Consider the following 115,343-nt stretch of genomic DNA (forward strand, 5'->3'; position numbering starts at 1 on the left):
CGGCGCGGCTGGTCTCGCCCGCCTGCCAGAGGTTGCGGCAGGCGTGGAGCTGGAGCCGTTCGCCGGTGGTGAGGACCAGGACGTACCGGCCGTTCGCCGCGTCGAGGCCCGCGTTGCGCAGGGCGCCGGTGGTGCGGACGGCCGGGTCGGCGTGGACGAGGCGGATCCGTCCGGGGGCCCGGTCGGCGAGGGTGCGGGCGGCGGTGCGGACGGCCGGGTCGGCGGCGGAGGCGAGGACCACGACGGCCTCGGCCCCGCGCAGCGACTGGCCGAGCACGGACTCCACGGAGGCGCGCAGGGCGTCGGCCCCGCCCGGTCCGTCGTTGTCCCCGCCGCCGGTGATCACACAGCTGAAGTCGCTCATGCCTGCTCCCCCTTGAGCATCCGGTCGACGACCCCGGCGGCGGCGCTCCCGTCGTCGAGGTCGCAGAACGCCTCCCGGAACCGCGCGTAGGCCTCCCGGTGCCCGGCGGTGGCGGCCTCCGGGTCGCGCAGGGCGGCCACGATTCCGGCGGAGTCGGGGATCAGGGGGCCGGGGGCGCGGCGCTCGAAGTCGAAGCAGAAGCCGCGCAGGGTGTCGCGGTAGTGGGCCAGGTCGTGGGTGTGGAAGAGCATCGGGCGGCCGGTCTGCGCGAAGTCGAACATGATCGAGGAGTAGTCGGTGACCAACGCGTCGCTGATCAGCAGCAGTTCGGCGACGTCCGGGTGGCGCGAGACATCGCGTACGAAGGCGGTGTCCGGGACGCTGCCGCCGACGAGGTAGTGGCGGCGGACCAGCAGCACACAGTCCTCACCGAGGGCCGATCGCGCTTGTTCCAGGTCGAGTTGGAGATCGAGCCCGTAGCGTCCGCCCTGCCGGGGCTGGTCGTCGCGCCAGGTGGGGGCGTACAGGATCACGCGCCGCCCCTCGGGGATCGCGAGCTGTTCCCGTACGGCGGCGGCGACCTTGTCCCGGTCGGGGGCGTACAGCAGGTCGTTGCGCGGGTAGCCGCACTCCAGGACCTCGCCGGAGTAGCCGAAGGCGCGGCGCAGTACGGGGGTGGAGAAGCTGTTCGGGGAGACGAGCACGCTCCACTGGGCGGACCGGTGCTCCATGGACGCCATGTACGCGGCGTCGGCGTGCGGGGTGCCCGCGAGGTCGCGGCCGATGCGCTTGAGCGGGGTGCCGTGCCAGGTCTGGACGACGCACTGGCCGTCGGCCCGCTCGAACCACTGGGGGAGATGGGTGTTGGTGACGATCCACCGGCTGCGGGCCAGCGCCTGGTACCACTCGGCGCTGTGCAGGGCGACGGGCCGCACCCCGTCGGGCACGGCCGCCTGCTGGTCGCGGACGACCCACAGGTGCTCGATGTCCGTTTCCCTGGCAGCGAGTTCGCGGTGGATGGCACGGGGCGAGTCGGAGAACTGGCGGCCGTCGTAGCTGGAGTAGAGGACGGCGGGGCGCGTCGCGGCCGGGGCGACGGAGCGCAGCACGGCGTACCGCTCGCGCCGGACGCGCTGCCCGTACGGTCCCCGGTCGACGGCCGGGAGCGCGCTGCCTGACTCCAGGACGAGCCGGTCGTGGTGGCGGCGCTGGAGAGTGAAGTCCCTGCCGCCCGCGTGTCGTTGGCGGGGCAGGGTGCTGTGCAGGGGGGTGACCGCCCGGAGCGGCCGGTACGCCTCCGGGTCCCGCTCCCCCGGTGTGCGCAGGAAGAGGTACCAGCGCCCCTCGGCGAGCGGCAGCGCTCCGCCGGGCCCTTCGACGGCGGCGGGTGCGATGACGGCCCGGAAGCCGTCGCCCTCTCCCCGCTCCACGTCGACGACGGCTTCCTCGTGGTGGCCGCTGTGGCGCAGGACGAGTTCCCGTGCGGTGCCGGTGGGCTCGGGGAAGGTTCCTTCGAGCACCAGCTCGCCCGATTCCTCCCAGCCGGCGGAGGTGACGACGGGCTGGACGGCCCGGTCGGTGAGGACGAGGTCGCCGGAGGGGTTGGGGGCCGCGTACAGCTCGCGGCCGCCGGGCAGTGCGTAGCGCCCGTCCTGGCCGTCGGGGTGCGCGGCGACGGTCAACGGCTTGCCCTCACCGATGAGTTGCACGCCCCAGATGCCGTCCTCCCCCCGGAACACGCCGAGCGGGATGTCCGCCGCCCGGGAGCCGGGCGAGCCGCGCAGGGCGAACTCCCGGGTCTCCTTGGTGCGCCACTCGGTGAGCCGCAGGGCGACGGGCCCGGCGTCGCCGAGGACCTTCACCTCCAGGCGCACGGTGTCCTCGACCGCCGACTGCCCGGTGAGGACGGCGGGGACGCGTTCGGTGCGGAGCTCCAGCTTGTTGCCGGACAGGACGGGGACGATCCGGGTGCGCTCGTCGGTGTACGTGACGGCGGGCGGGGCCGGGGTGGAGACGAGCCGCATCGGGCCCCGGCGCGGCCGGCCCGCGCCGACGACGACGGCCTCCGGCTTCCAGGTCGTACGGTCGCCCTTGGCGGTGAGCCTGCGCGGGTCGACGACGGCCTCGAACCCGGCGCGGTCGTAGCGGTGCAGGGAGCGGCCGGACCGGGCGGTGGCCTCGTCGCCGCCGACGGGCCGCAGCCGCAACGGGATCAGCCGCTTCCCGGACCGCAGCCAGCCGAGCCGCGGGGTGCCGCCCGGGGCGTTGCGCACATAGGCGTACCCGGTCAGACGCAGCAGCCCGTCCCGCCAGACGGCCTCGGTGAGGTAGGCGTGGACGGGCAGATCGGCGGCGGTCAGGGCGGTGGTGGCGGGCGGCAGCGGGTCGCGGACGGCGGGGTGGTGGGCGCGCGGGCGGAGCAGTCCGCGTACGTGGAAGGTGTCGCGGTCCTTCTTCTCGTCGGCCAGGAGGGCGAGGAGTTCGGGCAGCCGCCGTTCGCGGATGAGCTGCCACTTGACCCTGAGGTGCAGGGGCAGTTCGGCGAGGACGCCGGGTTCGACGGTGGCGGCGAAGGCCCCGGCGTGCTCCAGGAAGGCTTCGTGGAACTCCGCGTCGCCGTCCGGCAGGGCCTCGATGAACAGCCACAGGTCGCCGGAGAGCGCGTGGGCCTCGTAGCGGCGCTTGGCCTCGGCGGCGCCGGCCGCCGCCCCGGTGGTATCCGCCCGCTCGGCGAGGAAGCGGCTGACGGTGGTGACGGCGGTGACCCGGTCGCGGATGCCCCGGGGCACGGCCCGCCGGGTGGTGATCGAGCCGTCGCGGTCGCGCCAGTGGTAGACGGGTTCTTCGACGACGTCGACCGAACGCGCCAGGAAGTGGGCGGGCAGGACGACGGCGATGTCCTCGTACAGCACGCCCGTCGGGAAGGCGAAGGCGTGCTCGTCCCAGAAGGTGCGGCGGAAGACCTTGTTGCAGGCGATGCGGTCGCCGAGCAGGATCCAGTCCCGGGTGACATGGGTGGCCGGGCGGGCCTTCTCCATCGGCTTGCGGAACATCGGGGACTGTTCGAGCTCGCCGCCCGCCCGGAGCCGGAGCACGTTGCCGGTGGCGAAGTCGGAGCCGGAGCGGTCGAGTTCGGCGAGCATCCGGGCGTACGCGCCGGGCGGCACGACGTCGTCGCTGTCGACGAACGTCAGGAACTCCGCCTCGGGGTGGGCCTCGCGGATCCCGGCGTTGCGGGCCGCGCCGAGCCCGGCGTTCTCCTGCCGGAGCAGCCGGAAGCGCGGGTCGCGGTCCACGAACTCCTCCGCGATGACCGGGCCGTTGTCCGTGGAGCCGTCGTCGACGAGGACGACCTCCAGGTCCGGCATGGCCTGTTCGGCGAGCGAGGAAAGGCAGGCACCGAGGTACTCCTCGACGTTGTAGAGGGGGACGACGACGGTGAGACGGGGTGCCATCGCGGCGCACGATCCTTCCGGGGACGGGGGCTTCGGGGGCGTGGAGGGGCCCGCCGGGGGCCATGGGGTACAACCCGCGCCGGGGGGACGGGTCACCCGAGGGGGTCCGTTCGGGTGACGCGGAGGGCGGAGTCGGGGTGCCCGGGGGCGTGCCGGGAGCGCGTTCGAGCCCCGTACCGGAAAGGGCACGGGGCTCGGCGCGGCCGCGAAGGGCTCGCGTCAGGGCTTGACGGCGATGCGGCCCTCGTCCATCCGCAGCAGGAGGAGCTGCTCACCGGTCTTGTCGAGGAACTCGTCGACCGCCTGCCGCGAGCCCTGCCAGTAGCCGTAGTCGTCGATCAGGAGGACTCCGCCGCTGACCAACCGGGAGTACAGATGCTCCAGTTCGTGCTTGGTGGAGGCGTACCAGTCGGTGTCCAGGCGCAGGATGGAGATCTGCTCGGGGGCCTGTGCGGGGACGGTGTCCTCGACCCGGCCCCGCACGTAGTGGACGCGCTCCTTCGGGTACGGGATGTTCTCGAAGCCCGCCTTGACGTCCTCCAGCGAGGCGACCGCCCAGATCGGCCGGTCCTTGCCCTGGGCGTCCAGCAGTTCCCGGGCCGGCCGGCCGTCGCGCCGCAGGTCCTCGGCGGTGGGCGGGGTCATGCCCTCGTACGTGTCGAAGAGGTACAGATCGCGTTCGGTCTCCCCGACGGAGAGCAGGGTCCGGGCGCAGGCCTGCATGGAACCGCCGCGCCAGACGCCGCACTCGACGATGTCGCCGGGGATGTTGTGCCGGGCGATGTGCCGGGTGGCGAGGATGAAGGCGTTGAGCCGCTCCGGCGAGGTCATCGAGTACGGCTTGACCGCACGGATGATGTCCTTGGCCTCGTCGTCGTAGTCCTCCGGGAACGCCGGGGCGGGCTTCCTCGCCTTGGGCTTCGCGGCCGCCGGGGGCACATGAGCGGGGGCGGGTGCGACGGCCGGAGCGGCGGCCGACGCCGCTGCGGGACCGGCGGGGGCGGTGCGGGCGGCGGGCACCGTGACGCGCCTGAGCTGATATCCGGTGAGCTGCTGAAGGACGCCGTTGACGGCGTTGCGCCAAGCCATGCCCCGGGACAGTACGCGCGATTTGTGGCTCATGTCACCTTTCGTCAACCTGCCATTGATCGGGGCGGGTCCTGTTCGAGTGAGGCGGCCGGCGCGGGCACGGCCTTCGGGCGTCCGCACTCGGCGCGGCCGTCGAGCGGCGCGGGCAGCGGGACGGAGTCGACGCCGCCGACCCGGTTCGCCCACCAGACGGCCAACTCCCGTACGGCGAACATGGTCAGGCGCGGATAGCGCTGCGGCTTGCGGAAGACGCCGACGGAGTCGCCCCAGTAGGCGGCCTTGCTGTCGATGGCCCGGTAGTCGTGCCAGATGCCCTTCCGCGGCGGGAAGTCGGTGTAGGCCTCGCGCAGTTCGAGCCGGGAGTGCGCGGCGAGCGCCCGGAAGCCGTCGGGGTAGTAGCGCCAGCAGTCCTGCGCGTCGTGGACGTGGCCGCGCGAGGGGGCGGTGATGAAGGCGTGCCCGCCCGGCTTCAGGATCCGGGCGATCTCCAGCATGGAGGCCCAGAAGAACGGGATGTGCTCGAACGCCTGCCCGGACAGCACGACATCGGCGCTGTTGGAGCGGGCGGGGATCCGGTACGGCTTCTTCATCACGGCGTCCACGTTGGGCCCGTCCTGCACATCGACGCCGAAGTAGTCGACGGGGTGCCCGGCGAGGAGCGCCCGGTGGGTGCGGGTCTGCTTGCCGGAGATACGCGACCCGAGGTCGACGACCCGGTACGCGCGGTTGCCGGAGGAAGGCCCTTCGACGGGCCCTTCGACGGGCAGATACTCCTTGATGCAGAGTTCCATCTGCTCGTAGGCGGACCGGTGCATGGACGTCTCCCAACATGGCGGGGTGAGCGAGCTGTTGGGCACAACGACCGCGCGGGTCGGAGGAATCGGCACGGGCGGCGCGTCGTGGGCCATTCGGGTGGCGGGCGCGGCCCCGGGTCACCCGGCCGGGGCGAAGAACTTCCGGACGACGCGTTCCGCCGCGTGCCCGTCGTCGTACGGGCAGAACCGCTCCCGGAACGCGGTGCGCAGCGCGGCCGACGCGGGCGAGCGCCACTCTCCCGTCCGGAACACCTCCGCCAGCTGTCCGGGGGTGGTGGTGACGGGCCCCGGGGTGTCGCCGGGCCGCCCGGAGAGCAGGTCGAAGTAGGTGCCGCGCGCGGCCCGGTAGGCGGTCCAGTCGGGGGCGTGGACGACGATCGGGCGGTCCAGGCAGGCGTAGTCGAAGAGCAGGGAGGAGTAGTCGGCGATCAACGCGTCGGCGGCGAGGCAGAGTTCTTCGACCCGGGGATGCGCGGTGACGTCGATGACGCGCCCGGTCGGCGCGCTCCCGCCGAGTGCGGCGGAGCGCCCGTAGAAGTAGTGCGCGCGGACCAACACCACGTACTCCGGGCCGAGTTCACGTGCCAGCAGCTCCGGGTCGAGGTCGGGTTCGAAGCCGGTGCGGTAGTCGCGGTGGGTCGGGGCGTGGAGCAGGGCGATCTGCCCCTCGGCGATGCCCAGCTCGGCCCGGATCTTCGCGATGTCGTCGGCGGTGGCGGTGAAGTAGACGTCGTTACGGGGGTATCCGAGGTCGATCCGTTCGTACGCGCCCGGGTAGACGCGGTCCCACACCTCGGTGCTGTGCGGGTTGGCGGAGAGGCTGAAGTCCCACTGCCGGACATGGGCGAGGATCTTGTCGAAGTCGGTCTTCCGGGCGAGGGCGGGGTAGGCGCGCTGGTCGAGCCCCATGGTCTTGAGCGGGGTGCCGTGATGGGTCTGGAGATAGCGCTGACCGGGCCGTTTGGTGAACCCGCCGGGAAAGCTGGAGTTGTTGACCAGATAGGTGGCGGTGGCGATGGCCCGCCAGTAGGGGCGCGAGCCCTCGATGACGTACGGCACACCGGCGGGCATCCGGTCGCGGTGCCGGGAGGAGACGGCCCACACGCCCCGGATGTGCGGGGCCAGTTCGCGGGCCTTGGCGTGGATCGCCGCCGGATTGCAGGCGACGCCCCGGTTCCAGTACGCCCCGTAGACGGCGAGGTCGGGGTCGAGCGGGCGGTGCAGGTCGGCGCGGTAGACGGCCCGCATGGCCTGGCGGCGGACGAACCGCTTCACGGAAGCTCGGGTGGGCATGGCAGCCGAGCCTAATCGCGGGTCCGGACGGCCGGGGGCCCGCGTTCACCCGTTCGGGTCAGCGCCGGTGACCCCGGGGGCCGCCCCCTGTTGACCAGGACATGAAGTCACCCCTCCTCAGCGTCGTCGTCCCCGTCCACAACGTCGAGGCCTATCTCGAGGACTGCCTGCGGTCGGTGGCGGAGCAGACCCTCGCGGCGATCGAGGTGGTCATGGTCGACGACGGTTCGACGGACGGCAGCGCCCGGATCGCGGCGGAGTTCGCTGCCCGGGACAGCCGCTTCCGGCTGATCCGGCAGAAGAACGCCGGGCTGAGCGCCGCCCGCAACACCGGCGTCCGCCACACCACCCCCACCGTTCCCTACCTGGCGTTCGCCGACAGCGACGACATCGTCGTGCACGACGCGTACGAGCGGATGACGGCCTCGCTGGAGTCGACCGGTTCCGATCTGGTGACCGGCAATGTGTGGCGGCTGACCGGGCAGGGACGGCAGCAGGCCTGGCAGTACCGCTGGCTGACGGGCGCCGGGGCGCGTACGCACATCACCCGGGATCCGCGTCTGCTGGCCGACCGGGTGGCGTGGAACAAGGTGTTCCGGCGCTCCTTCTGGGAAGCGCACGGCTTCACGTTCCCCGAGGGCAGGCTGTACGAGGACACCCCGGTGATGATCCCCGCGCACTATCTCGCGGGCTCGGTCGACGTCCTCGCCGAGCACGTCTACTACTGGCGGGTGCGGGAGGGTTCGATCACCCGGCGACGGACGGACGTCACGGGCGTACGGGACCGGATCGCGGCGTGCGAGCAGGTCAGCGCGTTCCTCGGCGGCCGGGACGCGGCGCAGCGGCGGGCGTATGACGCGTCCTGTCTGCGCGACGACTTCGGGTACTTCCTGGACGGCCTGCCGATGGGCGGCGAGGCGTACCGGGCGGCGTTCCTGGAGGGGGCCGGGGCGTTCGTCGACCGGGCGGGCCCCGGGGTGCTGGAGGGGCTGCCGGTGGAGCTGCGCATCAAGTGGCAGCTGGTACGGGAGCGACGCCTCGCGGACCTGCTGGAGGTCCTCGCCTTCGAACGGGCCAACGGGGCGGGCACGTTCGCCGTCGAGGGCCTTCCGGGACGACGCCGGGCGGTGTACCCCGGCGTGCACGGCGCGAGCGCCCGGCTCACGGGCCCGGACATCCCGGCGGTGGCGCGGCTGTCGGAGGCCCGCTGGGGTGCGGACGGGAAGCTGCGGCTGCGCGGGTACGCGTATCTACGCAACCTTCCCGCCGCCTCCGCCCGGCAGCGGCTCACGGTGGGGATGGTCCGGGCGGAGCGGGGCCGGCAGGTGCGGCCGGTGCCGGTGCGTTCCGTGTCCGCGCCCGAGGCGACGGTGAACTCCGGTCAGGAGCTGCACGATTACGGCCACGCGGGCTTCGAGATGACCCTCGACCCGGACCGGCTGCCCGCGACGGCGGGCGGCGGCTGGCTGGTCGGCCTGGTCCTCGCCGGGCCCGGGACGGTCCGCCGGGTGGCGGTGCGCGCCCCGGACGCGGGTGCGGACCAGCCGCTGGCGCACGACCTGGGCGACGGGCGACGGGCGGTGCTGGACTACCGGGGCGGCCGGCTCCGGCTGACCGTGTCACGGCTGCGGGCCCTGGCCGAGGGCCACCGGGCGGTCGAGGCGGAGGGATCCCCGCTGGACATCACGGGCCGGCACTTCGGCGGAAGCAGGCCCACCGCGCTGCTGCTGACCCGCGACGGGGGCGAGGAGCGGTCCTGCGGGCTGGAGTACCCGGAGGGCGGGGCGCGCGGGGGAAGCGAGGCGCACAGGGAGCTCGGGGCGCGCGGGGTCGCGTTCAGGGTGCGTGTGCCGCTCGCCGAACTCGCCGACGCCCCGCCCGCCCCGCATCACGCCCCCCGTGAGGTCGAGGCGGCGAGCGGGCCGGAGAGCGGGGCCCGGTGGCGGGTCCGGCTGCTGCTCGCCGACGGCAGCCGCGTCCCGCTGCCCGCCGCCCCGGACCTGCCGCCGCCGGCGTACGCGGACCCGGCGGGCGACCTGGTGCTGGACCTGGCGGGGCTGCCGTACGCGGACGGGGTGGAGTGCACGCCGGAGGGGGGCGTACGCATCCGGGGGGCGTACGCGGGTACGGCCGCGCCCCCGTCCACGTACGGCGGCCGCTTGGTCCTCCGCCACGAGACGCTGCACGAGACGGTCCCGGTCACGGAGTCCGTCGTGAACGCGAACGGGGCTTCGGACGAGCGTCCGGGCGGGGCCGGGGCCGGGGCCGGGAAAGGCTCCACGGGCGGGGCCGACACCGAGGGCGGGACCGGCGCGGCGGCCGCCGCCGGGGACGGCTCAACGCCTCGGCCGCCCGCCACCGCCCCGGGCCGGTTCTCCGCGCTGGTCGTCCCGCCGCTTCCGGAAGGCCGCTGGGAGCTTCGCCTGGACGGGCGCCCGGTACGCGTCCTCGGTTCCGTCGCCGCGCGGTTGCCCCGGGCCGGAGGCGTCGAGGGCGCGTTGCGCCTGGAGCGGCGGCACGGCGACCGGCTGTCCGTGGTCGCGGGGCCGGAGTCGCCGGCGGTGGGCATCGGGCGGAGCGCGTACGGAAGGCGGCTCCTGCGCGCCGCGCACCACCGCGACCGGCGCACGACCCTCCCGCTCCGCGACACCGTCCTCTACGCGGGCGGCGACTCCCCGCGCGCCGTGCACGCCGAGCTCGTGCGCCGGGGCACCGAGGCCGAACACCTGTGGGTCACCGGTACCACCCCCGGCCGCATCACCCACGTCCCGCCCGGCGCGCGTGCCGTCCCCGTGCACAGCCCCGCCTGGTACGAGGCGCTGGCCCGCTCCCGCCGGATCGTCACGGACGAGCAGCTGCCCGGGTGGTTCGAGCGGCGGCCGGGGCAGACCGTCGTCCAGACCTGGCACGGCACCCCGCTCGGCCGGTTCGGCGGCGGCCTGGCGGACACCCTCTACGCCGACCACCAGTACCTCGCCACCCTGCCGCAGCGATCGGCCCAGTGGTCGGTGCTGGTCTCCCCGAGCCGCTTCGCCACCCCGTGGCTGCGCAGGTCGCTGGCGTACGAGGGCGAGGTGCTGGAGGCCGGATCGCCCGCCAACGACGTGCTGTTCCCGCCCGTCCGGGACAAGGCCGCCGAGGAGGTGCGGCGCGGGCTCGGCATCCCGGAGGACCACCGCGTCGTGCTGTACGCGCCGACCTACCGCGACCACCTGGCCCATCCCCCGGCCGCCTCCGCCGACCGCACGGCCCCCGGCCCGTACCGCTGGGACCCGGCGCTCGACCCGTACGCCCTGGCGCGGGCGCTCGGCCCCGGCCACACGGTCCTGGTGCGCCGCCACCCCCGGGTCACCGGCGACGTCCCGGCCGGGCCCGGTGTGCTCGACGTGTCCGGGCACCCGGGGGCGGCCGGGCTGCTGCTGGTGGCCGACGTGCTGGTGACGGACTACGCGGGGCTGATGTTCGACTTCGCGCTGACGGGCCGGCCGATGCTGTTCCACACGTACGACCTGGAGCACTACCGCGACACCGTGCGCGGCTTCTGCCTGGACTTCGAGACCCGGGCGCCGGGGCCGCTGCTGGTCACGACGGACGAGGTGGCGCAGGCGCTGCGCGACACCGGGTCGCTGGCGGCCCGGCACGCCGACGCGTACGAGAGCTTCCGCCGCGACTACTGCGACCTGGACGACGGCGGCGCGGCGGCCCGGGTCGCGGACCGCCTCCTGGCGGACGCGCCGTAGGGCGAGCGGGCCGTAGGGCGGGCGGGCCGTAGGGCGGGCGGGCCTTGTGGCGGACGCGCCGCAGGACGGACACGCCGTGGGGCGGACGTCTCCATCCCTCATCCCCCGGACGAGTGGCGGCGGGGAGAACGGTCCCGCCGCACGGAACCCATGAGACGTGCCCCTTTTCTCCGCTGCCTCCCCCGCCCCCTCCTCCGACCTGCCGTCCACCGGCCTCCCGCCCGCCGCGACCGGAGGCGGCGGGGCCGACCGGGCGGTCCGGCCGCCCCTGTGGCTGCCGTCGCCGTACCTCGTGCTGGGCGGGCTGCTGTGGGCGGTGCTGTCGGCGGCGGCCTGGCAGGCTCCGCTGTGCTGCGAGGCCGGGCTCCAGGCGGCGGTCGTCGAACGGCTGCGGGTGAACCTGCTGCACCCGGCGTTCCCGATGACCGACCTGCCCGCCGTGGCGAGCGCGCACTACTCCCCGTACGCGCTGATCCAGGGGCTGGCCGCCCGCGCCGCCGGGTTCTCGGGTCCGTCCGTCGTCGCGCTGGCCGCGTCGGTGAACCTGCTGCTCCTGCTCACCGGGATCGGCCGGCTCACCCGGCTACTGACCCCGAACCGCTGGGTGCCGGTGCTCCTTCTCGTACCGCTGGCCCTGATCCACTGGGCGGACCCGGCCCGGTGGAGCGCGCCGAGCACATTCGCGGTCGCGGTCACGCTGCACCTGTGGGCGTGGACCGGCCGCGCGGCCGCCCGGATGGCCCGCCCCGGCGACCCGAGGCCCGGCCGGACGCCCCGGTGGCCGGAGGCGGCCGGGATCGGTGTGCTGCTCGGGCTGGTCCTGCTGGTCCACCCACAGACGGCGATCGGCGCGGCGATCGGGTGCCTGGCCCTGATCGCGATCCGGACGCGGACCCGGATCCGGCCGACCGTGTGGCGGTGGGCGTTCGCCGTCGTGTGCGCGGTGACGGTGGCGGCGCTGTGGCCGTACTACAACGGGCTCACCGCCGAGCGCACCCCTGCCGACGGCCGGACCACCGGGCCCCCGGCGGTCGAGGGGGTGCGGGCGGCCGGGGAGCCGTACGCCTGGGCGACCGCGTACGTGCCGCCGGGCGAGGTGGTCCTGACGGACAGCCGCCCGGCGATGTACGCGCTGGCCGGGCACGGGGCGTACGTCCTGGCCGACGCGCTGCCGGACGCGGGGCTCGCGACCACGGAGCGGCGGGAGCGGAGCCGGGCGGTGGCCGCCTATCTCGACGCCTCGACGCCGCAGGCCCGGCGGGACGGGATCACCGCCCGGTACGGGGTGCGGTGGCTGCTGCTGACCCGCTTCCAGCGGCTGCCCGAGAACGCGACGGTGCTGGCATTCAGCCCGCGCACGGGAGAGGTGCTGGCGCGGGTGCCGGCGACGGGGTAAGGATCCTCGGGCATGCTGACCGGTGAAGGCCCTCGGGCGAGCTGAGCGGTGAAGGCCTCGGGCATGCCCGACACGTGAGGGCCCTCGGGCGAGCTGAGCGGTGAGGGCCTCGGGCGTGCCTGAAAGGTGAGGACCCGCAGGCGTACAGGAGCGTTCGAGGGCCCTCAGGCGTGCTTGAGGGCGGCGACCGCCGAGGCCGCCAGATCGTCCAGGTAGCCCTTGGGCAGTTCGCCGCGGACGACGACGAGCCGCCAGTACAGCGGCCCGACGATGAGGTCGAGCGCCCGGTCCGGATCGCTCCCTTCCGGCAGCTCCCCCCGGGCCACCGCCTCCCGCACCACCACGGCGGCGACGCCCTGCTGCTGGTCCAGGAGCGCGGCCTTGATCGCCTCGGAGATCTCCGGATTGCGGGCCGCCTCGACCAGCAGGTCCGGGATGACCTGCGAGGCGACCGGGTGGCGCAGGGCGTAGGCGGCCAGTTCGAGGACGGCGCGCACATCCCCGTACAGCGATCCGGTGGCCGGGGCGGGCATCCCCTGGGCGGCGACGGCCGCGACCAGGTCGAGGACGAGCGCCAGCTTGGACTTCCAGCGGCGGTAGACGGCGGTCTTGCCGACGCCCGCGCGCCGGGCGATGCCCTCGATGGACATCCGGGCGAACCCCACCGCGGCGAGTTCCTCGAAGACGGCGGCGCGGATGGCGTCGGTCACGTCCTCACGCAGGACGGCGGCGCCTGCGGGGGCGCGGCGGCGGGTTCCCCGTTCGGTGGTCATGGCCCGCAGCATAGTCGGCCGCGACGAAACGGTTGCGTTGCGACGTACATGCGTCCTACTCTCAGCGTTACGACGATACGGTCCCGTCCCAACGAGGGCGTCCCCACGGGACCGTACCGTCCCATCCCCCTCCGCTTCCGTCGAAAGCGATCGTCCGTGGTGAGCCAGACAGCAGCTCCGCCGTCCCCGGTGAGCACCCCCGACCAGGCCGTCCCCACCTACGCACCCGGTGAGCTGGCGGCCCTGGCCGCCCGGCACGGCCTGACGGTCAGCGGTGCCCGGCCCTCGCTGCCCGCGTACATCCGGCAGCTCTGGGGGCGGCGGCACTTCATCGCCGCGTTCGCGACGGCCAAGCTGACGGCCCAGTACAGCCAGGCGAAGCTCGGCCAGATCTGGCAGATCATGACGCCGCTGCTGAACGCGACCGTCTACTACTTCATCTTCGGCGTCCTGATGGACACCAGGCGCGGGGTGGAGGACTTCGTTCCGTTCCTGGTCACCGGGGTCTTCATCTGGACCTTCACCAGCAGTTCGATCACCGCGGGCACCCGGGCGATCAGCGGCAACATCGGCCTGGTGCGGGCCCTGCACTTCCCGCGCGCCTCACTGCCGGTGGCCCTGGCGCTCCAGCAGTTGCAGCAGCTGCTGTTCTCGCTGGGCGCGCTGACCCTGATCCTGCTGGTGTTCGGCCAGTACCCGCGGCCGTCCTGGCTGCTGGCGATCCCGGCGCTGGCGCTCCAGGCGCTGTTCAACACCGGCCTGTCGATGGTCATGGCCCGGCTGACGGCCAAGACCCCCGACATCGCGCAGCTGACCCCGTTCGTGCTGCGGACCTGGATGTACTCCTCCGGCGTGATGTGGAGCCTGGACCATCTGCTGGCCGGCGACCGGGTGCCGCACGCGGTGCTGGTGCTGCTGGAGTACAACCCGGCGGCGATCTACATCAACCTCATGCGGTACGCGCTCATCGACAGCTACAGCGGGCTGCCGGCGCACGTGTGGGCGGCGGCACTGGGCTGGGCCCTGCTCTGCGGAGTCGCCGGCTTCGTGTACTTCTGGAAGGCCGAGGAGACGTACGGACGTGGCTGACACCGAGAACGTTCCCGGGGACCTGCGCGTCCCGACCGTCGTCGTCGACGACGTCCACATCACGTACACGGTCAACGGCGCCCGTACGGGCAGGGGCAGCGCCACCTCGGCGCTCAGCCGGCTCACCACCCGCCGCGCGACTCCCGGCGCCCGCAAGGTGCACGCCGTGAAGGGCGTCAGCTTCGCCGCGTACAAGGGCGAGGCGATCGGCCTGATCGGCTCCAACGGCTCGGGCAAGTCCACGCTGCTCAAGGCCGTCGCGGGCCTGCTCCCGCCGACCCGGGGCCGGGTCCACACCCAGGGCCAGCCCTCGCTGCTCGGCGTGAACGCGGCCCTGATGGGCGACCTGACCGGCGAGCGCAACGTGGTGCTGGGCGGACTCGCGATGGGCATGACGCGCGAACAGATCCGCGAACGCTACGACGGGATCGTCGACTTCTCCGGCATCAACGAGAAGGGCGACTTCATCACGCTGCCGATGCGTACGTACTCCTCGGGCATGGGCGCCCGGCTCCGCTTCTCCATCGCGGCGGCCAAGAGCCACGACGTACTCCTGATCGACGAGGCCCTGTCCACGGGCGACGCCAAGTTCCAGCGCCGCAGCAAGGACCGCATCAAGGAACTGCGCGCCGAAGCGGGCACGGTGTTCCTGGTGAGCCACAGCAACAGGTCCATCACCGACACCTGCGACCGGGCCCTGTGGCTGGAGGCGGGCACCCTGAGGATGGACGGCCCGGCCAAGGACATAGTGGCAGCGTACGAGGCGTTCACCAAATCCAGCCCGTCCGGCGCTTGAGGACGAAGCCTCCCCCCGGAGCACCCGCACCTCCCAACCAGCCAGCCCCAGCCCGCCCGGCGTTTGAGGGCATCTTTCAGCCCGTCCGGCGCTTGAGGACGGACCCCACGCCGAGGGGGCCGGCACCACCAACGGCACCGGCCCCCACAGACGTACGCCAACAGCTACGCGTGCGTACGCAACAACGTCCGCATGGTCCGCATGGCCACCGACAGATTCGCCAGATCAAACGCGTCCGACCCCTGGATCTCCTCCAGCGTCGACCGCGACCGGGCAAGAATCGCCGCGTTCTTCGCCTCCCACGCCACAAACCGCTGCTCCGGCGTGGAAGCCCCGTTCCCCACGCTCAGCACGTCCGACGTGAGCGCCGCATGCGCCGCGTACAGGTCCTCGCGAATGGACGCGCGGGCCATGGACTGCCAGCGGTCGGCCCGCGGCAGCTCGATGATCCGGTCCATCAGCTGGGTGATCCGCAGCCGGTCCGCGAGGTCGTAGTAGACCTCGGCCACCTCCAGCGGCTCCTTGCCCGTACGGTCGGCGATGGCCACGATGTCCAGCGCCGGGAAGGCGGAGGAGAACCCGGCCACCCGCACCGCCAGCTCGTCCGGCACCCCCGCGGCCGTCAGCTCGTCCAGGATCGAGTGGTACCAGTCCAGGTCCGCGCCCTTGACCAGCTTGGGCAGCTCGTTCCAGACCTGCTCGACGCCGTCCCGGAACAAATCGATGGTCTCCGCGATGGCGACGGGCTGCGGCCGGTTGCCCAGCAGCCAGCGCGAACCGCGCTCGACCAGCCGCCGCGAGTGCAGCCGGATCCGGGTCTGGACATCGGCGGCGACCTTGTTGTCGAGCGCCTCGACGGCGTCCCACACCGAGGACAGGCCGAAGATCTCGCGGGCCGTGTACTGGGCCCGCACGATCTCCTCGATCGATGCCCCGGTCTCCTCCCGCAGCCGGTGCAGGAAGGTCGAACCGGCGGTGTTGACCGTGTCGTTGACCAGCACCGTCGTGATGATCTCGCGCCGCAGCGCATGCCCGTCGACCGCCTCGGGGAACCGCTCGCGCAGCTCGCTCGGGAAGTAGGCGTGCACCAGCTTCTGCAGATGCGGGTCGTCCGGCAGCACGGTGGAGATCAGCTCGTCCGCCGTCGTGATCTTCGTGTACGCGATCAGCACGGCCAGTTCGGGCTGGCTGAGCCCCTTCTCGTTGCTCAGCAGCTCCCGGATGTGCCGGTCGGCGGGCAGGAACTCCAGCGCCCGGTCGAGCGCGCCGTCCCGCTCCAGCCGGCGCATGAAGCGCTGCTGGGCGTGGAGCAGCGAGGGCGCCTGCGCGGAGGCGTTGGAGAGCGCCACGTTCTGCGCGTAGTTGTTGCGCAGGACGAGCGCGCCGACCTCGTCGGTCATGTCGGCGAGCAGCTTGTTGCGCTGCTTGACGGTCATGTCGCCGTCCCGGACCAGACCGTTGAGCAGGATCTTGATGTTCACCTCGTGGTCGGAGGTGTCCACACCGGCGCTGTTGTCGATCGCGTCGGTGTTGATCCGGCCGCCGCTGCGGGCGAACTCGATCCGGCCGAGCTGGGTGGCGCCGAGGTTGCCGCCCTCGCCGACGACCTTGGCCCGCAGGTCCTCCCCGTTGACGCGGATCGCGTCGTTGGCCTTGTCGCCGACGTCGGCGTTCGACTCGGAGACGGCCTTGATGTACGTGCCGATGCCGCCGTTCCACACCAGGTCGACCGGGGCCTTGAGGATGGTCTGCATCAGGTCGGCGGGCGTCATCTTGCTCACCGACGCGTCGATGCCGAGCGCCTCGCGGATGTGCGCGTTGAGCGGGATCGACTTGGCGCTGCGCGGGTGGATGCCGCCGCCCGCCGAGAGCAGGCCGGTGTCGTAGTCGGCCCAGGAGCTGCGCGGCAGATCGAAGAGCCGGCGCCGCTCGGCGTACGAGGTGGCGGCGTCCGGATTCGGGTCGATGAAGATGTGCCGGTGGTCGAAGGCCGCGACCAGGCGGATGTGCTCGGAGAGCAGCATGCCGTTGCCGAACACGTCGCCGGACATGTCGCCGACGCCGACGACGGTGAAGTCCTCGGTCTGGGTGTCGTGGCCCAGCTCCCGGAAGTGCCGCTTGACGGACTCCCAGGCGCCGCGGGCGGTGATGCCCATGCCCTTGTGGTCGTAACCGGCCGAGCCGCCGGAGGCGAACGCGTCGCCGAGCCAGAAGCCGTACGCGACGGCGACCTCGTTGGCGATGTCGGAGAAGCTCGCGGTGCCCTTGTCGGCGGCGACGACGAGGTAGGTGTCGTCCTCGTCGTGCCGGACGACGTCGACGGGCGGCACGACCTCGCCGGCCACCATGTTGTCGGTGATGTCGAGCAGCGCCGAGATGAACGTGCGGTAGGCGGCGATGCCCTCGGCGAACCAGGCGTCGCGGTCCACGGACGGGTCCGGGAGCTGCTTGGCGACGAAGCCGCCCTTGGCGCCGACGGGCACGATGACGGTGTTCTTCACCATCTGCGCCTTGACCAGGCCGAGCACCTCCGTACGGAAGTCCTCGCGCCGGTCCGACCAGCGAAGACCGCCGCGGGCGACCTTGCCGAAGCGCAGGTGGACGCCCTCCACGCGCGGCGAGTAGACCCAGATCTCGAACGCCGGCCGGGGTGCGGGCAGGTCCGGGATGGCCTGCGGGTCGAACTTCATCGAGACGTAGGAGTGCGGCGTGCCGTCCTCCGCGTGCTGGAAGAAGTTGGTGCGCAGGGTGGCCTTGATGACGGTGAGGAAGGACCGCAGGATCCGGTCCTCGTCGAGCGAGGCGACCTGGTCCAGGGCCCCGTCCAGCTCCTCCAGGAGCCCGTCGGTCAGCTCGGTGCCGGCGCTCTGGCGGCCCGGCGACATCCGGGCCTCGAAGAGCGAGACGAGCAGCCGGGTGGTGTGGACGTTGTTGCGGAGCGTGGACTCCATGTAGTCCTGGCTGAAGGTGGATCCGGCCTGCCGCAGGTACTTCGCGTAGGCGCGCAGCACCATGGCCTGCCGCCAGTTCAGCCCGGCGCCGAGGACCAGCGCGTTGAAGCCGTCGTTCTCCGCCTCGCCCTTCCAGACGGCGGCGAAGGCTTCCTGGAAGCGGACGCGGGCGTCGTCGGCGAGGTAGCCGCCGTTGCCGTTGACCAGCGGCATCCGCAGCCCGAAGTCGTAGATCCAGGCGTGCGTGCGGTCCGCGCAGCGCAGCTCGTACGGCCGCTCGTCGACGACCTCGACGCCGAGCTGCTGGAGCGCCGGGAGGACGGCGGAGAGGGAGACCTGCTCGCCGGTCCGGTAGATCTTGAAGCGGCGCTCGCCGGGGCCCGCGCCGACCGGCTCGTACAGGCTGAGGGCGAAGTCCTTCTCGCCCTGCTTGAGGGTCTCCAGGTGGACCAGGTCGGCCACGGCGGCGCGCGGCGAGTGGTCGGCCTTGTAGCCCTCGGGGAACGAGTGGCCGTACTGGCGCTGCAGTTCCGCGCCGCGCTCCTCGCCCAGCTCGGCGTTGAGCGCCTCCTGGAAGCCGTCGGCCCAGGAGCGGGCGGCCTCGACGAGACGGGCCTCGATCCGGTCGGCGTCGGCGTCCGTCAGATGCGGCAGCTCGGTGCCGGCCGGGACGCGGATGACGAAGTGCAGCCGGGAGAGGATCGACTCGGTGTTCCAGGCGGTGAAGTCGACGCTGTTGCCGCCGAGCTCCTCCTTGAGGATGTCGATCAGCCGCAGGCGTACGCCGGTGGTGTAGCGGTCGCGCGGGAGGTAGACGATCGCGGAGTAGTAGCGCCCGTACTCGTCCTGACGCAGGTAGAGCCGCAGCCGGCGGCGCTCCTGGAGGTAGAGGACGGAGGTCGCGATGGAGCGGAGCTGGTCGACGGGCGTCTGGAACAGCTCGTCGCGCGGGTAGGTCTCCAGGATCTGCAGCAGGTCGCGGCCGTCGTGGCTGTTGTACGAGAAGCCCGCGCCCTCGACGACCTCGGCGACCTTGCGGCGGATGACGGGCACCCGGCGCACGGACTCGGTGTAGGCGGCGGAGGAGAAGAGCCCGAGGAAGCGCCGCTCGCCGACGACGTTGCCCTTGGCGTCGAACTTCTTGACGCCGACGTAGTCGAGGTAGCTGGGGCGGTGCACGGTGGCCCGGCTGTTGGCCTTCGTCAGGACGAGGAGCTTGTGCTCGCGGGCCTTGGCGCGGGCGTCGGCGGGCAGCCGGTCGAAGGACGGGCTGACCGGGTGGGCCTCGTCCTCGCTGTGCTGCGGGTCGGAGCGCAGGATGCCGAGCCCGGTGCCGGGTACGGCGGCCAGCGCGTCGCTGTCCTTGAGCTCGTACTCGCGGTAGCCGAGGAAGGTGAAGTGGTCGGCGGCCAGCCAGCGCAGCAGCTCGCGGGCCTCCTCGACCTCCTCGTCGGGGAGGTCGTCCAGCGGTTCGCCAGGCAGGTCGTCGGCGATCCGGAGGGCGGCGTCGCGCATCTTCCCCCAGTCCTCGACGGTCTCCCGTACGTCGGACAGGACGCGCAGCAGGTCGGCGGTGATCTGCTGGAGGTCGGCGCGGTCGGACTCGCGGTCGGTCTCGACGTGGATCCAGGACTCGACGAGCGCGTCGTGCGGCAGCTCGGCCTTCTCACCGGGCTTCGGGGTGCCGGGTCCGCCGGAGAGGACCTCGATGAGCTTGCCGGTGACGTCGCGGCGGACGGTGACCTGGGGGTGGATCACGAGATGGATGCCGCGCCCCTGCCGGGACAGCTCGTTGGTGACGGAGTCCACGAGGAAGGGCATGTCGTCGGTGACGACCTCGACGACGGAGTGGCTGCAGGTCCAGCCGTTCTCCTCGACGGTCGGGGTGTGCACCCGGACGTTCGCGGTGCCCTGGGGACGATTCTCGGCCAGCCGGTAGTGCGAGGCGGCGGCGCCGAAGACGTCGACCGGGTCACGGCCGCTGAGGTCCTCCGGAGCCGTATGCAGGTAGTAGCGCTGGAGGTAGGCGAGCACCGTGTCCTGGCCGGGACGGTCGCTCGCGTCGGCCCCGGCAGCGGCGACCCGCGCCCGGGGGGCACCTCCCGGGCCACCGACACCACCGCCCGGACCGTCTTCAGCTACCTTGGCGGCCCCTGCGAGCAGCTCGGCCTTGGCTTCGTCCAGCTTGGTCTGCATGTCCTCTGGCTCCTGTCGCGCGCCGTTGCGTGACGTAGGTGAGAAAAGCGACGTACCGCCACGACGCGGGGTTTCCGGTCTGGGTCGACGCTATGCCGCTTCGAGAGTTCCCCGGGACCACATGGGCCATTTTTGACGGCCGGTCCGGAGTCGGAAGATCGCGGATCGCCCGGGTGCTGTGGCACTCCGGGCGGCGGCCGGGGGCTTCGCTGCCCCCGAGGCGTATCGCGCTGATCACGGCACCAGGCTATCTCCCTCGCACCCCACCGCGTCATGAGCTGCTTGTGTACAAAAGAACCCCCCGAACTTTGACACCCTGGACAGTGCGCCGCGCCGCCTTGGCGAACTCCCGGAACCGGGGCAATCTGTCCTTACCGCACGGATTCAGGCCCTGGACACGCCATCGGGGCCACCGGCCCCGAGGAGCCCGCCATGCCGCAGAAGATCCTCATCGTCACCGGCGACGCCGCCGAATCGCTCGAAGTCCTCTACCCATACCAGCGGCTGCTGGAGGAGGGGTACGAGGTCGACATCGCGGCCCCCGAACGCAAGACGCTGCGCTTCGTGGTCCACGACTTCGAGCCCGGCTTCGACACGTACACGGAGAAGCCCGGCTACACCTGGCCCGCCGACCTGTCCTTCTCCGAGGTCGACCCCGGCGCCTACATCGCCCTGGTGATCCCCGGCGGCCGCGCCCCCGAGTACCTCCGCAACAACGCCGAGCTGCGGAAGATCGTCGGCGCCTTCTTCTCCGCGGACCGCCCGGTGGCCCAGATCTGCCACGGCCCCCTGATCACCGCGGCCACCGGCAACCTCAGCGGCCGCACCGTCACGGCGTACCCCGCCCTGGAACCGGACATGCAGAGCGCAGGCGCGACGTTCCAGGACACGGAGGCGGTGGTGGACGGCCCCCTGGTCTCATCAAGAGCCTGGCCGGACCACGCAGCCTGGATGAGGGAGTTCCTGAAGGTACTCCGCTCAAGCCCGTCCGGAGCCCCTTCCAGCCCGTCCGGCGCTTGAGGACATCTTCCCCCCGGAAAGCGCCGCATTTCCCCCGGGAAGCGCCGCACCTTTCAGCCCGCCCAGGCACACCTCCAAGCCCGCCCGGCGCTTGAGGGCATCCTTTCCAGCCCGTCCGGCGCTTGAGGACCGGGGCCCGGGGCAGCGCCCCGAAAACCCGCACCACCGCACCGCACCACACCCGCCCCGCGACCTACGCAGCGAACGTCTCCGCCAACGCCACAGCCTCCCCCAGACTGTCCACCACCGGCACCCCCGCCCCCTCCAGACTCCTCCGACTGTGCGACCCACCCGTGTACAGCACAGCCCGGGCCCCCACATGCGCCGCCGCCACCGCGTCATCGAGCGCATCCCCGATGACCACCGCGTTCTCCGGCGAGAACCCGTCGACACCCCCCGCCCCGGCCAGCGCGGCGAAGTGCCGCTCCATGTGGAGCGCCTTGCTCCCGCCGGACGGCCCCGTACGCCCCTCGACGCGGACGAACCGCGGCTCGATCCCGTACCCCCGCACCACCGGCACCAGCTGCTCGTGCCCGTACATGCTCAGCAGCGACTGACTGCGCCCGGCCCGCTGCCACTGGTGCAGCAGCTCCTCCACCCCGGCGGTGAGACCGCAGGCGGCCCGCTGCTCCGCGTAGTACCGGTGGAAGATGCCGTCCATCCGCTCCCACTCGTCCTCGGTGGGCAGCCGGCCCAGGAACCGCTCGTAGAACCGGGGTATGGGGATCGTGTACATCTCCCGGTACTGCTCCAGCGTGATCGGCTCCAGCTCGACCTCCGCGAACGCGGCGTTCGTCGCCTGGATGACGGCATGGGTGTCGTCGAGCAGCGTGCCGTTCCAGTCCCAGACCAGATGTGTGCGTGTCGTCCCGGAAGTCATACAGAAAAAATACCCGCCGGGTCCGACAACGCCGCCGGCCCGGCGCCGGCTCAGCACCGGCCGCCGCCGGCTCAGCCGATGAGCTGCGGAATCTCCTGGACGCCGAACCAGAGCAGCTCATGGTCCTCCGCTCCGTCCACGGTGAACTGCGCGTCGTCGTCGCCGAGGTCCGCCGCCCCCAGGGCGGCCGCCGCGGCGGCCACGTCCTTCTCCGCGTCGTCGGCGTCCACGTGCACCGCCGCCGCCTTGGCCAGCGGCAGCGCGGCGGCGATCCGCACCTCGCCGAGCGAGGCCGCGCTCAGCCCGTGATCGGGGTCGGCGGCAGCGGACCCGTCCGGTACGTCGACGGCGAGGACGACCCGGCGGCGCACCTCGTCCGGGTTCCCGGCGATCATCCGGAGCGAGGCGGCGGCGGCCCGGTTGAGCGCCGCGTACTCCAGCTCCTCGATGTCGTCGGAGACGTACCACTCGCGCAGCCCGGGCGTCACCGCGTAGGCCGTCAGCGGCCCGGGACCGACCTCGCCCGCACCGTGCGCCGCTGCGAGACCGGAGAGGGTCAGGGGGACGTACACGCGCATGGCAGGTCGCTTTCGTAGAGGGAAACGTCCTCAGGATACGTGGGAGCGTCCCCTTTCGGGTTTCGGCAACCGGGGGCGTCCGTCCACCGCCGACGGCCCGTCACCCTCGCCGTAGCCCTTGTCCCACACGGGTCGAGCCACTGATAGGTGAACCGTGCCGCACCCGTTCACCGCCGAGAGGCCCCTTGCGTCGCTGACGACCGCACCCGTAGAAGATTCCCGACACAAGTTACCGCCCGGTATATACCGGGCCCGGTCAACGGGGGCGACGATCATGAGCACGGACAGGACGAGGCCCGCAGGACGACGCGACCGGAGCGGTCCCCGGTCGGTACCTCCGCAGCGGTCCCGCAGGCTGCAGCCCCACCGGCCGCAGCGGCCCCACCAGTGGTTCGCCGAACGCCTGCTCGCGGTCCTCAGCGGCCAGCGCCCGGTGCACTGGATGCTGGGCCACACCATCGGCGAGGCCTACGACCAGCTCGCCGAGCTGGCCCCGAGCACCCCGCTGGGGGCCGTCCGGGGCAGCCGCCCCGTCCTTCGGCACTGCCGAGGGGCCCAGCCCGCCACGGGCGTGGTCGAGGCGTTCGCCAGCATCACCGCGGGCGACCGGGTCCGGGCGATGGCCTTCCGCCTGGAACAGGGCGCCGATCAGCGCTGGCGCTGCGCCGCGGTGGAGCTGGGCGGTGAGCGCCTCACCGCCGGGGCCCCGGGCCCCCGGTGACCCGTCGGACGCGGCAGGGGCCGGACACCGCGTGGTGTCCGGCCCCTGCCGGGGTACTGCCCGTGCCGCTACTTCTTGCGACGGCGACCGCCGCCGCCGCTCTTCTGGGCCTTGCGGCGCTCGGCACGCGTCATGCCGTCCGAGGAACCGGACCGCGCGCCGTCCTCGTCGCTGGCGAAGTCGCCCTCGACGACACCGCCTTCGCCATCCACCGTGGGAGCGGAGAAGTGGAGCCGGTCCGGCCGCTGCGGGGCCTCCAGGCCCTTGGCGCGGATCTGCGGGGCCGCGGCGGCGCTCTCCTTCTCCAGCGAGGTGCGCTCGGCGCCGTCCTGCACCGGAACCTCCTCGACCTGCTGCTCGACCTGGACCTCCAGGTTGAACAGGTAGCCGACGGACTCCTCCTTGATGCCCTCCATCATGGCGTTGAACATGTCGAAGCCCTCGCGCTGGTACTCGACCAGCGGGTCCTTCTGCGCCATGGCCCGCAGGCCGATGCCCTCCTGGAGGTAGTCCATCTCGTAGAGGTGCTCGCGCCACTTGCGGTCGAGCACCGAGAGGACGACGCGTCGCTCCAGCTCACGCATGATGTCGGAGCCGAGCGTGCTCTCGCGCTCCTCGTACTGCTCGTGGATGTCGTTCTTGACCGACTCGGCGATGAACTCGGCGGTGACGCCCGCCAGGTCCCCGGCCGCCTCCTCCAGCTCCTCGACGGTGACCTTCACCGGGTAGAGCTGCTTGAAGGCGCCCCACAGCCGGTCCAGGTCCCACTCCTCGGCGAAGCCCTCGGCGGTCTCCTGCCGGATGTAGTCGTCGATCGTGTCGTCCATGAAGTGCCGGATCTGGTCCTGGAGGTCCTCGCCCTCCAGAACGCGGCGGCGCTCGCCGTAGATGACCTCGCGCTGCCGGTTGAGCACCTCGTCGTACTTCAGGACGTTCTTACGCGTCTCGAAGTTCTGCTGCTCGACCTGCGACTGGGCGGAGGCGATGGCGCGGGTGACCATCTTGTTCTCGATCGGGACGTCGTCGGGGACGTTCGCCATCGACATGACGCGCTCGACCATCTGCGCCTTGAACAGACGCATCAGGTCGTCGCCCAGCGACAGGTAGAAGCGGGACTCGCCCGGGTCGCCCTGACGGCCGGAACGACCGCGCAGCTGGTTGTCGATACGGCGCGACTCATGGCGCTCGGTGCCGAGCACATAGAGCCCGCCGAGGTCCTTGACCTCTTCGAATTCCGCCTTAACGGCCTCCTCGGCCTGCTCCAGCGCGGCGGGCAGCGCGGCCGCCCACTCCTCGACGTTCTCCACCGGGTCGAGGCCGCGCTGGCGCAGCTCCGCCTCGGCGAGGTCGTCCGGGTTGCCGCCGAGCTTGATGTCGGTGCCTCGTCCGGCCATGTTCGTCGCGACGGTGACGGCGCCCTTGCGGCCCGCTTGGGCGACGATCGTCGCCTCCCGGTCGTGCTGCTTGGCGTTGAGGACCTCGTGCTGGACACCGCGCTTGGAGAGCTGCTGCGAGAGGTACTCGGACTTCTCGACCGAGGTGGTGCCGACCAGGATCGGCTGGCCCTTCTCGTGCTTCTCGGCGATGTCGTCGACGACCGCGGCGAACTTGGCGACCTCGGTGCGGTAGATCAGGTCCGACTGGTCGGCGCGGACCATCGGCCGGTTCGTCGGGATCGGCACCACGCCGAGCTTGTAGATCTGGTGGAACTCGGCGGCCTCGGTCATCGCCGTACCGGTCATGCCGGAGAGCTTGTCGTAGAGGCGGAAGAAGTTCTGCAGGGTGATCGTGGCGAGGGTCTGGTTCTCGTCCTTGATGTCCACCCCTTCCTTCGCCTCGATCGCCTGGTGCATGCCCTCGTTGTAGCGGCGGCCGGCGAGGATACGGCCGGTGTGCTCGTCGACGATCATGACTTCGCCGTCGATGACGACGTAGTCCTTGTCCTTCTTGAACAGTTCCTTGGCCTTGATGGCGTTGTTCAGATAGCCGACGAGCGGGGTGTTCACCGACTCGTAGAGGTTGTCGATGCCGAGCCAGTCCTCGACCTTGGCGACACCGGGCTCATGGATGGCCACGGTCCGCTTCTTCTCGTCGACCTCGTAGTCGCCGGTCTCCTCGATGCCCTTGAGCTGGTTGCCCGCCTCACCCTTGGTGAGACGCGTGACCAGCTTGGCGAAGTCGCCGTACCACTTGGTGGCCTGGTCGGCCGGGCCGGAGATGATCAGCGGCGTACGGGCCTCGTCGACGAGGATCGAGTCGACCTCGTCGACCACGGCGAAGTTGTGGCCGCGCTGGACGAGCTCGTCCTTGGACCACGCCATGTTGTCGCGGAGGTAGTCGAAGCCGAACTCGTTGTTCGTGCCGTACGTGATGTCGCAGGCGTACTGCTCGCGGCGCTGGGCCGGGGTCATGTTGGCGACGATGCAGCCGACGGACAGGCCGAGGAACTTGTGGACCCGGCCCATCAGCTCGGAGTCACGCTCGGCGAGGTAGTCGTTGACCGTGATCAGGTGGACGCCCTTGCCGGAGAGCGCGTTCAGATACGCGGGCAGGGTGCCGACGAGGGTCTTGCCCTCACCGGTCTTCATCTCGGCCACATAACCGAGGTGCAGGGCGGCTCCGCCCATCATCTGTACGTCGTAGTGGCGCTGTCCGAGGACGCGCTTCGCGGCCTCACGGACCGTGGCGAACGCCTCGGGGAGCAGGTCGTCCAGGCTCTCGCCGTCCGCGTACCGTTCCTTGTACTCGTCGGTGAGCGCCCGCAGCTCGGCGTCGGAGAGGTTGACGAAGTCCTCTTCGATGGAGCTGACCTGGTCCGCGATGCGGTGCAGTTTGCGCAGGATCTTGCCTTCGCCTGCACGCATGAGCTTGTTGAAGACGGACACTGAGGCTGGTCTCCTTGCCGGTCGGGCCTGGCACTGGTCGTGTGATGGACTCTGGCGCGGGCACGGCAGGTGGGCCCCACCGCAACGGCCATCGTAAGCGAGGACACCACCGCGTCGGGAGGGCTGCCGTCGCGTGGACCTCGCCGCACCCTTATAGGACAACGGTCCAAAGGCACGGAAGGTGCCGGGAAGCCCGAAAAGTGCTCGCATCGCGGGAGCGGGTTCACAAGAATCGGTCCATGGAACCGATCACGCTCACCACGGAACGACTGCTCCTGAGGCCCTTCGGCCCGCAGGACACGGCCGAGGTGTACGCCGCCTGCCAGGACCCGGAGATCCAGCGCTGGACGGTGATCCCTTCCCCGTACCGCCTCACCGACGCGGAACTGTTCACCACGAAGCTGTGCGCGGCGGGCTGGCAGGACGACTCCGTCTACAACTTCGCCCTGTCCCTGCGGGAGACCGGGACGCTCGTCGGGGCGCTCGGCATCGACCGCCGCAGCCGGCCGGGGACGTACGAGGTGGGCTACTGGTCCGCCAAGGAGCACCGGGGCCGTGGATACGTCACCGAGGCGGTGCTCGGCTCCGCCCGCTGGGCCTTCGCCTCGCTGGGCGCGGACCGGCTGGAGTGGCGGGCCGAGACCGGCAACCTGGCCTCGCGGGCCGTCGCCCTGCGGGCGGGGTTCCGGCTGGAGGGCGAACAGCGGTCCGGGCTGCTCAACAAGGGGGTGCGGCGCGATGCCTGGACGGCGGCCCTGCTCCCGTCCGACCTGGGGCTAGCGGGCGCCCATCCGTACGTCCCCGAGCCGCGCCCGCCCCGGTCCGGCGGAGCCCCCGACTCCGGACGGTGACCCGGGCGGCGCCCCGTGATCCACGGCCGGAATCCGGATCCGGACTGTCAGTGGCGCCGTCTAGGGTTCGACGTATGACGCCTGTGCCTCCTCCCGCAGTCGAACTCTCCGCCGACCAGGCCCGCCGTATCGCGCTGCGCGCCCAGGGCTTCCTGGGGGCCCCGGACCGCCGGGCGGGGGTGCCCGGGGTGCTGCGTCACCTCGGCGCGGTCCAGCTGGACACGATCTCGGTGCTGGCCCGCTCGCACGAGCTGATTCCGTACGCCCGGCTCGGCTCCGTGGGCCGCCGGACGGTGGAGGACGCCTACTGGTCGGGCGGCCGGACCTTCGAGTACTGGTCGCACGCCGCGTGCATCCTGCCCGTCGAGGAGTGGCCGCACTTCGCGTTCCGCCGCCGCGCCTACCGCTCCCGCCCGCACTGGGGCCACGATCTGCCCGACGGTGTGTACGACACCGTGATCAAGCAGCTGCGCGACGAGGGCCCGTTGACGGCGACCGAGCTGGGCGGAGCGAAGAACGGCGGCGAGTGGTGGGACTGGTCGGCGTCCAAGGTCGCCGTCGAGCGGGCCCTGATGTACGGCGAGGTGGTGTGCACCGAGCGGCGCGGCTGGAAGCGGATCTACGACCTGGCCGAGCGGGCCATTCCGGACGCCGTGCTGCACGACGATCTGAGCGACGCCGAGTGCCGGCGGCGGCTGGTCGCGCTGGCCGGCAAGTCCCTGGGCGTCGGCACCCGTAGCGACATCGCGGACTACCACCGGCTGAAGGGCGAGGAGTTCGACGCCGTGGTGGCGGACTCGGGGCTGGTCCCGGTCGCGGTGGAGGGCTGGGCGAAGCCGGCCTGGGCGGACCCGGAGGCCCTCGCCAAGGAGCCGCGCGGACGCCACCGTACGACGCTGTTGTCGCCGTTCGACTCGCTGATCTGGGAGCGGGCGCGCACGGAGCGGATCTTCGACTTCACGCACCGGCTGGAGGCCTATGTGCCCAAGCAGAAGCGGATCCACGGCTACTTCGCGATGCCGCTGCTGGCGGGCGGGAAGATCCAGGGCCGGGTCGACCCGGCGCGCGAGGGCACCACGCTGGTCGCCAAGCAGGCGTCGTTGGCCGGCCCGAAGGCGGTGGCCCCGATGGCCGAGGCACTGGTGGAGGCGGCGGCCTGGGTCGGCTGCACGGACATCCGGGTGGACCGGGTCGACGCCCCGGAGCTGCGCGAGCCGCTCAGGACGGAGATCGGCCACGCGCTCCGGCGTGCCTACCGCTGACCGGCCACCGGCCTTCCGCTACCTGATCTCCAGGATCTTCTCGCGCATGGCATAGACCACGGCTTCCATCCGGGAGTGCAGCTGCAGCTTCTCCAGGATATTGCGGACGTGGTTCTTCACCGTGTTCTCGGAAATGAACAACTCCTTGGCGATATCCCGGTTGTTCATGCCGGTCGCCACGAGTTTCAGCACTTCCAGCTCGCGTTCGGTGAGCCGGGGCGCCGGAACGAGCCGGCGCTCGTCGGTGCGCTGGATCATCGATTTGAACTCGGTGAGCAGCTTGGAGGCCATGGAGGGGCTGATCTGGGACTGTCCGTCGGCGACCGCGCGAATGGCCGTGGCGACCTCGTCGGTGGAGATCTCCTTGAGGAGATATCCGGTCGCGCCCGCCTTGATCGCCTCGTAGAGGTCGGCCTCCTCGTCGCTGATCGTCAGCATGATGATCTTCGCGCTGGGGGCCACCTCCTTGATGGCGGTGCAGGCCTCGATGCCGCCGCGCTTGGGCATCCGGACATCCATCAGAACGATGTCGGGCAGCAGGTCGGCGGCCTTGTCCACCGCCTCGGATCCGTCCCCGGCCTCGCCGACGACCTGGATGTCCTCCTCCTGCGCGAGGACGATCTCCAGACCCCTGCGGAAGAGCGCGTGGTCGTCGACCACGAGGACCCTGATCGGCTCCTTGCGTGAGGCGCCGTCCGCGTCCGTGCCGGCATACGCACCGGCGTCGTCGTCGGAGTCATTCGCATCGCGCACGGGCCCGAAGGTGTCCGCCATCGTTCCTCCCCCTGAGGCCACGGCCTGAAGTGTCGGTCGTTCGCCAACGGCACTTCACAGAACACCGATTGGCTCGGGCCGCCATGATTCCATGCCCGGCCCCCGGCACGGTGGCCCCGTGCCCGTGCGCGGGTGCCCCCGATGGCGTGAAAACGCCCCGGGGGCACCTCGCCGACAGTGGCTCAGCCGCCGAGCGCACCGCCCGCGCCGCCTGCTTCGTCCGCGGCGAGCGGGTCGGTCCTCAGGTGGATGACGCCGTAGTCGTAGGCGTGTCGCCGGTAGACGACGCTGGGCTCCTTCGTCTCGGAGTCGACGAACAAGTAGAAGTCGTGGCCGACCAGTTCCATCTCGTAGAGCGCCTGGTCGAGCGACATCGGTGCGGCGGTGTGGGTCTTCTCGCGCATCACGAGCGGCCCTTCGCCCTGTACTTCGAGCGAGCCGATCTTCGTGGTGGGAACGGGCGCCGTCGACTGGTCGCCGACCAGCTCACCGTCCTCGTCGAACGAAGCGACGCCGGGGACCACGTCCCCGACCTCGGCAGCAGACAGACGGCCGTTGCCACGGCGGCTGTAGCGCTTGTCGTGCTGCTTGCGCAGCCGGGCCTCCAGCTTTCCGGTGGCCAGGTCGAGCGCTGCGTAAGGGTCGCCCGCCGCCGCTTCCGCCCGGATGACCGGTCCCCGGGAGCGGAGCGTGATCTCCACCCGGTCGGAACGGTCGGCCTGACGGGGATTCGGCTCCTTGGACACCTCGACGTCGAGGCTGATCACCTTGCCGTCGAACTTCTGGATCTTGTCCAGCTTCAGCTTCTCGGCCACGTGCTTGCGGAACCGCTCGGGCACCTCGGTCTTGCGGCCCTTGACGACGATGTCCACGCAGAACTCCGTTCCCGGATCGCCCCGCTCAGTGGCGGAGCATCTCCCTTTTGCACCAGGCCCCGGAGATCACCAGGGCCTCGGACTCGGTGGCTTTCGCCTCCTCCTCCCCCGCCGGAAGGGTCGCAACCCCACCGACTTTGCGTGCTTCTCCTACCGGTGAGTTACCTGCCCGAAACCTGATGGTGCATTCATCGAGGTCCGGCATTCACCGTTCCTCACAACCGAACATAGCCTGCGCACCAGGGTCTCGGCACCCGCTACTGGCACGTACCTCCGTTCAGGGGGTATTGCCCTCTCATTACCTGCAACGATGCAGTTTCTCGGTCAGTTCCGGTTTATTTCGAAGGCGGAGGGAGAGGCTGCCACGACCGCCGCCCGGCACCCTCCGTGCACGGAGGGCTCCCGACCGGCGCCACGCGCCTCCCCGACGGCCCGTGCCGCTTCCGCCAGCGTCGATCCCGTCGTCAACAGGTCGTCGACCAGGATCACCCTGCCGTGACGGAACAGCCCGTGCCGGACCAGTCGCCCGCCCTCCGCCGTGAGCTCCAGCGCACCGGCCAGATTCGCCCGCCGCTGCCGCGCCCCGAGACCCGACTGGTCGGCGACCGCGCGCCGCTGCCGCAGCAGCGGGAGCATCCGGGCCGGCAGACCCCGGCGCCGCAGGTCCCGGGCGGCCGTGGCGGCGATCCTGCGCACCGGGTCATGGCCGCGTGCCGCGGTCGCGGAGCGCGCGGAGGGCACCGGGACCAGCAGCAGGGGGCCCGCACCGCCCGGTCGCCCCGTCCCGGCCCGTACCGAACCCGCCAGGGCCCGTCCGAGCGCCCCCGCCAGCCCGAGTACCCCTCGCTCCTTGTGGGCCAGCAGAACCGCGCGTACGGCGTTCTCGTACGGCGCGGCCGCGTACACCGCCGGGAGGCCCGGGGGCCGGGGCGAGGGCCGGACCCGGCGGGCCGGCCCACCGTGCAACGCGGCCGCGCAGGCCGGACACAGCTCGGTGCGCGGTCTGCCGCAGCCGGCGCAGACCACCGGCAGGAGCAGACCGGACAGCTCGTGCCACACGTTCCGCATGACCTCACTGTGCCGGGCCCTCACGGACCCGACCACCCCTGTGGAAAACCCCGGCCGGTCCGGGCGCGCTCCCGGATCAGCCGGGGTAGACCAACGACGTGCCCTGCTTGAGAACCGTCTGCCAGTTGTCGCCCGGCGAGAGCTTCACTATGCCGTCGCCGACGGTCTCCGCCATCAGCGGAAGCAGCTCGTCGTCGGCCGCGGCGACCGACTGGACCTGGTTCACCCCGGGCAGCGCACCCGAGGCCGACGTGGAGCCGTCCGCCTGCACATAACGCACCTGCTGGACGCCGCCCTCCTCCTTGCCGACCACCACCAGACGGCTGCGTCCGGACCAGGAGATGGCCGTGACATCCGCGAGCTGCGGTGCGGCCTGGCGCAGGTCCTCGACCGAGATCTCTGGCGTCACCGAGGATCCCCGGCGCTCGACCCGGCCGATGTTCAGCGTCGTGTGGCCGTCCTTCGTCAGCAGCAGGGCGATCCGCACCCCGTCCGCGGACATCCGCAGCTCCTCGATGCGGGCGCCGTCGAGGCCCGGCACCCGGACCTCCTGCGGCTCGCCCGCTCCGCCGGCCAGCCGCAGCAGCCGGGAACCGGCCGGATCGCGGTCGGCGACCCACAGATCGCCGCGGCCGTCCCAGCTCGGCGGCGACAGCCGGTCGGCGGCCTTCTTCGCCGCGCTGGTGACGAGCGGCTCGGCCAGCTCGCCGTCCGCCTCCAGGGAGGACACGTAGAGGTTCTGCCCGTTGGCGGAGACGGCGGCGGCCCGCTTCTCGTCCCGGGCCACCCCGACGGCGCCCATCGGAACGGCGCCCACGCCGAGCGGACCGGTCACCGGCTCGGGCGTCCCGGTGCCGTCGGTGGCGCCGGGGATCCGCTCCACCTGGCCCTTGTCGTTGATGAAGTACTGGCTGTCGGCCCCGTCGGAGCCGTGGTCGGCGGAGAAGCCCGGCGCGTCGTCGGCGTCCAGCGCGCAGAGCTTGCCCTCGCCGCCCTCCAGCTCCACCCGCTCGACCCGCGCCGAGGTCAGGTCCCGGAGCGTGAAGAGCACCTGGGCGGCCATCATCCGGCAGGCGCTCCGGCTCGCCTTGTCGGCCTTCTGGTTGAGCGGCACCTTCAGGACGTTCTGATCGTCGGGCGCCAGCGCGGTGACGCCCTTGCGCAGCGCGGTCCCGGTCGGGAACCGCGAGTCGACGACGGGCCGCAGCCAGTTCGTCGGCCCGGCGAGCAGCGTCCGGACGGTCTGGGTGGCGGTGTCCATGCGCGTGACCGGATCCGTACGGTTGCGTACGTAGACGGGGTCCGCGACGAGCGTCGACCGGCCGTTCGTACGCCCGGTGGCGAAGTAGTACTTGTTCACGGAGCGGTAGAGGCGCTTGAAGTCGGACTGCCCGAGGACCAGGCCGTCCGGCACGACGTCGATGCGCCACTCCTGCTTCCCCTCCGCCACCTTCTCCAGCACCAGGTGCAGGGTCTGGGAGTAGTCGGTGGGCGCGAGCGGCTGGTAGGAGCTCTGGGCGTCGACCGCCGCCACCTTCTCGCCGGTCAGCGTGTAGGTGGTCTCCCGGTCCCGGGTGGCCCGGTTGTCCTCGTCGTGGAGCAGGGGGCCGCTGCGGTTGGGGGCCTGGGCGAGCACCGTGGTGCCGCCGCTCGGCTGCCAGGTCCGCCGGGCGTCGGCGCTCAGATACTTCCGCGTGGTCGCGAACGCGGGATCGTCGCTGGTCATCGACTCCAGGAAGCCGTCGACGATCTCGCTGGGCGGCGCGCCCTCCCGGGGCGCCACCGCGTACACCTGCACCTGGGAGTCCCCGGGCTGCGAGGCGTCGACCGCCTTGACGTCCCCGGTCACCGGCATCGAGCCGCATCCGGCCAGCACGACGATGCCGCAGGCCAGCAGCGCGGACATCCGCACCGCCCGTCCGTGGCCGCCCGGACGGCGGTCAGTACCCACGAGTGGTGTCCTCCTGGTCGGAATTCGTTACGCCGTCGGCCGCGCGCCCACCGGGACGCTCCTGGGCCGGGCGCGTCACGACACGTGCTCCGTTGCCGGGCAGCGCGGCGGGGTGCACCGACGAGGGGGCGGCGGTGCGGACGGCGGGGCCGCGGCCGGGCACGGGCAGCGGCGAACGGTCGCCGGCCCCGGGCTGCGGCGGCACCGACATCAGCCGGTGGTCGTCCGAAGCGGCCGCCCCGGCCTCCTCACGCTCCCGGTTGTCCCGGTTGCGCCGCGAGTCCTCGGGCTCCAGCGGTATCGGCGAACCGCGCAGGGGCTCGTCCGCCGTACGCGGCAGGGTCAGCCTGAACTGGGAGCCGCCGCCCGGCTCGCCCCAGGCCTGGAGCCAGCCGCCGTGCAGCCGGGCGTCCTCCACGGCGATCGAGAGGCCGAGGCCGGTCCCGCCGGTCGTCCGGGCGCGGGCCGGGTCGGCACGCCAGAACCGGTTGAAGACCCGGGTCGCCTCGCCGGGCTTGAGCCCGACCCCGTAGTCCCGGACGGCCACGGCGACCGCGCCCTGTGCGACGCCCATCCGCACCACGACGTCCCGGCCCTCGCCGTGCTCGACGGCGTTGACGACGAGGTTGCGCAGGACGCGTTCGACGCGGCGGGCGTCGGCCTCGGCTATCACCGGCTGGTCGTCACCGATCACGAGGATCCGGCTGCCCTTGCGCTCGGCGAGCGGCTCGGCGCCGCCGATCACCCGGTGCACCACGGTCCGCAGGTCTATCGGCTCGGCCTCCAGGGCAGCGGCGCCCGCGTCGAAGCGGCTGATCTCCAGCAGATCGGCGAGCAGCGACTCGAACCGGTCGAGCTGGTCGCCCAGCAGCTCGGCGGAGCGAGCGGTGACGGGGTCGAAGTCGGCACGCGCCTCGTGGATGACGTCGGCGGCCATCCTGACCGTCGTGAGGGGGGTGCGCAGCTCGTGCGAGACGTCGGAGACGAAGCGCCGCTGCATCCGGGAGAGCTCCTCCAGCTGCTGGATCTTGAGCTGGAGGTTCTGGGCCATCTTGTTGAAGGCCTCGCCGAGCCGGGCGATGTCGTCCTCGCCGGTGACCTTCATGCGTTCCTGGAGCTTGCCGGCGGAGAGCCGCTCGGCGATGCCCGCCGCCATCCGCACCGGTGTCACGACCTGCCGCACCACGAACCAGGCGATGGCCCCGAGCAGCACGACGACGAACAGCCCGGCGGTCGCCAGGGTCGTCTTGACCAGCGTCAGGGACTTCTCCTCCTGCGTGAGCGGGAAGAGGTAGTAGAGCTCGTAGGGGTGCTGATCGATGTCGTAGAGGCGCTTGCCGACGACGAGCCCCGGCTGCGACTCCTTGCCGTACGAATACCGGATCAGGGAGTACGTCTGGAAGGCGCCCTGCCCCTTGCCCACGTCCTGGCGCAGGCGCTCGGGCACGCTGGACGCCTCGACGCTGCCCGAACCACGTGGGGCACGACTGCTCGCACCCTCGGTGACCGAGTCCGCGCTGAGCGCGACCACGTTGAAGGCGTTCTTGCCGCCACTGGCGAGCTGGTCGACGAGTTCGGTGCGCCAGGAGGTGCTGCCGGTCATGCCGTCGGTGCCGTCGCTGCCCTGCCCACCGGGGGCGAGGGGAGCGTTCGCCTTCTCCTGGGCCGCGGCGAAACCGCCGGCGGCCTGGGTCTGGGCGGCCTTGCCCTTCGCGTCGAGCAGGCCGTTGCGCACCTGTCCGATGACGACGAAGCCGAGCAGCAGCACGACCCCGATCGACATCAGCAAGGTGCCGGCGACGACGCGAAGCTGCAGGTTGCGCCGCCACAGACGGACGGCGGGCAGCAACGGACGGCGTACCCACCGCATCAGCAACCGCGGTACGGGCCCGCCGGGCGTCCGGTCCTCGAACAGCCGGCCGCCCTGCAGGAAACGGCTCATACGTGACGCCTTCCGTCCCGGGCCGGCAGCCCGCTCCGTACGGACTCCCGGCTCCCCGGGCCCCGGAGCAGCACTGCCTCCGGCCATCTCAGCTCGGTCCGGCCTTGTAGCCGACGCCTCGGACCGTCACGACGATCTCCGGCCGTTCCGGGTCCTTCTCGACCTTGGAACGCAGACGCTGGACATGCACATTCACCAGGCGGGTGTCGGCCGCGTGGCGGTACCCCCACACCTGCTCCAGCAGGACCTCACGGGTGAAGACCTGCCAGGGCTTGCGGGCGAGCGCGACCAGCAGGTCGAACTCCAGCGGAGTCAGGGCGATGGACTGCCCCTCCCGCTTCACGGAGTGGCCGGCCACGTCGATGACCAGGTCACCGATGGTCAACTGCTCCGGTGCGGGCTCTTCGGACCGCCGCAGACGTGCCCTGATCCGGGCAACCAACTCCTTAGGTTTGAACGGCTTGACGATGTAGTCGTCGGCCCCTGATTCCAGGCCGACCACGACATCGACGGTGTCGCTCTTGGCAGTGAGCATGACGATCGGCACACCGGACTCGGCCCTGATCAGCCTGCACACCTCGATGCCGTCCCTTCCGGGCAGCATGAGGTCGAGCAGCACCAGGTCCGGCTTGGCCTCACGAAATGCGGCCAGTGCCTTGTCGCCGTCCGCTACGAACGACGGCTCGAAACCTTCTCCACGCAGCACAATCCCGAGCATCTCGGCCAGTGCGGTGTCGTCGTCGACGACAAGGACGCGTCCCTTCATAATCGACATCATCCCATTCTCGTAACGGTGGCGAAGATCCAGGTGAGAGACCTCACTGACCTGTGACGATAGTCGTATGAGCCCGCTACTGTCTGCTGCCATCCGTCTACGTTGATGTCAGTCATGGATGTCAGGCTCGGTCGCACACCGGTTGTGCCTGCCTGACAGCGGACCGCAACCTTTCGCCTCATGCGAGGGCTGCGGCAGGGGGGCTGCTCTGCTGAGGGATGGTGGGCTGGCTGCTGGCCGAACGATGCATCGTCCAGTGCTGGGCGAGCCACTTGATGTGATCGGCGGTGACGGCGACCGTAAGCGGGGCGTCGTGGAGCTTGGCGTAGTCCGGGTAGGGCTTGAGGTCGTCGTGCAGGTGCAGGGTCTTGGTCTGCGGGTTGACGGCGATCAGCCCCAAGTCGAACAGGCGGTGCAGGTCGCGGCGCAGCAGCAGGCCGCCGCCCTTGTGGTGCTTGCCATTGGCTGCGTAGCTGTACAGGTGCGCCGCCTCCAGCGCCTGCACGGGGGCCGGCCCGGTGAAGGCACACATGTTGCCGAAGGTCCCCAGCAGCTGCTTGCGGAATGCGGGCTGGCCCTTGCGTACGCGGATGGTGGCGGTGCCGTGGCCCCCCTGGATGGTGTCGTGGGCGGTGTCGATCACGCGCAGCGGCAGAGGCACGGAGCCGTGAGTGAGGGCCTGCTTAAAGTCATCCCAGCGCAGTTCCCGCAGACTGTTCTGCGACTTCGGCTTCACGCACAGGGCGCGAAGTTCCGGTGCCACCAGCGTCCCGCGTGCCGGGATCCAGCCCGCCTCGTGCCGGCTGCGGTAGGTGACGACCGTCTTGTCCTTCCAGCCGGCCGTATCAGACTCGTGCTTGCACTCGCCGTTCCAGCACACGAAGCGCGGCATCTTCTTCTTGCGCTCGGCGACATCGGCCTTCCCGCACTTGAGACAGTACGGAGTCTTCTTCTCGGCCTGCCCCGTGGCGATGTCCTCGATCACCGACAGGCCCACCAGCTCGGTGGAGTCCCACAACGCGATCACGTCACCGACCTGCACGGTGGCATGGTTGGGCACCGTGTCGTCCCAGCTGTAGTGAGTGGCGGGGCTGTCGTCGTACCCCTCACCGATCCGCTTGCTACCGTCCTTCGCCAACATCAACCAAGCCGCCACGCGTCTCCTCACGCCGCCATACCAGTAGGGACCACGCCATGCTGCGCCTGCGCGAGCTGGCAGTGGAGATCAACGCTAGCGACAACCACTGACATCGAGGCGTGGGCGTCCGCTGCCCGATTGGCACCGGCGACTGCTCGGACCGTCTACCCGAGAAACCCTGCGTCTTCTTGCGCAGGAAGTGGCGCGATGACTCCCTGACGTGCAGTGAGACCGTTCAGACCTCCCCTGACCTGCGGCCGAGCCGTCGATGGCTGTCAACGTTGTTCAACGCCGAGCACCCTTCGACGGCCCCCAGACGGCCCGTGGAGTCGTCAGCGCATGGTCGAGATCAGCGCCAACAGTCCGGTCAGGGCAGCGATCAGAGCTGCCACCGCTTGGATGAGAGACGCACCCAACTCCCAGGCACGCCTGCGCACCTGAGGCTCAGTTTCTGTGCCCTGAGCGGTCCGCCAAGGCTCAGTAGTTGTGCTTGGGGTAGGCACCTTGATACCTTGAGACGTATTGCTAAGTAATACAGGATCGTGGTGGTGACGGTTCGTCGTCATGGCTACTCCTGATTAGTCTTCAGCGCTTGCGACTCCCTGCCCGGTTGTCTCGCAAGCGCTACGGGCGTTTCCTACCTAACCCGCGATCGTACACGACCGCCACCAACTCCCGCAGGCTGGCTATCTGTTCCCCTGCGGTCACGAGGCCGAGAACGGCGACTGTTCCGACCTCAACCCACCACTCGCCCCGGCTCCCATCCCGTCCGCCTTCGACCCACACACCGTGGAGCGGTCGTGGTTCAGGGCGTCAAGGTGGAGCGCGCCACTGTACGAACGACCTTGACGCCCTGGGCCGCGACTGCTCGGCTCTGCCTGGGTCGAAGGTGGTCGGGATGGGAGCCCCACAACGCTCGCCCCGCTCCGGCCAGCACTCGCGAACGGTGCCCCATCCCATCCCGGAGTCTGAGCGCCCCCGCCGGAGCATCCCTCTTGAAGCCGCGGGCTTGGTTCTCGACTCATGCCCCGGGCCTACACAGCGGGCGCGCGTCGGCGGCGGCAGCGCCGAGCGGGCCGAAGGCAGGAGCGCGGGCGCAGCCAGAGCCGGGAAGCGCGCCCGGCGGAGCGGAGCGCAGCCGGGTGCCTTGATGAGGTAGAGAAACCTGTAACAACTCCAGGCGACGTGAGTAGTCAGGTGCCCGGCTGGGGGCTAATCGCCTGGGCGATGGCGTGCATGGAGTCGGTAACCGCTTCGGCTCCTGCCTCGACGAAGAGTTGGTGCTTGCGCGGTTTGTTGGCGAAGCCGATGGCTGCACTGCCGATCGCGTGGGCGGCCTGGATGTCTGTCAGCGAGTCGCCGATCAAGGCGCACAAGGAAACGTCAACGTCCAGACGTTCAGCCGCTGCGATCAACGAGTGAGGGTTCGGCTTCATCAGCTCCGGATGCCCTTCGGGCCTTCCAACGATCGTGAGCACGTGTTCCGACAGCCCATGTCGATCAAGGAACGCCTTCACAGCCTCCGCAGAGTTGTTACTCACCACAGCCGCCCCCCTCCCAGATGCTCGAACCGCCTCCAGAGAGGCAACGGCTCCGGAAACCGGATCTCCAGCAACCCCTACAGCCTCTACCTCGGCTGCGGTGAGCGCCCTCTCGATTGCTAGTCCAGCGGCATCATCTGCTTCGTGCGTCAGTCGCAGGACCTCCAAAGGGTCATCAAGGCCGGACAGCTTCCCTTCCAGCTCTGGGTTGCCTTCGGCTGCAAGCCTGGAGAGATCCCTTGCAACCTGGTCCGCCGGCCGCCCCGCGAAGACATCGCAGATAGGACCGTCGAAGTCGAACAGCACCACCGAGGCTCCGGCGAGTGCCGCGTTCAGGTCGTCAGTGTCCATCGAGATCGAATCCCCTCGCGATGGTGTTCCACACGCTGTCGAACCACATGCCGGCCTGCTGGACCTGCTGCGTGCCGCTGGACGATTCGCCGTCGTTCACGGAGTGGTGGAAGAGAACAGTGTCCTTCCCTACCAGGTCATAAATCTCGATGGGCTCCCCCTGGGCCACGACCTTGTTGGGCTTGATCGGGTAGTACCCGAAGAACGCGTCAGCTCCGTTGATCACGTACAGCTTGAAGAACTGCGTGCCGCTGTGCACCCGGACATCGACGCTCGTGTCAGGGACTAGGCCCAGGTGACTCAGCTCCGCCATTGAGTCACGGATGCTGCGCGCATAGCCGGTCATGATCTCGTGCATGCGCAAACGGAGGCGTTCGTCGTCACCGCAGTCCTCGCGACGGACCGGGGCAGCCTGGGGAACTGCCATATCCGGAACGAGTATGCGGACCTTGATGCTGGACGGCGTCAGCCTGCCGATACGGATCTTGTCCAACGGCTCTTGCAGAGCACCGTGCAGGGTCTCACTGGAGAATCCCGCGAAGTCGATAGTGACGTCGGTGGCGGCGAACGCCTGCTCGACGTAGGGACGGAGCCCTGCCGGCCGTTCCGTTCGGTTACGGACGAAGACTCCGCTGCCCTTGCGAGAGACCACCAATCCCTCGTCTTCGAGGTCCCGCAGAGCACGCTGGATGGTCGCGCGCGCGAACCCGTAGTGCTCCGTCAACTCCTTCTGCGACGGCAGCTTTTCGCCTGGGCCGATCTTCCGTGTCCTGATCGCCGCTCCGAGGCTGCTTGCAACCTGCTCGTAGGGCGGTCGGTCGTCGTCTGGGTCGAGAGGATCGGGGACGAAAGTCATAGGGCGATGGTACGCGGAAGGTCCGACATTGGGACAGCCAGGATAGCCAGGTGTTGACATGACTAGCCATGCTGCTTACGTTAGTCATGCAGCCAAGAAGGCTAGCCAAGTCAGTCACCTCTGTCTGAGGAGCAATCTCATGCCGTCCTTCAAGATCGATGTTTCGACCGCTGTCGTGTTCGTCGCGACGCCTCCGACGCCGAAGCTCGTGAGCAAGCAGACCGGTGAGATCGCGATCGACCGGGAGACCGGCGCCCCGCTCGCGACGGTGGGCCTGCTGGTCGCGGACGAGGGCGAGGGCAACCTCTACCAGGTGACCGTGCCGAACACGGGCGTCCCGGAGAACCTGGCCCCCGGCACCCCCGTCACGGTCGTCGGCCTCAAGGCCCGGGACTGGGAGAACACCTTCAACGGCCAGACCCGGCACGGCATTTCGTTCCGCGCGGTCGCCGTGACCCCGCTGGGGGCCTGATCATGTCGGACCTGTCCACGGTGATCGAGGTTGCGGGGGCCTTATCGGCCGCCGGCGGTCTCGGTTACGCGAAGGCCCGGTCTCCTCGGGTGTTCTGGTCGCTGGTCGGTGCCCCGGTCGCCCGGGTCCGCTTCTCGGTGACGTATCGGGCGACGATGGATGTATGCGGGCTGACGGTCCAGCCGTCCCGCCTGCGGGCGTTCATGGTCCGCAACGTCGCCCGCCGGCAGGACGTCCAGCCGGTTCCCCCGCAGGTCCGCCGGGTCCGCTACTCCTCGACCGGCATGCGGGCGACGCTTCGCCTCCCGGCCGGTCTGGAGCCCGCCGACGTCTCCGCCGCCTCCGAACGGCTCCGCCACGCCTGGGGCGTCCACTCCGTCCACGTGGTCGAGGTGAAGCCTGGGTTCGTGGAACTGCGGATGACCGGGTATGACGTGCTGCGCCGGGTGAAGATGCCTCGCCGGCTCCCCCGCAACACCACCGCCGGCCCGCTCGTCGTCCCCGTCGCCCTGCGCGAGGACGGCACGGCGTTCGTCCGGGACTACAAGAAGGTCCCCCACGCCCTGACGGTCGGTGCGAACCAGTCGGGCAAGTCGATGTATCAGCGCAACCTCATCTCCGGTCTCGCCAAGCTCCCCGTCGGCTTGGTAGGGATCGACTGCAAGCGCGGGGTGGAACAGCGCGGGTACGCGCCCCGCCTCTCCGCCCTCGCGGTCACCCCGGATGAGGCGGACGGGCTGCTGGAAGCTCTCGTTGGTGAGATGGAGGAGCGCTTCGACCTCCTCAGCTCTCATGGCGTCCCGGACATGTGGGGTCTGCCGGCGAAGGTGCGCCCGGTGCCGCTGGTGGTCCTGGTGGACGAGGTCGCGGAACTCTTCCTCGTGGCCGCGAAGAAGGACGAGGAACGGCGGGACCGGATGGTGATGCGGATGATCCGGCTCGCGCAGATGGCCCGCGCAGTCGGGATCTTCCTGGAGGTCTGTGGGCAGCGCTTCGGCTCCGACCTCGGCAAGGGCGCGACCGCCCTTCGCGCTCAGCTCACCGGGCGTGTGGTGCACCGGGTCAACGACAAGCAGACCGCCGAGATGGCGCTCGGGGACATCGCCCCCGAAGCCGTCTTCGCCGCCACCACCATCCCGCCGGACCGTCCCGGCGTCGCCGTGGCCGGTGACTCCTCCGGCGGCTGGTCCCGCATCCGCACGCCCGCCATGACCCCCGCCCAAGCCGTGGCCGTCTGCCACGAGTTCGCGCACTTCACCCCGCACCTCGCCGCTCTGGCACCGTTCCGGCCGGCCGTCTCCGCCCCGGCCCCGGGCCCGTCGCTCCTCAAGCCCCGCCCGGCGACCGGCTAACTCCCTTACCAGTAAGCCAAGTTGGCGTGACTGTCTCGCGCCAGGTCCCTACCCCGCCCATGCCCGGAACCGGAAGGAACCACCGCCATGGCCACCAAACGGACCATCAAGCCCTCGAAGAACGCCCCGCCCGCGCCGGCCGTGTGCTCGCCGTGTGACGGGTCCGGGATGGTCGCCGCCACGGTCCGCGTCGGCCGCAAGCGCCGCCCGGTCGGCCAGCAGGACGGCATCTGCCTCAACTGCCTCGGCTCCGGCACCGACCCCGACGCCTGAACCCCCTCCCCGCTCCGGTGCCCGGCGGCGGCCCGATCCCCGCCCGGCACCGGCCCACCCCTGAAAGGAGGTGACCCCCGTGTCCCGCATTCGAATCGACGCCGTACTCGTCCAGGCCGTGATCGCTGGTGCTCTGTCCTTCGCGCACCTGCATGACCTGGCCGAAGCGGCAGGTCAGGACGGTTGGAAAGCCTGGGCCTACCCGGTCAGCGTCGATCTGCTGTTGGTCGCGGCCTGGCGTCGCATGCGTACGACCGCCGACAACCGCGCCGCGTGGGCCTGGTTCGTCATCGCACTGGCCGCGTCCCTCGGTGCGAACGTCGCCACTGCCGGACTCCTCGACCTGGGCGACGTTCCGGCCTGGCTGCGCATCCTCGTCGCCGGCTGGCCCGCTCTCGCCTTCCTCGGCGGCACCCTCCTCGTCCACACCCCCACCGCCGCGCCCGCCGACCCGGACCCCGTCCCGGCTGCCGCACCGCCGGTTGCCCCGGCCGCCGAACCGGTCCCGGACGTGACGGTGGTACGGGCTCCCGATCCGGCTCCGGAGCTTCCGCCGGCACCGGCCGCCGAACCTGCCCCGGTGTCTGTTCCGACTCCTGCCCCGGCGGCTGTTCCGCCGGCGCTGCTCGATCACGCCCGGAAGCTCTCCGACGCCCACCAAGCCACGACCGGTGCCCGGATCGACTCGGCCACCCTGCGCGCCCGCCTCGGCGTCCCCGCACCCCTCGCCGACGCCATCACCGCCCAACTCGCTTAACCCACACGGAGGTTCATGTCATGCCGCGTCCGAACCGCTTCACGAACGTGGTCCGCTTCGGGCCCGTTCAGGTCGGCACCTACTACGACGGCCGGGGCCGCACCAAGCACGTCGCCGCCTGCACCGCCCCCCGCTGCGACTTCTCCGCCGACTACAACGGCCGCGCCGCCGCCGAACTCGCCGCCCGCACCCACCGCTGCAACCCCTGACAGGAGGCCCAACCGTGTTCACCCCGAAGATCCCGCCCCCGGACACCGCACCCACCCCGGGAACGTCGCTGGTCCCGCCGCTCACCGGCCTCGTGCACCCGCCGGCCTGCACCTGCCACCACACCCCGAATGTCCCGGGCCCGGTTCCGGCTGCTCCGGTCGCCCGTCCGGCTGTTCGGTTCACCCCGGGCTCGCTGCTCGTCGCCGCCGCCGGGGGCACCGCCGTGGTCCTGGTCGTCGGCACGGTCCTGGTCTCGATGCTCCTGGCGACCGCGATCACCGCCGCCTCGGTCGCCGTGTGCGCCGTAGTCCTGCGCTCACTCCTCAACAACCAGAAGGGCCACTGATCCATGACCTTCCGCTTCACCAGCAACAAAGGCACATCGCTGACCGCCCGGCTGGTCACCATCGGAGAGCACTCCGGACACCCGGAACAGGTCGTCCTCATCAAAACCAGCGGCGTCAAAAGCCCCGCGCTGTACGTCCCGCTCAACCGCATCGACGAACTGCTGACCGGAATCAAAGAGGTTGCCCGCCAAGCAACCGCATAACAGCCCCCGGGGCGGCCTCAACCGCCAAGTTTCCGCCGCCCCGGGCGCCCAACCCATTCCAGATCCAACCGACCCGAAAGGGAGCTCCCATCATGCCCCAGCCCACCCGGCCCCGGGCCATTTGCGGCCACTGCGATGGCTTCCCCACCGTCACCATCACCACCGGCACCCGCACCCGCACCGGGCAGCGCAAGACCACCACCGCCCACTGCCCCGCCTGCCACGGCACCGGCCACGCCACCCCCGCCCGCGCCCACACCCGGATCGGGGCCTGAGCGCCATGGCCGATCTGACCCCCACCCCGGACCGCCCCGGCCTCCACGTCAGCAAACCGTCCCCCAACGCCCCTGCCACCGGATCGGCCGTCTGCCACTGCGGCGCTACGGCCACCGCGACCGGTGACAGCCAGGTGCGTGCCCTGGTCAAGGGCTACACCGCGAACCACGGTTCCGCGCACGGCCGGACGGGACGCTGACCATGACCACCGCTGCGACTGCGGCGGGCCTGGACCCGGCCACCCTGGGCGATCTGCTCCGGGTGGCCGGGTCTCCCGGCTTCGACCGCCTCACCGAACAACTCCGCCGCACCGGAGGCTGCTCCCAGCCCATCCACCTCACCGGAGCAACCAAAACCATCGACCGCGCGACCGGCACCCTGCTGCACCACTACTCCACGGACACCGAGCCCGGGGGACGGTTACGGATCGCCTGCGGCAACCGCCGCGCCTCCCGCTGCCCCGCCTGCGCCTGGACCTACGCAGGCGACACCTACCACCTCATCCGCGCCGGACTCACCGGCGACCCCGACAAGGGCACCCCGACGACGATCCGAGATCATCCCCGGGTCTTCGCGACGCTCACGGCCCCTTCGTTCGGCCCGGTCCACAACCGGCCCGGCAACCGCACCTGCCGCTGCGGCACCCAGCACCCCGAGGACGCCCCGGAGCTGGGCACGCCGCTCGATCCGGAGACGTACGACTATGCGGGGGCGGTGCTGTGGAACAACCACGCCTCCGACCTCTGGCGCTACTTCACGATCTACCTCCGCCGGGAAATCGCCCGCCGCGCCGGACTCACCCAGAAAGCCGCCCGCGAACAGTCCAAGGTGTCCTTCGGGAAGGTCGCGGAGTACCAGAAGCGCGGGGCCGTGCACTTCCACGCGGTGATCCGCTTCGACGGACCCGAAGGCCCCGACACCCCACCCCCGGCCTGGGCCACCCTCAACCTCCTGGACGACGCGATCCGCGCTGCCGCCGCCCGGGTTGAGGTCCGTGTGCCGGCCGTTCCGGAAGCCGGGATCACCGAGGGGTGGACGTTGCGGTGGGGCACACAGCTCGACGTGCAGCCCATCGGCGCGTTCGGCAACGGTGAAGACCTCACCGAACAGGCGGTGGCCTCGTACGTCGCGAAGTACGCCACCAAGGCGGCCGAGACGACCGGCACCGTGGACCACCGTGTAGGCAACAAGGAAGCCTTGGTGCTGCTCGACGTGCCGGAGCACCCGCGCCGGCTGATCGAGGCGTGCTTGGACCTGCATCACGCCTACCCGGAACGCAAGCTGCGCGACTGGGCCCACATGCTCGGCTTCCGGGGCCACTTCTCCACCAAGTCCCGGGCCTACTCCACCACCCTCGGGGCCCTCCGGCAGGTCCGCGCCGACTACCGCGCCGCCGAACAACGCGCCGCCCTCGGCCTCCCCGACCCGGACGACCACCCGGAGGCCACCACGCTCACGCTCGCGCACTGGGCCTACGCCGGGAACGGTCACACCCCCGGCGAGTCCTGGCTCGCCGCCAACATCCACCGCGACATCCAACACAACCGCGAAACCGCCCGCGAACACCGCGCCGAACTGCACGACCAACTCGCTCTGGAAGGAGCCGCATCATGACCACCGCCACCCCCGAGCTCCTCACCGTGCCCGAGGTCATGGCGCGGCTGAAGCTCGGACGCTCCACCGTCTACGACCTGATCCGCTCCCGCCGGCTGGTCTCGATCACCATCGGCCGGGCCCGGCGTATCCCCGCCGACGCCGTACGGGACTTCATCGTCAACGAGATCGAGGAAGCGGCCTGATGCCTTCCCAGCGCAAGCGCAACCCGAACGGGTCCGGGACGGTGACCTTGCGGTCGGACGGCCGGTATCAGGCGGCTGTGTACGTTCCCCAGCCTGACGGCACGACGAAGCGCAAGTACGCGTACGGCAAGACCTTCGACGAGTGCGACCGGAAGCGTCGAGACCTCCTCGACAGGGCAGCCGGCGGGATCCCCACGCCGACCCGGGACATGACTCTGGGGCAGTGGTTCGACTACTGGCTGGAGGTGATCGTCAAGCCGAACCTGAAGCCGAAGAGCTACGAGACGTACGAGCAGGCGGTTCGGAACCATCTTCGGCCGCGTCTGGGGTCCAAAGTCATGCTGAAGCTGGGCGTGAAGGAGCTGCGCGGGGTCGTACAGCGGCTTGCGGAGGACAAGGGGGCCAAGACCGCCCGGCAGGCTCTGCGCGTGCTCTCGGCGTCTCTGACGGCTGCGATGGTCGAGGACATCGGCCTGACGCGGAACGTGGCCAAGCTCGTGCATGTCCGGGCCCCCGTCGACAGTGGCAAGAGCTGGGACGCCGTTACCGTGCTGCGGTTCTTGGCCGCCGCTCGGCGGATGACGGTGTACTACCCGGCTTTCCTGCTCATCTGCCTGCTCGGTCTGCGCCGAGCGGAGGTGTGCGGCCTTCGCTGGGTGAACATCGACCTGGACAACCGGGTGCTCTGGGTGGAGCAGCAGCGCCAGCGTTCCAGCGCCGGCACGATCGATCTGTCGTTGAAGACAGAGACCTCGAAGGCTGCGTTGCCGCTTCCTCGGCAGTGCATCGCTCCGCTGCGGTGGACTCGGATGCGGACTGCGATGCTGCGCGAGCGCGCTCTCGCGAAGGGCCGTCCGTGGTTCGAGGACCCGGACCAGCACGTGTTCATCTCGCGGACCGGGCACCCGCTGTTGGCCTCGAACCTCTACCTGACCATGCAGCGGATCTTGAGGGTCGCCGGTCTGGGGAAGATGAACCTCAAGGGGCTGCGGAAGTCCTGCGGCACGCTCCTGGTGCACTTGAAGGCTCACCCTCGGGTCATCAAGGCCATTCTGCGGCACAGCCGGATCGCGACGACGTTGGACATCTACGCTGAGGCTCTGGACCCCGATGTGATCGAGGCCGTGAGCGCGCTCGACCGTCTGTTGCGGCAGCCGGCGCGCATCCGGTCTCTGGAGGTCGCCCGGTCGCAGATGGAGACCGACTGATGTAGCCGTTAGATGTCACGGCCCCTCGCTCTGCGCGTCGCCGCAGGTCGGGGGGCCGTTTTCGGCGTTTGAGCCGACATCATCCCATTAGCTAATCGTTACCTGCGATGACCTGGCACACAGCTCTGCCAGTCCGACCCCCGTGACCGGGGAAATAGCGCCCTCCTCGGTGACGATCGCCGTGATCAGTTCCGGCGGTGTGACGTCGAAGGCCGGGTTGTACGCCGGGGCCCCGAGGGGTGCGACGACCATCCCGCCTCCTTCACCGGCCGATACACCCTGCGGCGATGTGAGCTCCGTCACTTCTCGCCCGGAACGCTGCTCGACGATGATCGATGTGCCGTCCGGGGTCTCCAGATCCACGGTCGTCGTCGGCGCCACCACGATGAAGGGCACATGGTGGTACTTCGCGAGCACGGCCAGCGGATAGCTCCCCACCTTGTTGGCCACCGAGCCGTCCGCCGCGATGCGGTCCGCCCCGATGAGCACCGCGTCGACCTCCCCGGCCGCGAACAGCGACCCTGCCGCGTTGTCCGTGAGCAGGCTGTACGCCAGACCGTTGCGCGCCGCCTCGTACGCGGTCAGCCGGGCCCCCTGGAGCAGCGGCCGGGTCTCGTCCACCCACAGCCGACGCAGCCGCCCGTGCCGGTGCACCCGCAACGCCACGGCGAACGCCGTCCCCTCGCCCCCGGAGACCAGCGCCCCGGTGTTGCAGTGGGTCAGCAGCTGATACCCGCGGCCCGGCAGCAACTCCTCCAGCAGCGCCTCGCCGAATTCCGCCATACGCCTGCTGGCCTGGGCATCCTCCTGGTGCAGGGCCCGCGCCTCGGCCAGTGCCGCCGCGGCCGCCGCCTTGTCCCCCGCCCCCTTCCGGGCCGCTTCCCAGTAAGCCTCCGCCACCCGCCGCACCCCGTAGCCGAGGTTCACCGCGGTGGGCCGCGCTCCCTCCAGCAGACCGGCCGCCTCCGCGACGTCGTAGCCCCGCGCCGCCGCGAGCGCCACCCCGTACCCCCCGGCGATCCCGAGCAGCGGAGCCCCTCGCACCGCCAGCGTCCGGATCGCCCGCACCAGCGCGGGCACATCGGTGCACACCAGCTCGACCTCCTCGGCGGGCAGCCGCGTCTGGTCGAGAAGCACCAGCACGGGCCCTTCCGGAGGCTCGTCCCAGCGGAGTACGGAAAGGGCGGGAGGCTCACTGCCCACCGGCGATTGCGCGTCCTGATCAACCATCTGTCCAGTCTGCCCGGTGAGCCGCCCGCACATGAAGGCACGAAAGGAGATCGCGCGGGAGACAGAGCGGCCGGTCCGCCCCGGGCCGCCGCGTGGCACGATGGCTGCCAACCTGCCGCCCCGATGAGCGGTCAGGACGGTGAAGGAGCGAGAATGAACGACTCTCCGGGCTGGGCGTCGCCCGGATCTGCCCCCTCCGACGGCAAGGAGGCGGCGATTCCCCGCCCCTCCGACCCCCAGGACGGAAGCGGCGCGACGGGACAGTGGTCCCCCGAGCAGCCGCCGCCCGGGCAGTGGTCCCCACCGAGCAACCCCGGCAGCGGCCCCGGAACACGGCCGCCGGCACCCGGCTGGGGCGGCGGCCCGCAGCGGCAGGGCTGGGCAGGGCCGCCGCCGGCCGCGAAGCCCGGCGTCATCCCGCTGCGCCCCCTGAGCCTCGGCGAGATCCTCGACGGCTCGGTGTCCGCCCTGCGCGCCCACTGGCGTACCGCACTCGGCTTCAGCCTCGCGGTCTCGGTGGTCACCCAGATCGGCATCATCCTCATGCAGCGCTACCTGCTGCCGGAACCGACCTCCGTCGACCCGAACGCCACCGGCGCCGAGGCCCTCCGCCAGACCGCCGACTCGGCCCGCTCGACACTGCTCTCCCTGGGCCCGGCCTCCCTCGTCTCGATGATCGCCACGCTCTTCACCGCGTCGATCGTCACCGTGGTCATCAGCCGCTCCGTGCTGGGCCGTCCCACCACGCTCTCCGACGCCTGGGCAGAGGCCCGCCCCCGGATCCTGCCGCTGCTCGGACTGACCGTCCTGGTGGCCGTGATCATGGCCACGATCATGACCGTAGGCATCGGCCCCGGACTGCTGCTGGGCTCCGAGGCAGGAGCGGCACTCGCCTTCCTCGGCTTCGCCGCCGCCTGCGTCGTGATGCTCTGGCTGAACGTCAGCTTCGCCCTCGCCGCCCCCGCACTGATGCTGGAACGACAGAGCATCGTGGCCGCGCTGCGCAGGTCGGCGAAGCTGGTCCGCGGTGCCTGGTGGCGCACCTTCGGAATCCTCGCCCTGACCTGGCTGCTGACCTTCCTGCTGACGTTCCTCGTCTCCATCCCGTTCAGCGCCATCGCGGTGATCGCCGACGGAACCGACGTCAGCGAGTTCTTCAGCAGCAACCCGCCCTCCTTCGGCTGGCCGTTCCTGATCATCACCGGGATCGGCGAAGTGATCGTCTCGACGCTGATCTACCCCTTCGTCGCCGGTGTGATGGCCCTCCTCTACGTGGACCAGCGCATCCGCCGCGAAGCCCTGGACCTGGACCTGGCACGGGCCGCGGGCCTTCCCGGCTACGGCGCCGACACCCCCAGGAGCTGATGCCGTGTCGGGGGCGGGGGGCATCACCACAGCGGGGCGGAACATCGCAGCGGGCGACATACCCGTGGACACTCCACGTCTCCCCGCACGGGAGGCGGCCGAGAGCGAGCTGTCCAAGCCGATGTACCACGAGAACGACCCGAACTTCCTCCAGCGCGCCCTGAACCGGTTCTGGGAGTGGGTCGCCGGAGTGTTCGACGCCGCCGCGGGCGCCGCCCCCGGTGGCCCGGCCGGACTCGTCGTCCTGGTCGTCATCGTCGTCGGCCTGGCCGCCGCCCTCTGGTGGCGGCTCGGCACTCCGCAACGCTCCTCCCGGAGCGTCGACGCCCTCTTCGACAGCGACGGCCCCCGCAGCGCGGCCCAGCACCGCACCGCGGCCGAGACCCATGCCGCGGCCCTGCGCTGGACCGAAGCCGTACAGGAACGGATGCGCGCCATCGTCCGGTCCCTGGAGGAGCGCGCCCTGCTCGATCCCCGCCCCGGCCGCACCGCGGACGAGGCCGCGGCCGAAGCGGGCCGCACTCTGCCCGAGCACACCGCCCGACTGCGCGCCGCCGCCCGGAGCTTCGACGACGTGACATACGGCGGCCGCACCGCGGACCAGGCGGCATATCTGTCCCTGCGCACCCTCGACCTCGAACTCGACGAGGCCAAGCCGCTGCTGCCCGGAACCTCCCGAGGAGCCACCGGATGACCGCGGCGACCACCGCTTCCCCCACCTCGACGGCGCCCACCCCCGGCCAGGTCTGGACCCGCGCCCGAGCCGTCCTGGCCGTCGTCCTCATCCTCGTCGTCGCCGGCATCACATTCGCCGCCGTACGCTCCGGAACGAACTACGGACAGCTCGACCCCCGCTCCGCGGAGCCCAAGGGCAGCCGCGCCGTGGCCGAACTCCTCGAAGCACGCGGCATATCCGTCACCGTCGTCACCACCCTCGACGAGGCCACCGCCGCGACCGGCCCGGACACCACCCTCCTGGTCACCGGCCCCAACCTCCTGACCCGGTCGCAACAGCTCCGGCTGAACGGGGCGACCACCGCCTCCGAAGGACGCACCTTGCTGATCGCCCCGGGCCCAGGGGCCACCGCCCGGCTCGCCCCCGGCGTCCGCGCCGAGGCACACCACGCCGTCAGCGCTCTCGCCCCGTCGTGCGAGCTCCCCGCCGCCCGCAGGGCCGGCACGGCCGACCTGGGCGGCACCCGCTACACGACGCAGGACCCGGACGCCGTCACCTGCTACCCGAGCGCAGGCCTCCCCAGCCTGGTCGTCCTCCCGACCGGAACGAGCGGCGACACCGTCGTCCTCGGCTCCCCCGACTTCCTCCACAACGAGCGTCTCGACAAGCAGGGCAACGCCTCGCTCGCCCTGCAACTGCTCGGTTCCCGTCCCCATCTCGTCTGGTACCTCCCCTCTCTCACCGATCCATCCGCAACAGCCGATGACAACGCCCCCGGCGACGGAAGCGAAGAACAGTCGGAGGGCGGGGCGCGGGACGAAGCGGCCGACGAGAGCAGCTTCCTCGACCTCGTCCCCTCCGGCTGGCTGTGGGGAACGCTTCAACTCGCCCTCGCCGCAGTCCTCGCCGCCGTCTGGCGGGCCCGCCGACTCGGCCCCCTCGTGACGGAACAACTGCCGGTAGCCATCCGCGCATCCGAATCCGCCGAAGGCCGCTCCCTCCTCTACCGCAAGGCCAACGCCCGCGACCGGGCCGCCGACGCCCTCCGAGCCGCCACCCGCACACGCGTCGCCCCCCTCGTCGGCGTGCCCGCCCGCGACGCGCACACCCCCGACGTCCTCCTCACCGCCGTGTCCACCCGCGTCACCGCACCCGACCAGGACCTCAACACCCTGCTTTTCGGCACGGCTCCCGCCACCGACGCGGCCCTGGTCCTCCTCGCCGATCAACTCGACGCCCTCGAAAGAGAGGTACGCACTTCATGAGCGCCCCGACCCCCGAGCCGGCCGAGCCCACGGCGCCCACTGCGGCTCCCGCGAGGCCCACGGCACCGGATCCTTCCGACAGCGCCCGCGCGTCCTTGGAGGCTCTGCGCTCCGAGATCGCCAAGGCCGTCGTCGGCCAGGACCCCGCTGTCACCGGACTCGTCGTCGCGCTGCTCTGCCGGGGACACGTGCTCCTCGAAGGCGTGCCCGGCGTCGCCAAGACCCTGCTGGTGCGGGCCCTTGCCTCTTCGCTCGAACTGGACACGAAGCGGGTCCAGTTCACCCCTGACCTGATGCCCAGCGACGTCACCGGCTCACTGGTCTACGACGCGCGCACCGCTGAGTTCTCCTTCCAGCCCGGCCCCGTCTTCACCAACCTGCTGATCGCCGACGAGATCAACCGCACCCCTCCCAAGACCCAGTCCTCCCTCCTTGAAGCGATGGAGGAACGGCAGGTCACCGTCGACGGAACACCGCGGCCACTGCCTGACCCCTTCCTCGTCGCCGCGACCCAGAACCCCGTCGAGTACGAAGGCACCTATCCCCTCCCCGAAGCACAGCTGGACCGCTTCCTGCTCAAGCTGACGGTTCCGCTCCCCTCACGGCAGGACGAGATCGACGTCCTCACCCGCCATGCCGACGGTTTCAACCCACGCGACCTGAAGGCCGCAGGGATACGGCCGGTCGCCGGGCCAGCCGATCTGGAAGCGGCACGCGAAGCCGTCGTGAAGACGACCGTCTCCCCCGAGATCGCCGGCTATGTCGTGGATATCTGCCGTGCCACGCGCGATTCCCCCTCGCTCGCCCTCGGTGTCTCCCCCCGAGGTACCACCGCACTGCTGTCGACCGCCCGCGCCTGGGCCTGGCTGACCGGCCGCGACTATGTCATCCCGGACGATGTGAAGGCCCTGGCGCTTCCCACGCTCCGTCATCGCATCCACCTGCGGCCCGAGGCGGAAATGGAAGGAGTCACCCCGGACTCCGTCATCGCCTCAGTGCTCGCCCACGTCCCCGTACCCCGATGAGGCGGTGACCATGGCCCTCACCGGACGTACTGCTCTGTTGGCCGCTCTGGGGTCACTCCCCGTAGGCATCCTCGCTCCTAGTTGGACCGGGATGCTCGCGGTCAACGCACCGCTCTCACTGGCAATTCTGTGTGACTATGCCCTGGCAGCGCCAGTGCGCACGCTTCGATTCACTCGATCCGGTGATACATCTGTTCGACTCGGTGACGCGGCAGAAGTGCAACTGACGGTGACCAACTCGTCGCGGCGCCGGCTGCGCGCCCAGCTCCGGGACGCCTGGCCCCCCAGCAGCTGGGCCGCAGGCACCGAGCAGGGCGCTTCCCGTCACACGCTGACGATTCCCGCCGGCGAACGTCGACGCCTGGTCACGGTCCTGCGCCCGACCCGGCGCGGTGAACGGCGGGCGGAGCGCATCACGATCCGCTCGTACGGCCCGCTCGGCCTCGCCGCACGCCAGGGGCAGCATCGGGCCCCGTGGACCGTACGCGTCCTGCCTCCGTTCACCAGCCGCAAGCACCTGCCTTCCCGGCTCGCCCGCCTCCGCGAACTCGACGGCCGCACCAGCGTTCTGACGCGCGGTGAGGGAACGGAGTTCGACAGCCTGCGGGCCTACGTACCCGGCGACGACACCCGCTCCATCGACTGGCGGGCCACCGCACGCCAGTCCGCCGTAGCGGTCCGGACATGGCGACCCGAGCGTGACCGGCACATCCTGATCGTCCTCGACACCGGGCGCACGTCCGCGGGCCGGGTGGGCGACGTCCCCCGCCTGGACGCCTCGATGGACGCCACGCTCCTCCTCACAGCACTCGCCACCCGGGCGGGCGACCGCGTGAGCCTCCTCGCCTACGACCGCCAGGTACGAACCAGGGTTCAGGGCCGGACGGCCACGGGAAATGTGCTGGCCACCGTCATCGACACCCTGGCCACGCTGGAACCCGAGCTCATCGAAACGGATGCCCGCGGCCTCAGCAACGCGGCCCTCACCGACGCACCCCGCGGCTCGCTGATCGTTCTCCTCACGACGCTGGAGGCCGCTCCCATCGAGGAAGGCCTCCTCCCTGTACTGCCTCAGCTCACCCAGCGCCACACCGTGCTGCTGGCCGCAGTCTCCGACCCCAGGATCGAGGAGATGGCCAACGGCCGGGACACGGTGGACTCGGTGTACGACGCGGCAGCCGCCGGCCAGGCCCAGGCCGACCGACGCCGCACTGCCGACAGGCTCCGTCGCCACGGCGTCGTCGTCGTGGACGCCACCCCGGACAATCTCGCTCCCGCACTTGCCGACACGTACTTGGCCCTGAAGGCCGCAGGCCGCCTCTGAGAGTTCTACTGAGGCGGCCTGCCGGCTGCCTGCCGGACTCGCAGCCGATTGTGTCCGGAACGCAGAAAAGCCCCGCACCAAAAGGTGCGGGGCTTTCCCGGAAAAATTGTTCGGCGGCGTCCTACTCTCCCACAGGGTCCCCCCTGCAGTACCATCGGCGCTGAAAGGCTTAGCTTCCGGGTTCGGAATGTAACCGGGCGTTTCCCTAACGCAATGACCACCGAAACACTATGAAACTGTGAACACCGGATGTTTACACGGCCGTTCGTTATTTCAGAACTAACACAGTGGACGCGAGCAACTGAGGACAAGCCCTCGGCCTATTAGTACCAGTCAGCTCCACCCGTTACCAGGCTTCCACATCTGGCCTATCAACCCAGTCGTCTACTGGGAGCCTTAACCCCTCAAGAGGGTGGGAATACTCATCTCGAAGCAGGCTTCCCGCTTAGATGCTTTCAGCGGTTATCCTTTCCGAACGTAGCCAACCAGCCATGCCCTTGGCAGGACAACTGGCACACCAGAGGTTCGTCCGTCCCGGTCCTCTCGTACTAGGGACAGCCCTTCTCAATATTCCTACGCGCACAGCGGATAGGGACCGAACTGTCTCACGACGTTCTAAACCCAGCTCGCGTACCGCTTTAATGGGCGAACAGCCCAACCCTTGGGACCGACTCCAGCCCCAGGATGCGACGAGCCGACATCGAGGTGCCAAACCATCCCGTCGATATGGACTCTTGGGGAAGATCAGCCTGTTATCCCCGGGGTACCTTTTATCCGTTGAGCGACAGCGCTTCCACAAGCCACTGCCGGATCACTAGTCCCGACTTTCGTCCCTGCTCGACCCGTCGGTCTCACAGTCAAGCTCCCTTGTGCACTTACACTCAACACCTGATTACCAACCAGGCTGAGGGAACCTTTGGGCGCCTCCGTTACTCTTTAGGAGGCAACCGCCCCAGTTAAACTACCCATCAGACACTGTCCCTGATCCGGATCACGGACCCAGGTTAGACATCCAGCACGACCAGAGTGGTATTTCAACGACGACTCCACAACCACTGGCGTGGCCGCTTCAAAGTCTCCCACCTATCCTACACAAGCCGAACCGAACACCAATATCAAACTATAGTAAAGGTCCCGGGGTCTTTCCGTCCTGCTGCGCGAAACGAGCATCTTTACTCGTAGTGCAATTTCACCGGGCCTATGGTTGAGACAGTCGAGAAGTCGTTACGCCATTCGTGCAGGTCGGAACTTACCCGACAAGGAATTTCGCTACCTTAGGATGGTTATAGTTACCACCGCCGTTTACTGGCGCTTAAGTTCTCAGCTTCGCCAACCCGAAAGTCAGCTAACCGGTCCCCTTAACGTTCCAGCACCGGGCAGGCGTCAGTCCGTATACATCGCCTTACGGCTTCGCACGGACCTGTGTTTTTAGTAAACAGTCGCTTCTCGCTGGTCTCTGCGGCCACCCCCAGCTCAAGCAGCAAGTGCTATCACCAGTGATGGCCCCCCTTCTCCCGAAGTTACGGGGGCATTTTGCCGAGTTCCTTAACCATAGTTCACCCGAACGCCTCGGTATTCTCTACCTGACCACCTGAGTCGGTTTAGGGTACGGGCCGCCATGAAACTCGCTAGAGGCTTTTCTCGACAGCATAGGATCATCCACTTCACCACAATCGGCTCGGCATCAGGTCTCAGACTATGTGCACGACGGATTTACCTACCGTGCGTCCTACACCCTTACCCCGGGACAACCACCGCCCGGGCTGGACTACCTTCCTGCGTCACCCCATCGCTTACCTACTACAAGTCTGGTTCATCGGCTCCACCACTACCCTCAACTCCGAAGAGATCGGGCCGGCTTCACGGACTTAGCATCGCCTGATTCAGTACTGGGCGTTTCAAAGCGGGTACCGGAATATCAACCGGTTGTCCATCGACTACGCCTGTCGGCCTCGCCTTAGGTCCCGACTTACCCTGGGCAGATCAGCTTGACCCAGGAACCCTTAGTCAATCGGCGCACACGTTTCTCACGTGTGTATCGCTACTCATGCCTGCATTCTCACTCGTGAACCGTCCACAACTCGCTTCCGCGGCTGCTTCACCCGGCACACGACGCTCCCCTACCCATCCGTACTCCCGTTGGGGATATGTGTACGAATGACACGACTTCGGCGGTACGCTTGAGCCCCGCTACATTGTCGGCGCGGAATCACTTGACCAGTGAGCTATTACGCACTCTTTCAAGGGTGGCTGCTTCTAAGCCAACCTCCTGGTTGTCTCTGCGACTCCACATCCTTTCCCACTTAGCGTACGCTTAGGGGCCTTAGTCGATGCTCTGGGCTGTTTCCCTCTCGACCATGGAGCTTATCCCCCACAGTCTCACTGCCGCGCTCTCACTTACCGGCATTCGGAGTTTGGCTAAGGTCAGTAACCCGGTAGGGCCCATCGCCTATCCAGTGCTCTACCTCCGGCAAGAAACACACGACGCTGCACCTAAATGCATTTCGGGGAGAACCAGCTATCACGGAGTTTGATTGGCCTTTCACCCCTAACCACAGGTCATCCCCCAGGTTTTCAACCCTGGTGGGTTCGGTCCTCCACGAAGTCTTACCTCCGCTTCAACCTGCCCATGGCTAGATCACTCCGCTTCGGGTCTAGAGCGTGCAACTCAAACGCCCTATTCGGACTCGCTTTCGCTACGGCTTCCCCACACGGGTTAACCTCGCTACACACCGCTAACTCGCAGGCTCATTCTTCAAAAGGCACGCAGTCACGACTGACAGCACAAGTGCTGCCAGCGACGCTCCCACGGCTTGTAGGCACACGGTTTCAGGTACTATTTCACTCCGCTCCCGCGGTACTTTTCACCATTCCCTCACGGTACTATCCGCTATCGGTCACCAGGGAATATTTAGGCTTAGCGGGTGGTCCCGCCAGATTCACACGGGATTTCTCGGGCCCCGTGCTACTTGGGTGTCTCTCAAACGAGCCGTTAATGTTTCAGCTACGGGGGTCTTACCCTCTACGCCGGACCTTTCGCATGTCCTTCGCCTACATCAACGGTTTCTGACTCGTCTCACAGCCGGCAGACTATGAAAGAGAGATCCCACAACCCCGCATGCGCAACCCCTGCCGGGTATCACACGCATACGGTTTGGCCTCATCCAGTTTCGCTCGCCACTACTCCCGGAATCACGGTTGTTTTCTCTTCCTGAGGGTACTGAGATGTTTCACTTCCCCTCGTTCCCTCCACACTGCCTATGTGTTCAGCAGCGGGTGACAGCCCATGACGACTGCCGGGTTTCCCCATTCGGAAACCCCCGGATCAAAGCTTGGTTGACAGCTCCCCGGGGACTATCGTGGCCTCCCACGTCCTTCATCGGTTCCTGGTGCCAAGGCATCCACCGTGCGCCCTTAAAAACTTGGCCACAGATGCTCGCGTCCACTGTGCAGTTCTCAAACAACGACCAGCCACCCATCACCCCACCCACAACAGGCGAGTTCACTGGGACCGGATCAGAAGGACAGCCACAATCGGCCGCACCCTCAGATACCCAACAACGTGCCCGACACGATCAACCCGTTCCCGTTTTCCACGCCGAAGCAGTACTAACGAAACCGTGCTCACCGTGCCGAATAGTCAACGTTCCACCCATGAGCAACCAGCACCGAACATTCGCCGGTGTACTGGCCTCTGACCAAACCGAAGCCTGGTAAGAAGTGCTCCTTAGAAAGGAGGTGATCCAGCCGCACCTTCCGGTACGGCTACCTTGTTACGACTTCGTCCCAATCGCCAGTCCCACCTTCGACAGCTCCCTCCCACAAGGGGTTGGGCCACCGGCTTCGGGTGTTACCGACTTTCGTGACGTGACGGGCGGTGTGTACAAGGCCCGGGAACGTATTCACCGCAGCAATGCTGATCTGCGATTACTAGCAACTCCGACTTCATGGGGTCGAGTTGCAGACCCCAATCCGAACTGAGACCGGCTTTTTGAGATTCGCTCCGCCTCGCGGCATCGCAGCTCATTGTACCGGCCATTGTAGCACGTGTGCAGCCCAAGACATAAGGGGCATGATGACTTGACGTCGTCCCCACCTTCCTCCGAGTTGACCCCGGCAGTCTCCTGTGAGTCCCCATCACCCCGAAGGGCATGCTGGCAACACAGAACAAGGGTTGCGCTCGTTGCGGGACTTAACCCAACATCTCACGACACGAGCTGACGACAGCCATGCACCACCTGTATACCGACCACAAGGGGGGCACCATCTCTGATGCTTTCCGGTATATGTCAAGCCTTGGTAAGGTTCTTCGCGTTGCGTCGAATTAAGCCACATGCTCCGCTGCTTGTGCGGGCCCCCGTCAATTCCTTTGAGTTTTAGCCTTGCGGCCGTACTCCCCAGGCGGGGAACTTAATGCGTTAGCTGCGGCACCGACGACGTGGAATGTCGCCAACACCTAGTTCCCAACGTTTACGGCGTGGACTACCAGGGTATCTAATCCTGTTCGCTCCCCACGCTTTCGCTCCTCAGCGTCAGTAATGGCCCAGAGATCCGCCTTCGCCACCGGTGTTCCTCCTGATATCTGCGCATTTCACCGCTACACCAGGAATTCCGATCTCCCCTACCACACTCTAGCTAGCCCGTATCGAATGCAGACCCGGGGTTAAGCCCCGGGCTTTCACATCCGACGTGACAAGCCGCCTACGAGCTCTTTACGCCCAATAATTCCGGACAACGCTTGCGCCCTACGTATTACCGCGGCTGCTGGCACGTAGTTAGCCGGCGCTTCTTCTGCAGGTACCGTCACTTTCGCTTCTTCCCTGCTGAAAGAGGTTTACAACCCGAAGGCCGTCATCCCTCACGCGGCGTCGCTGCATCAGGCTTTCGCCCATTGTGCAATATTCCCCACTGCTGCCTCCCGTAGGAGTCTGGGCCGTGTCTCAGTCCCAGTGTGGCCGGTCGCCCTCTCAGGCCGGCTACCCGTCGTCGCCTTGGTAGGCCATTACCCCACCAACAAGCTGATAGGCCGCGGGCTCATCCTTCACCGCCGGAGCTTTTAACCCCATCCCATGCGGGACAGAGTGTTATCCGGTATTAGACCCCGTTTCCAGGGCTTGTCCCAGAGTGAAGGGCAGATTGCCCACGTGTTACTCACCCGTTCGCCACTAATCCACCCCGAAAGGCTTCATCGTTCGACTTGCATGTGTTAAGCACGCCGCCAGCGTTCGTCCTGAGCCAGGATCAAACTCTCCGTGAATGTTTACCCGTAATCGGGTGCACACATCACGAGAGCGGAACAACCGGTCGGAATAAGACCCGTTGTTCACAGCGTCCTCGCTGTGTTATTGCCTACCGCCACCCACAAGGAGCGGAACGGCAGGACTTTCAAAGGAACCACCAACCTGCCGAAGCAGGCCGGGGTATCAACATATCTGGCGTTGACTTTTGGCACGCTGTTGAGTTCTCAAGGAACGGACGCTTCCTTCGGTCCCGTTTCACCGGGGCCCTCCGGGCGCTTCCCTTCGTTCTTGCGTTTCCGACTGTATCAGACTCTTTCGTGTCCGAATTCCCGGTCGAAGCGGGGTGCTTTCGAGGTTCTTCGCTTTCGCGTTTTCCCTTTCCGGCGGTTCCAACTTTACCAGACTCTTTTTCGTTCCGTTTCCGGTCCGAATTCGATTTCCGGTGGCCTGTGGAGTGGCCTTGCCTTTCGGCGGATCCGACTTTATCAGAAATTCACGGGGCGAAACGAACGGCCCGGAGATTCGAGAAAGGAGAATCATTTGGCCCGGCGGAGTAACAAGTCCTCCTGCACGAGCGGAGTAGATACTACGCGCTCAACTCGAACCTGTCTAGTCCGAGGCAACCGTTCGAATCTACCTCCCCACATCTGCCGTGTCAACGGTTTTTGTGGGCGAGGAGGACACTAGCAGCTCAGCAGGGGTGAAAGCACATCGGTGGTCAGGCTGCGGTGGGAAGTTCGGCGCTGCGTTCGACCGCTGTGAGGTCACCCGTGTCGCCGACGCGTGCCGCGCGGCCGCCAAGGATGTAGACGTACGCGAGAAACCCCAGCTCAGCGGCGATGCCGATGGTGATCCGGGCCCAGGTCGGGAGGCCGGAGGGGGTCACGAAGCCTTCGATGAGTCCGGAGACGAACAGGACCAGGGCCAGGCCGATGGCCATGCCCAGTGCGGCGCGTCCCTGCTGGGCCAGGGCGGTACGGCGTGACAGGGGGCCCGGGTCGATCACGGTCCAGCCGAGGCGCAGTCCCGTGCCGGCGGCGACGAACACGGCGGTCAGTTCGAGCAGGCCGTGGGGAAGCACCAGGCCGAGGAAGACGTCGAGGCGGCCCGCGGAGGACATGAGGCCTATGCCGACGCCGAGGTTGAGCATGTTGAGGAAGAGGATCCAGATCACCGGTATGCAGAGGAACGCCCCCAGGACCAGGCAGAGGGCCGCGGCCTGCGCGTTGTTCGTCCATACCTGGGCCGCGAACGACGCCGCCGGATGGCTGGAGTAGTAGGTCTCGTACTCGCCGCCCGGCCGGGTCATCGCACGGAGGTCCTCCGGTGCGGCGATCGCGGCCTGCACCTCGGGGTGGGTGCCGATCCACCAGCCGAGCAGTGCCGCCAGCGCGGTCGAGAGCACCGCGGTGGGGACCCACCAGTGGCGCGAGCGGTAGACGGCGGCGGGGAATCCCGCGGTGAGGAACCGGGCCGCGTCCCGCCAGGAGGCCTTGCGGGTGCCGGTGACCGTCGACCTGGCGCGGGCCACGAGCTGGGTGAGCCGGCCGGTGAGGAGGGGGTCGGAGCTACTCGACTGGATCAGCGAAAGGTGGGTCGCGGTGCGCTGGTAGAGGACGACGAGTTCGTCCGCTTCCGCGCCCGTGAGGCGGCGCCCGCGGCGCAGGAGGTGTTCGAGGCGGTCCCACTCCGTGCGGTGGGCGGTAACGAAGACGTCGAGGTCCATGGGCGTCTGTTGCTCCAGGCAAGGGTGCGTACGGGTCCGTACTACTGCGGCGCGCTGGCGGTCAGCTTGGCAGACTGGGCCCGGCTGGGGCAGAGAAGGTCGGCGAAGGGTGGGGCCCGATGAGTGAGCTGGTGACCGGGGACGCGGTCGTTCTGGGGTTGAGGCCCGCGCGGCTGCCGAGCCGGGCGCTGGCCTCGGCGATCGATCTGGCGGTGATATTCACCGGCTTCATCCTGATATCGGTCGTGCTCGGTATCGCTTCCGCTTCCTTGGACGAGGCGGCCGTGGCGGCGATCGGGGTCGCCTCGTTCCTGCTGATCCTGATCGGTGGGCCGGTCGCGGTGGAGACGCTGAGCCATGGCCGGTCCCTGGGGAAGCTCGCCTGCGGGCTGCGGGTGGTGCGGGACGACGGTGGGCCGATCCGGTTCCGGCACGCGCTCGTGCGAGGGGCCATGGGGCTCGTCGAGATTCTGATGACCTTCGGCGCCCTGGCCTCCATCGCGTCCTTGGTGTCGGCGCGGGGGCGGCGGATCGGTGATGTGTTCGCCGGGACGCTGGTGATCCGGGAGCGGGTCGCGGCCACGGGCCGGTCCGTCGCCGTGCCGCCTCCCCCGCCCTGGCTGGTCGGCCGGTTCGCGCAGCTGGATCTGTCGGCCGTGCCGGACGAGCTTTGGTCCTCGATACGGCAGTACCTGACGCGGATGCAGCAGCTGGATCCCGGCGTGGGGCGTTCGATCGCGGAGCGGCTGGCCGGTGAACTGGTCGCGCGGACGGGGGCGACCGCGCCGCAGGGCGTTCCCGCGGCCGCGTTTCTGGCCGCGGTGGTTCATGAGCGGCAGGCGCGGGATGCGCGGCGTGTGTTCGCCGGGCCTCGCGCGGAGGGGCCCGTGGGCTCCGTAGCGGTTGTGCCCGGTGTGCCGTCCGCGGCTGCCGGGCCGTCTCTACCTGTCGGGCCGTCCGTGCCGTCTATGCCTGCCGTGCCTGCTGCGCCTGCCGGGGGCGGTGCCGGGTCGGGCGGTGGTGCTGGTGAGCAGTGGCGTGGAGGTGCGTCCTCGGGTGGGTTCGCTCCGCCCGGCTAGGCGAGGTCCTGCCTTGGTCCGGGCGATGTCTCCAGGGCGGCCGGGTCGCCGGGGGCTCGGGGGGACGGCGGCGATTCCAGGTGCTCGAGTTCGATGCCGGGGGCCGCGAGGACCACGTCGCCGGCGATGTGGACGGTGTGCTGTTCGCCGGTGTCCAGGGCGCTGACCTGGTATTCGTCCACGATCAAGGGGCCGTTGTCAGTGGCGTGCGCTTCACTGTTCACCAGAGCCCAGGACTGGTCGACGGTCCTGGGTGCGAGCACCGGGTCCGTGAAGGTGACCACGCGGACGCGGGTCGTGGGGGAATCGGGGGTGAGGCGCAGGAGCCGGGTCATGGCGATGAGGAATGCGGGGGATGTGCCGGAGAAGGTGTGGGCGCGGACGTTGCCTTCGGTGGCGTGGCTGCCGGTCGGGTCGGTCCGGACCCAGGTGACCCCTTCGAGGGCGGCTCCTCGCACCTGCCAGCTCGCGGCATGGAGTTCGAGGCGGATGGGGCGGCCCAGCTCGTCCAGGGCGAGGTCGACGGAGCCGAGGTGGCCTCCGGAGGGGGACGTGGTCTGGGAGACGTAGCGCCAGCCGGAGGGGCCGGGGGCGCAGTGGAAGTGTTCTTCGCCGAGGGGGGTGTGGTCGTGAAGGTCGTGGAGCGAATACCTGCCGCGGGGCATGGGGTCCTTCGGGTTCCTCGGGCTGTACGGGGGCGGTAACGGGAGCAGGCCCCCGCCACGGGGGTGCGGGGGCCTGCGCTCGGATCTGCTGCTGAGGGCTTGACGCCCGTCGGTGTTCGGGAGGACGCCCTCCCGAACACCGGGGTGGATCAGTAGCGGTAGTGGTCGGGCTTGTACGGCCCCTCGACCTCGACACCGATGTACGCCGCCTGCTCGGGGCGCAGGGTGGTGAGCTTGACGCCCAGGGCGTCGAGGTGGAGGCGGGCGACCTTCTCGTCCAGGTGCTTGGGCAGCACGTACACGTCGGTCGGGTACTCCTCGGGCTTCGTGAACAGCTCGATCTGCGCCAACGTCTGGTCCGCGAAGCTGTTGGACATCACGAACGACGGGTGCCCGGTAGCGTTGCCCAGGTTCAGCAGCCGGCCCTCGGACAGCACGATGAGGACCTTGCCGTCCGGGAACGTCCAGGTGTGGACCTGGGGCTTGACCTCGTCCTTCACGATCCCGTCGATCCGGGCGAGACCGGCCATGTCGATCTCGTTGTCGAAGTGACCGATGTTCCCGACGATCGCCTGGTGCTTCATCCGGGCCATGTCCTTGGCCATGATGATGTCCTTGTTGCCCGTCGTGGTGACGAAAATGTCCGCCTGCTCCACCACATCGTCCAGCGTGGCGACCTGATAGCCGTCCATCGCCGCCTGCAGCGCGCAGATCGGGTCGATCTCCGTGATGATCACCCGGGCACCCTGACCCCGCAGCGACTCCGCGCACCCCTTGCCCACATCGCCGTAACCGAAGACCACAGCCGTCTTGCCGCCGATCAGGACATCGGTGGCACGGTTGATGCCATCGATCAGGGAGTGGCGGCAGCCGTACTTGTTGTCGAACTTCGACTTCGTCACCGCGTCATTCACATTGATCGCGGGGAAGAGGAGGGAGCCGTCGCGGTGCATCTCGTACAGCCGGTGAACGCCCGTCGTCGTCTCCTCGGTGACACCGCGGATCTCGGACGCGAGCTGGGTCCACTTCTGCGGGGACTCACCGAGCGTGCGGTTCAGCAGGGTGAGAATGTGCGCGAACTCCTCGCTGTCCGCGGTCGACGGATCCGGGGCGGCACCCGCCTTCTCGAACTCGACACCCTTGTGGACGAGGAGGGTGGCGTCACCACCATCGTCCAGGATCATGTTCGGACCGCCGGTCGGAGTGTTCGGCCAGGTCAGCGCCTGCTCCGTGCACCACCAGTACTCCTCCAGACTCTCCCCCTTCCACGCGAAGACCGGAACGCCCGCGGGGGCTTCCGGAGTGCCGTTCGGGCCGACCGCGATAGCGGCGGCGGCGTGGTCCTGGGTGGAGAAGATGTTGCAGGACGCCCAGCGGACCTCGGCGCCCAGGGCGACGAGGGTCTCGATGAGCACAGCGGTCTGCACGGTCATGTGCAGCGAACCGGTGATCCGCGCGCCCGCCAACGGCTGAGCGGCGGCGAACTCCTTGCGAATCGACATCAGACCGGGCATCTCGTGCTCGGCGAGCGTGATCTCCTTGCGCCCGAACGGGGCGAGGGAGAGGTCGGCGACCTTGAAGTCCTGGCGGTTGGTGGCCGTCGTCATAACGGGCTGCTCCTCGTGATGGGTCGAGGGTGGGCGTGTCTGGGCTGACTCTGCGGCGCGGCGGGCACACGAATGCCCGGGCGTTCGCAGTGCAGTCCGTCGGAGGCCCTCTGTCCCTCGCCCGGCTCGCTCCCGCCAGCCGGTCGACCGCCATCAGCAGCGACGTCTGTTTTCCGTATCCGAATCTACACCGAACGGCCCAGTGAGCCCCAGCCCGTTCGTGGAGAGGGGCGTGTGTGAGGGGTCACCGGGCCGATCGGGGCTGGTGCGCGGTGGGTCAGTGGCCGGAATCCTTCGGGGCCGGGTCCTCGTCGGTGCCGGCGTCCGGGGCTTCGGCCGTCCTGCCCGGGTTGGTGCCGGTCGCCGCGGCCTCCGCGTTGTAGATGTCCGGCTCCAGGTAGATGACCCGGGCGATCGGGACCGCGTCGCGGATGCGGTTCTCGGCGGCGTTGATGGCGTCGGCGACCTCGGCCGCGGTCTCGTCGTGCCGGACCGCGATCTTGGCGGCGACCAGCAGTTCCTCGGGGCCGAGGTGAAGGGTGCGCATGTGGATGATGCGGGTGACGGTGTCGCCGTCGACCACGGACGCCTTGATCTTCTCGACGTCCTCCAGGCCGGCGGACTCACCCAGCAGGAGGGACTTCGTCTCCACGGCCAGGACGATCGCGATGAGGATCAGCAGGACGCCGATGCAGAGGGTGCCGATGCCGTCCCAGACGCCGTTGCCGGTGCCGAGGGCGAGGCCGACGCCCGCGAGCGCCAGGATCAGGCCGACGAGCGCGCCGAGGTCCTCCAGGAGGACGACCGGCAGCTCCGGGGCCTTGGAGCGGCGGACGAACTCGGTCCAGGAGCGGTCGCCGCGCGTCTGGTTGGACTCCTTGATCGCCGTACGGAAGGAGAAGAGCTCGGCGATGATCGCGAAGACCAGCACCCCGACCGGCCAGTACCAGGCCTCGATCTCGTGCGGGTGCTTGATCTTCTCGTAGCCCTCGTACACCGCGAACATGCCACCGACCGAGAAGAGGACGATGGAGACGAGGAACGCGTAGATGTAGCGCTCGCGCCCGTAGCCGAAGGGGTGCTCGGGGGTGGCTTCGCGCTTCGCCTTCTTGCCGCCGAGCAGCAGCAGTCCCTGGTTGCCCGAGTCGGCGAGCGAGTGGACGCTCTCCGCGAGCATCGACGAGGAACCACTGAAGAGGAACGCTACGAATTTGGCCACGGCGATCGAGAGGTTGGCGGCGAGTGCCGCCACGATCGCCTTGGTTCCGCCTGACGCGCTCATGAGTGCGTGGTGTCCCTTCGTCGGTGCGCGGCACGTGCCGTCGCGGTGAGGCGGCACATTGTTGCAGCCGTCGGGACCGTCCGTCGGTCAGGCCGCCACGGTGGCCCGGAAGAGGGTGCCCGCTCCCGCCGCCTCGACCATCTCGCCGGCCGGAACGTAGGCGGACTCCCCCGGTCCGAGGGCGAGTTCGCCGACCGTGACCGAACCCGCCGTGCAGAGCAGGATCTGGGGGGTGGGGGCGGTCAGGCCGGTGGGGGCCGCGCCCGACGCGAGGGTGTAGCGGGACAGGGCGAACTCGTCGACAGGGGTCTCGTAGCGTTCCTCGCCGGACGGGGCGGCCTCCGGGCGCAGTACGCCGGGCTCGGTGGCCTCGAAGCGGACGATCCGCAGGAGTTCGGGGACGTCGATGTGCTTGGGGGTCAGACCGCAGCGCAGGACGTTGTCCGAGTTGGCCATGATCTCGACGCCGAGTCCGTCGAGGTAGGCGTGCGGGACGCCCGCGCCGAGGAACAGGGCTTCGCCGGGCTGGAGTTGTACGTAGTTCAGCAGCATCGCGGCGAGGACGCCGGGGTCGCCGGGGTAGTTGTGGGCGATGCGGGCGTACGGGGTGTGGGCGCCGCCGAGGCGTTCCGCGGCGGCCGCCGCCTCGGCCACGGTGTCGGCCATCTCCGCCGGGTCCGCGGTGAGGATCGCCGTGAGCACCTCGCGGAGGGCGGCCTCCTCGGGGTGGGCGCGGAGGAGGTCCACGTACGGCTTGAGGGAGTCGACTCCCAGCGCCTCCATCGCGTCCGCCGCCTCGGTGGGCCTGCGGAAGCCGCACAGTCCGTCGAAGGGGGTGAGGGCGCAGATCAGTTCGGGCTTGTGGTTCGCGTCCTTGTACGTGCGGTGCGGGGCGTCGATGGGGACGCCCCGGGCCTCCTCGTCGGCGTAACCCTCGCGGGCCTGGTCCAGGTTCGGGTGGACCTGGAGGGAGAGGGGGGCGCCGGCGGCGAGGAGCTTCAGGAGGAAGGGGAGGCGGGGGCCGAACCGGGCGACGGTGGCGGTGCCGAGCTCGCCTTCCGGGTCGGCCTCGATGGCCTCGGTGAGGGCCAGTTCCGTCTCGCCGGACGCGGTGGTACGGGTGATGCGTGAGGGCGCTCCGGGGTGGGCGCCCATCCACATCTCGGCCTGCGGTTCGCCGGTGGGCGCGATGCCGAGCAGGGCGGGAATGGCCGTGGTGGACCCCCAGGCGTAGGGGCGCACGGTGTTGGACAGGCGGTCCATGGAGTCGTCCTCGGGTGGGGCGGGCGTAAGTGTCTGCGTCACCAGGGATACCAGGGTTGTGTGAGGTCCTGGCGTCGTGGGGGTGGCCGGGGGGTGTGGGGTCGGTCGGGGCCGGGGGGGGGCGGCGCGTGGCTTGTGTGTGTGGGGGGGGAGCCGGGGGCCCGGTCGGCCGGGGGTGGGGCCTGGGCCGGGGCGAGGTCTCAGGGCTGGGGGGTCGCGGCCAGGGACAGGTAGACCGCTGCGAAGTCGGTGATCGCGAGCAGTTCGGCCAGGGTCTCCAGTTCGCTGCCCTCGTCCGGTTCCAGTTCGCTGACCGGGGTGTCGTGGCCGAGCGCCAGTTCCCGGGCCGCCGGGTAGGCGCTGAGGCCTCCCGTCGGGCGGTCCCTGAGCAGGACGACCCGGGCCCTCAGCGTCTCCCCCTCGTCGACCCTGTCGCGGAAGAAGTCGTCGGGGTCCGCGCCGGCGGCGAAGTCCCCGGCGAGGAGCGTGCCGTGCGAGGGCAGCGCCTCGGGGAGCTGTGCGGTGAGGGCGGGGCGGCCCGCCAGCTCGGACAGTACGGCGGCGAAGCGGCGGCCGACGGGGCCCGCCGCTTCGCCCTCCGTCCAGAGCAGCGGCAGGCTGTCGGCGAGCTCGGCGGCGAGCGTCTTGGCCGGGTTGCTGTACGTGGCGATGGCCGGGCCGCAGCGTTCCGCGGTGCGGTCCAGGCGGTCCGCGACCTTCTGCAGGTCCTCGGGCGGCGCGGTCACCAGACCGACCCGGTCCAGGAGCGCCAGCAGGGGCGTGAGCAGGGCCCACAGGGTGCCGGGGCCGGCGGCGGAGGTCTCCGCGTCGTACTCGCCGTGCGGGGCGGCGGCCATCGGGACGACCAGGCCGTGCACCCCGTCGACCGCCTCGCGCAGCGGGGAGCGGGTGGGGGCGACGGCGACGACGGTGCAGCCTCGGCGGTAGGCCTGCTCGGCGAGCAGGGCGAGGCCCGGTTCGGAGCCGTCGGCGGTCGCGATGAGCAGGAGGTCCACGGATCCGGCCCAGCCGGGCAGGGTCCAGCGGAGGGCGCCGGGGGCGGGGGCGACGCCGGTGGGGTGGATGCGTACGACGGGGGCGGCCGCGCCCGCGAGTGCGCCGATCAGGTCGGCGACGCCGGAGGCGGCGGTGCCGGGGCCCGCGACGAGCACGGCCCGGGGCCGGCCCTCCGGGGCCAGGCCGCCGATGCCGGCCTCGGCGGCGTGCCGGGCGGCGGTCCGGACCCGCGCGCCTGCCTCGGCGGCGCCGCGCAGCAGGTCGCGGCGGTCGGCTCGGGCCAGGGCTTCCGGGGCGTCGAGCAAGGACTCGTCGAGCATGACGGTGGGCCTCCGATCACCGGGTGGGGTGCGGGCTGCGGCTGCGGCTGCGACCGCGGATGCGGCGTGCGTACGGGCCGGGCGGCGGTGTGGCTGCCGGGGCGGGCGAGGTGCCTGGCGGGGTGGCCTCGTCCTTCGGCTGCGGTCCGATGCGGGGTCGGCTGCGGCCTGCTGCGGTCGGCGGTCGTGCGTTGCCTCGCGCCGTTGTGCCCGTACGCGGGTCGCTCGCGGTCAGGCGGGGCGGCGGGCCTCGTCGACGAGAAGGACCGGGATGCCGTCCCGGACCGGGTAGGCCAGTCCGCAGTCGTCGCCCGTGCAGACCAGTTCGGGGCTGTCGGCCGCCGAACGGTCGTCGAGCGGGGAGTGGCAGGCCGGGCAGGCCAGGATCTCCAGGAGGCCGGCTTCGAGCGCCATGGGGTGAGTCCCTTCGAGCATGCGAGTTCCGATCCGCGTGGATCAGGCGTGGTCAGCCTACCGCTGGGGTGGTGGGGGCGCGGCCTGGCCGGGGGGATGGAACGGGGGATGTGGTGGGCGGTGGGGTGGGGCCGGGGGGTGCGGTGGCGGTGCGGTGGGGTGGGCGCCTGCGGCGGGCCTCTCCCCTGCCCCGCCCCTTCCCGTAACCGGGGCTCCGCCCCGGACCCCGCTCCTCAAACGCCGGAGGGGCTGAGCATGCCCCCGGAGAGGCTGAACATGCCCCCCAGGGGCTAGAAAGGCCTCCGGATCAAGGCCAGGACCTCATCCCGTACCGCTGTCATCGTCTTCTCGTCCCTCGCCTCGACGTTCAGGCGCAGCAGCGGTTCCGTGTTCGAGGCGCGGAGGTTGAACCACCAGTCGGCGGCCGTGACCGTGAGGCCGTCCAGGTCGTCGAAGGTGATGTCGTCGCGGGTGCCGTAGGCCGTCCTGACCTCGGTCAGGCTGGCCGCCTGGTCGGCGACGGTGGAGTTGATCTCGCCGGAGCCGCTGTAGCGGTCGTACTCCGCCACCAGCTCGGAGAGCGGCTTCTGCTGGTTGCCGAGTGCGGCGAGTACGTGGAGGGCGGCGAGCATGCCCGTATCGGCGTTCCAGAAGTCGCGGAAGTAGTAGTGCGCCGAGTGCTCGCCGCCGAAGATCGCTCCGTGCCGCGCCATCTCCGTCTTGATGAAGGAGTGGCCGACCCGGGTGCGGACCGGGGTGCCGCCGTTCTCGCGGACCACCTCGGGGACGGACCAGGAGGTGATCAGGTTGTGGATGACGATGCCCTCGCCGCCGTTGCGGGCCAGCTCGCGGGCGGCCACCAGTGCGGTGATCGCGGAGGGGGAGACGCCCGCGCCCCGCTCGTCGACCACGAAGCAGCGGTCGGCGTCGCCGTCGAAGGCGAGGCCCAGGTCGGCGCCCTCGGCGAGGACGCGGGCCTGGAGGTCCACGATGTTCTTCGGGTCGAGGGGGTTGGCCTCGTGGTGGGGGAAGGTGCCGTCCAGCTCGAAGTACATCGGTACCAGGTCGAGCGGGAGGCCCTCGAAGACCGTGGGGACCGTGTGGCCGCCCATGCCGTTGCCCGCGTCCACCACGACCTTCAGGGGGCGGATCGCGGTCAGGTCGACGAGGCCGAGGAGGTGGGACGCGTAGTCGGTGAGGGTGTCGCGTTCGGTGATCGTGCCGGGGGTGGTGGCGGCCGGCCGCGGGGCGCCTTCCGACCACTGCTCGACCAGGGTCCGGATCTCGGCCAGGCCGGTGTCCTGGCCGACCGGGGCGGCGCCCGCCCGGCACATCTTGATGCCGTTGTACTGCGCCGGGTTGTGCGAGGCCGTGAACATCGCCCCGGGGAGGTCCAGGGCCCCCGACGCGTAGTACAGCTGGTCCGTCGAGCAGAGGCCGATGAGGGTGACGTCCGCGCCCCGGGCCGCAGCTCCGCGCGCGAAGGCGCCGGACAGACCCGGTGAGGTGGGGCGCATGTCGTGGCCGATCACGATCGCGTCGGCGGCCGTGACCTGGACGAACGCGGCTCCGAAGAGTTCGGCCAGCGACTCGTCCCACTGGTCGGGCACCACTCCGCGCACGTCGTACGCCTTCACGAGCTGCGACAGATCAGCAACCACGGCCGGTCCTCCTGGGGTCTTTGCGGACCGCCCAAACTACCCGGCCGGGCAGAGCCTCAAGAGACAGCCTCAGGAGTCCGGGGAGCGCAGCACCCTCAGGTGGCCCCGGCGGGCCACTTCCACCGGGTCCGCGGCGCGCGGGCCCCTGCCACCGCCGCCCGGGCCGCGGTCCTGCGGGCGGGCCGCCTCGCGGACCGCGTTGGCCAGTGCTTCGAGGTCGTCGCCGCTGGGGTGCGCCGGTGCGGAGCCGTCGGAGAGCCGCACCACTTCCCAGCCCCGTGGCGCGGTGAGCCGCTCACTGTGTTCGGCACAGAGGTCGTAACAGTGGGGCTCGGCGTAGGTGGCGAGCGGGCCGAGGACCGCAGTCGAATCGGCATAGACGTACGTCAGTGTCGCGACGGCAGGGCGGCCGCACGCGGTGCGCGAACAGCGACGTACAGGGCTCACGATGTTGGACGGTACCGCACTCTTGAGCGGGCTGCGACGACTCCCCCTCGGGTCACCCCACCGTGTCGCCCTGTGACCTGCGGCACAGCGGTGCTTCCGGCGGCTACCCTGACCTGCGCCAGGGCCGGGGCCCGTTGATCGCGCGGTGGCCGTGCCGGTCCCGGGCGGGGCTTCGTCGCGGCGGCCGGCGCCGGGTCGGCGATCGGATGACGGGCCTGAAAAGGGCTCAACCTTGGCCGAAATGTTCAACTGCGGACATCCGGAGGCCGGTCCGCCTCCCCCGGTCGGCCGCGTCGTTCACCTGATCGTCATGGTCCCCGGAGCGTTACGCTGCGTCGGTGATGGACAGCTCCGTACCTCCCCACCCGTTCGAGCCGCGGCCCCGACGCCGTGACCGTCATGGCCGCGGTATGCGTGGGCCGGTCGCGCCGCCCCAGGTGCCGCTGTCGGCCAGCCGGGGGCAGACCTTCCGGGATCTGGTCCAGGACTCGGTGGAGCGGCTGGAGAGGCGCTGGCCCCAGCTGGCCGAGGTCGACTTCGTCGTCCTCGATGTGCCCGGCACGCCGGAGGAGGTCGTTCCGCTCGGCAGCGCGATGGCCGCGGGCAAGGGGCGGCCCGCCCAGATCGTCGTCTACCGGCGGCCCGTCGAGATCCGTACCAAGAGCCGTGACGAGCGCGCCCTGCTCGTCCACGAGGTCGTCGTCGAGCAGGTGGCCGAGCTGCTGGGGCTGGCCCCCGAGTCGGTCGATCCCCGGTACGGGCAGGACTGACCTCCGCGGCCCGCCGCGGCCCCCGCCGCCGGCCGCGCCCTCAGTCGTCCAGGACCGAGAGGTCCTGGCCGGCCGACGGGACCTCGACCGTGCCGCCGTCGTCGGGGAGCGTCTGCACGGTGAACATCTGGACGCCACCCTCGGTGCGCGCGAGGGTGCGCGACGCGTGGACCGGGCCGCCCGAGGTCGTCTCGACGGTCAGCGCGTAGGCGCCCTTGAGGCCCTCCGGCGCCGTCGGGGTGACGGCGAGGGTCGTGCCGGCCTTGACGGTGTACGTCTCCACGGACGGTTCGCCGCCCCCGCTGCCCGCCGACGCGGTGACCTTCACCTTGGCCGTGGCGCCCGGCGCGGTCAGGGAGAGCGTGGAGCCCTTGGCCCGGTTGTCCGGGACGCTCGCCCGGGCGCCGACCGGTCCGGTGGCCGGGATGTAGGCGACCTCCTGCTGGTCGCCCTTGCCGCGGACCACGCGCAGCGCCGCCACGATCGGGGTCGCCCGGTCCTTCTGCACCGGGCTCAGACGCAGGGAGCCCGGTTCCTCCCGGGTGACGTCCTTGAGGTCGACGGTCGCCGTCATCGAGGACTTGATGTGCAGGGTGGCGTTGCCGGCCGGGGAGAACGTCGCGTTCTTCCCCATCAGCTGGACCTTCACATCCGCGTCGTCCTCGCCGGGAGCGAACGCCACCAGCTGTACGGAGGTGGCGTCGGCCGGGATGCCGGGCAGCACGATCGTGCCGGAGGGGTCGTCGGACGCGGTGATCCAGTCGCTGCCCACGTTGTCCTCGGCGCTCATGACGACCGCTCCGATCCGCCCCGAGCGGGTGGTGACGTGTGCGGTCAGCTGGTCGACGGCCTCGGTGGTGAGGGTGGACAGCAGGACGGCGACGCTGGAGCGGGCCGGCACGGTGATGCCGTCGCCGACCTCGGCCTTGAGCGCGCCCTTGGGGCCGTACAGCTCGATGTCGGCCACGGCGCCGGTGTCGTCGGGGTTGGTGAGGTGGATGTAGTCCTGGCGGGACTTGGCGGTGCTCGCGCCCGGGAACCAGAAGTCGGTGTCCGGGGCGGTGCAGGTGACCCCGAGGAGCCCCCGGCCGCCGCCCGCGGTGACCTCGGTGGTCTGCTGGGCGGCCCAGCCGGGGGCCAGCCGGCCGGTGGCCGTGCCGACGAGGGCCGGGGCTCCGGAGCCGTTCGCCTCGGCGACGACCGGCTTTCCGGGCTCCTTCACGGCGAGGACCGGCTTGTCGGCCTTCTCCTTCGCCTTCTTCGCGGCTTCCTCGGCCTTCTTGACCTTCTTGGGGTCGGTCTCGGCCTCCTCGTCCTCGTCGTCCGCGACCGGCAGGGCCGGCTTCAGCTCGGCGGTGCCCTTGGCTTCGCCGCCCGGGCCCGCCGGGGTGAACGCGGTGTACTGCGTCTCCGCCAGGTCGGAGTTGCTGGGCGCCGGGCAGACCAGGCTGGAGCGCTCGACCGGCAGCAGCGTGGCGGACTTCGCCGCGGTGTCGGCCGGGGCGCCGGGCGCGGTGACCGTGGCGAATCCGGTGATGGCGGCCAGGACGGCCGCGCCCGCGATCAGGGACAGGTGGGTGGACTTCACTCGGACTCGCCTCGCGATGCGTTACCGGTCTGCCACGGGGCCTGACCCGGGGCCGGAGGGTCGGTGTGTTCGCCGTTCTCGCCGTACGGGTGCTGGGGGTGCTGCTGCCCGCCGACGTACTGGCCGTACTCGTCGTACGCGCCCTGATTGTCGTACGCGGCGCTCTGGCCTTCGTACGTGCCCTGGCCGTTGTACGTGCCCTGGCCCTCGTACGCGCCCTGGCCGTTGTACGTGCCCTGGTCGTCGTACTGCTGCGCGTACGGGTCCTGGACTCCGTAGCCGCCCTGGTGGTCGGCGCTCTGATGGCCCGGCTGCTGTTGCTGGTGCTGTTGGGCGTACGGGTCCGGCTGCTGGTACGTCGCGTAGTGGTCGGCGGTCGGCTGCTGCTGCCCGTCCCACTGCGCGTACTCGTCGTACTGCTGCTGCGGGGCCGACGGGACCGCCGCGTAGCCGCCCGTGGCCTCCTGCGGGTCGTACGCCGGAGGGTTCTCGGCGTACGGGTCGGCGGACTGCTGCGCGGGGATGTACTCGCCCGGGTCGGGCAGGTGCGCGTGGTCCTCGGAGTCCCCGGCGTGCGACGGGTCGCCGGTCCCGGCCTCCTCGGCGGCGGCCGCCGCCTCCGCCTGGGCCGCGGCGCGCAGCCTGCGGGCGCGGCGCCCCTCGCCGTCGACCGGCTCGGCGGCGACGGCGAGCGCCTCCTCGGGCAGGTCGTCGTCGATCTCCCGGCGGCGGCCCGGCAGGGCCATGACCACCAGGACCACCAGGAGCGCGGCCTGGGACCAGATCCACGCGGTGTGGGTGATCGGGGCGTCGTGGGTGAGGTCCAGGCGGCCGCCGTCCGCGGGCAGTTCGAAGCCCTGGGCCCAGCCGTCGACGGTCTTGCGGGTCAGCGGCTTGCCGTCCAGCGTGGCCGTCCAGCCCGGGTCGGCGGCGTCCGCGATCCGCAGCACGCGGCCCGACTCCCCGGACGGGATCTCGGAGTGCGCCTCGACGGCGGCCGAGCCGACCGCGATGTGCTCTCCCTCGCCGGAAGCCGGGGTGATCATGACGCGGGCGACCTGGCGGTCCACCCGCCACAGGGCGCTGCCGTCGAGCTGGCTGAGGCGGCTGAGACCGGGGGTCGAGTCGAGGACCCGGCTCATCTGGCGCGGCGCTCCGTCCCGGACGAGGACGTAGCGGATCGCGAAGCCGCTGAGCTGGCCGCCCTGGTCGGCGCCGGAGCCGGCGACGAGGTTGGCGACGACCTTGTCGAGGTGGCTGTTGCCGCCGACCGCCTCGGTGAGTTCGCCGTCGCCGAGGCGCGCGCCCGAGCCGCGGACCAGGCTGTACGCCACGGAGTCGGGCGAGGTGCCGCCGAGGACGAGGGTGCGGGGCTGGTCGCGGGTAGTGCTCTCCTCCGCCACGAAGGCGGGCACCTGTACGGGGTCGCGTCGCTCCAGCGGGCCGTCCGCGCCGCCGATCATCCAGCCGGCGGCGGCCAGGACCGGGGCCAGCCCGGCGGCCAGCGCGATCAGGGCGGCGACGGGCTGACGCCAGCCGAAGCTCTGCTCGGCGACCCGGATGCGGGCGCCGTCAGCGCCCACCAGGGCGGCGGCGATCAGGGCGGTGCCGTAGACGAGGGTGGCGGGTCCGGCCCAGGTGGACCCGTTGGCGACGGCGGCGAAGAGGAAGCCGACGAGCGCGACCGCCCAGGCGGTGCGGACGGCGAACTGCCGGTCCTCGCGGAGCAGGGCGGCGAGCGCGGCCAGCACGATGCCGAGGAGCAGGATGCCGCCCGCCGCACCGGGGCCGCCGGGGCTGATGCCGAGCAGGTCGAGGCCCGAGGCATCGCCCATACCGATGTCCAGGCCCGCCTCGGTCAGGAGCGCGGACGGGTTCGTCAGGAGGCTCAGCGACCAGGGGGCGAGGACCAGCACCGGGGTGCCGACGGCGGCGACGAAGCGGAGCCCGTACGCCGTGATGTCGCCGCGCCGCAGTACGAGCACGCCGAGGCCGAGGACCACGGCGAGCGGCCAGACGATCGGGGTGAACGCCATGGTGACGGTCAGCAGCAGCGTGTACGCCCAGGTGGCGCGCCAGCTGCCGCGTTCCCCCGCCGCGCTGTCCGCGCGCAGCCCGTGGGCGGCGACGCCCGCGCGGGCGATCAGCGGAAGCAGCACGAGGAGGACGGCGGTGCCGAGGCGGCCGGTGGCCAGGGCGCCGGTCGCGGCGGGCAGGAAGGCGTACGCGACGCTCGCCCAGGCCCGCAGCAGCCGGGAGGGGAGCAGCGGGCGGGAGGCGAAGTAGGCGGTGGCGCCGGCCAGCGGGATCGAGCAGACCAGCAGCACGCTGACGGCGAGCCCGGTCGAGCCGAGGAACAGGGCCGACAGCGCGGCGAGCAGGGCGAGGTAGGGCGGGGCGGTCTGGGTGCCGCCGGTGCCCACCGTGTGCCAGGCGTCCGCGTACCGGTCCCAGAGCGCGCCGACCTCGGCCGGGGCGGGCAGCAGCGCGCCGCCCGCCAGGGCTCCGCCGCTGAGCAGGTTGCGGCAGGCGATGAGCGAGACGACCAGGAGCAGGAGGAAGAGGACGGGGCCGGGCTTGCGGCCGATGCGCTTGAGGCGGGCGAACTGGTCGACTTCGAGGAAGTCGGCGTCGTCGCCGCCGGGGCCGGATTCGACGGCTCCGTGGCGCGAGCCGCCCGCGTCGGAGTCCGTACGGCCGCCGAAGTTGCCCGCGACCTGGTCGACGGTGGCCCGGACGGTGGCGCCGGGCGGCGGGAACAGGGCGCGCAGCTCGGCCGCGTCGACGACGCCCTTTCCGCGGTTGCGGCGGGCGGCGAGGATGCGGCCGGGGCGCAGCAGGGTGCCGAGCAGGCCGGTGACCTCGTCGAGGGCCTGGCCCGGCACCTTGCCGACGAGGTAGGCGAGGGTACGCAGGAGGGTGCCGACGACGAGCCGGAGCAGGACCCAGGGCAGGGCCTTGCCGCGGGCGTTGACGAGCATCGTGTAGACCGCGCCCGCCTTGTCGACGCGGTGCGGGCTGGCGACCGAGCGCCCGGCGCAGTCGATGGGGCGGCGTTCGCGGGCGGAGGCCTCGGCGTGCCGCAGGACGGCGTCCGGGGCGACGAGGACCCGGTGGCCGGCGAGGTGGGCGCGCCAGCACAGGTCGACGTCGTCGCGCATCAGGGGGAGCCTGCGGTCGAAGCCGCCGAGCTCCTCGTAGACGTCGCGGCGGATGAGCATGCCGGCGGAGGAGACGGACAGGACGGTACGGACCTGGTCGTGCTGGCCCTGGTCCTGCTCGCGGCGGTCCAGGCCGGTCCAGCGGCGGCCGCTGTTGGCGATGGAGACGCCGACTTCGAGGAGCTGCTTGCGGTCGTACCAGCCGCGCAGCTTGGGGCCGACGATCGTGGCGTGCCGGTCGTTGTCGACGACGCGCAGCATCTCGGCGAGCGCGTCGGGCTCGGGTGCGCAGTCGTCGTGCAGCAGCCAGAGCCACTGGACCGGTTCGCCGTGCGGCAGCTCGGGAAGGTCGTAGTTCTCGTCGACCCAGGTGCGGGTCTCCGGGTCCCAGCCGCTGGGGCGCTTGAGGTAGGGCAGGTCGTCCGGGGTCAGGATCCCGGCCGTGCGGGCCGCCTCGTCGACGGCCGTGCCGAAGCTCGTACGGCGTGCGAGGTGCAGGACGCGTTCGTCACCGAGCGCCTCGGTGACCAGCCGGGCCGAGTCGTCGGCGCTGCCGGTGTCGGCGGCGACGACGTTCTGTACGGGGCGTTCCTGCCCGAGCAGCCCGGCCAGCACGTCGGGCAGCCAGCGGGCGCCGTCGTGGGAGACGAGCACGGCGGTGACGACGTGCCGGGGGAACTCTGGGGCGGCGGCGGCCGCGTTCGGCGCCGCCGAGTGGCTGTGCACGGACATCGGGGTACGGGCCCTCCGGCCGGGTCCGGGGGCGTCCCCGGGGGCTGCATCGGTGTACACGCGCACCCTGGCGGGGCGTTGGCGCGTCTCGGACGGGGCCCCACACTAACGGTACGGACAGGTGACGGAGGTCCGAGCGGGTGAAGCGGCCGGGGGCGGAGCTGCCGACGGCCCGCCGGCCGAGCCCTGGGGAAGGGGTCGGCGGACGGGCCGTCGGGGGGCTGTCGGGGTACGAGGAGTGCGGCGGCTCTGTGGCTCGCGGGTGGAGCGGCCCGGAGGAGGTTCCGGGGGCGTACGTCAGATGGCGGCCTTCTTGAGGCGTCGTCGCTCCCGCTCGGAGAGTCCGCCCCAGATGCCGAAGCGTTCGTCGTTGGAGAGGGCGTACTCAAGGCATTCCGAGCGCACCTCGCAGGCGAGGCAGACCTTCTTGGCCTCGCGGGTGGATCCGCCCTTTTCGGGAAAGAAGGACTCGGGATCGGTCTGGGCGCACAGTGCGCGCTCCTGCCAGCCGAGTTCCTCGTCCGCGTCCTCGACCAGCAGTTGCTGGAACAGCTCGGTCATGTGCGCCCCTCGTCTGTCTCTTGCGTCCCGTGTTGCAGCCGTTTGCGACTGAACGACACGAGTGAAATTACAAGTGTGTAGCTCCAGGCCAGTCAAGCGAGGATCTGCTATTGGCCCAGGGATTCACTCTGCGGAACCAAGCGTATGCGGAAAGTGTTCAAATCAGCAAAAACCTGACATATGCCACAGGCCCCACAGTCCCACGCCCTCCCATGAGAGAGACGAGCGGAGGCGCCCTTGTGTTGCGATTCGATCACTGAAGCGATCAAGATCACAGTCAGGTCACGGAGCGTCAGCCGCGTTTGGGAGCGCGGATGATGCGCCACATGTCCTTGCCCCTGGGTGCATAAACCTTTCTCCGGATCCGGCGACCGGAAGGAGTGAAACATTGCCCCCATATCGGGCATTGGGTTGACAGCGGACGGCCGAGCCGGTCTCCTTGACTTCATGCCAGCGACCACAGCCATGCACGTCGCCCACGTCCGTGGGTTCCGTAGCGCTGTCCAGGCCCGCTGTTGCTGTTCCAGCTGTCACAGCTGTTGATGCCGTAGCGCTCCAGCTCTGATCCAGCCTCTCCGGCTCTCCGGTCGAGCGGCTTTCTTCGTTTCCGCTCCTCCCCGCATTCACCGCGACTCTCCGCACGTGCACCCCCCATGCCGAGGAACCACCGCAGCCATGAACAGCGACAGCGACCTTCAGATCGCCGGCGACATCCTTGAGGTCCAGCACCTCCTGCAGCCCGCCCGCGAGCACCCCTCCACCGTCTCCGAATTCGTCGGCCTCGCGCGCTCCATCGCGGCCGACCGCGCGCAGTGGGCCGGAATCGTCCAGTACGACTCCGCCTCCCGCTGGTACCACCGTCTGCACCAGGGCCCCGGCTACGAGGTGTGGCTGCTCAGCTGGGTGCCCGGGCAGGGCAGCGGGCGTCACGACCACGGCCTCTCCGCCGGCGTACTGACCGTCCTGGAAGGCGAGTTGACCGAGCACACGGAGAACGGGACGCGGTCACTCGGCGCGGGCGCGCAGCGTGCCTTCGGCCCCGGGTACGTCCACGAAGTGGTCAACGACTCGCTCGAACCGGCCGTCAGTCTGCACATCTACTACCCGGGTCTGACCGAGATGCCGATGCACCCCACCCAAAGCGCCCCGACGGCCGTGGACGTCGTACCCGCCTGACAAACTGCTGTACATGCGCATTGTTGTTCTGGCCGGTGGTATCGGCGGTGCCCGCTTTCTGCGCGGCCTCAAGCAGGCCGCGCCCGACGCGGACATCACGGTGATCGGCAACACGGGTGATGACATCCATCTGTTCGGGCTGAAGGTCTGTCCCGACCTCGACACCGTGATGTACACCCTCGGCGGTGGCATCAACGAGGAGCAGGGCTGGGGGCGTACCGACGAGACCTTCCAGGTCAAGGAGGAGCTCGCGGCGTACGGCGTGGGGCCGGGATGGTTCGGGCTCGGCGACCGTGACTTCGCGACCCATATCGTCCGTACGCAGATGCTGGGCGCCGGCTATCCGCTGAGCGCGGTCACCGAGGCGCTCTGCGCCCGCTGGCAGCCCGGTGTGCGGCTGCTCCCCATGTCGGACGACCGGGTCGAGACGCATGTCGCCGTCGAGATGGACGGCGAGAGCAAGGCGATCCACTTCCAGGAGTACTGGGTGAAGCTGCGCGCCTCCGTCGAGGCGCAGGCGATCGTGCCGGTCGGGGCGGAGCAGGCCAAGCCGGGTCCGGGGGTGCTGGAGGCCATCGGTTCCGCCGATGTCATCGTCTTCCCGCCGTCGAACCCGGTGGTGTCCATCGGCACGATCCTCGCCGTGCCCGGGATCCGCGAGGCCATCGCCGAGGCCGGGGTGCCGGTGGTCGGCCTCTCCCCCATCGTCGGGGACGCGCCCGTGCGCGGGATGGCGGACAAGGTGCTCGCGGCCGTGGGCGTCGAGTCGACGGCCGCCGCCGTGGCCCAGCACTACGGGTCGGGGCTGCTGGACGGGTGGCTGGTGGACACGGTGGACGCGGGTGCGGTCGGCGACGTCGAGGCGGCGGGGATCCGCTGCCGGGCGGTGCCGCTGATGATGACGGACCTGGACGCGACCGCCGAGATGGCGCGGCAGGCGCTGGATCTGGCCGGGGAGGTGGGGGCGTGAGTGGTTCTTCCGGTGAGTCTTTCTCCACTACGTCTGCCGCCGCGCCTTCCTCTGATGTGACCTCGTCTGTTGTGACCTCCTCTGTTGTGAACTCCTCTGTTGTGGCTTCCTCCGTGCCTTCCTTTCGGGTGTGGGCGCTGGGTGGGATTCCCGAGGTGCGGGCCGGTGACGATCTCGCCAAGCTGATCGCCGCGGCCGAACCCGGGCTGGTCGACGGTGACGTGCTGCTCGTCACCTCGAAGATCGTCTCCAAGGCGGAGGGCCGGATCGTCGAGGCCGCCGACCGGGAGGCCGCGATCGACGCGGAGACCGTACGGGTGGTGGCCCGGCGCGGGCCGCTGCGGATCGTGGAGAACCGGCAGGGCCTGGTCATGGCCGCCGCCGGGGTCGACGCCTCGAACACCCCGGCCGGGACCGTGCTGCTGCTGCCCGAGGACCCCGACGCCTCCGCGCGGGCCGTCCGGGACGGGCTGCGGGACGCCCTCGGCGTCGATGTCGGCGTCGTCGTCACGGACACCTTCGGGCGGCCCTGGCGCAACGGGCTGACCGATGTCGCGATCGGTGCGGCCGGGGTGCGGGTGCTGGACGATCTGCGCGGCGGTACGGACGCGCACGGCAATCCGCTCAGCGCCACGGTCGTGGCCACGGCGGACGAGCTGGCCGCCGCCGGGGACCTGGTCAAGGGCAAGGCGGACGGGCTGCCGGTGGCGGTGGTCCGGGGGCTGCCGCATGTGGTCGCATCCGACGACGAACCCGGTGCCCGGGCGTTGGTGCGGAGTGCTGCCGATGACATGTTCCGGCTCGGGACGTCGGAGGCCGTGCGGGAAGCGGTGACGCTGCGGCGTACGGTGCGCGAGTTCAGCGATGAGCCGGTGGATCCGGGGGCCGTACGGCGGGCCGTCGCCGCTGCCGTCACCGCTCCCGCACCGCATCACACGACGCCGTGGCGGTTCGTGCTGCTGGAGTCCGCCGAGTCGCGGACCCGGTTGCTCGACGCGATGCGGGAGGCGTGGATCGAGGATCTGCGGCGCGACGGGAAGAGCGAGGAGTCGATCGCCAAGCGGGTGCGGCGCGGCGATGTGCTGCGCAACGCGCCGTATCTGGTGGTGCCGTGCCTGGTGATGGACGGCTCCCACACGTACGGGGACGAGCGCCGCGACACGGCGGAGCGCGAGATGTTCGTGGTCGCGGCCGGGGCGGGCGTGCAGAACTTCCTGGTGGCGCTGGCCGGTGAGCGGCTGGGGTCGGCGTGGGTGTCCTCGACGATGTTCTGCCGGCCGGTGGTGCGGGAGGTGCTGTCGCTTCCTTCGTCGTGGGATCCGTTGGGGGCGGTGGCTGTGGGGCATGCGGTGGGGGTGGCTCGGGAGCGGGTTGGTCGGGAGGCGGAGGCGTTTCTCACCGTGCGGTGAGGTGGGGTGGGGTGGGGCTCGGTGGGGGCTCGGTGGGCGGTGGGGCCGCGGTGGGGGCCGCTGCGCGGGGCCTTTTCCCCTACCCGCCCCTTCCCGAAACCGGGGCGCTGCCCCGGGCCCCCTTTGTCCTCAAGCGCCGGACGGGCTTGGGTTCGGGGCGCTGCCCCGGGCCCCGCTCCTCAAGCGCCGGAGGGGCTTAAGAAGCCCGGAGGGGCTATGGAAACCGGAGGCGTAGGGCAGTCGCCGGAGGGGCTTAAACAGGGCTACAGGCTTGCGATGTTGCCCGGGGTCATCCTTGGGGCTCTGCGGGGAGGGGTGTGGCCCGAGAGCAGGATCAGGCGTGTTGCCCGGTGGCGTTGGCCCTCGTAGGGGGTCAGCAACGTCAGCATTTCCTCGTCGTCCGCGTTGCGGTTGTCCGCCAGCGCGTGGCCCACGATGCCCGGGAGGTGCAGGTCGCCCACCGTGACCGCGTCCGCCGCTCCGTTCGAGCGCTGGAGGGTCTCCGCCGAGGTCCAGGGGCCGATGCCGGGGATCAGCTGGAGGCGGGTCTGTGCCTCGGGCAGTGGCATCGTCGCCGCCTCCTCCAGGCGGCGGGCCACCCGTACCGCTCGCAGGATCGTCGACGAGCGCTTGGCGTCGACGTTCGCCTTGTGCCATTCCCAGGACGGGATCATCGCCCAGCCGCGCGGGTCCGGCATGACGTGCAGGCCCAGGTCGGCCGTGGGGCCCGGGGCGGGGGCGCCGAAGCGGCGGACCAGGTGGCGCCAGGCGCGGTACGCCTCGTCCGTGGTGACCTTCTGTTCCAGGATCGACGGGATCAGCGACTCCATGACCAGGCCCGTACGCAGCAGGCGCAGGCCCGGGCGGCGGTGCCGGGTCACGGCCAGCAGGCGGTGCCGGGGGACGAACGCGTCCGGGTCGTCCTCCGCGCCCAGCAGCGCGGGCAGCCCGGCCAGCAGCCAGTCCGCGCCCGGGCCCCAGGCGGCCGCCGTGACCCGGTCGCCACGTGCCGTGATCCGGAGCGTGCCAGGGCCCTCGGGCGTGCGGGTGGCCCGCCAGAACGTGCCGTCCGCGGTCATCCGGAACGTGGGGTCGGCCGGGCCTCGGCGCAGCGGGCCGAGGACCAGCCGGAGGTCCAGCGGGCCGGGCGGGGCCCACTCCCTGGTCAGCGGCGGTCCGTCCGGCGAGGGCGCAGCCGCCCTGCCCGACGGAGCGGCGGCCTGGTGCGGCAGCGCTGCTCGCGCGGTGCGGGGGGCGAATCGTCCTGCCACGGGGGCCTCGGTGCTCTCGGTTCTCTCGGTGCTCTTTGTGCGTTCTCCTGAGGGTACGGGTCAGGTCCTACTGGTCCGAGGAGAAGCGGACCGAGCCGTCCGGCAGGATCGCGTCGCACCAGATCCTGACCCCGTCGCGCAGTTCGTTGTCCGCGCCCACCTGTGCCCCGTCGCCGATCACCGCGCCCGCCAGCACCGTACGGTCGCCGATCCTGGCGCCCGCTCCGACCAGCGAGTCCGTGATGACCGCGCCCGCCTCGACGACCGCGCCGGCCAGGATCGTCGAGCCCTCTATTCTCGCGCCCGCGCCGATCACCGCGTCGGCGCCGACCACCGTACCGCCGGTGAGCTTGGCGTCCGGGGCCACGGACGCCGTCGGCAGGACCAGGCGGTCGCCGCAGCGGCCCGGGACCGCCGGGGACGGGGCGCGGCCGAGGACGAGGTCGGCGGAGCCGCGGACGAAGGCCCCCGGGGTGCCGAGGTCCAGCCAGTACGTGGAGTCGACCATGCCCTGGAGGTGGGCGCCGGAGGCGAGGAGTCCGGGGAAGGTCTCGCGTTCGACGGAGACCGGGCGGCCCGCCGGAATGGTGTCGATGACCGAGCGCCGGAAGATGTACGCCCCGGCGTTGATCTGGTCGGTGACGATCTCCTCCGGCGTCTGCGGCTTCTCCAGGAACGCCGTGACCCGGCCCGTCGCGTCGGTGGGTACGAGGCCGAAGGCGCGCGGGTCCTCGACCCGGGTCAGGTGGAGCGAGACATCCGCCCCGGAGTCGGTGTGCGAGGTGACCAGGGCCCGGATGTCGAGCCCGGTCAGGATGTCGCCGTTGAAGATCAGGACCGGTTCGTCCGGCCCCGAGGCCAGCTTCGGCGCGACGTTGCGGATGGCTCCGCCGGTGCCGAGCGGCTCCTGCTCGGTGACGTACTCGATGTGCAGACCGAGCGAGGAACCGTCGCCGAAGTACGGCTCGAAGACCTCCGCCAGGTAGGACGTGGCGAGCACGATGTGCTCCACCCCGGCCGCCCTGGCCCGCGCCAGCTGGTGGGTGAGGAACGGGACCCCCGCCGCCGGGACCATCGGCTTCGGGGTGTGCACCGTGAGCGGGCGCAGCCGGGTGCCTTTGCCACCGACCAGGAGGATCGCTTCTTTTGCCTCTGTCACAGCACCGTCTCTGCTTCCTGCTGGGGCCTGGCCTGGATATGGCTGGCCAGTCTAAGCAGACCGGTCGGATATGCCCCGGTCAGCGGCCCTGCAGTTTGGCGGAGCTGGTCCGGGCCGTGCCGAGCTTCTTGTAGAGACGCGCTCCGGGACATTCGGTTGCGAAACCGTCCCGATGGCCCGAGATGACGTTCATCTTGACCTTCACGCCCGCCTTGTACTTGTTGCTGCCGCCGGAGGTGAGGGTCACTTTGCCCTTGGGGTTGGCGCCGAACAGACCCAGCTTCCAGGCGGTGAGTTTGGAGACCGCGGTCACGGCGGCGGCGGGCGGGTTGGTGGAGGAGTAGGTGCCGAGCACCGCGACCCCCATGGTGTTGGTGTTGAAGCCCAGGGTGTGGGCGCCGAGAACCGCTTTCGCGACGCCTCCGGCCCGGCCCTCGTAGATGTTTCCGCACTTGTCGACGGCGAAGTTGTAGCCGAAGTCGCGCCAGCCGCTGCTCTTGACGTGGTAGCGGTAGATGGAGCGGAGCACCGAAGGGGCCTGCTTGCAGGTGTAGTTGTTGCCGGTCGCGCTGTGGTGCACGAAGGCCGCCTTGACGGACTTGGTGTACGCGAAGTTGCGCTCGCGGAGCTTTTCGTCGGCGCCCCAGCCCTTGCGGGTGATGATCTTCGGGCGCGGACCGATGTACGGCTTCGCCCCGGCGGCGACGATCGCCGCCTCCTCCTCCGTCTCCGCCTTGGTCAGCTCGGGGATGACGGAAGCGCCGAGCGGTGCGAGGTCCGCGTTGACGGCCGACGCGGCGGCGGATTCGGCGGTGAGCGCCTCCGGCACGGCCGTCGTGGTCGTGGGCGGGGCCGGGTTGATGGCGAACGTCGCCGGGGTGGCGGACCGGCCTACGGGGGCCGCCCGGGCAGGTTCCGGAGCTGTTTCGGGGGCCGTCTCGGGGGCTGTTTCGGTGGTCTCTTCCGCTGCGGGATCCTCGCCGGGGTCGACGAGTTCGAGGCGCAGCCCCTCGGGCAGCGGTACGGCGGCGGCCCGGTGCTGCGGATCGGCCGCCTCCGGGCGTACGCGTACCTCCACGCCGTCCGAGTCGCCGACCCAGAGCGGGGCGGTCGCCCCGCGCACGGCGCCGGAGGCCCGCTCGTCGCTGCCGAGGTCGGCGGCGTGCTCGGCGTTGTGGGTCTCGACGTCCTGCCAGTCCGACCAGCTCCCGCCGCCGGTCGCGCGGGTGCGGACCTGGACCGTGCCGTGGAGCTCGGCATCGGCGTCGTCCCAGACCACGCCCACCAGGGAGAACGGGCGGGCGTCGCGCTGGGCCAGGCCCTGGCCGGCCGCCGCGCCCGCGACCCGGTCGGACGGGGCGGCGAGCGGCTCCAGGGGCAGGGACTGCGTCGAGCCCGCGAGCTCGGCCGCGCGGGTCCCGGTGGTGCGCGACGACGACAACAGCGGGGCGGTGTCGGCCGCTCGGGAGGATCCGGATTCGGCCCGTACCGACGACGGCGGGCCGGAACCCGGTGATTCGGGGGACACGGAGGGCGGCCGGGCCGAGGCGGAGAGCGGGGCCGGGGCGGACAGGGCGGGGGCGGCGAGCGGCAGAGTGAGGGCCGCCGCGCAGGTGACGCCGACTGAGGTGACCAATAGTGCACGCATACGCACGATCCTGGTCATACAGTCATGACTCCGGCTACCCGGGCATCGGCGCAGCCTTGACGTACCGTCTGCCGGGCCGTCTGCCGAACCGGTGTATGTGACACCCGTTCAGCCCGCCCCGCACAGCGCCCCCGCGTACGCTTGCGCGGATGAACTCCAGCGACCGCACCCCTGCCGACCTGCTGCGATCCGCCCTTGCCGCGGACCCGGCCCGCCCCCTGGTCACCTTCTACGACGACGCCACCGGAGAACGCGTCGAACTGTCGGTGGCCACCTTCGCCAATTGGGTGGCCAAGACCGCCAATCTGCTCCAGGGCGACCTCGCCGCGGAGCCCGGCGACCGGCTCGCCCTGCTGCTCCCCGCGCACTGGCAGTCCGCTGTCTGGCTGCTCGCCTGCTCCTCCGTCGGGGTCGTCGCCGATGTCCAGGGCGACCCGGCGGCCGCCGATCTCGTCGTGACCGGACCGGACACCCTGGAGCGGGCGCGGGCCTGCCGGGGTGAGCGGGTCGCGCTCGCCCTGCGTCCGCTGGGTGGCCGGTTCCCGCAGGCTCCGGAGGGGTTCTCGGACTACGCGGTGGAGGTGCCGAGCCAGGGCGACCGCTTCGCGCCCTTCGCCCCGGTGGACGCCGACGCTCCCGCGCTGGCCGTCGGCGGGGTGGAGCTGACGGGTGCGCAGCTCGTCGCCAAGGCTCGCGAGGACGCCGGCGCCCTCGGGCTCGTACCGGGATCCCGGCTGCTCACCGGGCGTACGTACGACACGTGGGACGGGCTGAGCGCCGGGCTCTTCGCGCCGCTGGCGGCCGGTGGGTCCGTGGTGTTGTGCCGCCATCTCGGACAGCTCGACGCGGACGGACTGGCCAAGCGGACCGAGAGCGAGCGGGTCACCGACACCGCGGTATGACAAGCGCTCCGAGGTCCACCCGTCCGGCCCACAGCGGGCCGAGTCCTCGGTGCGCAACACCGGAGCGGGTAGATGATCGGGCGGTACAGACCACTCTCCTGGCCGTGCACAACCAAGCGCGAGTTTCAGCCGTCTACTCCTGCGACCGGCGGCTCCTCGCGCCGCCGAACGTGAAGGATGGACGCAGACGTGACCGACAGTGCTGGCCCGCCGTCCGACCCGGACCACCCGGCCGGGGACAAGCCGCAGGGCAGGTCGCAGGAACAGTCCGGTCCCGAGGGCCCCACCCCCGGGACCGGAGAAGCCGAAGCCGCAGAAGCCCCTGAGGCTTCGGAGGCCCCCGAGGCCCCCGAAGCCCCCGAAAGCTCGGAGTCCTCCGCTCCGGAGAAGCCCGAGCAGGCCGAGAAGCCCGGGACCGCCGAGCAGGCCGAAAAGCCCGCGCAGGCCGAGCAGGATGACCAGGCCGAACAGACCGAACAGGCTGAACAGGCCGCAAGCTCCGCCGGCTCCGGGAAGAACGAAGCAGGCAGCGACGGCGACGGCGGCGACAGCGACACCGACGGCGTGCAGACCTGGGCCGATCAGCCCAAGGCCGGCATCGTCGCCGCGCGCAAGAGCCACTGGCTGCGCTGGACCGCCCTCGCCGCCTCGTTCCTCGTGCTGGTCGCCGCGGGGGCGGGCTGGTGGCTCTACAAGAAGCTCGACGGGAACATCACCACCGACACGAGCGCCGCCGCCGAACTCAAGGCGTACGAGAAGGAACGGCCGACGCCGGTCGTCATGGACGCCCAGAACATCCTGCTCATCGGGTCGGACAGCCGGGCCGGGGACAACCGTGAGTACGGCCGGGACGACGGCGGCAGCCAGCGCTCCGACACCACGATCCTGCTGCACCTCGCGGCGGACCGGAAGAGCGCGACGGCCGTGTCCCTCCCCCGTGACCTGATGGCGGAGATCCCCAGCTGCCGCACCGCGGACGACAAGGAGACGCGCGAGCAGTTCGCGCAGTTCAACTCGGCATTCGAACTCGGCGGCACCGCCTGCACGATCCGCACCGTCGAGAAGATGACCGGCATCCGCATCGATCACCACATGGTCGTCGACTTCAACGGCTTCAAGGACATGGTCGACGCCGTCGACGGGGTCGAGATCTGCCTCAAGGAGCCGATCAACGACAAGGACGCGCACCTGGAGCTTCCGGCCGGCCGGCAGACGCTGAACGGCGAGGAGGCGCTCGGTTACGTACGGGCGCGCAAGACCCTCGGCAACGGCAGCGACACCGAACGGATGGAGCGCCAGCAGCAGTTCCTGGGCGCGCTGGTGAACAAGATGCAGAGCAACGGCGTTCTGCTCAACCCGACCCGGCTCTACCCGGTGCTGGACGCGGCGACCAAGTCGCTGACCACCGACCCGGGGCTGGACTCGCTGCGCGACCTGTACGACCTGGTGCGCGGGATGCGCGACGTACCGACCGAGCAGGTGCAGTTCCTCACCGTGCCCCGGCAGCCGTACCGCAACAACCCGAACCGGGATGAACTCGTCGAACCGGACGCGGGCGATCTGTTCAAGCAACTCCGCGAGGACCGGCCGGTCGCCGTGGTTCCGGCCGACGAACTGGAGGAAGCGCGGAAGGGCCAGGAAAAGAAGCGGGACGGGAAGCCGGACGACGCCGGCTCGGAAAGTCCGACGCCGACACCCACCTATTCGGGTTCGAGTGCGGCGGACGACCTGTGCAAGCAGTAAAGCAATTGCCAAGACAGCGAACACAATCGACGCGTAATGGGAAGTATGCCCGGTTGTAAGGGGCGTGGAATGTGTCACGCACGTCGCTCGACGCGGAATCGGCCGGATAGTGTGACGCGATCCGGTGCTTCCGGCCGTCAGGTCGTGCACTGCTGGAGCGAAGGAACGAGCGCCTTACCGGGGGAAGGCGCCTCGCGTGGCACCGACGGAGGACGCAGGAAACCGTGGACGCGCACAGTCGTGGACGGGCGGACGATATCGACCCCGCCGACCAGTGGGTACTCAACCCGAACACCGGCAATTACGAACTGCGACTGGATCACTCCGCTGGGGAGTCGAGCAGCCCTTCGCGTACGGCCACGGCCGAGGGGACGGGCCGCCGCGGCAGCACCCGGACCGACGCGTCCCGTGAGGGTTCCGGGCGCCGGGGGGCGCGGGAGGGCGGCGCCGACGGACCGCGCCGCGAGGTGCCGGGTCAGCGCAGCCGCCGCAGCTCCCAGGGCGGCGGGCGCGGTACGGAACCGCCCGCGTCCGGCCGCCGGAAGCGCAAGCCCAAGAAGTCGCGCAAGAAGAAGGCGCTGCTGTGGACGGGCGGCGTCATGGCGTTCGTCGTGGTGGGCGCCTCGCTCGGCGTGTACGTCCTCTACCAGAAGCTCAACGGCAATATCGACACCATCGACGTGGGCGACGCCGGCAGCAAGAACGTCCTCAGCGAAGGCCCGATGAACATCCTGATCATCGGCACCGACAAGCGCACCGGCAAGGGCAACGAGGGATACGGCGACAAGGGCAGCGAGGGCCACGCCGACACCACGATCCTGTTCCACGTCTCCGAGGACCGGACCAACGCGACGGCGATGAGCATCCCTCGCGACCTGATGACCGAGATCCCCGAGTGCGAGACGAAGCAGTCGGACGGCACCACCACGACCATCCCCGGCACCCCGAACGAACGCTTCAACACCAGCCTCGGCCAGAGCGGCCGCAACCCCGGCTGCACCATGAAGACGGTCGAGAACATCACCGGCCTCAAGCCCGACCACTTCATGATGGTCGACTTCAACGCGGTGAAGGAGCTGACCACCGCGGTCGGCGGCGTCAAGGTCTGCATGGCCAAGCCGGTCGACGACCCGAAGTCCCATCTGAAGCTGCCCGCGGGCGAGTCGGAGGTGGCGGGCGAGCAGGCGCTGGCCCTGCTGCGCACCCGGCACAGCTTCGGCAACGAGAGCGACCTCGACCGGATCAAGGTGCAGCAGCAGTTCCTCGCCTCGATGATCCGCGAGATGAAGTCGAGCGACACCCTGACCAACCCGAAGAAGCTCTACACGCTGGCCGACGCGGCCACCAACGCGCTGACCGTCGACACGGGCATCGGTGACGCGAAGAAGCTGATGACGCTGGCTCAGGAGATCGGCAAGGTCGACACCAAGAACGTCACCTTCCTCACGATGCCGGTCATCGACAACCCGGTCGAGCCGAAGCCCATCACCGTGGTCGTGGACCCGGTCAAGGGTGAGCAGCTCTTCGCGATGATGCGCTCCGACACCTCGCTGACCGAGGTGAAGCAGAAGGAGAAGGCCGCCAAGGGCAAGCAGGCGGCCCTGCTCAAGGGCCCGAAGGCCGATCCCGCCGACGTACGCGTGGACGTGCTCAACGGTGGTGAGATCGCCGGTGCGGCCGGCGCGACCGTCACCTGGCTCCAGAACGAGCAGGGGGTGCTGAAGTCCACGAACAAGGCCAACGCACCCGAGAAGATCAAGAAGACGACGCTGGAGTACGCGCCCAACCAGGCCGATCAGGCCCGGGCGCTCGCCGCGATGATGGGGCTGCCCGCCACGGCCATGAAGAAGGGCACCGCCGACGCCGAAGGGCTTGAGGCGATGGTGCTCACGCTGGGGGCGGACTTCAAGGGCGCGGGCCAGCTCATCACCGGGCCGACGAAGGCTCCGGAAGGCGTCGAGCAGGCAAGCGCCGACAAGACGGTATGCGCCAAGTGACACCGGGTCACCGCGCCGCAGCGGAAATCTGAACAGCATGGGGGGTCCGGTGGGACGGAGCAGCACGCCCGGGGAGAGGACGCGATCACGCGTCCGCCGCGCCGATCAACACGGCTGGGACGAGAGCCTGTACGAGGACGACGGGCCGGGCGACGCCAGCGATGACGGGCCGGACGACGGCGGCAGGCCGGGGGGCGGCGGCCATCGGGCCACGAAGGGCCGGCGCGGCAACGGGGGCGGCGGCGCCCAGGGGCGCAGCAGCCGCCGGGCGCCCAAGAGCGGCAAGCGGCGCGTACTGCGCTGGAGCGCCTCCGTGCTCGCCGTGCTCATACTCGCCACCGGCGGCGCCGGTTACGTCTACTACGAGTACCTCAACAGCAACATCAAGAAAGAGGATCTGACCCTCGGCGACAAGCAGATGGCCGATCACAAGGCCAACGCCGCCGGGCAGACCCCGCTCAACATCCTGCTCATCGGCTCCGACGCCCGCGACTCCAAGGCCAACCAGAAGCTGGGCGGCGCGAAGGAGACCTTCGGGGCCCCGCCGCTCGCCGATGTGCAGATGCTGCTCCACCTCTCCGCTGACCGCAGCAATCTCTCCGTCATCAGCATGCCGCGCGACACCATGCTGAAGATGCCCAAGTGCACGGCCCCGGACGGCGAGGTCTACCCGGCCAGCACCGGAGACGTACAGACCAACGAGAGCCTGGGCCGCGGCGGTCCGGGGTGCACGGTGGCCACCTGGTACGAGCTGACCGGTATCCGGATCGATCACTTCATGATGATCGACTTCGCCGGTGTGGTGTCCATGGCCGACGCGATCGGCGGCGTGCCCGTCTGTGTCGACGCCAACATCCACTCCCGCAGCCGGGACGGCAAGGGCTCCGGGCTGAAGCTGGAGAAGGGCACCACGTCCATCCAGGGTGAGCAGGCCCTCCAGTGGCTGCGCACCCGGTACGGCTTCGAGGACAACACCGACCTGGGGCGGGCCAAGGCCCAGCACCAGTACATGAACTCGATGGTGCGTCAGCTGCGCAAGGGCACCAAGCTCAGCGACCCGGCGAAGCTGATGAACCTCGCCGAGGCGGCCACGAAGGCGCTGACGGTCGACAAGGGCCTCGACACGGTCAAGAAGCTCTACGACCTGGCCGAGGAGTTCAAGAAGGTTCCGACGAAGCGCATCACGATGTCGACGATGCCGAACGTGTACGGCACCGGCGTCAACAACGGCCGGGTGTACCCGAAGGCGGGCGACGCGGAGCAGCTGTTCCGGATGGTCCGCGACGACATCCCGCTGGACGGCAAGGCCTCCAAGCGGAAGAAGCCTCAGGAGGAGCCCAAGGACCCGTCCGCGCCGGTCGGCGAGATCGCCGTCTCCGTACGGAACGGGACCGCCACCGACGCGCTCGGCCCGGCTTCGGGGCGTGCGGGCGACGTGGCGGACCAGCTGAAGAACGCGGGCTTCGGGCGGACCACCGTCGACTCGGGCAATGTGACGGGGGCGGCCCGGACCGGGATCCTCTATCCGAGCGCGGATCTGGAGGGCGACGCGCAGGCGGTCGCCAAGGCGCTGGGCGTTCCGCTGTCGCAGGTGAAGAGGTCCACCGACGTCTCGGGGATCTCGCTCGCCGTGGGTGCGGACTGGCGTGAGGACGGGGCCTATCCGGTGTCCAAGGGCACGGAGAAGACCCCGGAGTCGGCGGGCGCGCTCAACGGCGAGGAAGAGGGGGCCTGCATGAAGGTCAACCCGAACTACACCTGGTGACGCCGTAGCGGCACGCACACGCGAGGAAGGGCCCCGACGCCGAGCGTCGGGGCCCTTCGTACGAAGACGGACGTCCGGCTCAGACGGTCTCGCTGCTGCCGGTCATCGCCGGGCGGCGGCTCGCGATGACCCGCTTGGCCAGCGACCGGGGGCTGGTGAGGAAGCCGAAGCCCCAGCACATGTGCATCGTCGCCAGGGCCACCGGGATCTGCGCGCGGGCCTTCAGCGAGAGGCCCTTGCCCGCGGGCAGCGATCCGGCGACGATCGCGGCCACGTAACCGCCCGGGACGACCAGCGCCCACGGGGTGACGGCCGCGCCCAGGACCAGGCCCGCCGCGATGGCGACGACGGCGGTCGGCGGGGCCAGATAGCGGAGGTTGATCGAGCCGGCGTGGTAGCGGGCGACGACGTGGCGCCAGCGGCCGTAGTCCTTGTACTGCTTGGCGAGCGCCTTCACCGTGGGGCGCGGGCGGTACTGCACCTTCAGCTCGGGCGAGAACCAGATCAGCCCGCCGGCCTCGCGGATGCGGAAGTTCAGCTCCCAGTCCTGGGCCCGGATGAACTCGACGTTGTAGCCGTCGGCCCGCTCCAGCGCCTCGCGGCGGAAGACGCCGAGGTAGACGGTCTCGGCCGGGCCCGCCTGGCCGCCGGTGTGGAAGGCCGCGTTGCCGACGCCGATCTTCGAGGTCATCGCGGCGGCGACGGCCTCCTCCCAGGCGTTCTCGCCCTCGGCGTGCATGATGCCGCCGACGTTCTGCGCGCCGGTCTCCTCCAGGAGGCGGACGGCGGTCGCGATGTAGTTCGGCGAGAGCATGCCGTGGCCGTCGACCCGTACGACGACGGGGTGGCGGGAGGCCTTGATCGCCGCGTTGAGGGCGGCGGGGGTGCGGCCGGTGGGGTTGGGCACGGTGTGGACGCGGGGGTCCTCGGCGACCAGCTCGGCGGCGATCTCGTCCGTCCGGTCGGCGGAGGGGCCGAGCGCGATCACGACCTCCATCTCACCGGGGTACTCCTGCTCCAGGATGTGCCGGACCGAGTTCCTGAGATGGCGTTCCTCGTCGAGCACCGGCATGATCACGGAGACGGCGGGGTACTGCGCGGCAGACATGTGGTCCTCGGGGGTCCTCGGGGGCGCCGGGGGTTGCGTACCCCAGGAGGCGGCTCGGTTTTCGGCCGCCACGTTACCGCGAATGGGGGACACCGGTGCGCGCCGCCGGGTCGCGGGCCGGGGCGGTGGTCGTATGGGCCTACCGTGCGATGGTCCCCTTGCACCGCAGAGGTGTCTCCCTTGCACCCCGGAGGTGTCTCCCCGTGCCCACACCGCAACGACCGCAGCGCCCGCCCCGGCCCCGCCCCGCCACTCCCCCGCGACGCCGTCCGCCCCAGGGCACCCGGCCGGTCCGCCGACGCAAGCAGGACGAGCGGCCGCGCTGGGGCATGCGGGTGGCCACCGGTCTGTCGGTGCTGGTGCTGAGCGCGGGTGGGATCGGTCACGCCGTGGTCAGCAGCCTGGAGGGCGGGATCGGGCGGGTCGATCCGTTCAAGGACATGAAGAACCGCCCGCAGGGGGGCCACGGCACGAATCTGCTGCTCGTGGGCACCGACGGGCGGGACACGATCACCAAGGCCGAGAAGAAGAAGTACAAGCTCGGCGGCGCGCCCTGCCACTGCACCGACACGATCATGCTGGTCCATCTGTCGGCCGACCGGCAGCGGGCGAGCGTGGTCAGCCTGCCCCGGGACAGTTACGCGGAGATGCCCGCCCACACCGACCGCACCACGGGCAAGCACCACGAGAGCCACCCGGTGAAGCTGAACGCCGCGTACGCGGAGGGCGGGCCCACGCTGACCGTGCGGACGGTCGAGAACATGACCGGGGTCAAGGTCGACCACTATCTGGAGGTCGACTTCACCAGCTTCATGAAGACGGTGGACGCGGTGGGCGGGGTGAAGATCTGCACGGCCCGGCCGATGAAGGACTCGTACACCGGCCTGGACCTGCCCGCGGGCACCCATGAGCTGGACGGCGGGCAGGCGCTGCAGTACGTGCGGTCGCGCCATGTGGACGTGGCCGCCGACCTGGGCCGGATGGAGCGCCAGCAGAAGTTCATGGCGGCGCTGATCAAGCAGGCGACGAGCAGCGGGGTGCTGCTGAACCCGGTGAAGTTCCAGCAGGTCTCCGCCTCGGTGCTGGGCTCGGTCCGGGCCGACGAGGGCTTCGGTACGGAGCAGATGCTGGCGCTCGGCAAGGCGATGAAGGACTTCGGCCCGGCCTCGTCGGAGTTCGCCTCCGTGCCCGTCGGCAACCCCAGCTTCCCGGTCAAGGGCATCGGCTCCACCGTGCAGTGGGACGCGAAGAAGTCGAAGAAGCTGTTCCAGGCGCTGCGCGAGGACAAGCCGCTGGCCCCGGCGAAGCCGAAGCCGGCGGCCGGCCCGAAGCAGCCTCCGGCCACGCTCGTGGACGTGGCGCCGAAGGACATCCGGGTGCAGGTCTACAACGGGACCCCGAAGGACGGTCTGGGCCGGACCGTGGACGAGGCGCTGCGGGCGACCGGGTTCACCACCGGCGAGGCGCCGCTCAACGGGGAGCTGCGGGATCTGAAGCGGACGCTCGTGGAGTACGACCCGCGCTGGGACCGCTCGGCGAAGTCTCTGGCCACCGCGCTGCCCGGGAGCGAGCTGAAGGCGGTGAAGGGCCAGGGAGCGCTGATGAAGGTGACGGTGGGCGCGGACTTCACCAAGGTGCAGCGGGTGAGGGCGGAGAGCGGGAAGACGGGCGAGTTCTCGACGGTGACGGGCGACGAGGTGGTGTGCCCGTAGGGCCGTGAGGCGGTCTCGGCTCGTAGGACGGTGAGGCAGTCTCGGCCCGTAGGACCGTGAGGCAGTCTCGCGGGCTCAGTCGTCGATGCCGTCGGCGGCGCGCTTCTCGCGCAGCTCCTTGATCGCGCGGCGGCGGGCGAGCCGGTGGGTGCGCCGGATCTGCGCCTCCTGGTAGCGCCGGTTGTCGCGCTCGGTCTCGGGGATCACCGGCGGTACGCGGCGCGGCTTGCCGTCCCCGTCGACGGCGGCGAAGACCAGATAGGCGCTGCCGACCTGCTGGGCGGGGGTCGACTCGTTCCAGCGTTCGGCCATCACGCGCACGCCGACCTCCATGGAGGAGCGGCCGGTCCAGTTGACCTGGGCCTTGACATGGACGAGGTCACCGACGCGGACCGGCTCCAGAAAGACCATCTCGTCCATCGAGGCGGTCACGGCGGGCCCGCCGGAGTGCCGGCCGGCCACCGCGCCCGCGGCGTCGTCGACCAGTTTCATGATCACGCCGCCGTGGACCGTGCCGAGGAGGTTGGTGTCGCTGCCGGTCATGATGTGGCTGAGGGTGGTCCGGGACGCGGCGGTCGGCTTGCCCGGAATCTCGCCCTCCGGGCGGTTGGCCTGATCTGTTACGCCAGTGGCCTGATCTGTCATACCGTCCACCTTATGCGGGGGCCGCGATCCCGCAGAATGCATCAGGTTCGCAACAGCCCTGGTGCGATTTCCCTTACACCCTGTAATAGCCGTGGGCCGGGACGGCACACTGTTCGGATGAACGATTGGCCCGATCGACGGACCGGCGACCGCAGCGAGCGCTACGGGCGGGGCAGTGCCAGCCCCCAGCCCGAGAGCGCGCGGGCGATGCCGCACATCCAGCGCCGCCCGGCCCAGCCGCGAAGGCCGCAGACCCCGCCGCAGAGGCCGCAGGTGCCGCCGCAGAGCCAGGGGTACGACGACCGCTACCAGGACGGCGGCTACGGCAACAGCCCCGACCCGGGGTACGACAGCGGCTACAACACGGGCCAGGTCTACGGCTCGGGCAGCGGCGGCTCCGACGGCCGGGGCGGCGGTGGCCGGCGCGGCGGCGGTGACGGAGGTTACGTCCAGGGCCGCCCGGCCCCGGACTGGCGCCGCCGGATCAAGCTCGGCGCGCTGACCCTGGTGGTCGTGGTGCTCGCGGTCTCGATCTCGACGTATTTCTGGGCCGACTCCAAGCTGAAGCGCGAGGTCGACCTCTCCAAGGTCATCGAGCGGCCGAAGTCCGGCGACGGCACGAACTACCTGATCGTCGGGTCCGACAGCCGCGAGGGCATGTCGGACGAGGAGAAGAAGCGACTGCGCACCGGCTCCGCCGAGGGCAAGCGCACCGACTCGATGATGATCCTGCACGACGGCTCCAGCGGGCCGACGCTGATCTCGCTGCCGCGCGACTCCAACGTCGAGATCCCGACCTTCAAGGGCTCGGAGTCCGGGAAGACGTTCCAGGGCACCGGCCGGCAGGTGAAGCTGAACGCGGCTTACGCCGAGGACGGGCCCGAACTCCTGGTCCGTACGGTCGAGTTCAACACCGGCCTGCACATCGACCACTACGTCGAGATCGGCTTCGGCGGCTTCGCGAAGATCGTGGACGCGATCGGCGGGGTCGAGCTGGACATCCCGAAGGCCTTCAAGGACAAGAAGTCGGGCGCCGACTTCCAGGCGGGCAAGCAGACGCTGAACGGCGAGCAGTCCCTCGCCTTCGTCCGCACCCGCTACGCGTTCGCGGGCAGCGACCTGGACCGCACGAAGAACCAGCAGAAGTTCCTGGCGGCACTGGCGAGCCAGACGGCGACCCCGTCCACGATCATCAACCCGTTCAAGCTGTACCCGACGCTGGGCGCGGGCCTGGACACGCTGATCGTGGACAAGGACATGTCGCTCTGGTCGCTGGCCAACATGTTCTTCGCGATGAAGGGCGTCACGGGCGGCGACGGTACGTCGATGAACATGCCGATCTCGGGCAGCACCGGATCCAACCTGGTCTGGGACAAGGCCAAGGTGAAGCAGTTGGTGCAGCAGCTCAACAACGACGAGAAGGTCACGGTCACCGGCAACTGAGGCCGGGACGTGGGTGTTTGACGCGGTACGGGCCGGGGCCCGCCGGGTGGTAAGCCGCCCGGCGGGCCCCGGTGCATTGCCGGCAGGTCGGCCTGCTCGCCTATGCGCCGTAGGTGACGACGCCGTGCTCGTCCATGGTCGGGTGGATCTTGGAGGGGCCGTAGTCGTCCACGTCGGAGGGGCGGGGCGTCTCCGGTCCGTCCGGCCCGATGCGCATCACCCGCTCGACGCGCACGACCTCGTACTGCCGCCCCCGCACCACGAGTTCATTGGGCCTCCGGCGCGCGGTGAACTTCTTCGCGGCCCGCGCGTGGATGGCCGCCTCCTTCTCGTCCACCTTCATCCACTCGGGCAGCTCCGGCATGTCCGGCAGATCCGGCAGCTCGGGCACGGGCCGGGTGAGGTGGTGGACGAGGGCGCGCCGGGCGCCCTGCGGGGTGGAGTACTGCCCGGTCACCATCGACCAGGACAGCTCCTTGCGCTCCACCACACGGAACGTCGTCGGCAGGAGAACGACCCCCGGGTGCGTGGTCAACGCCCGCTGGGAGTCGGCCCGTACGTCATCGGGGAAGCGGCTCGCGGTGTAGGAGAGCTGGAGCAGCCCGGCCCGGTCGATCCCCTCCGCCAGCCCGACGGCGGCCGCGTGGTCGACGACGAAGCCCTTGGTGCGGGAGGGGGCCGGCGCGTCCAGGTCCCAGCTGTCGTCGTCCGGGTCGGTGGCCCGGGGCGGCTCCAGGCGCCCGCCGCCGATCCGGGTGAACTCGTCGGCCCGCACGACGCGGTAGCGCACACCGTCCGCCGTCACCTCGTTGACCGGCTCGGTCTCCAGCCGGGTCACGGCCTCCAGCAACGACCGCCGCACGGCCCGGTCCTCGACCTCGTCCTTGGCCCTGAACCAGAGGCGTGAGTTCAGCTCGTCGCGGGTCATCTGCGGGAACCCGGTGTCCAGTTCACCCAGCAACCGCCAGCGCGGCCGGTCCCCGCGCCGCTGCTCGGCAAGCCCGAACAACGGCCCCCGCACCACGATGTTCGGATACTTGCGGACCGAGGCGAACGCATCCGCCTGGGTGACCTCGAAGACCGGGTCGTCGCGGTGGGTGACGTTGATGGTGAGATGGTCCGGAGACTTCCCCGGGTAATCGTCCATGCACTCAGTGTGCCGAAGAGGGGGCGCCGATGTCGGGGTTTTCGCGACCACGGGCTGACCGCCGCGTACGGGACGACGACGGATCGCCGGAATCCCCCTGAATCCACCCGGAATCGCTGCTCACACCGGGTCGTGGCATGTCACGACCCGGCGGGGGTCCACCGGGTCGTCGCCGACCGCGACCCGGTGGACCGCGACATCAAGTACTTAAAGAACCAAGAGAAATGACCCAACCCCACCCCACCCGATCCCGGTGGTCACCTGCGGGAGGGGCTGGTCACTCACACGGGTGAGATTCACCAACTGAGCTGGATTTTGTACGGGTTGGCAGGCATATGCTCACGCTGACCACAACCCCAGACATGAGACGGCCCCCGCCGGGACGGCAATCCCGAGCGAGGACCTGACCACCAAGGAAGCAGAACCCTTCCCGATGGATACCCAGCACGATATCGCCCTCACCCGCGCCCTGGCGGGGGTTCCCGGACCTCTTCCGTCCTCCGGCGTGATCCACGTCGTGATCCCGCACACCGGCAGGTTCACGATCGTCGGCAACCACCTCGCCCAGCACGCCGAGTTGTCGCTCACCGCGATCGGGATCGGCGTCCACATCCAGTCGCTGCCCGCCGGGTCGAAGGTCGGCATCAAGGCGCTCGCGGCCCGCTTCCCCGAGGGCGAGACGAAGATCGCCTCCGCCCTGCGCGAGCTGGAGAACCACGGCTATCTGCACCGGCCGCGCATGAGGCTGGCGAACGGCTGGGTGGTCACCCGCACGGTGTTCCGCAACCAGCCGGGTGCGGTGCCCGACCGCGTACCGGAACCCACCGCCGTACCGGAACCCGGCCGCGTACCGGAACCGACACCCGTACCGGAGCCCGTCGCCGCGCCGGTGCCCATCCCCTTACCGGAAGGTCCGCACGCCCCGGCCCGCTTACCGTCGCGGACCGCGCCCAAGCAGCCACGGCGGCCGCTCCCCCACCCCCACGCACTCTCCCCGGAACTGCGGCAGACCGCCTCCACGTTCCTCGCCGATCTGCGGCGTCACGCGGAAGAGCTGGTGCTCTCGGAAGAGGCCGTCGAGGAGCTGGTCCCCGGGGTGGCCGCCTGGCTCGAACGGGACGCGACGACCGACGCGCTCCGGCACGCACTCACGGCCGACCTCCCGAAGCCGCTGAAGCACCCGGCGAGGCTTCTCAGGCACCGCCTCACGGCCCTCCTGCCACCCCCGCTCCCCGGCATCCACGGTCTGGCGCCATCGCGCCGTACGCAGGTCACCCCGTTCCAGACCTGCGACGGCTGCGAACGGGCCTTCCGCTCCCACCACCCCGGCCACTGCCGCGACTGCCGGGCCCAGTACTGGGAGGCGGCCTAGCATGAAGGGGACGCCACCATCGCGGAGTGGACGATCTCCACCGCCTCAGGAATCACCGAGCGCGAGGCCCTACGCTGTTCCCGCCGCCAGCAACGCCGCATGCGGAAGCGCCAACAGCCCTTCCGGCGTGCGGAATTCGGCGCTGAGGTCGTCGTACGCGCGCCTGGCCGCCGCCACCCCCTCCGCGCCCCCGCTGTTGAGGACCTGCCCGATCGCGCCGATCCCCCGCTCGGCCCCCGCCCACCAGGTGTCCGGGTCGCAGCGGTGTTCCCAGGCCACCTCGGTGCACTGGGCGTCGAGGAGTCCGGCCGTGTCGAGCAGGGCCGCGAGGCCTTCGGGTGTACGGGGGAAGTCGTCCTCGGGGGCGAGGGCGGGGAGCCAGTCGGGGCGGGTCAGGCCGGCGGCTCGGGCGGCTCGGCCGATCAGGGTCTGGCCGGGGGCTCCGGGGGATCGCCAGATGGTGGCCGCCACCCGGCCGCCGGGGCGGGTGATCCGGCGGAGTTCGGCCAGGGCTTCGCGGGGGCGGCCCACGTGGTTGAGCACGAAGTTGCCGACGACCGCGTCGAACGTGTCGTCCGCGTAGGGCAGTTCGGGCAGACGGGCGATGTGCGCCGCCACGATGCCCGGTACCGCCAGGCGGGTCGCCTCCGCCATGCCCGGTTCGGCGTCGGCCGCGTACACCGTCGCTCCGCGCGCCACTGCCGCCGCGCTCACCGTCCCGCTGCCGCAGCCCACGTCCAGGACGCGGCTGCCGGGCCCGGCCTCGGCGGCGTCGAGGAGGGCCGCCGCCGGGTGGGCGCAGAGCCGGGCGTAGGTGCGGGCGTACGCTTCGGCCTTGCCGGACCAGATGCGCCGCTCGGCGTGGTCGAAGGCGGTCATGGCGGTCGCGGTCGGCACGGTCGTCACGGGTGATCTCCTCCGGGTCGGGGTCGGCGAGGTCCTCGTCGGCTCGTCAGCTCGTGCGCACCTTCCGCAGCACGGTCTCCGCCACCTCGGCGGGCGCGACGCCCGTCGTGTCGACCACCTGAGCCGCACGGCGGAGCCAGGGCAGAGCCTGCTCGTAGTCGGTCAGATGGTCCAGGCGCCACTGCTTGGCACCGGCGCTCTCGGGCTTGGTGTCGGTCTCGATGCGTTCGACGAGGGTGTCCCGGTCGGTGTGCAGGAGGAAGTGGTGCACGGGGATGCCGGCCTTCGTCAGGCCGTCGTGGATCTCCTGCCAGTACGGCTCGACCAGGACCGTCTGGGTGACCACCAGCGTGCCGCCCACATGGTCGAGCACCTGCCGTGCGGTCTCCACCACCAGGCCCCGCCAGGGCGGGAAGTCCTGGAAGTCCTTCTCCGGCACGCCCAGGACGTGCCGGAGCATCCAGCCGACCGTCTCGGTGTCGAAGAGCCGGGAATCCGGGAGGAGCGAGGTCACCTCCTTCGCGGTGGTGGTCTTGCCCGCGCCGAAGGTTCCGTTCAGCCAGATGATCATCGATCCACCCTAGGGGCAGACGGCTGCCGGAGGCCGAGCAGGGCGGTCCTACGCGACCGGGCCCTTCGGTTCGAGTTCGGTGAAGTCCTCGTGGAGGGCGTCGAGATGGCGGCCGGTCGGCGTGCCCGTCGGGTCCAGCTCCGCCAGTCGCCAGCCGGGCAGCTGTTCCTCGACCTCGGCCGGGAGCGATCCGTCCGCCGGGTCCGCCAGGGCGTTCAGCACCCCGAACGCCGTCTCCCGGGCGATCTCCCGGGCCAGTGCGCCCAGTTCCTCGGGGGTGAGCCCGGCCGCCAGGGCGCGGTCGACGGCGTCGGCGGCCGCGCCGTCCGTGCGGTAGGCGGCCACCCACCGGGGCGCCTCCGTGGCCCAGGCGTCGACGTCCTGCCACACCGTGCGCAGGAAGCGGTAGCGGGCGAGCTGCGGCAGCCCTTCCTCCGTCTCGGACTCGGCCCAGTCCCGGGCGTCGGCGGCCGCCCCCAGGGCGTCGAAGAGGGCGGTCAGCCTGTCGAGTTCGGTCATGGGGAGGGAGGCTAACCGATGAGTTTTGCAACGGCGCGCGGTCAGTACCTGCGTAACAGTGAGACATGAACAGCCCGAGAGAAACCCTGGAGACCCCGATGCGCACCCTGATCAGCACCGCCTTCGTCTCGCTCGACGGCGTCATGGAGGCCCCGGGCGGCGAGCCCGGCTACCGGAACTCGGGGTGGACGTTCAAGGACATCGAGTTCCTGCCGGAGGCGTACGAGCTCAAGGGCCGGGAGCAGGAGGAGGCCACGGCCCTGCTGCTGGGCCGGGCCAGTTACGAGGCGTTCAGTCCGGTGTGGCCGGGCATGGAGGAGTTCACCGGGTACAAGGCGATGCCGAAGTACGTCGTCTCCACCGAGCTGGCCGACGGCGACCTGGTCGCCGACTGGGGCGAGACCACGATCCTGCGGTCGCTCGACGAGGTCGCCGCCCTCAAGGAGACCGAGGGCGGCCCGATCATCGTCCACGGCAGCACCGAGCTGAACCGGAACCTCGCGGACGCCGACCTCATCGACCGGTACCACCTGCTGGTCTTCCCGGTCCTGCTCGGCGCGGGCAAGCGGCTGTTCAGCACGACGGACAAGGACCGGCAGAAGCTGAAGCTGGTCGAGTACGAGGCGTACGCCAACGGGATCCAGAAGAACGTGTTCGACGTGATCCGCTGAACCGCCGGTCGGGTCATGTCGGGGGACACGGGCCGGGGAGCGCGACTCCGGTGACGCGCTCCCCGGCATGCGCCGGCATGAAGCAGCAACGCCCATTCGACGTGACGGTTCCGTTCGCCCAGTCAGGCTTCGAAGCATGCGAACGGCCCCCGGCAGGATCACCGGGGGCCGTCATGAGTGCTGTACGAAAAGCCGCTACGGCAGGTTGCGCGCCATGACGATGCGCTGGACCTGGTTGGTGCCCTCGTAGATCTGGGTGATCTTGGCGTCGCGCATCATGCGCTCGACCGGATAGTCCCGCGTGTAGCCGTAGCCGCCGAGCAGCTGGACGGCGTCCGTGGTGACCTCCATGGCGACGTCCGAGGCGAAGCACTTGGCCGCCGCGCCCTGGAAGGTCAGGTCCGCATCCCCGCGCTCCGACTTGGCGGCCGCCGCGTAGGTGAGCTGGCGGGCGGCCTCGATCTTCATCGCCATGTCGGCGAGCATGAACTGGATGCCCTGGAACTCCGCGATCGGCTTGCCGAACTGCTTGCGCTCCTGGACGTAGCCCTTGGCGTAGTCCAGTGCGCCCTGGGCGATGCCGAGGGCCTGGGCCGCGATGGTGATGCGGGTGTGGTCCAGGGTCTTCATCGCCGTGGCGAAGCCGGTGCCCTCCTCGCCGATCATGCGGTCGGCGGGGATCCGGACGTTGTCGAGGTAGACCTCGCGGGTCGGCGAGCCCTTGATGCCGAGCTTCTTCTCCGGGGCGCCGAAGGAGACGCCCTCGTCGGACTTCTCGACGACGAACGCGGAGATGCCCTTGGAGCGCTTGGTCGGGTCGGTGACCGCCATGACCGTGTAGTACTCGGAGACGCCCGCGTTGGTGATCCAGCGCTTCACGCCGTTGAGGACCCAGAAGTCGCCGTCGCGCACGGCCTTCGTCTTCATGCCCGCCGCGTCCGAGCCGGCGTCCGGCTCGGAGAGGGCGTACGAGAACATCGCGTCGCCCTTGGCGAGCGGGCCCAGGTACTTGGCCTTCAGCTCCTCGGAGCCCGAGAGGATCACCGGGAGCGAGCCGAGCTTGTTGACGGCCGGGATCAGGGAGGAGGAGGCGCAGACGCGGGCCACCTCCTCGATCACGATGACCGTGGCGAGCGCGTCGGCGCCGGCGCCGCCGTACTCCTCCGGGACGTGGACGGCGTGCAGGTCCGAGGCGACCAGGGCGTCCAGCGCCTCCTGCGGGAAGCGGCTCTCCTCGTCGACCGCGGCGGCGAAGGGGGCGATCTTCGACTCGGCGAGCGCGCGGATGGTCTCGCGGAGCATGTCGTGCTCCTCGGCCGGACGGTACAGGTCGAAATCGGTCGAACCCGCCAAGACGCTCACTCCCCAGATGCTAACTACCGTTAAGTAACTCAATTTTAGTGCGCCGACCGTCCGACGGCATACGTGCCGCGTACGTGAGCTTGCCGACAGGGGTGGGGCATGAGGGAGGTACCGGGCATATCGAGCGGTGAATTCCGGCCTCCGGGTCCCCGACTATGCTCGGTCCGCACGTCCGTCCGTATCTTCCAGGAGCACTCCATGGCCCTCAGGATCACTGTGATCGGCACCGGCTACCTCGGCGCCACCCATGCCGCGGCCATGGCCGAGCTGGGCTTCGAGGTCCTGGGGCTCGACATCGTGCCGGAGAAGGTCCAGCTGCTGTCCTCCGGGCGCGTGCCGATGTACGAGCCGGGTCTGGAGGACATGCTTCAGCGGCATGTCGCGGGCATCGAGGGGTCCACCGGGCGGCTGCGCTTCACCACCTCCTGGGAGGAGGTCGGCGAGTTCGGCGATGTGCACTTCGTCTGTGTGAACACTCCGCAGAAGCACGGCGAGTACGCGTGTGACATGAGCTATGTGGACAGCGCCTTCGAGTCGCTGGCCCCGCATCTGACCCGGCCCGTCCTGGTCGTCGGCAAGTCGACCGTCCCGGTGGGCTCCGCCGCCCGGCTCGCGGACCGGCTCGCCGAGCTGGCTCCGGTGGGCGCCGGCGCCGAGCTGGCCTGGAACCCGGAGTTCCTCCGCGAGGGCTTCGCCGTGAAGGACACCCTGCACCCGGACCGGATCGTGGTCGGCGTGCGCAGCGAGACCGCCGAGAAGCTGCTGCGCGAGGTGTACGCCGGGCCGGTGGCCGAGGGCTCGCCGTTCGTGGTCACCGACTTCCCGACCGCCGAGCTGGTGAAGACCTCCGCCAACTCCTTCCTGGCCACCAAGATCTCCTTCATCAACGCGATGGCCGAGGTCTGCGAGGCCGCCGACGGGGACGTCGTGAAGCTCGCCGAGGCCATCGGGCACGACGAGCGCATCGGGAAGAAGTTCCTGCGGGCCGGGATCGGCTTCGGCGGCGGTTGCCTGCCCAAGGACATCCGCGCCTTCATGGCGCGCGCCGGAGAGCTGGGCGCCGACCAGGCCCTCACCTTCCTCCGCGAGGTCGACTCCATCAACATGCGCCGCCGCGGCCACATGGTGGAGCTGGCCCGGGAGGCGGTGGGCGGCGACTCGTTCCTCGGCAAGCGGGTCGCGGTGCTGGGCGCCGCGTTCAAGCCCGACTCCGACGACGTACGCGACTCCCCCGCGCTCAACGTCGCCGGGCAGATCCACCTCCAGGGCGGCCAGGTGACCGTGTTCGACCCGAAGGGGATGGACAACGCCCGGCGGCTGTTCCCGACCCTCGGTTACGCGGACTCCGCGCTGGAGGCGGTGCGCGGCGCGGATGTGGTGCTGCATCTGACGGAGTGGCGCGAGTTCCGCGAGCTGGACCCGGCCGAGCTGGGCGAGGTGGCCGCCCGCCGGATCATCCTGGACGGGCGCAACGCCCTGGACAGTGCCGTGTGGCGCGAGGCCGGGTGGACGTACCGGGCGATGGGCCGCCCGAAGGCCTGAGAGCCGTCCCGCCGGCTTCGGCCCCGCCTCCGGCGGACAGGCTGAGCCCATGAACGACACGTGCGACCGGATCATCACCCCGCTCACCGGCGACCTCCTGCGCGGTGCGCTCGACCTGGAGCGCACCGCGCGCGGCGGCCTGCTCCCGCACCGGCTGCCCGCCGCCGCACGGGCCCGGTTCGGCGGTGACGAGGAGGTGGCCCGGGCGGAGTCCCAGCCCTCCGGTGTGCGGGTGGTGTTCCGCACCCGGGCCACCGTCGTCGAGCTGGGTCTCCTGCGCACGGTCGTCGGCTACCGGGGCGTCCCGCCCGCCCCGGACGGCGCGTACGACCTGCACATCGACGGGGAGCCGGCCGGGCGGGCCACGGCGAGCGGCGGCGATGTCGTGCTCGTCGACCTGGCGGACGGTTCGCAAAAGACGTTCCCCGGGCGGATCGGCCGCGTCCGGTTCGACGGGCTGCCCGAGCGGGAGAAGGACGTCGAAATCTGGCTGCCGTACACCGAGACCGCCGAGCTGATCGACCTGCGCACCGACGCCCCCGTCACGGCCGTGGCGCCGAGCGGGCGCCGGGTGTGGCTGCACCACGGCAGTTCGATCAGCCACGGTTCGGCGGCCGCCAGCTCGGCCACCGCCTGGCCCGCTCTGGCGTCCGCCGCGGCGGACGTGGAGCTGGTCAATCTGTCGCTGGCCGGCAACGCCCTGCTCGACCTGTTCACCGCGCGCGCCCTGCGGGACACCCCCGCCGATCTGATCAGCGTCAAGATCGGCATCAACCTCGTCAACCACGATGCGATGGGGCGGAGCGACTTCGGCCCGGCCGTGCACCGATTCCTCGACACCGTCCGCGACGGGCATCCGACCACGCCGCTGCTCGTCGTCTCCCCCGTTCTCTGCCCGGCGCAGGAGGACACCCCGGGGCCCGCCGCCCCGGACGTCTCCGACGGGCGGGTGCGGTTCACGGCGCTGGGAGACCCGGCCGACGCGGCGCGCGGCAAGCTGACGCTGCGCGTCGTACGCGAGGAGCTGGCCCGGATCGTGGCGGAGCGGGCGGCGTCGGACCCGTACCTCTTCCACATGGACGGCCTCACCCTGTACGGCGAGGCCGACCACGCCGAGCTGCCGCTGCCGGACCGGCTGCACCCGGACGCCGCCGCCCACCGCCGCATGGGCGAGCGCTTCGCGGCGTTCGCCTTCGGTCCGGGCGGGCCGTTCGCGACCACGGCGGTCTGACGACGGGCCTCAGCCGTCCAGCTCGGCGATCGTCGCGTGGGACGGGCCGCGCCCGCTCTGCTCGGCGCGGGCCACGGCCTCCGCGTCGCGCAGGACGCGTACGGAGTTCTGCCAGGTCAGCTTGGCGAGGTCGCCCTCGGACCAGTTGCGCCGCAGCAGCTCGGCGATCAGGTTCGGGTAGCCGGAGACGTCCTCCAGGCCGCGCGGGGTGAACGCCGTGCCGTCGTAGTCGCCGCCGATGCCGATGTGGTCGACGCCCGCGACCTCGCGCATGTGGTCGAGGTGGTCCGCGATGGTCGAGACGGTGGCCTCGGGGCGCGGGTGGGCCGCCTCGAAGTCCTCGTGGATGCGCATCGCGACCGGGGTGGTGTCGAGGTGGTGCAGGCCGTGCTCGCGCATGTTGCGGTCGGCGGCCAGGGTCCAGGCGACCGCCTCGGGCAGCACGAACTTCGGGACGAAGGTCGCCATCGCGACGCCGCCGTTGGCCGGGAGGGCGGCCAGCACGTCGTCGGGGATGTTGCGCGGGTGGTCGCAGACGGCGCGGGCCGAGGAGTGCGAGAAGATCACCGGCGCGGTGCTGGTGGCGAGCGCGTCGCGCATGACGCCGTCGGCGACGTGGCTGAGGTCGACCAGCATGCCGACGCGGTTCATCTCGCGGACGACCTCGTGGCCGAAGGCGGAGAGCCCGCCGAGGCGCGGCAGGTCCGTGGCGCTGTCGGCCCAGTCGATGTTGTCGTTGTGGGTGAGCGTCATGTAGCGGACGCCCAGGTCGTACAGGGCGCGCAGGGTGCCCAGCGAGTTGTTGATGGAGTGGCCGCCCTCGGCGCCCATCAGCGAGGCGATCCGGCCCTCGGCGCGGGCCTTCTCCAGGTCGTCGGCGGTGAGCGCCCGGCGCAGGTACGTCGGGTAGCGGGCGATCAGCTCGCCGACGACGTCGATCTGTTCCAGGGTGGCGCTGACGGCCGCGTCGCCGGTCAGGTCGGTGCGGACGTACACCGACCAGAACTGGCCGCCGACCCCGCCGGCCCGCAGCCGGTTCAGGTCGGTGTGGAGCAGACCGCGCTGGTCGGCGGCGATGTCCCGGGCGTCGAGGTCGTAGCCGACCTGTTCGCGCAGGGCCCAGGGCAGGTCGTTGTGGCCGTCGACGACGGGGTGGGCGGCGAGGAGCTCGCGGGCGCGCTGCACGTGGTCCATCTGCCGGCCCCTACTTTCCGAAGCCGAAGGAGTCGGAGCCCTGGACCTTGGAGCGCAGCCGCTTGCCCTTCTCGGTGGCCTGGTCGTTCAGCTCCTGCAGGAACTCCCGCATCCGCTCCTGGAGCGCGGGGTCGCCCGCGGCGAGGATCCGGGCGGCCAGCAGGCCCGCGTTGCGCGCGCCGCCGACGGAGACGGTGGCGACGGGGACTCCGGCGGGCATCTGGACGATGGAGAGCAGGCTGTCCATGCCGTCCAGGTACTTCAGCGGCACCGGGACGCCGATGACCGGCAGCGGGGTGACGGAGGCCAGCATGCCGGGCAGATGGGCGGCTCCGCCCGCGCCCGCGACGATCGCCTTGAGGCCGCGGCCCGCCGCTTCCTCGCCGTACGCGATCATCTCGCGCGGCATGCGGTGGGCGGAGACGACGTCGACCTCGTACGGGATCTCGAACTCGTCGAGCGCCTTGGCGGCGGCCTCCATGACGGGCCAGTCGGAGTCCGAGCCCATGACGATGCCGACGAGCGGGGCGGCGGGTGATCCGGTGCCGGGGGAAGTCATTCGGTGATCGTTCCTCGCAGGTAGTCGGCCGCGTGCCGGGCGCGCTCCCGCACGTCCGCCAGATCGTCGCCGTAGGTGTTGACGTGGCCGACCTTGCGGCCGGGCTTCACGTCCTTGCCGTACATGTGGATCTTGAGCTGCGGATCGCGGGCCATGCAGTGCAGATACGCCTGGTACATGTCCGGGTAGTCGCCGCCCAGGACGTTGCACATGACCGTCCAGGGGGCGCGCGGGCGCGGGTCGCCGAGCGGGAGGTCGAGGACCGCCCGTACGTGGTTGGCGAACTGCGAGGTGATCGCGCCGTCCTGGGTCCAGTGGCCGGAGTTGTGCGGGCGCATCGCCAGCTCGTTGACCAGAATGCCGGGCTTCCCGTCGGGTCCCCGGGTCTCGAACAGCTCCACCGCGAGGTGTCCGACGACGTCCAGCTCGGCGGCGATGCGCAGCGCGAGCTGCTGTGCTTCGCCGGCCAGGGCCTCGTCCAGCTCGGGGGCGGGGGCGATCACCGTGTCGCAGACGCCGTCGACCTGGATGGACTCGACGACCGGGTAGGCGACGGCCTGGCCGTGCGGCGAGCGGACGATGTTCGCCGCGAGCTCCCGTACGAAGTCGACCTTCTCCTCCGCGAGGACCGGAACGCCGGCGCGGAACGGATCGGCGGCGTCCGCCTCGGAGCGGACCACCCACACGCCCTTGCCGTCGTAGCCGCCGCGCACGGTCTTGAGGATGACGGGGAAGCCCCCGGCCTCCTCGGCGAACGCGGCGGCGTCCGCCGGGTCGCTCACGATGCGGTTACGAGGGCAGGGGGCGCCGATCTCCAGGAGCTTGGCACGCATCACCCCCTTGTCCTGGGCGTGCACCAGGGCATCGGGGCCGGGGCGCACGGGGATGCCGTCCGCCTCCAGGGCCCGCAGGTGCTCGGTGGGCACGTGCTCGTGGTCGAAGGTGATCACGTCGCAGCCCTGCGCGAAGGCGCGGAGCGTGTCCAGGTCGCGATAGTCGCCGATGACGACCTCGCTGACCACCTGGGCCGCCGAGTCCTGGGGCGTGTCACTGAGGAGCTTGAATTTCAGGCCGAGGGGGATACCCGCCTCGTGGGTCATGCGGGCGAGCTGACCGCCGCCGACCATGCCGACTACCGGGAACGTCACGTCTCCAGGGTATCCGGCGCGCCGGTGGTTCCCGGACGGCCGTACGGATGGCCGCACGCCCACCGCCCCCGCGGACTCACGGGCGTCACACGGGCGGGCTGGTTAGCATGGCGGAGTTGACGTGGTTACGTCGACACGTCATCCAGACGCCTTCCGACGGACGGGACCAGCGATCACCATGAGCGAACCGGGCGCACTGCGGACCCGGCTTGAGCTGCTGGCCCGGGAGGTCGCCAAGTTCGGCGCGGTCGGCGCTTTCGGCCTGCTGGTCAACATCGCGGTCTTCAACCTGCTGCGGCACACCACGGACCTCCAGGTGGTCCGGGCGAGCGTGCTGGCGACCTTCGTCGCGATCCTCTTCAACTACGTGGGCTTCCGCTACTGGACCTACCGGGACCGCGACAAGACCGGCCGGACCCGTGAGCTGGCGCTCTTCCTGCTGTTCAGTGCGGCGGGCGCGGTGATCGAGACGGGCGTGCTGTATCTGGCGACGTACGGCTTCGGCTGGAACACCCCGGTCCAGAGCAATGTCTTCAAGATCGTCGGCATCGGGATCGCCACCCTGTTCCGCTTCTGGTCCTACCGGACCTGGGTCTTCAAGACCCTGCCCGCCAAGGAGGCCGTGCTGAGCGCGGAACGGTTTCTGGAGCAGCGCAGGCCGACGGAGGAACGGGTAGCGCCCGATCCCGTACGGAACTGAACCGTCCCGGACGGAAGCGATCCACGGAAGCGGCCTACGGAGTCACTCGTTGTTCAGCGCACCGGGCGCTCGGGGTCCGTGCGGTCGACCGGGACCCGGCTGAGGAAGAGCGCGAAGACCGCCGGGTGCTGCTGGAGCAGCTCCAGCCGTCCGCCGTCCGCCTCCGCGAGATCGCGGGCGACGGCCAGTCCGATGCCGGTGGAGTTGCGGCCGCTGATGGTCCGCTCGAAGATCCGCGCCCCCAGTTCGGCGGGGACGCCGGGGCCCTCGTCGGTGACCTCGATGACCGCCTGATTGCCGGTGACCCGGGTGCGCAGGGCGACGGTGCCGCCGCCGTGCATCAGGGAGTTCTCGATCAGCGCCGCCAGGACCTGGGCGACCGCTCCCGGGGTGCCGACGGCCCGCAGCCCGTGCTTGCCGGAGCAGACCAGCGCCCGCCCGGCGCTGCGGTAGGCGGGGCGCCACTCCTCGATCTGCTGCTTGACGATCTCGTCGAGGTCAAAGACGACGGCGGAGCCGGTGCGCGGGTCGCGGGAGTTCGTCAGGAGCCGCTCGACGACGTCGGTGAGGCGCTCGACCTGGGTGAGGGCGATGTTCGCCTCCTCCTTCACCGTGTCGGGGTCGTCGGTGACGGAGATCTCCTCGATCCGCATGGAGAGCGCGGTCAGCGGTGTCCGCAGCTGGTGCGAGGCGTCGGCGGCCAGCCGGCGTTCGGCGGTCAGCATCCGGGCGATCCGCTCGGCGGAGGAGTCCAGGACGTCGGCGACCCGGTCCAGCTCGGGCACCCCGTACCGCTTGTGGCGCGGCCGGGGGTCCCCGGAGCCGAGGCGTTCGGCGGTCTCGGCGAGGTCGGTGAGCGGGGAGGCCAGCCGGTTGGCCTGGCGTACGGCGAGGAGCACGGCCGAGACGATCGCCAGCAGCGCCACCGCGCCGATGATCAGGAGCGTGCGCCCGACCTCGCGGGTGACGGCGGTGCGGGACTCCTCGACGGTGACCTTCTCGCCCTGCTCACCGGTCTCGGTGGCGCGCAGGACGCTGCCGGAGGGGCGTTCGCCGACGGCGATGGGCTCGCGGCCGGGGATCTCGATCAGCGCGAACCGGGCCGGGTCGATCTGCTCGGCCAGCACGCCGGAGTTGATCGTCTCCTCGCCCAGCAGCCGGCTCTCGACCACGCTGATCAGCCGCAGCGCCTCGGACTCGACGCTCTCCTGGGCGCTGGCGCTGATGGTGCGGGTCTCCACGATCACCAGCGAGACGCCGAAGACGGCGATGACGACGAGCACCACGGCGAGCGTGGAGTTGATCAGCCGACGGCGCATGTCCGCCGCCTCACGGTGCCGTCGGGGCGGTTCTCAGAGCGCATGGGAGCTTCGTACGTCAGCTCTTCTCGAAGCGGAAGCCGACGCCCCGGACGGTGGCGATGTAGCGCGGATTGGCGGCGTCGTCGCCGAGCTTCTTGCGCAGCCAGGAGATGTGCATGTCGAGGGTCTTGGTGGAGGACCACCAGGTGGTGTCCCAGACCTCGCGCATCAGCTGGTCGCGGGTGACGACCCGGCCGGCGTCCCGGACCAGGACCCGCAGCAGGTCGAACTCCTTGGCGGTGAGCTGGAGTTCCTCCTCGCCCATCCAGGCCCGGTGCGACTCGACGTCGATCCTGACGCCGTGGGTGGCGGGCTGCGGGACGGGCTCGGAGGCGCCGCGCCGCAGCAGGGCGCGGACCCGGGCGAGCAGCTCGGCGAGCCGGAACGGCTTGGTGACGTAGTCGTCGGCGCCCGCGTCGAGGCCGACGACCGTGTCGACCTCGTCGGCGCGGGCCGTCAGCACCAGGATCGGGATGGTGTGACCGCCGGCCCGGAGCCTGCGGGCGACTTCGAGACCGTCCATCCCGGGCAGCCCCAGGTCGAGAACGACCAGGTCGATGCCGCCCTGGAGTCCGGCGTCGAGCGCGGTCGGACCGTCCTGGCGGACCTCGACCTCGTAACCCTCCCGACGCAGTGCGCGGGCCAGTGGCTCCGAGATGGATGCGTCGTCCTCGGCGAGCAGTACACGGGTCATGGACTGATGGTAGTCCGGACGGAGGTCCGGAAGTGAGGCCCACGACGCCACCTGCGGGTCAGCGCCACAAAGAGGACGGAGACCTTTGAATATGGGAGTGTGGTTCCACCAGGACCTGTGATCCATGTCTCAAGTCCTTTCATATCCCGCTGTGTCGTGTCGTATGGTGTCCCGACGCCTGTTGCACTACTCAAGGACCTTTGGGCAGCCATGAGCGCCAAGGGTCCCTTTTGTGTGCGGGGCCGGTTCCCGCCGGCCCGCTCCGAGTGAATGACCTGTGAGCCGGGCCCGGAACGCGAGGACGCGTGACGGGCGTGGATCCCGACGCGGTTCTTCCCCGCTCCGCCGCCGTATCTCCGCCAGGAGTCCGGCCGCGCGGAGCACGTCCCCCTCAGGCGTGGGGATGGGGTACGCCGCGCCGGTGCCGGCTGCCCCCCACCGGGCGCGTACCGCTCACGAGGCGGCGCGTCCCGACCAGCAAGGATCGACCATGGCGTCCAGCCTGACGAAGGACTCGCCGAATTCCGGCGAGAAGACCTTCTTCGGCCACCCCCGCGGTATGGCCACCCTGTTCATGACGGAGATGTGGGAACGCTTCTCCTGGTACGGGATGCGCGCCATCCTCACCCTGTACTTGGTGGCCGCTGTGCTCGACGGCCCCCTCGAGGGCCGGGAGGCGCTCGCCGCCTCCATCTACGGTGTCTACAACGCCGTCGTCTACATGGCCGCGATGCCCGGCGGCTGGGTCGCCGACCGTCTCTGGGGCGCCCGCAAGGCCGTTCTGGTCGGCGGGATCATCATCGCGCTGGGCCACTTCACCCTGGCGCTGCCGAGCGACATCGCGTTCTTCTTCGGCCTCGCGCTGATCGCGATCGGCACGGGTCTGCTGAAGCCGAACATCTCGGCGATGGTGGGCGGCCTCTACGAGGGCCAGACCAGCGCCCGCCGCGACGCCGGTTTCACGCTCTTCTACATGGCGATCAACATCGGTGGCCTCGCCGCCCCGCTGCTGGTCGGCTACCTCGGCGAGAACGTCAACTGGCACCTCGGCTTCGGTGTCGCCGGTGTCGGTATGACCTTCGCGGTCATCCAGTACGCGCTCGGCTCCCGGCACCTCGGCGAGGTCGGCAAGCTGCCCGCCAAGCCGATCTCCCCCGAGGAGCGCCGCAGCACGCTGCGCAAGGTGGGCCTGTGGGCCGGCATCGCGGTCGCCGCGCTGCTGATCGACCTGGCGCTGGGCACGTACGACATCGAGCACATCGTCAACGTCCTGGCCGTGCTGGGCGTCGTCGTGCCGATCGTCTACTTCATCACGATCTTCCGGGACCCGGCGCTGACGGCGGAGGACCGCCCGAAGATCAAGGCGTACGTGTGGTTCTTCATCACCGCCGTGCTCTTCTGGATGATCTACGACCAGTCCGGTTCGCTGCTGACGATCTTCGCGGACAACAAGACGGACCGCTTCATCGGCGGCTGGGAGTTCCCGGCCTCCTGGCTGCAGTCGGTCAACCCGGCCATGGTCATCATCCTGGCCCCGGTCTTCGCCACGCTCTGGGTCAAGCTGGCCACGCGCAACCGTGAGCCCAGCACCCCGATGAAGTTCGCGCTGGCGATGCTCCTCATCGGTGGCTCCTTCGGCATCATGGGCCTGGCGGGCGCGGCCGCGGCCAACAGCGACACGGGCAAGGTGACCGTGTTCTGGCTGCTCGCCGTCTACCTGGCGCAGACCATGGGTGAGATGTGCCTCTCCCCGGTCGGCCTGTCGCTGTCCACGAAGCTGGCGCCGAAGATGTTCGTCGGCCAGATCATGGGTCTGTGGTTCCTGGCCACGTCGACGGGCAACGCCCTGAACGGCTGGACCACGAAGCTCAACGCTCCGCTGGGCGACGCCGCGTACTACACGCTGCAGGCGGTCGTGGCGGTCGCGGCGGGCATCGCCTTCATGGTGGCGGGCCGCAAGATCCGCGCCCTGATGGGCAATGTGAAGTAGCTCCTCGCCGAGGAACGTGAAGCAGTTCCTCGCCGACGACGAACGGCAGCGGGTCCGCACGAACTTCTCGTGCGGACCCGCTGCCGCGTTCACCGCCTCTCGGCAGCGGCTACTTCTTGGTCTCGACCTTGACGCTGCGCAGGAAGCTGCTGAACCCGCACTTCACCGAGGACTTCTCGCCGGGCTTCTTCCAGTCACCGAACAGCGTCCACGGGATGGTGTGCTCGGCGCCCCGGCCGCGTACGACGTCGCAGACGAGCACGGCGCGGTGCTTCTTGACGGCCTTCCCCTTGGCCGACTTCTTGCAGGAGGACGTCGAGACCGGGCGTCCCAGCGAGAGGCTGGGCGTGGCCTTGCAGGTGTACTTCGCACCGGCCGCGGCGGCGGGCGCGGCGGTCGCCAGTGTCAGTCCGGACGTCATCAGCAGGCCGGCGAGCACGCCCGTCGCAGCCTTCTTCCCCCAGGTCACCATCATGTTGTTCCTTTTCTCAACCGGTGCGGGGCGGGCAGGTGGTCAAGCCTGCCGGTGAGCGCCGCACTCAGACGATTCCCTTCGCTCCTGCGAAGAGATGCGTAAGGAACCTAGCCTTTTCGATCTTGTGCGATCAAGGTGGAGCGGGTGATTTGAGCTAGTTCAGAGCATGAGCGATCGGTACGGGTCCGGAGCGCGTCGGGGCATGCCGGGGCGCCGCCGGAAGGGTCTCTTCCGTACGGCGGCGCCCCGGCCCGTGCTTCCATGCCTCCGTGATCCCATGCCCCCGTGATCCCGTGATCCCGGCTCAGCGCGTGCCGCGCAGCCTCCGCCACGGGGTGAACGTGAACACCGCGCCGCCCAGCAGGATCGCCGTACCGGCGACCAGGCCGAGCGCCCGCAGCGCACCGTCGCCCTCGGCCCCGGTGGCGGCCAGCCCGCCGCCGGAGTCCGTGCCGCCGCCGGACGCCGCCGCTCCGCCGGAGTCCGCCGCGCCGCCGCTGCCGCCGGACGCGCCGCCCGGCTGGGCGGAGGTGTCCAGCTCCAGGGAGACCGCCACGTCGTCGGGCGGGGTGCAGGTGGTGGTCGTACCGGCGGCCATCACCGTGAGGACGCCGGGGCTGAGCGTGGACTTGCCGCTCGCGCCGGGCTTGTACGTACCGGTGAGGTCCGGGATCTCGATCGGGGCTCCGGTCTTGATGACCTCCTTGTTCAGCGGCCCCTCGACCTTGACCGTGCCCTGGTCCGCCCCGCCGAGCTTGACGTCCATGGACGGCTTGACCTGGCCCGCCGGGATGTCGATCGGGCTGTCCATGACGGACTTGCTGAACTGCACCGTCAGGTCGTACGCGCCGCCGTTCTTCTTGGCGTTGATCTTGACCGGCGAGGTGGCGTTCTTGTCCCCGATCGGGGTCTTGCAGGCGTAGGCGACGGACACCTCCTTGCCGGGGAAGTCGGTCTCGCCGCCGCCACCGCCGGTGCTCCCGCCGGAGTCACCGCCTCCGGAGGTGGTGCCGCCCGCGTCCGTGCCTCCGTCCGCGCCGCCCGTCGTCGTACCGCCGGTGTCCGTACCGCCGGTCGTGGTGCCGCCGGTGTCGTCGCCGCCGGTCGTACCACCGCTGTCCGTGCCGCCGCTGTCCGTACCCCCGGAGGTCGTGCCTCCGGTGGTGTCGCCGCCGCCCTCGGTGACCTTGATCGTGGCACCGGGCCGAACCTCTTCCTTCGGCGCGCACTTGGTGTCCGTGGAGATCGGCTTGGACACGTTGATGGTGTACGCGCCCGGCGTCAGCGTGATCTCTCCGGCGGCCTCCAGCTTCAGCGTGCCCTTCATGTCGGGCAGCACCATGGGGCTGTTCTTGGGTATGGGCGGGTTCTGCCGCGGGCCCTCCAGCTTCAGTTCGCCGCTCGCCGCACCGCCCAGGGTGATGGTCCCGGTCGGCTTGACCGTGTCCGCCGACAGGTCCAGCACGTCCGGGTTCTTGGACGCGGCCTCGACCGTCTTCCAGACGACCTCGATCTCGTCGCCCACCTTCGCCTCGGCCGGGGCGGTCAGCTCCACCTTCGTGGTGCCCTGCACCGCGGGCAGTCCCGAGATCGGCGGCGGAATACATTCCGTCGCGTAACTGACCTCGGCGGCCTGGGCCGGACTCGCGGCCATCAGGATGCCCGCGCCGCCGAGCATCAGCGCGACTCCGGCCGCGCTCATCCTCCGTTGCGTGCTCACGCTTGTCCCTTCGTCGTGGGTCGGGGTCGGTTCTCCAACGGTGCGGAATCCGGGGTGAACCACGGCAGCACGGCCGTGGTCTCGGTGGTGTCCGTGGCGGCGGGAGCGGTGGGTGCCGTGGCCGGCCTCCGCGTACGGTGCGCGCCGGCGGGGCGGGGCCGGACCTTGTCCACGACCGCCATGCCGATACGGAAGACGGCCGCCGGGACGACCAGGCAGAGCAGGACCCAGAAGAGCGTGACGCCCCAGGGCCGGCCGACCCCCCACGGCTGCTCGGCCAGCACCTTGTCCCCGTACCGCAGGGAGACCTGGTAGTCGCCGTGCGCGCCCGCCGACAGTTCGACCGGCAGCCTGACCTGCGCCTTGCCGCCGGGCGCGACCGTGCCGCGCCACTGGCGTTCCTCCCACTGCGGGGCGTAGACGCCGTGCGCGGTGCCGATCTCGAAGACGGGATCCTCGACGGGGGCGGACCCGAGATTGCCCACGGTGAAGA

Annotated in this window: 92 protein-coding genes and 3 rRNA genes (2 of these 95 running past the window's edge); 42 read left to right on the forward strand and 53 right to left on the reverse strand. The window is 70.5% G+C overall.

From position 1 onward, the window contains the following. The 5 genes from ACSMXR_RS13070 to ACSMXR_RS13090 all read right to left on the reverse strand — a co-directional run. Positions 1-364 carry the start of a bifunctional glycosyltransferase/CDP-glycerol:glycerophosphate glycerophosphotransferase gene (locus tag ACSMXR_RS13070; protein ID WP_473171919.1) on the reverse strand. It extends 2,558 nt beyond the left edge of the window, so the window shows 364 of its 2,922 coding nt (coding positions 1-364); it begins with the start codon at positions 362-364; its stop codon lies off the left edge, out of view. After that, a complete protein-coding gene (locus tag ACSMXR_RS13075; protein WP_473171920.1) occupies positions 361-3,819 on the reverse strand; it encodes a bifunctional glycosyltransferase/CDP-glycerol:glycerophosphate glycerophosphotransferase in 3,459 nt (1,152 codons plus the stop codon). The genes ACSMXR_RS13070 and ACSMXR_RS13075 overlap by 4 nt, the downstream gene beginning before the upstream one ends. 219 nt (positions 3,820-4,038) lie before the next feature. Continuing rightward, positions 4,039-4,941 (reverse strand): TylF/MycF/NovP-related O-methyltransferase, encoded by a 903-nt coding sequence (locus tag ACSMXR_RS13080; RefSeq protein WP_473171921.1) that lies wholly within the window; start codon positions 4,939-4,941, stop codon positions 4,039-4,041. Positions 4,942-4,952: 11 nt separating this feature from the next. Then, positions 4,953-5,723 carry a methyltransferase domain-containing protein gene (locus ACSMXR_RS13085; RefSeq protein ID WP_364891263.1) on the reverse strand — a complete coding sequence of 257 codons (771 nt, stop codon included), beginning with the start codon at positions 5,721-5,723 and terminating at the stop codon, positions 4,953-4,955. A 117-nt stretch (positions 5,724-5,840) separates the two neighbouring features. Then, a complete protein-coding gene (locus tag ACSMXR_RS13090; RefSeq protein ID WP_473171922.1) occupies positions 5,841-7,016 on the reverse strand; it encodes a CDP-glycerol glycerophosphotransferase family protein in 1,176 nt (391 codons plus the stop codon). Positions 7,017-7,117: 101 nt separating this feature from the next. On the opposite strand from ACSMXR_RS13090, the gene ACSMXR_RS13095 reads away from it, so the two are divergent. Continuing rightward, positions 7,118-10,756: a bifunctional glycosyltransferase/CDP-glycerol:glycerophosphate glycerophosphotransferase gene (locus tag ACSMXR_RS13095; protein ID WP_473171923.1), complete on the forward strand. Its 3,639-nt coding sequence runs from the start codon at positions 7,118-7,120 to the stop codon at positions 10,754-10,756. Positions 10,757-10,913: 157 nt separating this feature from the next. Next, the gene (locus tag ACSMXR_RS13100; protein ID WP_473171924.1) at positions 10,914-12,152 is read left to right on the forward strand and encodes a hypothetical protein; all 1,239 of its coding nucleotides are present in this window, start codon (positions 10,914-10,916) and stop codon (positions 12,150-12,152) included. Between the two features lie 164 nt (positions 12,153-12,316). Here the strand turns inward: ACSMXR_RS13100 and ACSMXR_RS13105 are convergent, their stop codons facing one another. Beyond that, on the reverse strand, positions 12,317-12,937 hold the full coding sequence (locus ACSMXR_RS13105; RefSeq protein WP_030628871.1) for a TetR/AcrR family transcriptional regulator: 621 nt from the start codon (positions 12,935-12,937) through the stop codon (positions 12,317-12,319). 177 nt (positions 12,938-13,114) lie between these two features. On the opposite strand from ACSMXR_RS13105, the gene ACSMXR_RS13110 reads away from it, so the two are divergent. Next, on the forward strand, positions 13,115-14,014 hold the full coding sequence (locus tag ACSMXR_RS13110; protein WP_170994637.1) for an ABC transporter permease: 900 nt from the start codon (positions 13,115-13,117) through the stop codon (positions 14,012-14,014). Continuing rightward, complete coding sequence (locus ACSMXR_RS13115) at positions 14,007-14,810, forward strand: ABC transporter ATP-binding protein (RefSeq protein ID WP_473171925.1); 804 nt, start codon at positions 14,007-14,009, stop codon at positions 14,808-14,810. The genes ACSMXR_RS13110 and ACSMXR_RS13115 overlap by 8 nt, the downstream gene beginning before the upstream one ends. A gap of 164 nt (positions 14,811-14,974) precedes the next feature. Here ACSMXR_RS13115 and ACSMXR_RS13120 read toward each other — a convergent pair whose 3' ends face one another. Next, complete coding sequence (locus tag ACSMXR_RS13120; protein ID WP_473171926.1) at positions 14,975-19,957, reverse strand: NAD-glutamate dehydrogenase; 4,983 nt, start codon at positions 19,955-19,957, stop codon at positions 14,975-14,977. A gap of 432 nt (positions 19,958-20,389) precedes the next feature. On the opposite strand from ACSMXR_RS13120, the gene ACSMXR_RS13125 reads away from it, so the two are divergent. After that, entirely contained in the window at positions 20,390-20,977 is a 588-nt protein-coding gene (locus ACSMXR_RS13125; protein ID WP_381849210.1) for a DJ-1/PfpI family protein, read from the forward strand. Between the two features lie 193 nt (positions 20,978-21,170). On the opposite strand, the gene ACSMXR_RS13130 is transcribed toward ACSMXR_RS13125, so the two are convergent. Beyond that, positions 21,171-21,857: an HAD family hydrolase gene (locus tag ACSMXR_RS13130; protein WP_473171927.1), complete on the reverse strand. Its 687-nt coding sequence runs from the start codon at positions 21,855-21,857 to the stop codon at positions 21,171-21,173. A 71-nt stretch (positions 21,858-21,928) separates the two neighbouring features. Next, positions 21,929-22,435 (reverse strand): DUF6912 family protein, encoded by a 507-nt coding sequence (locus ACSMXR_RS13135; protein ID WP_137233635.1) that lies wholly within the window; start codon positions 22,433-22,435, stop codon positions 21,929-21,931. Between the two features lie 274 nt (positions 22,436-22,709). Here ACSMXR_RS13135 and ACSMXR_RS13140 point away from each other — a divergent pair, with 274 nt between their 5' ends. Further along, positions 22,710-23,156: an Rv3235 family protein gene (locus tag ACSMXR_RS13140; protein WP_086777913.1), complete on the forward strand. Its 447-nt coding sequence runs from the start codon at positions 22,710-22,712 to the stop codon at positions 23,154-23,156. 68 nt (positions 23,157-23,224) lie between these two features. Here the strand turns inward: ACSMXR_RS13140 and secA are convergent, their stop codons facing one another. Continuing rightward, positions 23,225-26,041 (reverse strand): preprotein translocase subunit SecA, encoded by a 2,817-nt coding sequence (gene secA / locus ACSMXR_RS13145; protein WP_137233633.1) that lies wholly within the window; start codon positions 26,039-26,041, stop codon positions 23,225-23,227. A 239-nt stretch (positions 26,042-26,280) separates the two neighbouring features. Between secA and ACSMXR_RS13150 the strand changes: the two genes are divergently transcribed. Then, positions 26,281-26,892, forward strand: coding sequence for a GNAT family N-acetyltransferase (locus tag ACSMXR_RS13150; protein ID WP_473171928.1), 612 nt, complete (start codon positions 26,281-26,283; stop codon positions 26,890-26,892). Between the two features lie 74 nt (positions 26,893-26,966). After that, entirely contained in the window at positions 26,967-28,154 is a 1,188-nt protein-coding gene (locus ACSMXR_RS13155) for a winged helix-turn-helix domain-containing protein (RefSeq protein ID WP_473171929.1), read from the forward strand. An 18-nt stretch (positions 28,155-28,172) separates the two neighbouring features. Here the strand turns inward: ACSMXR_RS13155 and ACSMXR_RS13160 are convergent, their stop codons facing one another. From ACSMXR_RS13160 to ACSMXR_RS13200, 9 genes are all read right to left on the reverse strand, one after another. Then, positions 28,173-28,928, reverse strand: coding sequence for a response regulator (locus ACSMXR_RS13160; protein ID WP_137233630.1), 756 nt, complete (start codon positions 28,926-28,928; stop codon positions 28,173-28,175). A 182-nt stretch (positions 28,929-29,110) separates the two neighbouring features. Next, positions 29,111-29,800, reverse strand: coding sequence for a ribosome hibernation-promoting factor, HPF/YfiA family (gene hpf / locus ACSMXR_RS13165; RefSeq protein ID WP_381908540.1), 690 nt, complete (start codon positions 29,798-29,800; stop codon positions 29,111-29,113). A 327-nt stretch (positions 29,801-30,127) separates the two neighbouring features. Beyond that, positions 30,128-30,871: a ComF family protein gene (locus ACSMXR_RS13170; protein WP_381849204.1), complete on the reverse strand. Its 744-nt coding sequence runs from the start codon at positions 30,869-30,871 to the stop codon at positions 30,128-30,130. 76 nt (positions 30,872-30,947) lie between these two features. Continuing rightward, positions 30,948-32,783, reverse strand: coding sequence for an LpqB family beta-propeller domain-containing protein (locus tag ACSMXR_RS13175; RefSeq protein ID WP_473172373.1), 1,836 nt, complete (start codon positions 32,781-32,783; stop codon positions 30,948-30,950). A 28-nt stretch (positions 32,784-32,811) separates the two neighbouring features. Next, a complete protein-coding gene (gene mtrB, locus ACSMXR_RS13180) occupies positions 32,812-34,851 on the reverse strand; it encodes an MtrAB system histidine kinase MtrB (protein ID WP_137233628.1) in 2,040 nt (679 codons plus the stop codon). Between the two features lies 1 nt (position 34,852). Further along, entirely contained in the window at positions 34,853-35,542 is a 690-nt protein-coding gene (gene mtrA, locus ACSMXR_RS13185) for a two-component system response regulator MtrA (RefSeq protein ID WP_007448372.1), read from the reverse strand. Between the two features lie 175 nt (positions 35,543-35,717). Then, the gene (locus ACSMXR_RS13190; RefSeq protein WP_473171930.1) at positions 35,718-36,695 is read right to left on the reverse strand and encodes an HNH endonuclease; all 978 of its coding nucleotides are present in this window, start codon (positions 36,693-36,695) and stop codon (positions 35,718-35,720) included. A 1,175-nt stretch (positions 36,696-37,870) separates the two neighbouring features. Further along, entirely contained in the window at positions 37,871-38,569 is a 699-nt protein-coding gene (locus tag ACSMXR_RS13195; protein WP_175467398.1) for an HAD family hydrolase, read from the reverse strand. Next, positions 38,559-39,425: a GntR family transcriptional regulator gene (locus ACSMXR_RS13200; protein ID WP_030854925.1), complete on the reverse strand. Its 867-nt coding sequence runs from the start codon at positions 39,423-39,425 to the stop codon at positions 38,559-38,561. The genes ACSMXR_RS13195 and ACSMXR_RS13200 overlap by 11 nt, the downstream gene beginning before the upstream one ends. Before the next feature lie 139 nt (positions 39,426-39,564). Between ACSMXR_RS13200 and ACSMXR_RS13205 the strand changes: the two genes are divergently transcribed. From ACSMXR_RS13205 to ACSMXR_RS13260, 12 genes are all read left to right on the forward strand, one after another. Then, on the forward strand, positions 39,565-39,897 hold the full coding sequence (locus ACSMXR_RS13205) for an SCO3933 family regulatory protein (RefSeq protein ID WP_007452857.1): 333 nt from the start codon (positions 39,565-39,567) through the stop codon (positions 39,895-39,897). A 2-nt stretch (positions 39,898-39,899) separates the two neighbouring features. Further along, the gene (locus ACSMXR_RS13210; protein WP_473171931.1) at positions 39,900-41,249 is read left to right on the forward strand and encodes an FtsK/SpoIIIE domain-containing protein; all 1,350 of its coding nucleotides are present in this window, start codon (positions 39,900-39,902) and stop codon (positions 41,247-41,249) included. Between the two features lie 87 nt (positions 41,250-41,336). Then, positions 41,337-41,522 (forward strand): hypothetical protein, encoded by a 186-nt coding sequence (locus ACSMXR_RS13215; RefSeq protein ID WP_401215209.1) that lies wholly within the window; start codon positions 41,337-41,339, stop codon positions 41,520-41,522. 79 nt (positions 41,523-41,601) lie between these two features. Then, the gene (locus ACSMXR_RS13220) at positions 41,602-42,279 is read left to right on the forward strand and encodes a DUF2637 domain-containing protein (protein ID WP_473171932.1); all 678 of its coding nucleotides are present in this window, start codon (positions 41,602-41,604) and stop codon (positions 42,277-42,279) included. 20 nt (positions 42,280-42,299) lie between these two features. Continuing rightward, the gene (locus ACSMXR_RS13225) at positions 42,300-42,488 is read left to right on the forward strand and encodes a mobile element transfer protein (protein WP_006124995.1); all 189 of its coding nucleotides are present in this window, start codon (positions 42,300-42,302) and stop codon (positions 42,486-42,488) included. Between the two features lie 14 nt (positions 42,489-42,502). Then, positions 42,503-42,835, forward strand: a complete 333-nt coding sequence (locus ACSMXR_RS13230; RefSeq protein WP_473171933.1) for a SpdD protein — start codon at positions 42,503-42,505, stop codon at positions 42,833-42,835. A 3-nt stretch (positions 42,836-42,838) separates the two neighbouring features. After that, positions 42,839-43,039 (forward strand): hypothetical protein, encoded by a 201-nt coding sequence (locus ACSMXR_RS13235; protein ID WP_381914548.1) that lies wholly within the window; start codon positions 42,839-42,841, stop codon positions 43,037-43,039. 92 nt (positions 43,040-43,131) lie between these two features. Further along, entirely contained in the window at positions 43,132-43,314 is a 183-nt protein-coding gene (locus ACSMXR_RS13240) for a hypothetical protein (RefSeq protein ID WP_473171934.1), read from the forward strand. Positions 43,315-43,319: 5 nt separating this feature from the next. Continuing rightward, entirely contained in the window at positions 43,320-43,514 is a 195-nt protein-coding gene (locus ACSMXR_RS13245) for a hypothetical protein (protein ID WP_473171935.1), read from the forward strand. Positions 43,515-43,516: 2 nt separating this feature from the next. Further along, positions 43,517-44,929, forward strand: coding sequence for a replication initiator protein RepSA (gene repSA, locus ACSMXR_RS13250; RefSeq protein ID WP_473171936.1), 1,413 nt, complete (start codon positions 43,517-43,519; stop codon positions 44,927-44,929). Next, on the forward strand, positions 44,926-45,114 hold the full coding sequence (locus ACSMXR_RS13255; RefSeq protein ID WP_383762531.1) for a helix-turn-helix domain-containing protein: 189 nt from the start codon (positions 44,926-44,928) through the stop codon (positions 45,112-45,114). Before repSA ends, ACSMXR_RS13255 begins: the two co-directional genes overlap by 4 nt. Then, positions 45,114-46,322, forward strand: coding sequence for a tyrosine-type recombinase/integrase (locus tag ACSMXR_RS13260; RefSeq protein WP_006125001.1), 1,209 nt, complete (start codon positions 45,114-45,116; stop codon positions 46,320-46,322). Before ACSMXR_RS13255 ends, ACSMXR_RS13260 begins: the two co-directional genes overlap by 1 nt. Positions 46,323-46,409: 87 nt before the next feature. Here the strand turns inward: ACSMXR_RS13260 and mtnA are convergent, their stop codons facing one another. Continuing rightward, positions 46,410-47,552: an S-methyl-5-thioribose-1-phosphate isomerase gene (gene mtnA, locus ACSMXR_RS13265; RefSeq protein ID WP_473171937.1), complete on the reverse strand. Its 1,143-nt coding sequence runs from the start codon at positions 47,550-47,552 to the stop codon at positions 46,410-46,412. Positions 47,553-47,705: 153 nt separating this feature from the next. Here mtnA and ACSMXR_RS13270 point away from each other — a divergent pair, with 153 nt between their 5' ends. From ACSMXR_RS13270 to ACSMXR_RS13290, 5 genes are read left to right on the forward strand one after another with little or no spacing between them, the layout of a single operon-like run. After that, positions 47,706-48,917 (forward strand): DUF7847 domain-containing protein, encoded by a 1,212-nt coding sequence (locus tag ACSMXR_RS13270; protein ID WP_473171938.1) that lies wholly within the window; start codon positions 47,706-47,708, stop codon positions 48,915-48,917. A gap of 4 nt (positions 48,918-48,921) precedes the next feature. Then, entirely contained in the window at positions 48,922-49,611 is a 690-nt protein-coding gene (locus ACSMXR_RS13275; RefSeq protein WP_137233612.1) for a DUF4129 domain-containing protein, read from the forward strand. Beyond that, positions 49,608-50,858: a DUF4350 domain-containing protein gene (locus ACSMXR_RS13280; RefSeq protein ID WP_473171939.1), complete on the forward strand. Its 1,251-nt coding sequence runs from the start codon at positions 49,608-49,610 to the stop codon at positions 50,856-50,858. The genes ACSMXR_RS13275 and ACSMXR_RS13280 overlap by 4 nt, the downstream gene beginning before the upstream one ends. After that, positions 50,855-51,883: an AAA family ATPase gene (locus ACSMXR_RS13285; RefSeq protein WP_473171940.1), complete on the forward strand. Its 1,029-nt coding sequence runs from the start codon at positions 50,855-50,857 to the stop codon at positions 51,881-51,883. The genes ACSMXR_RS13280 and ACSMXR_RS13285 overlap by 4 nt, the downstream gene beginning before the upstream one ends. 10 nt (positions 51,884-51,893) lie before the next feature. Beyond that, complete coding sequence (locus tag ACSMXR_RS13290) at positions 51,894-53,207, forward strand: DUF58 domain-containing protein (protein ID WP_473171941.1); 1,314 nt, start codon at positions 51,894-51,896, stop codon at positions 53,205-53,207. 108 nt (positions 53,208-53,315) lie between these two features. Here the strand turns inward: ACSMXR_RS13290 and rrf are convergent. The 4 genes from rrf to ACSMXR_RS13310 all read right to left on the reverse strand — a co-directional run bounded on the left by rrf (position 53,316) and on the right by ACSMXR_RS13310 (position 60,173). Further along, a 5S ribosomal RNA gene (gene rrf / locus ACSMXR_RS13295) occupies positions 53,316-53,432 on the reverse strand. A gap of 78 nt (positions 53,433-53,510) precedes the next feature. Next, positions 53,511-56,635 (reverse strand): 23S ribosomal RNA (locus ACSMXR_RS13300). Between the two features lie 303 nt (positions 56,636-56,938). Then, positions 56,939-58,464: ribosomal RNA gene (locus tag ACSMXR_RS13305) — 16S ribosomal RNA — on the reverse strand. Together the 16S, 23S and 5S rRNA genes form the textbook arrangement of a ribosomal RNA operon. 701 nt (positions 58,465-59,165) lie before the next feature. Continuing rightward, positions 59,166-60,173 carry a stage II sporulation protein M gene (locus tag ACSMXR_RS13310; RefSeq protein ID WP_473171942.1) on the reverse strand — a complete coding sequence of 336 codons (1,008 nt, stop codon included), beginning with the start codon at positions 60,171-60,173 and terminating at the stop codon, positions 59,166-59,168. A gap of 119 nt (positions 60,174-60,292) precedes the next feature. Between ACSMXR_RS13310 and ACSMXR_RS13315 the strand changes: the two genes are divergently transcribed. Continuing rightward, on the forward strand, positions 60,293-61,252 hold the full coding sequence (locus ACSMXR_RS13315; RefSeq protein ID WP_473171943.1) for an RDD family protein: 960 nt from the start codon (positions 60,293-60,295) through the stop codon (positions 61,250-61,252). Here the strand turns inward: ACSMXR_RS13315 and ACSMXR_RS13320 are convergent. The 8 genes from ACSMXR_RS13320 to ACSMXR_RS13355 all read right to left on the reverse strand — a co-directional run bounded on the left by ACSMXR_RS13320 (position 61,249) and on the right by ACSMXR_RS13355 (position 69,928). Further along, positions 61,249-61,917, reverse strand: coding sequence for a hypothetical protein (locus ACSMXR_RS13320; RefSeq protein ID WP_473171944.1), 669 nt, complete (start codon positions 61,915-61,917; stop codon positions 61,249-61,251). The genes ACSMXR_RS13315 and ACSMXR_RS13320 overlap by 4 nt on opposite strands. Positions 61,918-62,066: 149 nt before the next feature. Then, positions 62,067-63,524 carry an adenosylhomocysteinase gene (gene ahcY / locus ACSMXR_RS13325; protein ID WP_473171945.1) on the reverse strand — a complete coding sequence of 486 codons (1,458 nt, stop codon included), beginning with the start codon at positions 63,522-63,524 and terminating at the stop codon, positions 62,067-62,069. A 277-nt stretch (positions 63,525-63,801) separates the two neighbouring features. Continuing rightward, positions 63,802-64,806 carry a cation diffusion facilitator family transporter gene (locus ACSMXR_RS13330; protein ID WP_376188770.1) on the reverse strand — a complete coding sequence of 335 codons (1,005 nt, stop codon included), beginning with the start codon at positions 64,804-64,806 and terminating at the stop codon, positions 63,802-63,804. An 87-nt stretch (positions 64,807-64,893) separates the two neighbouring features. Beyond that, positions 64,894-66,069, reverse strand: a complete 1,176-nt coding sequence (gene manA, locus ACSMXR_RS13335) for a mannose-6-phosphate isomerase, class I (protein ID WP_473172374.1) — start codon at positions 66,067-66,069, stop codon at positions 64,894-64,896. A 200-nt stretch (positions 66,070-66,269) separates the two neighbouring features. Further along, positions 66,270-67,406 (reverse strand): SIS domain-containing protein, encoded by a 1,137-nt coding sequence (locus ACSMXR_RS13340; protein ID WP_364891763.1) that lies wholly within the window; start codon positions 67,404-67,406, stop codon positions 66,270-66,272. Positions 67,407-67,637: 231 nt separating this feature from the next. Further along, positions 67,638-67,820, reverse strand: a complete 183-nt coding sequence (locus tag ACSMXR_RS13345; RefSeq protein ID WP_003968734.1) for a Trm112 family protein — start codon at positions 67,818-67,820, stop codon at positions 67,638-67,640. Positions 67,821-68,110: 290 nt separating this feature from the next. Further along, positions 68,111-69,481 (reverse strand): phosphomannomutase/phosphoglucomutase, encoded by a 1,371-nt coding sequence (locus ACSMXR_RS13350; protein WP_473171946.1) that lies wholly within the window; start codon positions 69,479-69,481, stop codon positions 68,111-68,113. A gap of 69 nt (positions 69,482-69,550) precedes the next feature. Further along, a complete protein-coding gene (locus ACSMXR_RS13355) occupies positions 69,551-69,928 on the reverse strand; it encodes a DUF3499 domain-containing protein (protein WP_030086004.1) in 378 nt (125 codons plus the stop codon). A gap of 341 nt (positions 69,929-70,269) precedes the next feature. On the opposite strand from ACSMXR_RS13355, the gene ACSMXR_RS13360 reads away from it, so the two are divergent. Continuing rightward, positions 70,270-70,698, forward strand: a complete 429-nt coding sequence (locus ACSMXR_RS13360) for a metallopeptidase family protein (protein ID WP_078611244.1) — start codon at positions 70,270-70,272, stop codon at positions 70,696-70,698. Between the two features lie 40 nt (positions 70,699-70,738). Here the strand turns inward: ACSMXR_RS13360 and ACSMXR_RS13365 are convergent, their stop codons facing one another. The 3 genes from ACSMXR_RS13365 to ACSMXR_RS13375 all read right to left on the reverse strand — a co-directional run bounded on the left by ACSMXR_RS13365 (position 70,739) and on the right by ACSMXR_RS13375 (position 76,740). After that, positions 70,739-72,286: a DUF5719 family protein gene (locus tag ACSMXR_RS13365; RefSeq protein WP_473171947.1), complete on the reverse strand. Its 1,548-nt coding sequence runs from the start codon at positions 72,284-72,286 to the stop codon at positions 70,739-70,741. Continuing rightward, the gene (locus ACSMXR_RS13370; protein WP_473171948.1) at positions 72,283-76,179 is read right to left on the reverse strand and encodes a glycosyltransferase; all 3,897 of its coding nucleotides are present in this window, start codon (positions 76,177-76,179) and stop codon (positions 72,283-72,285) included. Before ACSMXR_RS13370 ends, ACSMXR_RS13365 begins: the two co-directional genes overlap by 4 nt. A gap of 297 nt (positions 76,180-76,476) precedes the next feature. Further along, on the reverse strand, positions 76,477-76,740 hold the full coding sequence (locus ACSMXR_RS13375; RefSeq protein WP_003968728.1) for a WhiB family transcriptional regulator: 264 nt from the start codon (positions 76,738-76,740) through the stop codon (positions 76,477-76,479). A gap of 675 nt (positions 76,741-77,415) precedes the next feature. On the opposite strand from ACSMXR_RS13375, the gene ACSMXR_RS13380 reads away from it, so the two are divergent. From ACSMXR_RS13380 to ACSMXR_RS13390, 3 genes are all read left to right on the forward strand, one after another. Then, positions 77,416-77,916 (forward strand): cysteine dioxygenase, encoded by a 501-nt coding sequence (locus tag ACSMXR_RS13380; RefSeq protein WP_030086010.1) that lies wholly within the window; start codon positions 77,416-77,418, stop codon positions 77,914-77,916. Between the two features lie 13 nt (positions 77,917-77,929). Further along, positions 77,930-78,886 (forward strand): 2-phospho-L-lactate transferase, encoded by a 957-nt coding sequence (gene cofD / locus ACSMXR_RS13385; RefSeq protein ID WP_137234374.1) that lies wholly within the window; start codon positions 77,930-77,932, stop codon positions 78,884-78,886. A 113-nt stretch (positions 78,887-78,999) separates the two neighbouring features. Next, the gene (locus tag ACSMXR_RS13390) at positions 79,000-80,295 is read left to right on the forward strand and encodes a coenzyme F420-0:L-glutamate ligase (protein WP_473171949.1); all 1,296 of its coding nucleotides are present in this window, start codon (positions 79,000-79,002) and stop codon (positions 80,293-80,295) included. Positions 80,296-80,558: 263 nt separating this feature from the next. On the opposite strand, the gene ACSMXR_RS13395 is transcribed toward ACSMXR_RS13390, so the two are convergent. From ACSMXR_RS13395 to ACSMXR_RS13405, 3 genes are all read right to left on the reverse strand, one after another. Continuing rightward, the gene (locus ACSMXR_RS13395; protein ID WP_381851281.1) at positions 80,559-81,566 is read right to left on the reverse strand and encodes a DNA-3-methyladenine glycosylase family protein; all 1,008 of its coding nucleotides are present in this window, start codon (positions 81,564-81,566) and stop codon (positions 80,559-80,561) included. 67 nt (positions 81,567-81,633) lie between these two features. Then, positions 81,634-82,725 (reverse strand): mannose-1-phosphate guanylyltransferase, encoded by a 1,092-nt coding sequence (manB, locus tag ACSMXR_RS13400; protein WP_137234372.1) that lies wholly within the window; start codon positions 82,723-82,725, stop codon positions 81,634-81,636. Positions 82,726-82,804: 79 nt separating this feature from the next. Next, on the reverse strand, positions 82,805-84,373 hold the full coding sequence (locus ACSMXR_RS13405; protein WP_381851284.1) for a peptidoglycan recognition protein family protein: 1,569 nt from the start codon (positions 84,371-84,373) through the stop codon (positions 82,805-82,807). A gap of 149 nt (positions 84,374-84,522) precedes the next feature. Between ACSMXR_RS13405 and ACSMXR_RS13410 the strand changes: the two genes are divergently transcribed. From ACSMXR_RS13410 to ACSMXR_RS13425, 4 genes are all read left to right on the forward strand, one after another. After that, on the forward strand, positions 84,523-85,275 hold the full coding sequence (locus ACSMXR_RS13410) for a TIGR03089 family protein (RefSeq protein WP_137234370.1): 753 nt from the start codon (positions 84,523-84,525) through the stop codon (positions 85,273-85,275). A 177-nt stretch (positions 85,276-85,452) separates the two neighbouring features. Continuing rightward, positions 85,453-87,018 carry an LCP family protein gene (locus ACSMXR_RS13415; protein WP_473171950.1) on the forward strand — a complete coding sequence of 522 codons (1,566 nt, stop codon included), beginning with the start codon at positions 85,453-85,455 and terminating at the stop codon, positions 87,016-87,018. 224 nt (positions 87,019-87,242) lie between these two features. Then, positions 87,243-89,015 carry an LCP family protein gene (locus tag ACSMXR_RS13420; RefSeq protein ID WP_376188762.1) on the forward strand — a complete coding sequence of 591 codons (1,773 nt, stop codon included), beginning with the start codon at positions 87,243-87,245 and terminating at the stop codon, positions 89,013-89,015. 37 nt (positions 89,016-89,052) lie between these two features. Beyond that, positions 89,053-90,780: an LCP family protein gene (locus ACSMXR_RS13425; RefSeq protein WP_473171951.1), complete on the forward strand. Its 1,728-nt coding sequence runs from the start codon at positions 89,053-89,055 to the stop codon at positions 90,778-90,780. Between the two features lie 79 nt (positions 90,781-90,859). Here ACSMXR_RS13425 and ACSMXR_RS13430 read toward each other — a convergent pair whose 3' ends face one another. Continuing rightward, positions 90,860-91,888, reverse strand: coding sequence for a glycosyltransferase family 2 protein (locus tag ACSMXR_RS13430; protein WP_137234367.1), 1,029 nt, complete (start codon positions 91,886-91,888; stop codon positions 90,860-90,862). A 149-nt stretch (positions 91,889-92,037) separates the two neighbouring features. Between ACSMXR_RS13430 and ACSMXR_RS13435 the strand changes: the two genes are divergently transcribed. Next, complete coding sequence (locus ACSMXR_RS13435; protein WP_473172375.1) at positions 92,038-93,600, forward strand: LCP family protein; 1,563 nt, start codon at positions 92,038-92,040, stop codon at positions 93,598-93,600. Positions 93,601-93,675: 75 nt separating this feature from the next. Here ACSMXR_RS13435 and ACSMXR_RS13440 read toward each other — a convergent pair whose 3' ends face one another. Next, a complete protein-coding gene (locus ACSMXR_RS13440) occupies positions 93,676-94,245 on the reverse strand; it encodes an acyl-CoA thioesterase (protein ID WP_030086035.1) in 570 nt (189 codons plus the stop codon). A gap of 117 nt (positions 94,246-94,362) precedes the next feature. On the opposite strand from ACSMXR_RS13440, the gene ACSMXR_RS13445 reads away from it, so the two are divergent. Further along, positions 94,363-95,688 (forward strand): LCP family protein, encoded by a 1,326-nt coding sequence (locus ACSMXR_RS13445; protein WP_473171952.1) that lies wholly within the window; start codon positions 94,363-94,365, stop codon positions 95,686-95,688. Between the two features lie 100 nt (positions 95,689-95,788). On the opposite strand, the gene ACSMXR_RS13450 is transcribed toward ACSMXR_RS13445, so the two are convergent. Then, the gene (locus tag ACSMXR_RS13450) at positions 95,789-96,835 is read right to left on the reverse strand and encodes a DUF5954 family protein (protein WP_473171953.1); all 1,047 of its coding nucleotides are present in this window, start codon (positions 96,833-96,835) and stop codon (positions 95,789-95,791) included. A gap of 433 nt (positions 96,836-97,268) precedes the next feature. Here ACSMXR_RS13450 and ACSMXR_RS13455 point away from each other — a divergent pair, with 433 nt between their 5' ends. After that, positions 97,269-98,207, forward strand: a complete 939-nt coding sequence (locus ACSMXR_RS13455; protein WP_473171954.1) for a hypothetical protein — start codon at positions 97,269-97,271, stop codon at positions 98,205-98,207. A gap of 69 nt (positions 98,208-98,276) precedes the next feature. Here ACSMXR_RS13455 and ACSMXR_RS13460 read toward each other — a convergent pair whose 3' ends face one another. The 3 genes from ACSMXR_RS13460 to ACSMXR_RS13470 form a co-directional block, all read right to left on the reverse strand. Continuing rightward, positions 98,277-99,086, reverse strand: a complete 810-nt coding sequence (locus ACSMXR_RS13460) for a class I SAM-dependent methyltransferase (RefSeq protein ID WP_473172376.1) — start codon at positions 99,084-99,086, stop codon at positions 98,277-98,279. A 73-nt stretch (positions 99,087-99,159) separates the two neighbouring features. Next, entirely contained in the window at positions 99,160-99,684 is a 525-nt protein-coding gene (locus ACSMXR_RS13465) for a P-loop nucleotide/nucleoside kinase family protein (RefSeq protein WP_137234362.1), read from the reverse strand. 48 nt (positions 99,685-99,732) lie between these two features. Beyond that, positions 99,733-100,203 carry a hypothetical protein gene (locus ACSMXR_RS13470; RefSeq protein ID WP_376184145.1) on the reverse strand — a complete coding sequence of 157 codons (471 nt, stop codon included), beginning with the start codon at positions 100,201-100,203 and terminating at the stop codon, positions 99,733-99,735. 98 nt (positions 100,204-100,301) lie between these two features. Between ACSMXR_RS13470 and ACSMXR_RS13475 the strand changes: the two genes are divergently transcribed. Continuing rightward, complete coding sequence (locus ACSMXR_RS13475; RefSeq protein WP_137234360.1) at positions 100,302-100,874, forward strand: dihydrofolate reductase family protein; 573 nt, start codon at positions 100,302-100,304, stop codon at positions 100,872-100,874. A gap of 195 nt (positions 100,875-101,069) precedes the next feature. Here the strand turns inward: ACSMXR_RS13475 and ACSMXR_RS13480 are convergent, their stop codons facing one another. Further along, positions 101,070-102,227: an acyl-CoA dehydrogenase gene (locus ACSMXR_RS13480; RefSeq protein ID WP_218526602.1), complete on the reverse strand. Its 1,158-nt coding sequence runs from the start codon at positions 102,225-102,227 to the stop codon at positions 101,070-101,072. Positions 102,228-102,434: 207 nt separating this feature from the next. On the opposite strand from ACSMXR_RS13480, the gene ACSMXR_RS13485 reads away from it, so the two are divergent. Together ACSMXR_RS13485 and ACSMXR_RS13490 are read left to right on the forward strand one after the other, a co-directional pair. Further along, complete coding sequence (locus tag ACSMXR_RS13485; RefSeq protein WP_137234359.1) at positions 102,435-103,778, forward strand: UDP-glucose dehydrogenase family protein; 1,344 nt, start codon at positions 102,435-102,437, stop codon at positions 103,776-103,778. A 49-nt stretch (positions 103,779-103,827) separates the two neighbouring features. Beyond that, on the forward strand, positions 103,828-105,009 hold the full coding sequence (locus ACSMXR_RS13490; RefSeq protein WP_473171955.1) for a GDSL-type esterase/lipase family protein: 1,182 nt from the start codon (positions 103,828-103,830) through the stop codon (positions 105,007-105,009). 9 nt (positions 105,010-105,018) lie between these two features. On the opposite strand, the gene ACSMXR_RS13495 is transcribed toward ACSMXR_RS13490, so the two are convergent. Genes ACSMXR_RS13495 through ACSMXR_RS13505 form a run of 3 tightly spaced genes read right to left on the reverse strand, consistent with a single transcriptional unit; the run spans position 105,019 to position 107,910 of the window. Further along, positions 105,019-106,203 carry a dipeptidase gene (locus ACSMXR_RS13495; protein WP_137234357.1) on the reverse strand — a complete coding sequence of 395 codons (1,185 nt, stop codon included), beginning with the start codon at positions 106,201-106,203 and terminating at the stop codon, positions 105,019-105,021. Positions 106,204-106,213: 10 nt separating this feature from the next. Continuing rightward, positions 106,214-106,762, reverse strand: a complete 549-nt coding sequence (purE, locus tag ACSMXR_RS13500; protein WP_137234356.1) for a 5-(carboxyamino)imidazole ribonucleotide mutase — start codon at positions 106,760-106,762, stop codon at positions 106,214-106,216. Continuing rightward, positions 106,759-107,910 carry a 5-(carboxyamino)imidazole ribonucleotide synthase gene (locus ACSMXR_RS13505; protein WP_137234355.1) on the reverse strand — a complete coding sequence of 384 codons (1,152 nt, stop codon included), beginning with the start codon at positions 107,908-107,910 and terminating at the stop codon, positions 106,759-106,761. The genes purE and ACSMXR_RS13505 overlap by 4 nt, the downstream gene beginning before the upstream one ends. Before the next feature lie 178 nt (positions 107,911-108,088). On the opposite strand from ACSMXR_RS13505, the gene ACSMXR_RS13510 reads away from it, so the two are divergent. Beyond that, positions 108,089-108,610 (forward strand): GtrA family protein, encoded by a 522-nt coding sequence (locus tag ACSMXR_RS13510; protein WP_137234354.1) that lies wholly within the window; start codon positions 108,089-108,091, stop codon positions 108,608-108,610. A 53-nt stretch (positions 108,611-108,663) separates the two neighbouring features. Here the strand turns inward: ACSMXR_RS13510 and ACSMXR_RS13515 are convergent, their stop codons facing one another. Together ACSMXR_RS13515 and ACSMXR_RS13520 are read right to left on the reverse strand one after the other, a co-directional pair. Further along, positions 108,664-109,929, reverse strand: coding sequence for an ATP-binding protein (locus ACSMXR_RS13515; RefSeq protein WP_137234353.1), 1,266 nt, complete (start codon positions 109,927-109,929; stop codon positions 108,664-108,666). A gap of 58 nt (positions 109,930-109,987) precedes the next feature. Beyond that, entirely contained in the window at positions 109,988-110,665 is a 678-nt protein-coding gene (locus ACSMXR_RS13520) for a response regulator transcription factor (RefSeq protein ID WP_007450117.1), read from the reverse strand. Positions 110,666-111,155: 490 nt separating this feature from the next. Here ACSMXR_RS13520 and ACSMXR_RS13525 point away from each other — a divergent pair, with 490 nt between their 5' ends. Continuing rightward, entirely contained in the window at positions 111,156-112,655 is a 1,500-nt protein-coding gene (locus tag ACSMXR_RS13525; protein WP_137234352.1) for a peptide MFS transporter, read from the forward strand. 109 nt (positions 112,656-112,764) lie between these two features. On the opposite strand, the gene ACSMXR_RS13530 is transcribed toward ACSMXR_RS13525, so the two are convergent. From ACSMXR_RS13530 to ACSMXR_RS13540, 3 genes are all read right to left on the reverse strand, one after another. Further along, positions 112,765-113,130, reverse strand: coding sequence for a hypothetical protein (locus tag ACSMXR_RS13530; RefSeq protein WP_473171956.1), 366 nt, complete (start codon positions 113,128-113,130; stop codon positions 112,765-112,767). A 304-nt stretch (positions 113,131-113,434) separates the two neighbouring features. After that, positions 113,435-114,832 carry a hypothetical protein gene (locus ACSMXR_RS13535; RefSeq protein ID WP_218526601.1) on the reverse strand — a complete coding sequence of 466 codons (1,398 nt, stop codon included), beginning with the start codon at positions 114,830-114,832 and terminating at the stop codon, positions 113,435-113,437. A gap of 14 nt (positions 114,833-114,846) precedes the next feature. Continuing rightward, a protein-coding gene (locus ACSMXR_RS13540) for a hypothetical protein (protein ID WP_473171957.1) crosses the window boundary here: on the reverse strand, positions 114,847-115,343 show its 3' portion. 568 nt of this gene lie beyond the right edge of the window; 497 of the gene's 1,065 nt are visible here — the last part of the coding sequence; its start codon lies beyond the right edge, outside the window; its stop codon occupies positions 114,847-114,849.

The sequence above is a fragment of the Streptomyces sp. DSM 106670 genome, from assembly GCF_055792845.1.

Bases quoted from the DNA above. Each gene is read 5' to 3' on its own strand.
- ACSMXR_RS13075 (WP_473171920.1), bottom strand. From the start codon at position 3,819: ATGGCACCCCGTCTCACCGTCGTCGTCCCCCTCTACAACGTCGAGGAG.
- ACSMXR_RS13080 (WP_473171921.1), bottom strand. From the start codon at position 4,941: ATGAGCCACAAATCGCGCGTACTGTCCCGGGGCATGGCTTGGCGCAAC.
- ACSMXR_RS13085 (WP_364891263.1), bottom strand. From the start codon at position 5,723: ATGCACCGGTCCGCCTACGAGCAGATGGAACTCTGCATCAAGGAGTAT.
- ACSMXR_RS13090 (WP_473171922.1), bottom strand. From the start codon at position 7,016: ATGCCCACCCGAGCTTCCGTGAAGCGGTTCGTCCGCCGCCAGGCCATG.
- ACSMXR_RS13095 (WP_473171923.1), top strand. From the start codon at position 7,118: ATGAAGTCACCCCTCCTCAGCGTCGTCGTCCCCGTCCACAACGTCGAG.
- ACSMXR_RS13105 (WP_030628871.1), bottom strand. From the start codon at position 12,937: ATGCTGCGGGCCATGACCACCGAACGGGGAACCCGCCGCCGCGCCCCC.
- ACSMXR_RS13120 (WP_473171926.1), bottom strand. From the start codon at position 19,957: ATGCAGACCAAGCTGGACGAAGCCAAGGCCGAGCTGCTCGCAGGGGCC.
- ACSMXR_RS13125 (WP_381849210.1), top strand. From the start codon at position 20,390: ATGCCGCAGAAGATCCTCATCGTCACCGGCGACGCCGCCGAATCGCTC.
- ACSMXR_RS13130 (WP_473171927.1), bottom strand. From the start codon at position 21,857: ATGACTTCCGGGACGACACGCACACATCTGGTCTGGGACTGGAACGGC.
- ACSMXR_RS13135 (WP_137233635.1), bottom strand. From the start codon at position 22,435: ATGCGCGTGTACGTCCCCCTGACCCTCTCCGGTCTCGCAGCGGCGCAC.
- ACSMXR_RS13140 (WP_086777913.1), top strand. From the start codon at position 22,710: ATGAGCACGGACAGGACGAGGCCCGCAGGACGACGCGACCGGAGCGGT.
- ACSMXR_RS13150 (WP_473171928.1), top strand. From the start codon at position 26,281: ATGGAACCGATCACGCTCACCACGGAACGACTGCTCCTGAGGCCCTTC.
- ACSMXR_RS13155 (WP_473171929.1), top strand. From the start codon at position 26,967: ATGACGCCTGTGCCTCCTCCCGCAGTCGAACTCTCCGCCGACCAGGCC.
- ACSMXR_RS13160 (WP_137233630.1), bottom strand. From the start codon at position 28,928: ATGGCGGACACCTTCGGGCCCGTGCGCGATGCGAATGACTCCGACGAC.
- ACSMXR_RS13170 (WP_381849204.1), bottom strand. From the start codon at position 30,871: ATGCGGAACGTGTGGCACGAGCTGTCCGGTCTGCTCCTGCCGGTGGTC.
- mtrB (WP_137233628.1), bottom strand. From the start codon at position 34,851: ATGGCCGGAGGCAGTGCTGCTCCGGGGCCCGGGGAGCCGGGAGTCCGT.
- mtrA (WP_007448372.1), bottom strand. From the start codon at position 35,542: ATGATGTCGATTATGAAGGGACGCGTCCTTGTCGTCGACGACGACACC.
- ACSMXR_RS13195 (WP_175467398.1), bottom strand. From the start codon at position 38,569: ATGGACACTGACGACCTGAACGCGGCACTCGCCGGAGCCTCGGTGGTG.
- ACSMXR_RS13200 (WP_030854925.1), bottom strand. From the start codon at position 39,425: ATGACTTTCGTCCCCGATCCTCTCGACCCAGACGACGACCGACCGCCC.
- ACSMXR_RS13205 (WP_007452857.1), top strand. From the start codon at position 39,565: ATGCCGTCCTTCAAGATCGATGTTTCGACCGCTGTCGTGTTCGTCGCG.
- ACSMXR_RS13210 (WP_473171931.1), top strand. From the start codon at position 39,900: ATGTCGGACCTGTCCACGGTGATCGAGGTTGCGGGGGCCTTATCGGCC.
- ACSMXR_RS13215 (WP_401215209.1), top strand. From the start codon at position 41,337: ATGGCCACCAAACGGACCATCAAGCCCTCGAAGAACGCCCCGCCCGCG.
- ACSMXR_RS13225 (WP_006124995.1), top strand. From the start codon at position 42,300: ATGCCGCGTCCGAACCGCTTCACGAACGTGGTCCGCTTCGGGCCCGTT.
- ACSMXR_RS13235 (WP_381914548.1), top strand. From the start codon at position 42,839: ATGACCTTCCGCTTCACCAGCAACAAAGGCACATCGCTGACCGCCCGG.
- ACSMXR_RS13240 (WP_473171934.1), top strand. From the start codon at position 43,132: ATGCCCCAGCCCACCCGGCCCCGGGCCATTTGCGGCCACTGCGATGGC.
- ACSMXR_RS13245 (WP_473171935.1), top strand. From the start codon at position 43,320: ATGGCCGATCTGACCCCCACCCCGGACCGCCCCGGCCTCCACGTCAGC.
- repSA (WP_473171936.1), top strand. From the start codon at position 43,517: ATGACCACCGCTGCGACTGCGGCGGGCCTGGACCCGGCCACCCTGGGC.
- ACSMXR_RS13255 (WP_383762531.1), top strand. From the start codon at position 44,926: ATGACCACCGCCACCCCCGAGCTCCTCACCGTGCCCGAGGTCATGGCG.
- ACSMXR_RS13260 (WP_006125001.1), top strand. From the start codon at position 45,114: ATGCCTTCCCAGCGCAAGCGCAACCCGAACGGGTCCGGGACGGTGACC.
- mtnA (WP_473171937.1), bottom strand. From the start codon at position 47,552: ATGGTTGATCAGGACGCGCAATCGCCGGTGGGCAGTGAGCCTCCCGCC.
- ACSMXR_RS13270 (WP_473171938.1), top strand. From the start codon at position 47,706: ATGAACGACTCTCCGGGCTGGGCGTCGCCCGGATCTGCCCCCTCCGAC.
- ACSMXR_RS13280 (WP_473171939.1), top strand. From the start codon at position 49,608: ATGACCGCGGCGACCACCGCTTCCCCCACCTCGACGGCGCCCACCCCC.
- ACSMXR_RS13285 (WP_473171940.1), top strand. From the start codon at position 50,855: ATGAGCGCCCCGACCCCCGAGCCGGCCGAGCCCACGGCGCCCACTGCG.
- ACSMXR_RS13290 (WP_473171941.1), top strand. From the start codon at position 51,894: ATGGCCCTCACCGGACGTACTGCTCTGTTGGCCGCTCTGGGGTCACTC.
- ACSMXR_RS13310 (WP_473171942.1), bottom strand. From the start codon at position 60,173: ATGGACCTCGACGTCTTCGTTACCGCCCACCGCACGGAGTGGGACCGC.
- ACSMXR_RS13315 (WP_473171943.1), top strand. From the start codon at position 60,293: ATGAGTGAGCTGGTGACCGGGGACGCGGTCGTTCTGGGGTTGAGGCCC.
- ACSMXR_RS13320 (WP_473171944.1), bottom strand. From the start codon at position 61,917: ATGCCCCGCGGCAGGTATTCGCTCCACGACCTTCACGACCACACCCCC.
- ahcY (WP_473171945.1), bottom strand. From the start codon at position 63,524: ATGACGACGGCCACCAACCGCCAGGACTTCAAGGTCGCCGACCTCTCC.
- ACSMXR_RS13330 (WP_376188770.1), bottom strand. From the start codon at position 64,806: ATGAGCGCGTCAGGCGGAACCAAGGCGATCGTGGCGGCACTCGCCGCC.
- manA (WP_473172374.1), bottom strand. From the start codon at position 66,069: ATGGACCGCCTGTCCAACACCGTGCGCCCCTACGCCTGGGGGTCCACC.
- ACSMXR_RS13340 (WP_364891763.1), bottom strand. From the start codon at position 67,406: ATGCTCGACGAGTCCTTGCTCGACGCCCCGGAAGCCCTGGCCCGAGCC.
- ACSMXR_RS13345 (WP_003968734.1), bottom strand. From the start codon at position 67,820: ATGGCGCTCGAAGCCGGCCTCCTGGAGATCCTGGCCTGCCCGGCCTGC.
- ACSMXR_RS13360 (WP_078611244.1), top strand. From the start codon at position 70,270: ATGGACAGCTCCGTACCTCCCCACCCGTTCGAGCCGCGGCCCCGACGC.
- ACSMXR_RS13370 (WP_473171948.1), bottom strand. From the start codon at position 76,179: ATGTCCGTGCACAGCCACTCGGCGGCGCCGAACGCGGCCGCCGCCGCC.
- ACSMXR_RS13375 (WP_003968728.1), bottom strand. From the start codon at position 76,740: ATGACCGAGCTGTTCCAGCAACTGCTGGTCGAGGACGCGGACGAGGAA.
- ACSMXR_RS13380 (WP_030086010.1), top strand. From the start codon at position 77,416: ATGAACAGCGACAGCGACCTTCAGATCGCCGGCGACATCCTTGAGGTC.
- cofD (WP_137234374.1), top strand. From the start codon at position 77,930: ATGCGCATTGTTGTTCTGGCCGGTGGTATCGGCGGTGCCCGCTTTCTG.
- ACSMXR_RS13405 (WP_381851284.1), bottom strand. From the start codon at position 84,373: ATGCGTGCACTATTGGTCACCTCAGTCGGCGTCACCTGCGCGGCGGCC.
- ACSMXR_RS13410 (WP_137234370.1), top strand. From the start codon at position 84,523: ATGAACTCCAGCGACCGCACCCCTGCCGACCTGCTGCGATCCGCCCTT.
- ACSMXR_RS13415 (WP_473171950.1), top strand. From the start codon at position 85,453: ATGGACGCAGACGTGACCGACAGTGCTGGCCCGCCGTCCGACCCGGAC.
- ACSMXR_RS13425 (WP_473171951.1), top strand. From the start codon at position 89,053: ATGGGGGGTCCGGTGGGACGGAGCAGCACGCCCGGGGAGAGGACGCGA.
- ACSMXR_RS13430 (WP_137234367.1), bottom strand. From the start codon at position 91,888: ATGTCTGCCGCGCAGTACCCCGCCGTCTCCGTGATCATGCCGGTGCTC.
- ACSMXR_RS13435 (WP_473172375.1), top strand. From the start codon at position 92,038: ATGGTCCCCTTGCACCGCAGAGGTGTCTCCCTTGCACCCCGGAGGTGT.
- ACSMXR_RS13440 (WP_030086035.1), bottom strand. From the start codon at position 94,245: ATGACAGATCAGGCCACTGGCGTAACAGATCAGGCCAACCGCCCGGAG.
- ACSMXR_RS13445 (WP_473171952.1), top strand. From the start codon at position 94,363: ATGAACGATTGGCCCGATCGACGGACCGGCGACCGCAGCGAGCGCTAC.
- ACSMXR_RS13450 (WP_473171953.1), bottom strand. From the start codon at position 96,835: ATGGACGATTACCCGGGGAAGTCTCCGGACCATCTCACCATCAACGTC.
- ACSMXR_RS13455 (WP_473171954.1), top strand. From the start codon at position 97,269: ATGGATACCCAGCACGATATCGCCCTCACCCGCGCCCTGGCGGGGGTT.
- ACSMXR_RS13460 (WP_473172376.1), bottom strand. From the start codon at position 99,086: ATGACCGCCTTCGACCACGCCGAGCGGCGCATCTGGTCCGGCAAGGCC.
- ACSMXR_RS13465 (WP_137234362.1), bottom strand. From the start codon at position 99,684: ATGATCATCTGGCTGAACGGAACCTTCGGCGCGGGCAAGACCACCACC.
- ACSMXR_RS13470 (WP_376184145.1), bottom strand. From the start codon at position 100,203: ATGACCGAACTCGACAGGCTGACCGCCCTCTTCGACGCCCTGGGGGCG.
- ACSMXR_RS13475 (WP_137234360.1), top strand. From the start codon at position 100,302: ATGCGCACCCTGATCAGCACCGCCTTCGTCTCGCTCGACGGCGTCATG.
- ACSMXR_RS13485 (WP_137234359.1), top strand. From the start codon at position 102,435: ATGGCCCTCAGGATCACTGTGATCGGCACCGGCTACCTCGGCGCCACC.
- ACSMXR_RS13490 (WP_473171955.1), top strand. From the start codon at position 103,828: ATGAACGACACGTGCGACCGGATCATCACCCCGCTCACCGGCGACCTC.
- ACSMXR_RS13495 (WP_137234357.1), bottom strand. From the start codon at position 106,203: ATGGACCACGTGCAGCGCGCCCGCGAGCTCCTCGCCGCCCACCCCGTC.
- purE (WP_137234356.1), bottom strand. From the start codon at position 106,762: ATGACTTCCCCCGGCACCGGATCACCCGCCGCCCCGCTCGTCGGCATC.
- ACSMXR_RS13510 (WP_137234354.1), top strand. From the start codon at position 108,089: ATGAGCGAACCGGGCGCACTGCGGACCCGGCTTGAGCTGCTGGCCCGG.
- ACSMXR_RS13515 (WP_137234353.1), bottom strand. From the start codon at position 109,929: ATGCGCCGTCGGCTGATCAACTCCACGCTCGCCGTGGTGCTCGTCGTC.
- ACSMXR_RS13520 (WP_007450117.1), bottom strand. From the start codon at position 110,665: ATGACCCGTGTACTGCTCGCCGAGGACGACGCATCCATCTCGGAGCCA.
- ACSMXR_RS13525 (WP_137234352.1), top strand. From the start codon at position 111,156: ATGGCGTCCAGCCTGACGAAGGACTCGCCGAATTCCGGCGAGAAGACC.
- ACSMXR_RS13530 (WP_473171956.1), bottom strand. From the start codon at position 113,130: ATGATGGTGACCTGGGGGAAGAAGGCTGCGACGGGCGTGCTCGCCGGC.
- ACSMXR_RS13535 (WP_218526601.1), bottom strand. From the start codon at position 114,832: ATGAGCGCGGCCGGAGTCGCGCTGATGCTCGGCGGCGCGGGCATCCTG.